Source organism: Enterobacter pseudoroggenkampii (genome assembly GCF_026420145.1).
GTDB classification, from domain to species: domain Bacteria; phylum Pseudomonadota; class Gammaproteobacteria; order Enterobacterales; family Enterobacteriaceae; genus Enterobacter; species Enterobacter pseudoroggenkampii.
Window position 1 is genome coordinate 1 of the sequence record NZ_JAPMLV010000003.1, and the last position, 115,343, is coordinate 115,343.

Genomic DNA, 115,343 nt, shown 5'->3' on the forward strand with positions numbered 1-115,343 from the left:
TAAATTGTTAAAGAGCAGTGCCGCTTCGTTTTCGCTGCGGCGCGGGGTGTGCATATTACGCTTTCCCGCTTCAGAGTCAAGCGTTTATTTTCGCTACTCTCTGCTGACCCGGCGGCGTGTGTGCCGTTGTTCCGTGTCAGTGGAGGCGCATTATAGGGAGTTATTCCGGCGTGACAAGAGGAAATTTAAAAAAAGTTTCTATCCGTGTTTTTTTTCACCAGCAGAGGTGAAATCAAGCTACAAATTGTTCTATTTGATGTATCTGCAACCACAATCACATTCGAGGTGGCATAATTATCAGCATGAATCTTTAAGGAATAAAAGCGATGCCATTAAGCGCACAACAGCTGGCCGCCCAAAAAAACCTGTCGTATGTGCTGGCAGAAAAGCTGGCTCAGCGGATCTTAGCGGGTAAATATGCCCCGGGCAGCATCCTGCCGGGTGAAATGGAGCTGGGTGAGCAGTTTGGGGTGAGCCGTACCGCAGTGCGCGAAGCGGTGAAAACCCTGACGGCAAAAGGTATGGTGCTTCCACGTCCTCGTATTGGCACACGCGTGATGCCACAGAGTAACTGGAATTTTCTCGATCAGGAGCTGCTCTCCTGGTGGATGACGGAAGACAACTTTCATCAGGTCGTCGATCACTTTCTGGTGATGCGCAGCAGCCTTGAACCTCAGGCATGTCTGCTTGCCGCCACGCTTGGCACAGCAGAGCAGAAAGCGCAGCTTAACGCGTTGATGGAAGAGATGGTGTTCCTGAAAAAACACTTCAACCGCGAACGCTGGGTTGAGGTCGATATGGCCTGGCATGAACATATCTATATGATGAGCGCCAATCCGTTCCTCACCTCGTTTGCCTCATTATTTCATTCGGTGTATCACACCTACTTTACCTCTATTACACAAAACGACGTGGTAAAACTGGAATTGCATCAGGCGATAGTGGATGCCATTCAGGAAAGCGACGGGCAGCGAGCCCTGAGTGCGTGCCAGGCATTACTGGCTGCGCCAACCCACCAGCAGGTAAATAAATGACAAAGAAAAAAGCGCGCAGCATGGCCGGATTGCCGTGGATTGCAGCCATGGCGTTTTTTATGCAGGCACTGGATGCCACCATCCTCAACACCGCGCTTCCCGCTATTGCGCAAAGCCTTAACCGCTCCCCGCTGGCGATGCAGTCCGCCATCATCAGCTACACCCTGACGGTTGCAATGTTAATTCCGGTTAGCGGCTGGCTGGCCGACCGCTTCGGTACCCGTAGAGTTTTCATGCTGGCCGTAACGCTCTTTACGCTCGGTTCGCTGGCCTGTGCGCTCTCCTCGTCCTTAACGGAGCTGGTTATCTTCCGCGTATTACAGGGCATTGGCGGCGCGATGATGATGCCCGTGGCGCGCCTTGCTTTATTACGAGCCTACCCTCGAAGCGAACTGCTTCCCGTGCTCAACTTTGTCACCATGCCGGGACTGGTCGGCCCGATACTTGGCCCGGTACTCGGTGGCGTGTTTGTCACCTGGGCAAGCTGGCACTGGATCTTCCTGATTAATATTCCGATTGGCGTTGCGGGGCTGCTGTATGCCCGTAAATATATGCCGAACTTCACCACGCCAAGACGCAGCTTCGACATGGGTGGCTTTTTCCTGTTTGGCCTGAGCCTGGTACTCTTCTCCAGCGGGATGGAGCTGGTTGGCGAGAAGATCGTCGCGACGTGGATGGCGCTCTCCGTTATCCTCGCCGGCGTGCTGCTGTTCCTTCTTTATATACGTCACGCGCGCCGTCATCCGACGCCGTTAATCTCTCTTGGGCTCTTCAACACCCGAACCTTTTCCGTCGGGATCGCGGGAAACATTGCCTCGCGTCTGGGGACGGGCTGCGTACCGTTCCTGATGCCACTGATGCTGCAGGTGGGTTTCGGCTACCCGGCCCTGATTGCCGGCTGCATGATGGCGCCCACCGCAATGGGCTCGATTCTGGCAAAATCGACCGTGACGCAGGTGCTACGCTGGTTTGGCTATCGCAAGACGCTGGTTGGTGTGACGGTCTTTATCGGTCTGATGATTGCGCAGTTCTCGCTGCAGTCCGCCGCGTTACCCGTCTGGATGCTGATCCTGCCGCTATTTGTGCTGGGCATGGCGATGTCGACGCAGTTCACCTCAATGAACACCATCACCCTTGCGGATTTGACCGACGAGAACGCCAGCAGCGGCAACAGCGTGCTGGCAGTAACCCAGCAGTTGTCCATCAGTCTGGGTGTGGCCGTGAGCGCGGCGGTACTGCGGTTTTATGAAGGTTTCGACAGCGCAAACACCGTCGAGCAGTTCCACTATACCTTTATCACCATGGGCGCACTCACCGTCGTTTCAGCGCTGGTCTTTATGCTGTTAAAACCGAAAGATGGCCGTAACCTGATTAAAGAACGCCATAAGGCGAAAGCTAAACCGAACCCCGTTCCATCAGAACAGGAGTAAGCTGCAGGCGTTGCTGCTGCAGCGTGGGCTGAGCCATTCGGTGGATCAACACATCGATGGCCAGCTCGCCCAGCTCATCTTTTGGCTGATGAATGGTGGTGAGCGGCGGCGTCATATAGCTGGCCAGCTCGATATCATCGTAGCCGATTACCGCCATATCGTGGGGAACACGCAAACCGGCCTGATATAACGCCTGATAGGCGCCAAACGCCATGGCATCGTTGCCGATAAAAACAGCCTGCGGACGCTGCGGCTGCGCCAGCAGCGTCTGCATCGCTTCAAAACCACCGTGAAACTCAAAATCGCCGGTAATACGGTACCCTTCCGGCACTGAAAGTCCTGCCCGCGCCATTGCGGCGAGATACCCTTCCAGACGCAAACGCGCCGGGGTTTTGTCCAGCGGGCCGGTAATACAGGCGATGCGGGTATAGCCTTTATCGATCAGATACTGGGTGGCCATATCGCCCCCCAGCAGGGAGTTATCCTGAATAAGATCGCTGGTGCCGTCGAACGGTGCCCAGTCCATCATCACCGTGGGAATGGAGGGGTAGCGCTGGATGATCTCTTTCGACGGCTGGTGCGTTTCGGTACAAAGCAGCAGTAGCCCGTCGACGCGTTTTTGCATCAGCGTTTCCAGGTTACGATTCATGCGCTGCTCGTCACCTTCGGTATTGCACAGCACCAGGCTGTAGCCACGCTCGAAGCAGCTGCGCTCCACGCCGCGAACCAGTTCTGAATAAAAGGGGTTGGTACTCGCGGTGATCAGCATACCGATGGTGCGCGTCTGGTTGAGCTTAAGGCTGCGCGCCAGCGCAGACGGCGCATAGTTGAGATCTTTTACCGCCGCTTCGACTTTCTCCCGAATCGCCTCGCTGACGAAGCGATCGTTGTTTATAACGTGAGAGACCGTCGAGGTAGAAACGCCCGCCATGCGGGCGACATCTTTCATTGTGGCCAAGCGTTACCCCTGCTGACTTAAGAATTCATCGATCTCTTTACGCCACGGAACGGAAGGCTGGGCGCCCTTGCGCGTCACCGCAATCGCGGCGGCAGCGTGTGCGAAGCGGATAGCGTCATCCATTCTCATGCCTTCCAGCAGCGCGGTCACCAGTGCACCATTGAAGGTGTCTCCCGCTGCGATGGTATCAATCGCTTTGACCTTAAAGCCCGGCACGCGGCGGCCTTCGCCATTGACGCATGCCCACACCCCACGGCTACCCAGGGTGATGATCACTGTTCCGATGCCTTTGTCGTGCAGCGCACGCGCGGCTCGCGCGGCATCATCATCGTTTTCAACGCGAATGCCCGTCAGCTTTTCGGCTTCGGTTTCGTTCGGCGTGATGATGTCCACCAGCGCCAGCAGCTCGTCAGATAATACACGGGCAGGGGCCGGATTAAGTACGACAGTGGTATGATTTTCATGCGCAATTTTGGCGGCGGCCAGCACGCTTTCAACCGGCGACTCCAGCTGCATCAGCAGGGCTTCCGCTCCGCCGATGAGTGCACGTTGCGCTTCTACGCGTTCCGTCGTCAGCGCCGCGTTAGCGCCAGCATGAATACCGATGACATTCTCACCTTCTGCGTTGACGAAAATCAGCGCCACGCCGGTAGATTCCCCTGCAACAACGCTGACCGGTGCGATATCGATATTGTCGCTCGCCAGCTGCTTGCGTACGCGCTCGCCGGTATCGTCATCACCCGTGCAGGCGATAAACGCAATATTTGCCCCGCTGCGACCGGCAGCAACGGCCTGGTTTGCACCTTTACCGCCAAATGCCACCTGATACTGGTTACCCGTGACGGTTTCGCCCGGTGTCGGGAACGATTCAAGGTTAAGAATGTGATCGGCATTGATACTGCCAAGGACGACGAGGTTACCTGCGGTTTTCATGGTTGGATTGTCCATCAGAGAGCGCCACCGGTGTTACCCGGTGGCGTATGCCACACTTTTCTTTATTGGTGTCCCTCAGGCCGCCGTGACGGCCTGATTCGCCTTTACTGCTTGATGACCAGCTTCAGGTCAACCGGGTATTTGGCCTGAACTTTTTCGCCCTTCAGCACTTTGTCGGCAGTTTCAACGCCAGTGGCGCCAATCTGCTCAGGCAGCTGAGCGATGGTCGCAGCCAGTTTGCCATCGTTTACTGCTTTTTCACCATCCGGCGTGCCGTCAAATCCGACAACCATCACATCAGATTTACCAGCGGTCTGCAGGGCACGCAGCGCGCCCAGCGCCATTTCGTCGTTCTGCGCGAATACTGCCTGCACGTCAGGGTGCGCGGTCAGCAGGTTCTGCATGACGTTCAGACCCTTAGTACGGTCGAAGTCTGCCGGCTGGCTCGCCAGTACGTTGAATTTATGCGCTGCAACCGCCTGCTGGAAGCCTTCGCCACGCTCGCGGGCGGCAGACGTACCGGCAATCCCCTGCAGTTCGATGACTTTCGCGCCTTCGCCGGCTTTCTTCGCGATGTAATCACCGGCGATTTTGCCGCCCAGCACGTTATCAGACGCAATATGGCTCACCACTTCGCCTTTGGTTGCCTGACGGTCCAGGGTGATTACCGGGATCTTCGCCTGGTTTGCCATCTTCACGGCGTTGCCTACGGCATCAGAATCGGTTGGGTTGATCAGCAGAATTTTGGTGCCGCGAACGGTTAAGTCCTGAACGTTAGCCAGCTCTTTCGCCGGGTTGTTCTGTGAATCCAGAACCACCAGGTTGTAGCCCAGTTTGTCCGCTTCTTTCTGCGCGCCATCCTTCAGAGAGACGAAGAACGGGTTGTTCAGGGTAGAGACAACCAGCGCGATGGTGTCTTTCGCCATGGCGTTAGCACTTACGGTTGCGCTCAGCGCGACAGCAGAAACCAGGGTAGCCAGTTTTTTCATGTTCATATCTAAGATGTCCTGTAGTGTCGTCAGTTACTGTTTTTTGTTGTCTACCAGTACCGCCAGCAAAATCACCACTGCCTTAACGATCATCTGGTAATAGGAGGAAACACCTAACAAATTCAAACCATTATTCAGGAAACCGAGGATCAGTGCGCCGATCAATGTCCCAACAATGCGACCTTTACCGCCCGCAAGACTCGTACCGCCCAGAACCACTGCCGCAATGGCATCCAGCTCATACCCCGTACCCGCCGTTGGCTGCGCGGAGGAGAGGCGCGCCACTTCGATAATGCCTGCCAGTGACGCCAGCAGACCGCACAGGGAGTAAACGATAATTTTGACTTTATTAACGCTGATACCGGACAGGCGCGTTGCCGCTTCGTTACCACCCAGCGCATAGATATAACGGCCCAGACGAGTGTGATGCAGCATGTACCACGCCGCCAGGAAGACGATAGCCATGATCCATACCGGGGTCGGGACCCCCAGCGGGCGACCGATACCGAACCAGCCAAACAGATCGGCGTTATCGGTAAAGCCGGTATTGACCGGGCTGCCGTTGGTATAAACCATGGTCACCCCGCGCAGCAGCAGCATCATCACCAGCGTGGCGATGAACGCCTGAACGCGGCCTTTTGCCACAATCACGCCGGTGACGGCGCCTATCGCCGCACCTGCCGCCAGGGCAGCGGCCACGGCCACCAGCGCGTTGACTTCAATGCCGACAATCGAAGCGGCGATCGCGCCGGTGAGCGCCAGCAGGGAACCGACGGACAGATCGATACCTGAGGTCAGAATCACCAGCGTCATGCCGACCGCCATAATGGCGTTCACCGACGTCTGCTGCAGAATATTGAACAGGTTATTAACGGTGAAGAAATTCGGGCTCATGGTCGACACAATCGCGATCAGCACCAGCAGGGCAATCAGCGATTTTTGCTCCATCAGCCACGCCTTTGTGAAATAGCGGCGACCAGAAACAGCCTGGGTAGTCATCTTCTTACTCCTGATTCACGCGATTAAGCTTGCCCACAGCGGCAGCCATCAGAACTTCCTGGGTGGCCTGCTCGCGAGTGAATTCACCGCCGAGATGCCCTTCATGCATGACGATAATGCGATCGCTCATGCCTAATACTTCTGGCATCTCGGAAGAGACCAGAATGATGCTCAGACCGTCGGCCTTAAACTGGTTAATCAGCTGATAGATCTCTTTCTTCGCGCCCACGTCTACGCCGCGGGTTGGCTCGTCGAGGATCAACACTTTCGGACGCGTCATCAGCCCGCGCGCAATCGCCACTTTCTGCTGATTCCCGCCGGACAACAGGCCAATCGCCTGCTCCATCGACGGGGTTTTGACGTTAAAGAGGCGGATAAAATCGCTCACCGCCTGCTGCTCGTCTTTATGCTTCAGGCTGCCACCGCTGTGGCTGAAATAGCGCAGCGCGGTCAGGGACATGTTCTCTTTTACCGACATCCCCAGCACCAGGCCGTCGCGTTTGCGGTCTTCGGAGATATAGACGATGCCGTTCGCCAGACCATCCTGCGGAGAGCGGGTGACCACTTCATGGCCGTCGAGGGTGACATAACCGCTGGTTCGCGGCAGTGCGCCGTACAACACTTTCATCAGTTCGGTACGTCCCGCTCCCATCAGGCCCGCTACGCCCAGGATCTCGCCCTGGCGCAGGGTAAAGGTCACGTCGTTCACGCCCGGGCCGCAGAGGTTGTCCACCTTCAGGCGGATCTCACCCGGCGCTTTATCCAGATGCGGATACTGATCTTCCAGCTTACGTCCCACCATCATTTCGATGAGCGTATCTTCGGTCAGCGTCGCCACTTCGCGCTCGGCAATAAACTGCCCGTCGCGGAAAACGGTGACGTCATCGCAGATTTCGAAGATCTCTTTCATACGGTGAGAGATATAGACAATCCCGCGCCCCTGCGATTTCAGCTCGCGGATAACGCGGAACAGGGATTCGGTTTCGGTATCGGTCAGGGCGTCGGTCGGTTCATCCATAATGATGACCTTCGACTCAAAGCTCAGCACCTTCGCGATTTCCACCATCTGCTGATCGCCAATGGAGAGATCGCCGACCAGACGGTCGCTCTTAAAGCGCAGGTTCAGCTTCGCCAGCAGCTTGTCCGCTTCGGCATACATGGTTTTCCAGTCGATTTTGCCGAACCGGTTAACAAACTCGCGGCCGAGGAAGATGTTTTCCGCAATGGTGAGCTGCGGGATGAGGTTCAGCTCCTGGTGAATAATACCGATGCCCGCTTCCTGAGAGGATTTCGGGCCATTGAAGGTGGTCTCTTTACCCAACCAAAGGAGCGAACCGGCATCGCGTTGATAGATACCGGTCAGCACTTTCATCATGGTGGATTTGCCGGCGCCGTTTTCGCCCACCAGCGCCATGACGCGCCCGGGGTAGACGTTCAGCGCCGCGCCGGAGAGGGCTTTTACGCCCGGGAACGACTTATCGATCCCTTTAAGTTGCAGTAATGCGTCCATGATGGCCTCAGAAGGTGACGCCAGCACAGAGAATGATATTCGCATACGGGGAACACTCCCCGCTGCGAATCACCGCCTGACTGTCTGCGGTTTGTTGTTTGAATTGTTCGTGCGTTGTGTAACGAATTTCTATGGTATTTCCCTGGTGTTGTTGCAGCTGCTCAAGGTGGCTGAGCAACGTTTCGTGGAGTTGCGGATTATGTTGTTTGATTTCCGCCGCGAGAATGACCGCCTCAACCTGCATCTCCGCGGTCACCACGTCCAGTACCTGCATAAACGAAGGTACGCCCTGCGTTAACGCCATATCGATACGGGTTGTGCTGCGCGGAACCGGTAAGCCTGCATCGCAAACCACCAGCGTATCGGTATGCCCAAGACGGGAAATAACCGATGAGATTTCTGAGTTGAGTACAGTGCCTTTCTTCATTTTCTTGCTCCACTAGCGAAACGTTTCGCTAAAAGTAGTGTAGCCCCAGAAATGTTCAGAAAACCATCATGACGTAACAGATTTGTGATCGACGTCGAAACGTTTCGCTAAGTGAAATGGCGTGGAGGTAAATGCAAAACGGTAACCCCCTGGTTACCGTTTTTTATGTTTGCGCCCTCTCCCTGTGGGAGAGGCCGGGGTGAGGGCATCAGGCCGCACAAAGACTTAAATCTCGACCTGCGTTCCCAGCTCAATCACGCGGTTAGGCGGGATCTCAAACTGGTCAGGCGCACGCAGGGCATTACGCTGCAGGATGAGGTATAGCTTGCCGCGCAGGCGCAGATACCACGGGCGCTTGCCGATAATCAGCGACTCGTGCGACATAAAGAACGACGTCTCCATCATCCGGCAGCTCAGCCCTTCCAGGCCGCAGCGGTGGAACACCTCTTCCACGTTTGGCGTTTCACGCCAGCCGTAGCTTGCCACCACGCGCCAGAAGGTCGGCGACAGTTGCTCGATTTGCACGCGACGCACATTGTGAACATACGGCGCATCTTCGGTGCGCAGCGTCAGCAGGATCACGCGCTCGTGCAGCACTTTGTTGTGCTTGAGGTTATGCATCAGCGCGAACGGAATAACATTCAGCGCGCGAGACATGTATACCGCGGTACCCGGCACGCGGACCGGCGGAGATTTCTCCAGAGAAGCGATCATCGCCTCCAGAGAATTCCCGTGCTCGTGCATGCGGCGCAGCAGGCGGAAACGCTCGCTTTTCCAGGTGGTCATGACAATGAACATCACCAGACCCAGCGTCAGCGGCAGCCAGCCGCCGGAGACAATCTTGTCGAGGTTCGCAGAGAACAGCGGCACGTCAATACACAGGAAGCCCACCAGAATCATCGCCACGAGGAATTTATTCCAGTGCCAGTTTCGGTAGGCCACCGTGGTGGAGAGAAGCGATGTCAGCACCATCGTACCGGTTACCGCAATACCGTACGCCGCCGCCAGGTTACTGGAGTGCTCGAAGCTGACGATAACAATGACCACTGCGAAATAGAGCAGCCAGTTAATGAACGGGATGTAGATCTGACCCGACTCCATCTCTGAGGTATGGATGATGCGCATCGGTGACAGATAACCCAGACGCACGGCCTGACGCGTCAGAGAAAACACGCCGGAAATCACCGCCTGAGAGGCAATGACGGTCGCCAGCGTCGCCAGGATCAGCATCGGTACCAGCGCCCAGTCAGGCGCCAGCAGGAAGAACGGGTTCTTGATCGCTTCCGGGTTTTTAAGCAGCAGCGCCCCCTGACCAAAGTAGTTCAGCACCAGCGACGGGAGCACCACAATAAACCATGCCACGCGGATAGGCAGTTTCCCGAAGTGACCCATATCAGCATACAGCGCTTCCACACCGGTGATGGAGAGCACCACGGCACCCAGCGCCACAAAGGAAACCACTTTGTATTCGAGGAAGAAATGCACGGCCCAGTAGGGGTTCAGCGCCTGCAGCACTTCCGGGTTCGCGATAATGCTGCGCAAACCAAGCGCCGCCAGGATCAGGAACCAGGCCAGCATAATTGGTGCAAACAGTTTGCCCACCAGCCCGGTACCGTGCTTCTGGATCATGAACAGCAGCGTCAGGACAATAATGGCCAGCGGAACCACCCATGAATCGAGTTGTGGAGCGATAATCTCCAGCCCCTCTATCGCCGACAGCACCGAAATAGCGGGCGTGATAACCACCTCTCCGTAGAAGAAACTGCCGCCAATCAGGCCGATAATGACCAGCACTGAGGTCATTCTGGCCGAGGTATTGCGCCCGGCAAGAGACATCAGGGTCAGGATCCCGCCTTCACCTGCGTTATCAGCACGCATAACGAAGGAGAGATACTTAACGGAAACCACCAGGATCAGCAGCCAGAAAATGAGGGACAGGAAGCCAAACACGGCATCGCGTTCAACACCAAAGCCAAACTGGCCGGACAGACATTCACGAAGCGTATAAAGCGGGCTGGTGCCGATATCACCGTAGACAACCCCGATCGCCGCAAGCGTTATTGCGGGTAATGATTGCTTATTATCAGTGCTCATAGACTAGTCTTTTCGTTTAAATAACAAATGTGTTCCTGGTCCCTTGGCCCACAAAAAGCGCACAGTATGCACGATTCATTGCAAAATCGTACCCCTAAATGCAACCGCATTAATGTAGCGCAAAGAAAATTGCGCCGCACTTCAGTCTATTACCAGCCCTGACTGAAACGTCTATACTCGCTTCAATTGGCCGCCACGACGGCGAAAGGATGCAAAACTATTATGGCTCACTCACATTTATTAGCAGAAAGAATTTCCCGCCTCAGCAGCGCGCTGGAGAAAGGCCTTTTCGAGCGTAGCCACGCCATTCGCCTCTGTTTACTGGCGGCGCTGAGCGGTGAAAGCGTGTTTTTGCTGGGACCGCCGGGCATTGCCAAAAGCCTGATTGCCCGCAGGCTAAAATTTGCTTTTCAGAATGCCCGCGCCTTCGAATATCTCATGACCCGCTTTTCCACCCCGGAAGAAGTGTTTGGCCCCCTCTCTATTCAGGCGCTGAAAGATGAAGGGCGCTATGAGCGTTTGACGGCGGGGTATCTGCCTGAGGCTGAGATTGTCTTTCTCGATGAGATCTGGAAAGCGGGACCGGCCATTCTTAACACCCTGCTCACGGCGATAAACGAACGTCGGTTCCGCAACGGCGCCAGTGAAGAGAAAATCCCGATGCGCCTGCTGGTGGCCGCCTCTAACGAACTGCCCGAGGCCGACAGCAGTCTGGAAGCGCTGTATGACCGTATGCTCATCCGCCTGTGGCTGGACAAAGTGCAGGACAAATCAAACTTCCGCTCCATGCTGGTGAGCCAGCAGGATGAGAGTGAAAACCCGGTATCCGCTTCGCTGCAGGTGACGGATGAGGAGTATTACCAGTGGCAGCAGGATATCAGCAAAATCAAACTGCCTGATGCCGTATTCGAGCTGATCTATCTGCTGCGTCAGCAGCTTGATCTCCTCCCTTCGGCACCCTATGTCTCCGATCGTCGCTGGAAAAAAGCGATCCGCCTCCTGCAGGCCAGCGCCCTGTTTAGCGGCCGCGATGCCGTTGCCCCCATCGATCTGATCCTGCTGAAAGATTGCCTCTGGCACGACGCGGAAGGCATGAATCTGATGCAGCAGCAGCTTGACGTTTTGATGACCGGACACGCCTGGGGGCAGCAGGCGATGCTCAACCAGCTGGGGGCGATTGCCCAGCGGCGCATCCAGCTCCAGCAGCAGCAAAGTGATAAAACCGCGCTGAAAGTGAATCGCCTTGGAGGCATGTTTGCCCGCAAGCCGCACTATGAGCTTCCCGCGGATCTGACCGGCGCAACGCTCACGCTGCTGCTCCAGCAGCCGCTCAAGCTGCATGATATGCAGGTGGTACACATTACGATTGAGCGCGAGGCGCTGGCGCAGTGGCTGGATAAGGGGGGAGAGATCCGCGGCAAGCTCAACGGCATCGGCTTCGCGCAACCGCTGAATATGGAAGTGGACAGCAGCCAGCATCTGGTGATCCGCGACGTCAGCCTGCAGGGATCGCGTCTGGCGCTGCCGGGCACCGCCTCGGACAGCGTACCGGAAGAGATTAAGCAGCAGCTGGAAGCGCTGGATACGGAATGGCACCAGCAGCACACCCGCTTTAGCGAACAGCAAAAATGCCTCTTTATTCATAGCGACTGGTTAGGTCGCATCGAAGCCAGCCTGCAGGATGTCAGCGCGCAGATCAAACAGGCGCGTCAATGCTAACCCTGGACACGCTTAACGTTATGCTGGCCGTCAGCGAGGAGGGGTTGATCGAAGAGGTGGTCATAACACTTCTGGCGTCACCGCAGCTGGCAGCCTTCTTTGAAAAATTTCCGAAGCTCAAAAAGGCGATGACGGACGATCTTCCGCGCTGGCGCGAAAATTTGCGTCAGCGATTCAGGGAGACCGAAGTTCCGCCTGAGTTAACGGAAGAGGTGGCCTGTTATCAGCAGTGCCAGCGGCTCTCCACGCCGCAGTTTATCGTTCAGCTTCCGCAAACCCTGACGTTGCTCGACAAGGTCCACTCCCCGTTTGCCAGCCAGGCCCGGGGGCTGGTCACGGATAACGCCACTTTTACCCCGGCACTGCACACCCTCTTCTTACAGCGCTGGCGCCTCAGCCTGGTGGTGCAGGCCACGACGCTAAACCAGCAGCTGCTGGATGAAGAGCGCGAACAGCTGCTCAGTGAAGTTCAGGAACGAATGACCCTGAGCGGCCAGTTAGAACAGGTGCTGGTGGAGAATGAAAACGCCGCTGGGCGTCTCTGGGATATGAGCGCAGGCCAGCTCAGGCGCGGGGACTATCAGCTGATCGTCAAATACGGCGATTTTCTGACGCAGCAGCCCGAGCTGATGAAGCTTGCAGAACAGCTGGGACGCTCAAGGGAAGCAAAGTCGGTTCCTAAGAAAGACGCCCCGATGGAAACCTTCCGCACCCTGGTACGTGAACCGGCCACCGTACCGGAGCAGGTCGACGGGCTCCAGCAGAGCGATGATATTTTGCGTCTTCTGCCCACGGAGCTGAGCACGTTGGGGATGACCGAGCTGGAGTATGAGTTTTACCGTCGGCTGGTAGAAAAACAGCTCCTCACCTACCGGCTGCACGGCGAAGCCTGGCGAGAGAAAATCAGCCAGCGGCCGGTCGTTCATCAGGATTTTGATGAACAGCCGCGCGGGCCCTTCATCGTTTGCGTGGATACGTCCGGATCGATGGGTGGTTTTAACGAACAGTGTGCAAAAGCGTTCTGTCTGGCGCTGATGCGCGTGGCGCTCGCCGATCGCCGTCGCTGCTTCATCATGCTGTTCTCCAGCGAAGTCGTGGGCTATGAGCTGACGAACCAGCAGGGGATCGAGCAGGCAATCCGCTTCCTGAGCCAGCGTTTTCGCGGCGGCACGGATTTGGCCAGCTGCTTTCGCAGCATTGTGGAGCGTATGCAGGGCGGCGACTGGTACGACGCCGACGCGGTGGTGATTTCCGATTTTATTGCCCAGCGGCTGCCGGATGACGTGGTGAATAAGGTGAAGGAATTACAGCGGGTGCATCAGCACCGTTTTCATGCGGTGGCGATGTCCGCCCATGGAAAACCCGGCATCATGCGCATCTTCGATCATATCTGGCGCTTTGATACCGGGCTGCGTAGCCGCCTGCTCAGACGCTGGCAGCGTTAATTACAGAAGAGAGCCGACGCTTTCACGTACCTGCTGCGGCCAGACGCCACACTGAACCTGACCGATATGGGGTAATTGCAGCAACAGCATGGTCAGACGGGACTGGCCGATACCGCCGCCAATCGTCTGCGGCATTTCACCGCGCAGCAGCGCCTGGTGCCACTCGAGCTTGAGACGATCTTCATCTCCGGTGACCGCCAGTTGGCGCTTCAGCGCGTCAGCATCCACGCGGATCCCCATAGAAGAAAGCTCGAATGCGTCTTCCAGTACCGGGTTCCAGACCAGAATATCGCCGTTCAGCCCGGCAAACTCGCCCTCACCCGCAGTGCTCCAGTCATCATAATCCGGCGCGCGAACGTCGTGGCGTTTGCCATCAGACAGTTTGCCGCCGATCCCAATCAGAAATACCGCGCCCAGCTCTTTAGCAATCGCACGTTCACGGCCTTTGGCATCCAGATCCGGGAAGCGGGCCAGCAATTCCTGGCTGTGCACAAAGTGGATCGTATCCGGCAGGAACGGTACCAGACCAAACTCTTTGCTTACGGCTGCTTCGGTCGCTTTGATCCCGGCGTAGATCGCCTCAACGGTGGATTTCAGCGTGCCGACGTGGCGCTCACCGTCACCCATTACGCGCTCCCAGTCCCACTGGTCAACATAGACAGAGTGAATTGGGGTGAGGCGGTCTTCATCGGGGCGAAGGGCTTTCATGTGCGTGTAGAGCCCTTCGCCCGCGCTGAAGTCGTGTTGCCCCAGGGTTTGACGCTTCCACTTCGCCAGTGAATGAACCACTTCGAACTGGGCGTCTGGCAGTGTTTTCACTTTCACCTGTACCGCTTTTTCGCATCCAGACAAGTTATCCTGGGTCCCGTCACCCACGCGGCTTAGAATCGGCGCCTGGACTTCAATTAGCCCAAGTTTATCTTCCAGCTGGCGGGAAAAATGGGATTTAACGAAACTGATCTGGCGTTGTTTTGCGATGTAAGCGGTTTTCATTATTTATACTCCTGCGTCCTGTTGATATTGATTAAGCAACAGAAATGGCATCACATTCAATAACTCATCAACAAAAAGCCACCTTCACTTTTGATTCGATAAAATTAAACGCTAGAATAGAGTGATTCATTAATCTTCATAAGAAAAAGCTATGGAAAATTATCAGATCGACAATCTCGACCGCGGCATTCTGGAGGCGTTAATGGCCAATGCCCGTACCGCCTACGCCGAACTGGCGAAACAGTTTGGCGTCAGCCCGGGAACCATTCACGTTCGCGTAGAGAAAATGAAGCAGGCGGGGATCATTACCGGCGCACGCATTGACGTCAGTCCTAAACATCTGGGTTACGACGTCTGCTGCTTCATTGGCATCATTCTTAAAAGCGCCAAAGACTATCCTTCCGCCCTGGCGAGACTAAACGCGCTGGATGAAGTCACCGAGGCGTATTACACCACCGGGCACTACAGCATCTTTATTAAAGTCATGTGCCGATCCATCGACGCCCTCCAGCAGGTACTTATCAACAAGATCCAAACAATCGATGAAATTCAGTCCACCGAAACCCTGATCTCCCTGCAAAACCCGATCATGCGTACCATCCGCCCGTGATCGGGCAAATTCATTCCCACATTTTCCACAGGTAGATCCCAGCTCGCTCACAGCGTACAATGGCCGTCTCTTTATCCAGGCGAGCGATCAATGGCGGACATTACCCTTATCAGCGGCAGCACCCTTGGTGGTGCGGAATACGTAGCGGAACATCTGGCTGAAAAGCTGGAAGATGCGGGCTTTTCCACGGAAACCCTGCACGGCCCGTTGCTGGAAGATCTCCCGACTGACGGGGTCTGGCTGCTGATCACCTCCACGCACGGCGCGGGCGATCTGCCGGATAACCTGCAACCTTTATATGACGAACTGCTGGAACAGCAGCCCGACCTGTCAAACGTCCGTTTTGGCGCAGTGGGGATCGGCAGTCGCGAATATGACACCTTTTGCGGGGCAATAGAGAAAGTCGAAGCCGCTGTCACCTCCTGCGGAGCAAAACAGCTGGGTGAAACGCTCAAGATCAACATCCTCGATCATGACATTCCGGAGGATCCAGCCGAGATCTGGCTCGCGGAATGGAAAAATTTACTCAAAAACGATTAAAGATCGCGCGAACAGATGTGGATAACTCTGGTTAAAAGCTCGTATTAACCCGTAGTTATCCAAAGAACAACCGTAGCGTCGTTTTTGGCCTGTGCATAAAGTCGCGATCTGATCCCAGCTTATACGGTCCAGGATCACCGATCATTCACAGCAAACGATCCTTTCTAACTGCATGATCTTCTTTATGAGATCGGACTTATCCACACAGGTTCGCGATCCTAATAAGAGATCACAATAGAACAGATCTCTAAATAAAAAGATCTTCTTTTTAATAGCCCAGGATCCCAATGCTTTCTCGAAAGACTAAAGTTGAGTAGAATCCACGGCCCGGGCTTCAATCCATTTTCATACCGCTTTACGCGAGGCAGACCACCATGTTTTATCAGGATCCTTTTGACGTCATCATCATTGGCGGGGGTCACGCAGGCACTGAGGCCGCAATGGCCGCAGCGCGAATGGGTCAGCAGACCCTGCTTTTGACACACAATATCGACACGCTGGGACAAATGTCCTGTAATCCGGCGATTGGCGGCATTGGGAAAGGACACCTGGTAAAAGAAGTGGATGCACTTGGCGGCCTGATGGCGAAAGCGATCGATCGGGCTGGCATCCAGTTTAGGATACTAAACGCGAGTAAAGGCCCCGCTGTCCGTGCGACCCGTGCTCAGGCAGACCGCGTACTTTACCGTCAGGCGGTGCGTACCGCCCTGGAGAACCAGCCGAACCTGATGATCTTCCAGCAGGCGGTTGAAGATCTTATCGTTGAGAACGATCGCGTCGTGGGTGCCGTGACCCAGATGGGTCTCAAATTCCGCGCGAAAGCCGTGGTGCTGACCGTGGGCACATTCCTGGACGGTAAAATTCATATCGGTCTGGATAACTACAGTGGTGGCCGTGCTGGCGATCCGCCGTCTATTCCACTGTCTCGTCGTCTGCGCGAACTGCCACTGCGCGTTAGCCGCCTGAAAACAGGCACGCCGCCGCGTATTGATGCGCGCACCATTGATTTCAGCGTGCTGGCGCAACAGCACGGTGATAACCCAATGCCGGTCTTCTCGTTCATGGGCAATGCGGCACAGCATCCGCAGCAGGTACCGTGCTACATCACGCATACCAACGAGAAAACCCATGACGTGATCCGCAATAACCTCGATCGTAGCCCCATGTATGCTGGCGTGATCGAAGGGATCGGTCCACGCTACTGTCCGTCGATCGAAGACAAAGTGATGCGCTTCGCCGATCGCAACCAGCACCAGATCTTCCTGGAGCCGGAAGGGCTGACCTCAAACGAAATTTACCCGAACGGCATCTCCACCAGCCTGCCGTTCGACGTGCAGATGCAAATTGTTCGCTCAATGCAGGGTATGGAGAACGCAAAAATCGTTCGCCCTGGCTACGCTATTGAGTACGATTTCTTCGATCCGCGTGACCTGAAGCCGACCCTGGAGAGCAAATTCATCCACGGTCTGTTCTTCGCGGGTCAGATTAACGGCACCACCGGCTACGAAGAAGCGGCTGCACAGGGCCTGCTTGCCGGCCTGAACGCTGCGCGCTTCTCTGCCGAGAAAGAAGGCTGGGCACCCGGCCGTTCTCAGGCGTACCTGGGCGTGCTGGTTGACGATCTCTGCACGCTGGGTACCAAAGAACCGTACCGTATGTTTACCTCTCGCGCAGAATATCGCCTGATGCTGCGTGAAGATAACGCCGACCTGCGTCTGACCGAAATGGGCCGTGAACTCGGTCTGGTCGATGACGAACGCTGGGCGCGCTTCAACGAGAAGCTGGAACGCATTGAACAGGAACGTCAGCGTCTGAAAACCACCTGGGTGAATCCGCAGGCGGAAACTGCTGCCGAAGTAAACGCTCACTTAACAGCACCGCTGTCGCGCGAGGCCAGCGGGGAAGATCTGCTGCGCCGTCCTGAAGTCACCTACGAGAACCTGGTCAAACTGACCGCGTTCGCGCCGGGCCTGGAAGACGCTGAAGCGGCAGAGCAGGTTGAGATCCAGGTGAAGTACGAAGGTTACATCGCGCGTCAGCAGGATGAGATCGAAAAACAGCAGCGTAACGAAAACACGCTGCTGCCGGAAATGCTGGACTACCGCCAGGTGACGGGCCTTTCTAACGAAGTGATCGCCAAGCTGAACGATCACAAACCGGTGTCGATCGGTCAGGCGTCCCGCATCTCGGGGGTTACCCCTGCGGCGATTTCGATCCTGCTGGTCTGGCTGAAAAAGCAAGGTATGCTGCGCCGCAGCGCGTAATTGACATTGCTTTTGGCGGGTGGCGCTTCGCTTACCCGCCCTACTTATTCGTAGGCCCGGTAAGCGGCAGCGCCACCGGGCGAAAAATCTCTAAACAGGTATTCACCGTGCTCAACAAACTCTCTCGTCTGCTGGATCAGGCAGGTATTTCGCTCACCGATCACCAGAAAAATCAGCTGGTGGCCTATGTCGATATGCTGAACAAATGGAACAAAGCGTACAACCTGACGTCTGTTCGCGACCCCAACGAGATGCTCGTCCGCCATATACTCGATAGCATCGTGGTTGCCCCATGGTTGAAAGGTGAGCGTTTCATCGACGTGGGTACGGGTCCAGGTTTACCGGGCGTTCCGCTGTCGATTGTTCGCCCTGAGAGCCATTTCACGCTGCTGGACAGCCTCGGCAAGCGCGTGCGCTTTTTACGTCAGGTACAGCATGAGCTGAAGCTTGAGAACATTACGCCCGTGCAGAGCAGGGTAGAGGAGTTCCCGGCAGAGCCGCCGTTTGACGGGGTTATCAGCCGCGCGTTTGCTTCGCTCAATGACATGGTGAGCTGGTGTAAGCACTTGCCTGCGGAGAACGGCCGCTTTTATGCGCTGAAAGGGCAGTTGCCAGGCGATGAGATTGAACAGCTTCCAGACGGTTTTGCTGTCGAGTCTATTGAGAAATTACAGATTCCTCAGCTCGAAGGTGAACGCCATCTGGTGATAATTAAGCCAAACAATTTTTAAAAAATTAATAAAAAATGTGGAATTCGTGCTGTTCTTATCATGTTAAAAAACAGCACAACTACCAGGGTTTTATCGGGGAGCTTTTAACCTCTACTTCACTAAGGTTTTTCTTCCAGTTAACGTAGCGCCTATTATTCACCGAGAAGATAGTCATCTGTGAAAATATAAGTCTGCTAAAAGTGGAAGGCAGTAACCAGAACGTAATGTTAATTATTTATTAAGAATGTCAATAAAAGGTTTTTATTGTGTACTGGGCTGTTTTGAAAATAGTTGCGACATTTTGTGTTTAATTTCATAAAGATAAATTTTCGTGATTTGCGCCTTTGATAAATACAACCTTATCGCAAATGTGTGTTTTGTGATCTCGTGCACGCTTTATCGACAACGTTTTCGCGCTGTTTGCAGTTTTGGTCGAAGGTTGACGCTTTCAGCGAAAGTTAAAAAATAGCGGTGGGGAAAAATATTTAAACATTTATTCACCTTTTCGCTACTTAATGTTTGAAATCACGGGTGCGCACCGTATAATTTGACCGCTTTTTGATGCTTGACTCTGAGCCTTAAAGGACGTTTTATACGACACGCGGCATACCTCGAAGGGAGCAGGAGTAAAAACGTGATGTCTGTGTCGCTCTTGAGTAGAAACGTTGCTCGTAAGCTTCTGTTCGTTCAGTTTCTGGCTGTGATAGCAAGTGGACTGCTGTTTAGCCTCAAAGACCCCTTCTGGGGCATCTCCGCCGTGTGCGGGGGTTTGGCGGTTGTGCTGCCAAACGTGTTGTTTATGATTTTTGCCTGGCGTCATCAGGCGCATACACCCGCCAAAGGCCGCGTGGCTTGGTCCTTCGCCCTCGGCGAAGTGTGTAAGGTGTTGCTGACCTTTGCTCTACTGGTGATGGCGCTGGCGGTTTTGAAAGTGGTCTTCATGCCGCTGATAGCAACGTGGGTTTTGGTGCTGGTGGTACAAGTTCTGGCTCCAGCTGTAATCAATAACAAAGGGTAAAAGGCATCATGGCTTCAGAAAATATGACGCCGCAGGATTACATAGGTCACCATCTGAATAACCTTCAGCTGGACCTGCGTACATTCTCGCTGGTGGATCCACATAACCCCCCGGCCACCTTCTGGACGATCAACATCGACTCCATGTTCTTCTCGGTGGTTTTGGGTCTTCTGTTCCTGGCCATGTTCCGCGGTGTTGCTAAACGAGCGACCAGCGGTGTACCAGGGAAATTCCAGACCTTCATCGAAATGATCATCGGCTTCGTCCATGGCAGCGTCAAAGACATGTACCATGGCAAGAGCAAGCTGATTGCTCCGCTGGCGCTGACCGTGTTCGTTTGGGTCTTCCTGATGAACCTGATGGACCTGCTGCCAATCGATCTGCTGCCGTTTATCGGCGAGCACATCTTCGGCCTGCCTGCACTGCGTGTTGTACCGTCTGCGGACGTGAACATCACCCTGTCGATGGCGCTGGGCGTGTTTATCCTGATTCTTTTCTACAGCATCAAAATGAAAGGCGTAAGCGGCTTTGTGAAAGAGCTTACCTTGCAGCCGTTCAACCACTGGGCGTTTATTCCGGTCAACCTGATCCTGGAAGGCGTTAGCCTGCTGTCCAAACCTGTTTCACTGGGTCTGCGACTGTTCGGCAACATGTATGCGGGTGAGCTGATTTTCATTCTGATCGCGGGTCTTCTGCCGTGGTGGTCACAGTGGGTTCTGAATGTGCCGTGGGCCATTTTCCACATCCTGATCATTACGCTGCAAGCCTTTATCTTCATGGTTCTGACGATCGTCTATCTGTCGATGGCGTCTGAAGAGCACTGATTTTTTACCAACACTACTACGTTTTAATTGAAACAAACTGGAGACTGTCATGGAAAACCTGAATATGGATCTGCTGTACATGGCTGCCGCTGTGATGATGGGTCTGGCGGCTATCGGTGCTGCGATCGGTATCGGCATCCTCGGGGGCAAATTCCTGGAAGGCGCAGCGCGTCAACCTGATCTGATTCCTCTGCTGCGTACTCAGTTCTTTATCGTTATGGGTCTGGTGGATGCTATCCCAATGATCGCTGTAGGTCTGGGTCTGTACGTGATGTTTGCTGTCGCGTAGTAGTAGTTTTAAAACCCTAAGCCACAGAAATTAAAGAGGTATTGTGCTGTGAACATGAACGCAACAATCCTCGGCCAGGCCATCGCGTTTATTCTCTTTGTCTGGTTCTGCATGAAGTATGTATGGCCGCCTTTAATGGCTGCCATCGAAAAACGTCAGAAAGAAATTGCTGACGGTCTGGCTTCTGCAGAACGCGCTAAGAAAGATTTGGACCTTGCACAGGCCAACGCGACAGACCAGCTGAAAAAAGCGAAAGCGGAAGCTCAGGTAATCATCGAACAGGCTAACAAACGCCGTTCGCAGATCCTGGACGAAGCCAAAGCTGAAGCAGAACAGGAACGTACTAAGATCGTGACACAGGCTCAGGCAGAAATTGATGCTGAGCGTAAACGTGCTCGTGAAGAACTGCGTAAGCAGGTTGCGATTCTGGCTGTTGCTGGCGCCGAGAAGATCATCGAACGTTCCGTGGATGAAGCTGCTAACAGCGACATCGTGGACAAACTTGTCGCTGAACTGTAAGGAGGGAGGGGCTGATGTCTGAATTTGTTACGGTAGCTCGCCCCTACGCCAAAGCAGCTTTTGACTTTGCTGTCGAACACCACAATGTCGATCGCTGGCAGGATATGCTGGCGTTTGCCGCTGAGGTGACGAAAAACGAACAAATGGCTGAGTTGCTTTCCGGTGCGTTAGCACCTGAAACTGTCGCCGCGTCGTTTATCGCCGTGTGCGGAGAGCAACTGGATGCCAACGGCCAGAACCTGATTAAGGTGATGGCAGAAAATGGTCGTCTCCGTGTGCTCCCGGATGTTCTCGAGCAGTTTGAGCACTTACGTGCCCTTAGTGAAGCAACCGCTGAAGTTGAAGTGACTTCTGCGACTGAACTGAGTAACGAACAGCTTGCGAAAATCACCGCCGCGATGGAAAAACGTCTGTCACGCAAAGTTAAGCTGAATTGCAAAATCGATAAGTCTGTAATGGCAGGCGTAATCATCCGCTCGGGTGATATGGTCATTGATGGCAGCGTACGCGGCCGTCTTGAACGCCTTGCAGACGTCTTGCAGTCTTAAGGGGACTGGAGCATGCAACTGAATTCCACCGAAATCAGCGAACTGATCAAGCAGCGCATTGCTCAGTTCAGTGTTGTGAGTGAAGCTCACAACGAAGGTACTATTGTTTCTGTAAGTGACGGTGTTATCCGCATCCACGGCCTGGCCGATTGTATGCAGGGTGAGATGATTTCCCTGCCGGGTAACCGTTACGCTATCGCACTGAACCTGGAGCGCGACTCCGTAGGTGCAGTTGTGATGGGTCCATACGCTGACCTCGCCGAAGGCATGAAGGTTAAGTGTACTGGCCGTATTCTGGAAGTACCGGTTGGCCGTGGCCTGCTGGGTCGCGTTGTTAACACCCTGGGTGCGCCAATCGACGGTAAAGGTCCGGTTGAGCACGATGGCTTCTCCCCAATCGAAGTTATCGCACCAGGCGTTATCGACCGTCAGTCCGTAGATCAGCCTGTTCAGACAGGTTATAAGTCCGTTGATGCCATGATTCCAATCGGTCGTGGTCAGCGTGAACTGATCATCGGTGACCGTCAGACCGGTAAAACCGCGATGGCTATCGACGCCATCATCAACCAGCGTGACTCCGGCATCAAATGCGTGTACGTGGCCATCGGCCAGAAAGCGTCCACCATTTCTAACGTGGTTCGTAAACTGGAAGAACACGGCGCACTGTCTAACACCATCGTTGTGGTAGCAACTGCGTCTGAATCTGCTGCACTGCAATACCTGGCGCCATACGCCGGTTGCGCAATGGGCGAATACTTCCGTGACCGCGGTGAAGATGCACTGATCGTATACGATGACCTGTCTAAACAGGCTGTTGCTTATCGTCAGGTTTCCCTGCTGCTCCGTCGTCCACCTGGACGTGAAGCGTTCCCTGGCGACGTATTCTACCTCCACTCTCGTCTGCTGGAGCGTGCTTCCCGCGTTAACGCGGAATACGTCGAGAACTTCACCAAAGGTGAAGTGAAGGGTAAAACGGGCTCTCTGACCGCGCTGCCGATCATTGAAACCCAGGCGGGTGACGTTTCTGCGTTCGTTCCGACCAACGTAATCTCCATTACCGATGGTCAGATCTTCCTGGAAACCAACCTGTTTAACTCCGGTATTCGTCCGGCAGTTAACCCGGGTATCTCCGTATCCCGTGTTGGTGGTGCTGCTCAGACCAAGATCATCAAGAAACTGTCCGGTGGTATCCGTACCGCGCTGGCACAGTATCGTGAACTGGCTGCGTTCTCTCAGTTCGCATCCGATCTGGACGAAGCAACCCGTAAACAGCTGAGCCACGGTCAGAAAGTGACCGAGCTGCTGAAGCAGAAACAGTACGCACCAATGTCTGTTGCTCAGCAGGGCCTGGTTCTGTTCGCGGCTGAACGCGGTTACCTCGAAGATGTGGAACTGGCGAAAATCGGTAGCTTCGAAGCCGCTCTGCTGGCTTACGTCGACCGTGATCACGCTCCGCTGATGCAAGAGATCAACCAGACCGGTGGCTATAACGACGAAATCGAAGGCAAGCTGAAAGCTATCCTCGATTCCTTCAAAGCAACCCAATCCTGGTAATCGTCCGGCGGCTTGTCTCAGGACAAGCCGCCTGGCATTGAGGAGAAGCTCATGGCCGGCGCAAAAGAGATACGTAGTAAGATCGCAAGCGTCCAGAACACGCAAAAGATCACTAAAGCGATGGAGATGGTCGCCGCTTCCAAAATGCGTAAATCGCAGGATCGCATGGCGGCCAGCCGTCCTTATGCAGAAACCATGCGCAAAGTGATTGGTCACCTTGCAAACGGTAATCTGGAATATAAGCACCCTTACCTGGAAGAACGCGACGTTAAGCGCGTGGGCTACCTGGTGGTGTCGACCGACCGTGGTCTGTGTGGCGGCTTGAACATTAACCTGTTCAAAAAACTGCTGGCGGATATGAAAGCATGGTCTGAAAAAGGCGTTCAGTGCGATATCGCAATGATCGGCTCTAAAGGCGTCTCTTTCTTTAACTCCGTTGGCGGCAACATTGTCGCTCAGGTGACCGGTATGGGTGATAACCCGTCCCTGTCCGAACTGATCGGCCCGGTTAAAGTGATGTTGCAGGCTTATGATGAAGGCCGTCTGGACAGACTGTACGTTGTCAGCAACAAATTCATTAACACCATGTCTCAGGTTCCAACGCTCACGCAGATGCTGCCGTTACCGGCATCAGAAGATGGCGAGCTGAAGCAAAAAACCTGGGATTACCTGTATGAACCCGATCCGAAACCGCTGCTGGATACCCTGCTGCGTCGTTACGTTGAATCTCAGGTTTATCAGGGCGTTGTAGAAAACCTGGCCAGCGAGCAGGCCGCACGAATGGTGGCGATGAAAGCCGCGACCGATAATGGCGGCAGCCTGATTAAAGAGCTGCAGTTGGTTTACAACAAAGCTCGTCAGGCCAGCATTACTCAGGAACTCACCGAGATCGTCTCGGGGGCCGCCGCGGTTTAACCAGGTTTACGAATTACGTAGAGGATTCAAGATGGCTACTGGAAAGATTGTCCAGGTAATCGGCGCCGTGGTGGACGTCGAGTTCCCTCAGGACGCCGTACCACGCGTGTACGACGCGCTTGAGGTACAGAATGGTAACGAGAGCCTGGTGCTGGAAGTTCAGCAGCAGCTCGGCGGCGGTATCGTGCGTACCATCGCGATGGGTTCTTCCGACGGTCTGCGTCGTGGTCTGGAAGTAAAAGACCTTGAGCACCCGATCGAAGTCCCGGTAGGTAAAGCAACACTGGGTCGTATCATGAACGTATTGGGTCAACCAATCGACATGAAAGGCGACATCGGTGAAGAAGAGCGTTGGGCTATCCACCGCGCGGCACCTTCCTACGAAGAGCTGTCCAGCTCTCAGGAACTGCTGGAAACCGGTATCAAAGTTATCGACCTGATGTGTCCGTTCGCGAAGGGCGGTAAAGTCGGTCTGTTCGGTGGTGCGGGCGTAGGTAAAACCGTAAACATGATGGAGCTGATCCGTAACATCGCGATCGAGCACTCCGGTTACTCTGTGTTTGCGGGCGTAGGTGAACGTACTCGTGAGGGTAACGACTTCTACCACGAAATGACCGACTCCAACGTTCTGGACAAAGTATCCCTGGTTTACGGCCAGATGAACGAGCCACCAGGAAACCGTCTGCGCGTTGCGCTGACCGGTCTGACTATGGCTGAGAAATTCCGTGACGAAGGCCGTGACGTTCTGCTGTTCGTTGATAACATCTATCGTTACACCCTGGCCGGTACTGAAGTATCTGCACTGCTGGGTCGTATGCCTTCAGCGGTAGGTTATCAGCCTACGCTGGCGGAAGAGATGGGTGTTCTTCAGGAACGTATCACCTCTACCAAAACCGGTTCTATCACCTCCGTTCAGGCGGTATACGTACCTGCGGATGACTTGACTGACCCATCACCAGCCACCACCTTTGCGCACTTAGATGCAACCGTGGTACTGAGCCGTCAGATCGCGTCTCTGGGTATCTACCCGGCCGTTGACCCGCTGGACTCCACCAGCCGTCAGCTGGATCCACTGGTTGTTGGTCAGGAACACTACGACACCGCGCGTGGCGTACAGTCCCTGCTGCAGCGTTACCAGGAACTGAAAGACATCATCGCCATCCTGGGTATGGATGAACTGTCTGAAGAAGACAAACTGGTGGTAGCACGTGCGCGTAAGATCCAGCGCTTCCTGTCCCAGCCATTCTTCGTTGCGGAAGTATTCACCGGTTCTCCGGGTAAATACGTTTCCCTGAAAGACACCATCCGTGGCTTTAAAGGCATCATGGAAGGCGAATACGATCACCTGCCGGAGCAGGCGTTCTACATGGTTGGTTCCATCGACGAAGCCGTGGAAAAAGCCAAAAAACTTTAACGCCTTAATCGGAGGGTGATATGGCAATGACTTACCACCTGGACGTCGTCAGCGCAGAGCAACAAATGTTCTCTGGTCTGGTCGAGAAAATCCAGGTAACGGGTAGTGAAGGTGAACTGGGTATCTTCCCGGGTCACGCACCGCTGCTCACCGCCATTAAGCCTGGTATGATCCGCATCGTTAAACAGTTCGGTCACGAAGAGTTTATCTATCTGTCTGGCGGCATTCTTGAAGTGCAGCCTGGCAGTGTGACCGTTCTGGCCGATACCGCTATCCGTGGCCAGGATCTCGACGAAGCGCGAGCCCTGGAATCGAAGCGTAAGGCTGAAGAGCACATTAGCAGCTCTCATGGTGACGTGGATTACGCTCAGGCGTCTGCGGAGCTGGCCAAAGCGATCGCGAAACTGCGCGTTATCGAGTTGACCAAAAAAGCGATGTAACACCGGCTTGAAAAGCACAAAAGCCAGTCTGGATACCAGGCTGGCTTTTTTTTTCGGCCTTAATTCATGATGAAAAAGATGTAGAATTTTAAGCATCAAACGTTTTTACTTCTCACTCAAACTACCGTCAGGATGCGTATGTCAAACAGTGCGATGAGCGTGGTGATCCTTGCCGCAGGCAAAGGAACCCGCATGTATTCCGATCTGCCTAAGGTGCTCCACACGCTTGCAGGAAAGCCAATGGTGCAGCATGTCATTGATGCAGCGAATGAACTGGGTGCGAGTCAGGTCCACCTGGTCTACGGCCACGGTGGAGATCTGCTTAAAAAGACGCTGAGCGATGACAAGCTCAACTGGGTGCTTCAGGCCGAACAGTTGGGTACAGGCCATGCGATGCAGCAGGCAGCGCCTTTCTTTGCGGATGACGAAGACATTTTGATGCTCTACGGCGATGTCCCGCTGATCTCCGTTGAAACACTGACTCGCCTGCGTGCAGCCAAACCGCAGGGCGGCATCGGTTTGTTGACCGTCGTGCTGGACGATCCGAGCGGTTATGGCCGCATCACCCGTGAAAACGGTAACGTCACGGGTATTGTTGAGCATAAAGATGCCAGCGACGAACAGCGCAAGATTCAGGAGATCAACACCGGTATCCTGATTGCCAATGGCGCGGATATGAAGCGCTGGCTGTCCAAACTCAACAACAACAACGCGCAGGGTGAATACTACATCACCGACATCATTGCGATGGCGTACCACGAAGGGCGTGAAATTGCCGCCGTTCATCCGGCGCGCATCAGCGAAACGGACGGTGTGAACAACCGCCTGCAGCTTTCTCGTCTTGAGCGTATTTATCAGTCCGAGCAGGCTGAAAAACTGCTGCTGGCGGGCGTGATGCTGCGCGATCCGGCGCGTTTCGATCTGCGTGGTTCGTTATCTCACGGGCGTGACGTTGAGATTGATACTAACGTTATCCTCGAGGGTAACGTGACGCTGGGCAACCGCGTCAAAATTGGCACCGGCTGCGTGATTAAAAACAGCGTCATCGGTGACGACTGCGAAGTCAGCCCGTACAGCGTGGTGGAAGATGCCCGTCTGGATGCCGCCTGTACCATCGGCCCGTTTGCACGTCTGCGCCCGGGCGCTGAGCTGCTGGAAGGCGCTCACGTGGGTAACTTCGTGGAAATGAAAAAAGCGCGTCTGGGTAAAGGCTCGAAAGCCGGTCATCTGACCTATCTTGGCGACGCGGAAATTGGCAATAACGTGAATATTGGTGCAGGGACGATTACCTGTAACTATGACGGCGCGAATAAGTTTAAAACCATCATCGGTGATGACGTGTTCGTTGGCTCCGATACGCAGCTGGTGGCGCCTGTTACCGTGGGTAACGGGGTGACCATTGCCGCCGGAACAACCGTCACGCGCGATGTGGCCGAGAACGCGCTGGTGTTAAGCCGCGTTCCGCAGGTCAGCAAGCAGGGCTGGAAACGCCCGGTGAAGAAAAAGTAACGGATTTACCCCTCACCCTAACCCTCTCCCCACAGGGGAGAGGGGATCGTTCGGTGCGGTGTTTTTCTCCCTCGCCCCTTTGGGGAGAGGGCCGGGGTGAGGGGATAATATAATCCTCCCCCCACAAGCAGTACCCATAAAAATAACCCCACTCTCTACAAGGCTCGGGGCGCCCGGAAAGGGCAAATACAGGTCAGCGACAACGCAGGCATAATGCCTAAATTCGGAATCTAAAATTATGTGTGGAATTGTTGGCGCAGTTGCGCAGCGTGATATTGCTGAAATCCTTCTCGAAGGTTTACGTCGTCTGGAATACCGTGGTTACGACTCAGCCGGTCTGGCTGTCGTCGATGCAGAAGGCCATATGACCCGTCTGCGTCGTCTCGGAAAAGTGCAGATGCTGGCCCAGGCCGCGGAAGAACATCCGCTGCGCGGTGGTACCGGTATTGCGCACACCCGCTGGGCGACGCACGGTGAACCGTCTGAAGGTAACGCGCACCCGCATGTGTCTGAACACATCGTGGTCGTGCACAACGGCATTATCGAAAACCACGAACCGCTACGCGAAGAACTGAAAGCGCGCGGCTACACCTTCGTCTCTGAAACTGACACCGAAGTGATTGCTCACCTGGTGCACTGGGAGCTGGAGCAGGGCGGCACACTGCGTGATGCGGTGCTGCGTGCTATCCCTCAGCTGCGCGGTGCGTACGGTACGGTGATCATGGATTCCCGCGACCCGTCCACGCTGCTGGCCGCGCGTTCCGGTAGCCCGATGGTTATCGGTCTGGGCATGGGCGAAAACTTCATCGCTTCTGACCAGCTGGCGCTCCTGCCGGTTACCCGTCGCTTTATCTTCCTCGAAGAGGGTGATATCGCGGAAGTGACTCGCCGCAGCGTGACCGTGTTCGATACCAAAGGCGAGCAGGTGAAACGTCAGGAGATCGAATCGAATCTGCAGTACGACGCGGGCGATAAAGGCGCTTACCGTCACTACATGCAGAAAGAGATTTACGAGCAGCCAAACGCCATCAAAAACACCCTGACCGGGCGCATCAGCCACGGTGAAGTGGATCTGAGCGAGCTGGGTGCAAACGCGAACGAACTGCTCGGCAAGGTTGAGCACATTCAGATCGTGGCCTGCGGCACCTCCTACAACTCCGGTATGGTTTCTCGCTACTGGTTTGAATCCCTGGCGGGCGTGCCGTGCGATGTGGAAATCGCGTCTGAATTCCGCTATCGCAAATCTGCGGTGCGTCGTAACAGCCTGATGATCACCCTTTCCCAGTCTGGCGAAACGGCGGACACGCTTGCCGCGCTGCGTCTCTCTAAAGAGCTGGGTTACCTGGGCTCACTGGCCATCTGCAACGTTCCTGGCTCTTCCCTGGTGCGTGAATCCGATCTGGCGCTGATGACCAAAGCAGGCACCGAAATCGGCGTGGCCTCCACCAAAGCGTTTACCACGCAGCTGACCGTTCTGCTGATGCTGGTGGCGAAGCTGGCGCGTCTGAAAGGCGAAGATGCTTCCGTTGAGCACGACATCGTTCACGGCCTACAGGCGCTGCCGAGCCGCATTGAGCAGATGCTGTCTCAGGACAAACGCATTGAAGCGCTGGCGGAAGACTTCTCTGATAAACATCACGCCCTGTTCCTGGGTCGTGGCGATCAGTATCCGATTGCGCTGGAAGGCGCGCTGAAGCTGAAAGAGATCTCCTACATTCACGCTGAAGCCTATGCGGCAGGCGAGCTGAAACACGGCCCGCTGGCGCTGATTGACGCGGATATGCCGGTCATCGTTGTGGCACCAAACAACGAACTGCTGGAAAAACTGAAATCTAACATCGAAGAAGTCCGCGCCCGCGGTGGTGTCCTGTACGTCTTCGCCGACAAAGATGCCGGTTTTGTCAGCAATGACAACATGCACATCATCGAGATGCCGCATGTGGAAGAGGTGATTGCACCCATCTTCTACACCGTTCCGCTGCAGCTGCTGGCCTATCACGTGGCGCTGATCAAAGGCACCGACGTCGACCAGCCGCGTAACCTGGCGAAATCGGTTACCGTAGAATAATCCCTTCAGGCTCCACCTTCGGGTGGAGCTTTTTTATCCTGCCTGGTTTGTTTTTCATCAATCCTTTCTCATTTTTAATAATGACAATTTGTCATCTTCAGCTACTTTTTTCAGTGTCACATAAAGAAAATATTTCTGAAAACGTCTTGTCATAAAAGTGGCTAATGCATTGAAATATAATATTTATTTTGCTTGTTTTTAAGTGAAATTTCCATTGTCATAAAACTGTCATAATTCGTACATTTATCTGTCACCTGTTTGTCCTATTTTGCTCATCGTAGCCACTAAACAACGATTTACGAAAATCTTGCAGGAGACATTATGAAAGTTATGCGTACCACTGTCGCAACTGTTGTCGCCGCGACCTTATCTCTGAGCGCGTTCTCTGTATTTGCAGAAGCAAGCCTGACTGGCGCTGGTGCAACCTTCCCTGCGCCGGTGTATGCCAAATGGGCGGATACCTACCAGAAAGAAACTGGTAACAAGGTTAACTATCAGGGTATCGGCTCCTCCGGTGGCGTGAAACAAATTACCGCGAACACGGTTGATTTCGGCGCATCAGACGCTCCGCTGTCTGATGACAAACTGGCTCAGGAAGGCCTGTTCCAGTTCCCGACCGTGATCGGTGGCGTGGTCCTGGCCATCAACCTGCCGGGCGTGAAGTCGGGCGAGCTGGTGCTGGACGGCAAAACCCTGGGTGACATCTACCTGGGCAAAATCAAAAAATGGGATGACGAAGCGATCGCCAAACTCAACCCAGGCCTGAAGCTGCCTTCTCAGAACATCGCCGTGGTTCGCCGCGCGGATGGTTCCGGTACCTCTTTCGTGTTCACCAGCTACCTGGCAAAAGTGAACGAAGAGTGGAAATCTAAAGTCGGCTCCGGCTCTACCGTTAACTGGCCAACCGGTCTGGGCGGTAAAGGTAACGACGGTATCGCTGCGTTCGTACAGCGTCTGCCTGGCTCCATCGGCTACGTAGAGTATGCGTATGCGAAGCAGAACAACCTGTCCTACACCAAACTGGTTTCAGCCGACGGCAAACCGGTTAGCCCAACCGAAGAGAACTTTGCTAACGCAGCGAAAGGCGCTGACTGGAGCAAATCGTTCGCGCAGGATCTGACTAACCAGAAAGGCGAAGGTGCATGGCCAATCACCTCTACCACCTTCATCCTGGTTCACAAAGAGCAGAAGAAACCTGAGCAGGGCACCGAAGTGCTGAAGTTCTTCGACTGGGCATACAAAAACGGCGGCAAACAGGCTAACGCTCTGGATTACGCCACCCTGCCGGACAACGTGGTTGAGCAGATTCGCGCTGCATGGAAAACCAACGTGAAAGACAGCAGCGGTAAAGCGCTGTACTAACAGGATATATTTAACGAAGATGGCGGGTGGCGCTGCGCTTACCCGCCCTACGGTTTAAGCTGTAGGCCCGGTAAGCGTTAGCGCCACCGGGCATATTCGTAAAAACGTCTCAAACAGAAGAGTAATTTATGGCTGCAACCAAGCCTGCATTTAACCCTCCGGGTAAAAAAGGTGACATGATTTTCAGCGCGCTGGTTAAACTGGCTGCGCTGATTGTGCTATTGCTGCTGGGCGGCATTATCGTGTCTCTGATTTTCTCCTCATGGCCGAGCATCCAGAAATTCGGTTTCTCCTTCCTGTGGACCAAAGAGTGGGACGCGCCGAACGACATCTACGGTGCCCTGGTGCCGATTTACGGCACGTTGATGACCTCGTTCATCGCCCTTCTGATTGCGGTTCCGGTAAGCTTTGGTATTGCCCTGTTCCTGACGGAACTGGCGCCGGGCTGGCTGCGGCGCCCGCTGGGTATTGCCATCGAACTGCTGGCAGCCATTCCAAGTATCGTCTACGGCATGTGGGGCCTGTTCATCTTTGCTCCGCTGTTCGCCACATACTTCCAGGAACCGGTCGGTAACGTTCTTTCTGCCATTCCGTTTGTGGGGGCCCTGTTCTCTGGCCCGGCTTTCGGTATTGGCATTCTGGCGGCAGGTGTGATCCTCGCCATCATGATTATTCCGTACATTGCGGCGGTTATGCGCGATGTCTTCGAACAAACGCCGGTGATGATGAAAGAGTCGGCCTACGGTATCGGCTGCACCACCTGGGAAGTGATCTGGCGCATCGTCCTTCCGTTCACCAAAAATGGGGTGATCGGGGGCGTGATGCTGGGCTTAGGTCGTGCGTTGGGTGAAACCATGGCGGTCACCTTTATCATCGGTAACACCTACCAGCTCGACAGCGCGTCGCTCTATATGCCGGGTAACAGTATTACCTCGGCGCTGGCGAATGAATTTGCGGAAGCGGAATCGGGGCTGCACGTGGCGGCGCTGATGGAGCTGGGTCTGATTCTGTTCGTTATCACCTTCATTGTTCTGGCGATTTCCAAGCTGATGATTATGCGTCTCGCTAAAAATGAGGGGGCACGCTAATGGCTACTCTCGAAATGCAAGCAACCGCTGAACTGGCGGAATCTCGCCGTAAAATGCAGGCCAGACGCCGCATGAAAAACCGCATTGCCCTGACGCTCTCTATGGCGACGATGGCATTCGGCCTGTTCTGGCTGGTCTGGATCCTCTTCTCGACGGTCGTTCGCGGAATTGACGGAATGTCACTGTCGCTGTTCACCGAAATGACGCCGCCGCCGAACACGGCGGGTGGTGGCCTGGCGAATGCCCTGGCGGGCAGCGGACTGCTGATCCTCTGGGCGACGGTCTTTGGCACGCCGCTGGGCATCATGGCGGGCATCTACCTGGCAGAATACGGTCGTAAATCCTGGCTGGCGGAAGTCATTCGCTTCATCAACGATATTCTGCTGTCTGCACCGTCTATCGTCGTGGGTCTGTTTGTTTACACCGTGGTGGTGGCGCAGATGGAACACTTCTCTGGCTGGGCGGGCGTGATTGCACTGGCGCTGCTGCAGGTGCCGATTGTGATTCGAACCACCGAGAACATGCTGAAACTGGTGCCGGACAGCCTGCGTGAAGCGGCTTATGCGCTGGGTACGCCGAAATGGAAGATGATCTCGGCGATTACGCTGAAGGCATCGGTCTCTGGGATCATGACCGGTATCCTGCTGGCGGTGGCGCGTATCGCGGGTGAAACGGCGCCGCTGCTGTTTACGTCCCTCTCCAATCAGTTCTGGAGCACGGACATGATGCAGCCGATCGCCAACCTGCCGGTGACGATCTTTAAATTTGCGATGAGCCCCTTCGCGGAATGGCAGCAGCTGGCCTGGGCCGGGGTGCTGATCATTACCCTTTGCGTACTGTTGCTGAACATTCTGGCGCGCGTCATTTTCGCGAAGAAGAAACACGGTTAATTTTTTACGGCGCGACAGCTCGCGGCGCCGAATGAGGAAATGAGTCAATGAGTATGGTTGATACTGCCCCGGGTAAGATTCAGGTTCGTGATTTGAACTTCTACTACGGCAAATTCCATGCCCTGAAGAACATCAACCTGGATATCGCCAAGAACCAGGTCACGGCATTTATCGGTCCGTCCGGCTGTGGGAAATCCACGCTGCTGCGTACCTTTAACAAAATGTATTCGCTCTATCCGGAGCAGCGTGCTGAAGGGGAAATCATCCTCGACGGCGAAAACATTCTGACCCAGGCTCAGGATATTGCCCTGCTGCGCGCCAAAGTGGGGATGGTGTTCCAGAAACCCACACCGTTCCCGATGTCCATTTATGACAACATCGCCTTTGGCGTTCGCCTGTTTGAAAAGCTCTCCCGTGCCGATATGGACGAGCGCGTGCAGTGGGCTTTGACCAAGGCCGCATTATGGAACGAAACCAAAGATAAGTTGCACCAGAGCGGTTACTCTCTCTCCGGTGGTCAGCAGCAGCGTCTGTGCATTGCGCGCGGTATTGCGATTCGCCCTGAAGTGTTGCTGCTGGATGAGCCGTGTTCAGCGCTGGACCCGATCTCAACCGGCCGCATTGAAGAGCTGATCACCGAGCTGAAGCAGGATTACACCGTGGTTATCGTGACCCATAACATGCAGCAGGCTGCACGTTGTTCCGATCACACGGCGTTTATGTACCTGGGTGAATTGATTGAGTTCAGCAACACGGACGATCTGTTCACTAAGCCCGCGAAGAAACAAACCGAAGATTATATTACTGGCCGCTACGGTTGATTTGCCTTAGTGCATGTGGAGAAACCATGGACAACCTCAATCTTAATAAACATATTTCAGGCCAGTTCAACGCAGAGCTGGAAAGCATCCGCACGCAGGTAATGACCATGGGTGGCATGGTTGAGCAGCAGCTTTCTGATGCAATTACGGCAATGCACAACCAGGACAGCGAGCTGGCGAAGCGCGTCATTGAAGGCGACAAAAACGTCAACATGATGGAAGTCGCTATCGACGAGGCCTGTGTGCGCATTATCGCGAAGCGTCAGCCGACGGCGAGCGACCTGCGTCTGGTGATGGCGATCATCAAAACCATCGCCGAGCTGGAGCGTATTGGTGACGTGGCGGATAAAATCTGCCGCACCGCGCTGGAGAAGTTCTCTCAGCAGCACCAGCCGCTGCTGGTGAGTCTGGAGTCGCTGGGCCGTCACACCGTGCAGATGCTGCACGACGTGCTGGATGCCTTTGCGCGTATGGACCTGGACGAAGCGGTGCGTATCTACCGTGAAGACAAGAAGGTCGACCAGGAGTATGAAGGCATCGTGCGTCAGCTGATGACCTACATGATGGAAGATTCCCGTACGATCCCAAGCGTACTGACTGCCCTGTTCTGCGCGCGCTCCATCGAGCGTATCGGCGACCGCTGCCAGAACATTTGCGAATACATTTTCTACTTCGTGAAAGGTCAGGACTTCCGTCACGTGGGCGGCGACGAGCTGGACAAGCTGCTGGCGGGTAAAGATCCAAAAGAGTAATGTTTGTGGCGGGTGGCACTAGCGCTTACCCGCCATACTAGCCCTGTAGGCCGGATAAGCGTTAGCGCCATCCGGCTTTGTTTTTTCAGCGAGTAATATCCCACCCGCGCGCCTTCCACAGCGCGGGCAACTGCGCCAGATCGGTGAAGGTCGTGACTTTTGGATGATCGATCGGCTTGTTGTGCGGGTCGGCGCAGAAGTAAAACACCTCCATTCCCGCATCAATCCCCGACTGCGCGCCCGCAGACGAGTCATCCACCAGAATGCAGTTCTCTACGTTGACGCCCATCGCTTTCGCCGCATGGAACATCAGCGCCGGGTCCGGCTTCCAGCGCTGGATATCGTAGCCACTGAACAGTTTTTCCGGGAAGTGGTGCAGCATCTCAAGCTTGCCCAGCGAGTGCTGCATTTTGCTGACCGGGCCGTTAGAGACCACGCAGATTGGTACCGTCATCGCATCCAGCAGCGCGTTTGCGCCCGGAATCACCTCCAGCTCCGAATCGAACAGGCGTGCAACCTCGGCGCGGTACACCGGTTCCAGAGCCGCTTTCTCCAGAACGACGCCGTGTTCTTCGTTAATGATGTCGATGATCTCGTAGAGCTTCACGCCCTTAAAGCGTTTAAACACCTCTTCGAGTTCCAGCGTAATGCCAAATTCCTGGAACATGGCCACATACGCGCGGGAACAAATGACCTCACTGTCGACCAGCGTACCGTCGCAGTCGAAAAATACCGCTTCAATTCCGGACATGCCTTTCCCTTTTAACCAGTTTAACGTTTACGTACGGCAGTTAGCCGAAACGCAATCGTTGCCGTATAAGCAAATTCAATGAAAAAAGTATCACGTAACCGCCACTATTGTCGCATTTTGGTATAGGATAGCGACGAATTTTCCCTCCTTGTTCGGAAATTGATGATGAGTCAACAACACACTACCCAGACGTCTGGTCAGGGTCTGCTTGAGCGCGTTTTCAAACTGCGCGAGCACGGCACAACGGCACGCACCGAAGTGATCGCGGGTTTCACCACCTTCCTGACGATGGTCTATATCGTTTTTGTGAACCCTCAAATTCTGGGCGTTGCTGGCATGGATACCAGCGCCGTCTTTGTAACCACCTGCCTGATCGCCGCCCTTGGCAGCATTCTGATGGGTGTGTTCGCTAACCTGCCGGTTGCGCTGGCACCGGCGATGGGCCTGAATGCGTTCTTCGCGTTCGTGGTCGTTCAGGCGATGGGGCTGCCGTGGCAGGTTGGCATGGGCGCCATCTTCTGGGGCGCGGTTGGTCTACTGCTGCTGACCATTTTCCGCGTGCGTTACTGGATGATTGCAAACATTCCTGTGAGCCTGCGCGTGGGCATCACCAGCGGTATCGGTCTGTTCATCGGTATGATGGGGCTGAAAAACGCCGGCGTTATCGTGGCGAACCCGGATACGCTGGTGAGCATCGGTCACCTGACCTCTCATAACGTGCTGCTGGGCGTGCTGGGCTTCTTTATCATCGCGATCCTGGCTTCCCGCAATATTCACGCGGCGGTGCTGGTGTCTATCGTGGTCACCACCCTGCTGGGCTGGATGCTGGGCGACGTTCACTATAACGGCATCGTTTCCGCGCCACCGAGCATCTCTACCGTTGTTGGTCACGTCGATCTGGCGGGCTCCCTGAACCTGGGCCTGGCGGGCGTGATTTTCTCCTTCATGCTGGTGAACCTGTTCGACTCCTCCGGCACGCTGATTGGCGTGACCGATAAAGCGGGTCTGGCGGATGAAAAAGGGAAATTCCCGCGGATGAAGCAGGCGCTGTTTGTGGACAGCGTCTCCTCTGTAACCGGTGCGTTTATCGGAACCTCGTCTGTTACCGCGTACATTGAATCTTCTTCCGGCGTATCCGTGGGCGGCCGTACCGGCCTGACGGCGGTGGTCGTGGGTATTCTGTTCCTGCTGGTGATCTTCCTCTCTCCGCTGGCGGGCATGGTGCCTCCGTACGCGGCGGCGGGTGCGCTTATCTACGTGGGGGTGCTGATGACCTCCAGCCTGTCACGCGTGAAGTGGGATGATTTAACCGAAGCGGTGCCGGCGTTTATTACCGCCGTGATGATGCCGTTCAGCTTCTCGATTACCGAAGGTATCGCGCTGGGCTTTATCTCTTACTGCGTAATGAAGATCGGTACCGGCCGCTTCCGCGACCTCAGCCCATGCGTCATCGTTGTGGCGCTGCTGTTTGTGCTGAAGATTGTGTTTATTGACGCCAAATAAACAGTAAGCCCTTTTCTTCGAAAAGGGCTTTAGTGTTTGTTCCCTCTCCCCGTGGGAGAGGGTCAGGGTGAGGGCATCAGGCCGCAATGATCTTACGCCTTCACTCGCTTAATATAATCCCCGAACGCCGTCAGCTGGCCAGAGAGATGGTCGCGCGTGCTCTGATCCACCACCTCACCCGTTTGCGGGTCGACCTTATTCTGAATCACTCCGCCCATAAATTCCGGCTTGTTCATCACCATCGCATCGAGGAATACCAGGATCTGGCGCAGGTGATACTGGCAGCGCGCGCCGCCAATCGCGCCCATGGAGCTGGTCTGGATCAGCACCGGTTTGCCTGACAGCGGCTGCTCAGGTAAACGGGACAGCCAGTCGATGGCATTCTTCAGGCCACCCGGAACCGAGTAGTTATACTCTGGCGTGACGATGACCACGCCGTCGGCCTGGCGGATCTGTTCGGCCAGCGCCTCAACGCTCTGCGGGAACCCTTCTTCCTGCTGGACATCCGCATCATACAGCGGAATATCGCCAATAGACGGCAGGGCGCTAATTTCCATACCTGCAGGCGCCAGCTGTGGCAGCGTGCGGGCTACCATCCCGTTAAATGAACCTTTGCGCAGGCTTCCCAGTAAAGTAACGACTTTCAACGTATCAGACATGATTACTCCTGTTTCATCATGATGACCCTGATTGGATCAGCTAAGGGTGAATGCTTTTTCTGCCGGTAAACTGGTTAAACGCATCAGGCGTGCGGCGGGCTCGTTGGCGCGCTCGGGCACATCAGGAAGGCTACGCCATCCCTGTTGACTGTCAAATTCCCAGATTTTCATGCGTTCGATGGCGGGGGTAACCGCAATGGACCAAATGAGCACATCCTCTGCGTCACTGAGCGCCTCTACCAGCGTGGCCTGAGTGGCACGAAGACGTCCGGAGCCTGGCAGCAGCTGCAGCAGGCTGGCGTCGTCTGAGGCGCATCCACAGAGCTTGCGAATGCTCTGGCGTAAGGTAATGAGCTGGGCTCTGGCTTCGACAGGATCGTTCTGGTTGCGGACCCACAGCTTCTCATTGCTGGAGAGCGGATAGTCTTCATGCGCATTACCGCCATGGAAGCTGCGCGTCGCGCGCTGAAGTTCCATATCGAGCCCACAATCCCCTTCGGTGGTCAGCGCGACGCCAATGATATTGCCCGCGTAGGCAATCGAAAAACAAGGGAGATCCGGGTCGGCAAAGACCGGACGGCCTTCGGGTTGGGTAATGATATCCGGCAGCTCGCTGGTGCCGTACAGCATAAACAGCAGTTCTGCGAGAAGCGCTCTGGACGCTAAAAACCGCGTCCTGCGGTGTTCCGGGAGAGTGAGTGCTTCAGTATGACACGCTGAAGAAATTCTTGCCGATACGAGACGTCCTTCCGTAAGTATCCCTCTTGCAAAGTGCGTAGCCATTTTTCGCTCCTTGATAATGGTCGTAATCGGTTAAACGGTTACATGATTATCGCTTAACTTGACTCCTGTTTTAATCAGTAAATGGGAGTAAGAGAAGCCTTAGGACCGAACTTTACATTTTCTTAGGCAAAAATTGGATCGCTCGCACCGTACAGCGCCTTGATGGTCTCCCGCAGCCAGAGGATTTTTGGATTGTGGCTGTTCCGTTTATGCCAGATCAGCGTGAAGGGAACGGTAAGCTTTTCAGCCTGCGCTTCGTCAATGGGAATAGGAAGCGCGATCAGCTTCCGCTGGTGGAGTTCATTGTAGTGATGGCAGTAGTGCGGAGCCGTGGCGATATAGTTATGGTTGGGCTGCGCCGCCATAAACATCGCCTGTTCAAAGCCCGGCAGGCTCATGGCGATCGTGCGCTCGCGTCCCATCTCCTTTAGCACCTCATCAAGCGCCCAGGTGTCGCTGCGTTCCCAGAAGATGCTGATATGGGGATAGCGCAGGAAGGTCTCCAGATTCCACTCTTGCTGAAGCGCCGGATGATCCTCGCGCAAATAGACGCAGGGGCGATCGCTGAACAGAATTTCGTAGTCGATAAACCACGGCATCAGCTTAAGCAGCTCGCGGGATCGCGGATGCGTTTCACGCCCGGTGAAGCCCAAATCCACCTCGCCACGCGTAATCGCGTCCAGCGAGTCGTAATCCCACTGGCGCATTTTCACCGTAGCCTGCGGATAGCGCTGGTTCACCTGCTCCAGCAGAGTATTGAAGCGAATCAGCATCAGCGGCGTTTCCGCGGCCAGCACGAACGTCAGCCTGCCCGGAGAATCATGGTGGAATTTATCGAGGATTTGGTTGCCGATTTGCATCCAGTCAGCCAGATCCTGCTCAAGACTTACCGTCAGTGGCGTCGGCAGCAGCCCTAGCGGCGTTTTGACAAACAGCGGGTCGTCAAACCAGTCGCGCAGCTTGGCCAGCGATTTGCTCACCGCCGACGGCGTCACGTTCATCCGCTTCGCCGCTTTGGTAACGCTGCGCTCCTGCAGCAAAAGCTGCAGGCACAGCAACAGGTTAAGATCGAGACTGCTGATGGGCTTCTTCATAGTGCGCCGCGGGCCGGATGACCATAAGTAAGGTAATGCACAGTATGCTACAGCCAATCAGAACCCCGATCAGCATATTCAGCGCGTTAAGCCCGATGACCGCCGCCAGCCAAATCCACAGCGACGAGCCGCAGACCTGCGCGATCCCCAGCACCGAGCTTGCCACGCCTGCCCGCAGCGAGAAGGGGCCAAGCGCCTGGCTCATCGCCACGCCAAAGCCAACCGAGAACCCGGCGCAAATCAGGGTAATACCCACCAGCATCACCGCATGTGAGCTGGTGGTCGCCAGGATCGCGCCTGCGGCGAGGAATAAAACCTGTGAGGTCAGCATCAGCGTGCGCTGGCTGAAAACATTTAGCGCAAACGGGGTGGAGAACGAGACCGCCATACTGACCATGGCGGTTAATGCCATCACCGTTGAATACTCACCGCGATCGAAGCCCATGGTTTCCATCAGTAAAACCGGGGAAACGTTTACATAGGTCAGGATCACCGCCACGCTTAACGTGGTCACGGCCAGACGGCTGAGGAAAAAGCGGTTGAGAAGCTTCTCTGCCGGGTGAATGGTGGCAGTATGGCCGGTATTCTGCGAGCCCGGGTGGGTCTCTTTCAGCACGGCGATGGATAAGGTAAACACCAGCGCGCCCATGGCCGCCATGGTCCAGAACAGGCTCTGCCACGGGAATTTCAGCATGATCAGATATCCCACGACCGGGGCCAGCACCGGGATGATGCAGGTAATACCGTTCAGCATCGAGAGTACCTTAGCGCGACGCTGGGCGCTTAGGGTGTCTCGCAAAATGGCAAACGCCACCACGTAGCAACCACCGGCGCCAATACCCTGGATAAACCGTCCGGTCAGGAACACGGTGCTGTTCTGCGCCTGCGAGCAGAGAAGAGAAGCCAGGGCAAAAATGATGGCGCCGGTTATGGCGACAGGCTGACGGCCTGCCTTATCCGCGATCTTCCCGGCAAACACCATCGACGACGCCATCCCCGCGAGGTAGGCCGAAAACGCAATATGCAGCTGCGCTTCGCTGGCACCCAGATCGCGGGCGATGTGCGGTAATCCCACCAGATACATATCAATACCAGACGGATAAAGCAGAACTAATGCGAAACTACAAAACAGAAAACGCGCCATAAACCCCCCATAGATGCAGGCATGCAGGATAGGGGGTGAAAAGGGATTAGGCGAGTTGCCATTTGGACAATGGTGATTTCCCAGGAGGAAATCACCATTAATTAGCGGGCATTACTTACCAATACAGAAGCTCGAGAAGATCCTTCCCAGCAGATCGTCCGACGTAAACTCCCCGGTGATTTCGCTCAGATTCTGCTGCGCCAGACGCAGCTCTTCCGCCAGCAGTTCACCCGCCCACGCGCCGATCAGCTGTGCTTTACCCTGAACAAGGTGATTTGCCGCCTCTTCCAGCGCCTGCAGGTGACGACGACGCGCCAGGAAGCCGCCTTCCATGCTGGTGTCAAAGCCCATGCTCTGCTTGAGATGGTTACGCAGGTCGTCAACACCTTCACCGGTCCGCGCCGACAGGCGAATCAGTGAGTGACCATTCACATCGCTAATGCCGAGCGTTTCGCCGGTCACGTCTGCTTTGTTACGCACCACGGTGATCGGCAGTTTCGCCGGCAGACGGGCGATAAAGTCTGGCCAGATCTCAGCCGGGTCAACGGCGTCGGTGGTGGTGCCGTCCACCATAAACAGCACGCGGTCGGCCTGCTCGATCTCCTGCCAGGCGCGCTCGATACCGATACGTTCCACTTCGTCGCTGGCATCGCGCAGACCGGCGGTATCAATGATGTGTAGCGGCATCCCGTCGATATGGATATGCTCACGCAGCACGTCGCGGGTGGTCCCGGCAATGTCGGTGACGATCGCCGCTTCACGGCCCGCCAGGGCGTTCAGCAGGCTCGATTTCCCGGCGTTAGGGCGTCCGGCAATCACCACCTTCATCCCTTCACGCAGCAGGCTGCCCTGGCGCGCTTCGGCACGGACGGCGTCGAGATCGGCCATCACCTGGTTGAGCTGGGCTTCGATTTTGCCGTCAGAGAGGAAGTCGATCTCCTCGTCCGGGAAGTCGATAGCCGCTTCCACGTAGATGCGCAGGTGAGTAAGTGCTTCCACAAGGTGATTCACACGCGCGGAGAATGCCCCCTGCAGCGAGTTCAGGGCGGAGCGGGCCGCCTGTTCGGAACTGGCATCGATCAGGTCTGCAATGGCCTCCGCCTGCGCCAGGTCGAGCTTGTCGTTGAGGAAGGCACGCTCGGAGAACTCGCCCGGCTTCGCAATGCGCAGGCCCGGCAGGGTCAGAATACGTTTTAACAGCAGGTCGAGGATAACCGGCCCGCCGTGGCCCTGAAGCTCCAGCACGTCTTCACCGGTAAAGGAGTTCGGGCCGGGGAACCACAGCGCAATGCCCTGGTCCAGCGGCGTGCCGTCGGTGTCCTTAAACGGCAGGTAATCAGCGTAGCGCGGCTTTGGCAGTTTACCCAGCACCGCTTCGGCCACCTCGCGCGCCTTCAGGCCGGAGATGCGCAGAATGCCTACACCACCGCGTCCCGGTGGGGTTGCCTGGGCGACGATAGTGTCGTTATGGCTCATGGTTGCTCTCGTTCAATACAAATAAAAAAGGCGGTCAATCGACCGCCCTTATTTTAGCGTTAACTTACCGAATCAGGACTTTTTCTTTTCGCGGCTATGCAGGCCACGTTTTTCCAGACCACGGTAAATCAGCTGCTGCTGGATGATGGTCACCAGGTTGCTGACGATATAGTACAGCACCAGACCTGACGGGAACCACAGGAAGAACACGGTGAAGATGACCGGCATAAAGGTCATGATCTTCTGCTGCATCGGGTCGGTCACGGTGGTCGGCGACATCTTCTGGATGAAGAACATCGTCACGCCCATCAGGATCGGCAGGATGTAGTACGGGTCCTGTGCGGACAGGTCATGGATCCACAGGGCGAACGGCGCGTGGCGCAGCTCAACGGAACCCATCAGCATGTAGTACAGCGCAAGGAAGATTGGCATCTGAATCAGCAGCGGGAAGCAACCACCCAGTGGGTTCACTTTCTCTGCTTTGTACAGGGCCATCATCTCCTGGCTCTGACGCTGTTTGTCATCGCCCAGACGCTCACGCATTGCCTGAATCTTCGGCTGCAGCATGCGCATCTTCGCCATGGAGGTGTACTGCGCTTTGGTCAGCGGGTACATGATGCCACGAACGATGAAGGTGATAACGATGATGGAGAAGCCCCAGTTACCCAGGAAGCTGTGGATGAACTTCAGCAGCTTAAACAGCGGCTGAGAGATGAACCACAACCAGCCGTAATCTACGGTCAGATCCAGGTGCGGCGCAACAGCGGCCATTTTGTCCTGAATTTCCGGGCCGACCCACAGGGTGCTTGCCAGCTTACCGGTTTGACCCGGCTGAACCAGAACCGGCTGAGATTTGTAGCCGATGGCTGCAAGACCGTTACCCAGGTTCGCGGTATAGAAGTTGTTGGTACCGTCGTTATTTGGCACCCACGCAGTGGCGAAATACTGCTGCAGCATTGCCACCCAACCGCCTTTAGCGCTGACGTTCAGGTTTTCGTTATCGGCAATGGTGTCGAATTTGTATTTCTCATACTTCGCGTCTGGCGTGGAGTACGCCGCGCCACGGAAGGTATGCAGCGCAAAGTTGCTGCTTCCGGTATCACGGTGTGACGGCAGATTGATGGACTGCTTCAGCTGGCCAAAGGTCGACAGCTCCAGCGGTTTCGCACTGGCGTTCTGTACGCTGTAGCCCACGTTCACCGCATATTCACCGCGTTTCAGGGTGAAGGTTTTGGTGAAGGTGTTGCCTGCGGCGTCGGTGTACGTCATCGGGATCGCGAGTTCGTTCTGACCATCAGCCAGCACAAAGGTGTCGTTCTCGACGGTATACAGTGGACGCGCACCGTTAGCCGGATTATCCGGGCCATCACGACCGGTCAGGCCGCTCTGCGCCTGGTAGATAAACTCAGGCGTGGTTTCCAGTAACTGGAACGGTTCGTTAGACTTCAGCTCTTTCGGGTAGGTTAACAGCAGCGCCTGCTCAACATCACCACCACGGGTGTTGATTGTCAGCTCAAGCACATCGGTCTTAACCGTAATCTGTTTCCCCTGGCCACTGGCCGGTACGCCCTGGTCGGCGGCGCTACCCGCTGCGGTGGTCGTAGTCTGCGTGACCTGCTGCTGGGGTTGAGGATTTTTATCCTGCTCCCACGCCTGCCAGATCATGAAAGACACGAACAACAAAGCGATGATAAGAAGATTGCGTTGCGAATCCATCGTTAGTGTTCTCTGGTATCAAAGGGTCCTGGGGGGACGGGGTCGTCTCCACCTGGGTGTAAAGGGTGGCATTTTAATACGCGTTTCACCGTCAACCAACTGCCTTTTATCACTCCAAACCTGCGCAATGCCTCAATTCCGTAGCTTGAGCATGTTGGTGTGAAACGGCAGTGCGGCCCGAGTAGCGGACTAATCAGGCGTTGATAGACCCGAATGAGGGCTATCAGGACCCGTGAGCCAGGCGACAGTGGCGGCGCCATAATTTTTCCAACGCTTCCGAGAGAGCACGGTTATCGAGGTCGGCAACCCCTTTCTTCGCCACCACCACGAAATCCATTGAAGGCAGTTCGTGCTGACGTAAACGGAAGCTTTCACGCGTCAGACGTTTAATCCGATTGCGTTCATGCGCACGCTTAACATTTTTCTTGGCGACTGTGAGACCGATACGGGGATGCCCCAGCGAATTTTGGCGGCCGAGGATGGTGATTTGCGGCGTGCCAGCCCGTAGTGGCTGCTGGAAGACGAAAGTGAAATGAGCGGGAGTTAACAAACGTAACTCCCTGGGAAATGCTAGCTTAACCACTCAGGGGTTAGCTTTATTACTTGGAAACGGTCAGACGAGCGCGGCCTTTAGCACGACGACGTGCCAGAACCTGACGACCATTTTTAGTAGCCATACGAGCACGGAAGCCGTGAGAACGGTTGCGCTTCAGTACAGACGGTTGAAAAGTGCGTTTCATGGCGATTTCTACCTAAACTTGAATAAATTCACTGACTTTTGCGTATACCCGAACGAGTTTCGAACGACTAACGCCTCAGCGTGGGTGATTAAAGAGGCCGGATTGTAATAATTGTACACTCCGGAGTCAATTCTCTTTCCTTATTTCCCGCGTATTTCCGCACGTTTTCGCGTGGAAAATGAGCAACGGACGACGCAGGAAGATGAGCATCACGCGCCGGGTCGAGGATTATACGGGCTCAACGATAAAGCGCAAGGATCGTCCCGGATCTTCGTTAGATCATTTAAGCAAAAAATTGTCTGTGCTCATTAATTTTTCCAATATGCGGGCTAAATCGTGGGGCACTCCCGTCAGGATCGTTTACACTTACCCGGTTTCGGATCTTCCTGTGGATAAATCGGGAAGAATCTGTGAGAAACAGAAGATCTCTGGCTCAGTTTAGGCTATGATCCGCGGTCCCGATCGGGATCCCAGGATCCTGGTCAGGATAAATTGCAGATAGCAATTCGCACGTCCCCCTTTACACAGGGTCATGTCGATGTGCGCCAACAATCATGAATATTCAATAGTTTTCTTTTATTGTTCGAGTGGAGTCCGCCGTGTCACTTTCGCTTTGGCAGCAGTGTCTTGCCCGATTGCAGGATGAGTTACCAGCCACAGAATTCAGTATGTGGATCCGCCCGTTGCAGGCGGAACTGAGCGATAACACGCTGGCTTTGTATGCGCCAAACCGTTTTGTGCTCGATTGGGTAAGGGACAAGTACCTTAATAACATCAATGGACTGCTGAACGATTTCTGCGGGTCAGATGCCCCACAGCTGCGCTTTGAAGTGGGTACAAAGCCGGTCACCCAAACCGTTCGTGAAACCGTGAACGTCGCAGCGCCTGCTCAGGCCGCTCCTGCTCCGGCCCCTCGCGTCGCCCCCGCTCGTCAGGGCTGGGATAATGTTCCCGCACCGGCTGAGCCAACCTACCGCTCTAACGTTAACGTGAAACACACGTTCGATAACTTCGTTGAAGGTAAGTCGAACCAGCTGGCGCGCGCGGCGGCTCGCCAGGTTGCTGATAACCCCGGTGGAGCCTACAACCCGCTGTTCCTGTATGGCGGCACGGGTCTGGGTAAAACGCACCTGCTGCATGCGGTGGGCAACGGCATTATGGCGCGCAAGCCCAATGCCAAAGTGGTGTATATGCACTCCGAGCGCTTCGTTCAGGACATGGTAAAAGCCCTGCAAAACAATGCGATCGAAGAGTTTAAACGCTACTATCGTTCCGTTGACGCGCTGCTGATCGATGACATTCAGTTCTTTGCTAATAAAGAACGATCGCAGGAAGAATTTTTCCACACCTTCAATGCCCTGCTGGAAGGTAATCAGCAGATCATTTTGACCTCGGATCGCTATCCAAAAGAGATCAACGGCGTTGAAGATCGTCTGAAATCCCGCTTCGGCTGGGGCCTGACCGTGGCGATCGAGCCACCGGAGCTGGAAACCCGCGTCGCGATCCTGATGAAGAAAGCCGATGAAAACGACATTCGCCTGCCGGGCGAAGTGGCGTTCTTCATTGCCAAGCGTCTGCGCTCCAACGTGCGTGAGCTGGAGGGGGCACTGAACCGCGTTATCGCCAATGCCAACTTCACCGGTCGTGCGATCACCATCGATTTTGTGCGTGAAGCGCTGCGCGATTTGCTGGCATTGCAGGAAAAACTGGTCACTATCGACAATATTCAAAAGACAGTGGCTGAGTACTACAAGATCAAAGTGGCAGATTTACTGTCTAAACGTCGTTCCCGCTCGGTGGCGCGTCCGCGTCAGATGGCTATGGCGCTGGCAAAGGAGTTAACCAACCACAGTCTGCCGGAAATCGGGGACGCGTTTGGTGGCCGTGACCATACGACCGTGCTGCACGCTTGTCGCAAGATTGAGCAGTTACGCGAAGAAAGCCACGACATAAAAGAAGATTTTTCCAATCTAATCAGAACATTATCATCGTGACGCTATGAAATTTACCGTTGAACGTGAACATTTATTAAAACCGCTGCAACAGGTGAGTGGCCCATTAGGTGGCCGCCCAACGCTGCCTATTCTCGGAAACCTGCTGCTTCAGGTCGCGGACGGTACGCTGTCGCTGACCGGTACAGATCTGGAAATGGAAATGATCGCGCGCGTTACGCTGACGCAGCCGCACGACGCGGGCGCGACCACGGTTCCGGCACGTAAATTCTTTGACATCTGCCGCGGGCTGCCGGAAGGCGCTGAAATCGCCGTGCAGCTGGAAGGCGACCGTATGCTGGTGCGCTCTGGCCGCAGCCGTTTCTCGCTCTCCACGCTGCCTGCTGCGGACTTCCCAAACCTGGACGACTGGCAGAGCGAAGTGGAATTCACCCTGCCACAGGCGACGATGAAGCGTCTGATTGAAGCCACGCAGTTCTCCATGGCGCATCAGGACGTTCGTTACTACTTAAACGGCATGCTGTTCGAAACCGAAGGTGAAGAGCTGCGTACCGTGGCCACCGACGGCCACCGTCTGGCGGTCTGTTCTATGCCGATTGGCGATTCACTGCCAAACCATTCGGTGATCGTGCCGCGTAAAGGGGTGATTGAGCTGATGCGTATGCTCGACGGTGGCGACACGCCGCTGCGCGTGCAGATCGGCAGCAATAACATCCGCGCCCACGTGGGCGACTTTGTCTTCACATCGAAGCTGGTTGACGGTCGTTTCCCGGATTATCGCCGCGTATTGCCGAAGAACCCGGACAAAACGCTGGAAGCAGGCTGCGACAGCCTCAAGCAGGCCTTTGCCCGTGCCGCGATCCTCTCTAACGAGAAATTCCGCGGCGTGCGCCTGTACGTGAGTGAAAACCAGATCAAAATCACCGCTAACAACCCGGAGCAGGAAGAGGCAGAAGAGATTCTGGACGTCACCTACGCCGGGGCTGAGATGGAAATCGGCTTCAACGTCAGCTACGTGCTGGATGTGCTGAACGCGCTGAAATGCGAGAACGTGCGCATCCTGCTGACCGACTCCGTTTCGAGCGTACAGATTGAAGATGCCGCATCACAGTCGGCTGCCTATGTTGTCATGCCAATGAGACTGTAATGTCGCTCACCCGTCTGTTGATCCGCGACTTTCGCAATATCGAAAGCGCGGATCTCGCTTTATCCCCTGGCTTTAACTTCCTGGTTGGCGCGAACGGCAGCGGCAAAACCAGCGTGCTTGAGGCCATCTATACGCTCGGCCACGGCCGGGCGTTTCGCAGTTTGCAGATTGGTCGCGTCATCCGCCACGAACAGGAATCTTTTGTTCTGCACGGGCGTTTGCAGGGGGCGGAGCGGGAAACCGCCATCGGCCTGACCAAAGACAAGCAGGGCGACAGCAAGGTGCGCATCGACGGTACCGACGGCCATAAGGTGGCGGAGCTGGCGCTGCTGATGCCGATGCAGCTGATAACGCCGGAGGGGTTTACTTTACTCAACGGCGGCCCCAAATACAGAAGAGCGTTCCTCGACTGGGGATGCTTTCACAACGAAGCCGGATTTTTTAACGCCTGGAGCAACCTGAAGCGTCTGCTCAAGCAGCGTAACGCCGCGCTGCGCCAGGTGACGCGCTACGCTCAGCTGCGTCCGTGGGACATGGAGTTAATTCCTCTTGCGGAACAGATCAGCCGCTGGCGTGCCGAATACAGCGCAGGTATCGCCGAAGACATGGCCGACACCTGCAAACAGTTTTTACCCGAATTCTCTCTCACCTTCTCCTTCCAGCGCGGCTGGGAGAAAGAGACGGATTATGCCGAGGTGTTAGAGAGAAACTTCGAGCGCGACCGCATGTTGACCTACACCGCGCACGGCCCGCACAAGGCGGATTTCCGCATTCGTGCCGACGGCGCGCCGGTGGAAGACACGCTGTCGCGCGGGCAGCTCAAGCTCCTGATGTGTGCGCTACGTCTGGCACAGGGGGAGTTTCTCACCCGCGAGAGCGGGCGGCGCTGCCTGTACCTGATAGATGATTTTGCCTCGGAACTTGACGACGCGCGGCGCGGGCTGCTTGCCAGCCGCTTAAAAGCCACGCAGTCGCAGGTTTTCGTCAGCGCCATTAGCGCTGAACACGTTATAGACATGTCGGACGAAAATTCGAAGATGTTTACCGTGGAAAAGGGTAAAATAACGGATTAACCCAAGTTGAAATGAGCGAGAAACGTTGATGTCGAATTCTTATGACTCCTCCAGTATCAAAGTCCTGAAAGGGCTGGATGCGGTGCGTAAGCGCCCGGGTATGTATATCGGCGACACGGATGACGGCACCGGTCTGCACCACATGGTATTCGAGGTGGTAGATAACGCTATCGACGAAGCGCTCGCGGGTCACTGTAAAGACATCGTGGTCACCATCCATGCGGATAACTCCGTCTCCGTCACCGATGACGGTCGTGGCATCCCAACCGGTATTCACCCTGAAGAGGGCGTCTCTGCGGCGGAAGTGATCATGACCGTCCTGCACGCAGGCGGTAAGTTCGACGATAACTCCTATAAAGTTTCCGGCGGCCTGCACGGCGTAGGTGTTTCGGTAGTAAACGCCCTGTCGCAGAAGCTGGAGCTGGTTATCCAGCGCGAAGGCAAAATCCACCGTCAGCTCTATACGCACGGCGTGCCGCAGGCACCGCTGGCCGTTACGGGCGACACCGACAAAACCGGTACCATGGTGCGTTTCTGGCCGAGCCTCGAAACCTTCACCAACGTCACCGAGTTCGAGTACGACATCCTGGCGAAACGCCTGCGTGAACTGTCGTTCCTGAACTCCGGCGTCTCGATTCGCCTGCGCGACAAGCGTGACAACAAAGAAGACCACTTCCACTACGAAGGCGGTATCAAGGCGTTCGTTGAGTATCTGAACAAGAACAAAACGCCTATTCACCCGAATATCTTCTACTTCTCCACCGAAAAAGACGGTATCGGCGTGGAAGTGGCGCTGCAGTGGAACGACGGTTTCCAGGAAAACATCTACTGCTTCACCAACAACATTCCACAGCGTGACGGTGGTACTCACCTTGCAGGCTTCCGTGCGGCGATGACCCGTACCCTGAACGCTTACATGGACAAAGAAGGCTACAGCAAGAAAGCGAAAGTCAGCGCCACCGGTGACGATGCCCGTGAAGGCCTGATTGCCGTTGTCTCCGTGAAGGTGCCGGATCCGAAGTTCTCCTCACAGACCAAAGACAAGCTGGTCTCTTCTGAGGTGAAATCGGCGGTTGAGCAGCAGATGAACGAACTGCTGAGCGAATACCTGCTGGAAAACCCGTCCGACGCGAAAATCGTGGTGGGCAAAATTATCGATGCGGCGCGTGCCCGTGAAGCGGCGCGTAAAGCCCGTGAAATGACCCGTCGTAAAGGCGCGCTGGACTTAGCCGGCCTGCCGGGCAAGCTGGCTGACTGCCAGGAACGCGACCCGGCGCTGTCCGAACTGTACCTCGTGGAAGGGGACTCCGCGGGCGGCTCTGCGAAGCAGGGCCGTAACCGTAAGAACCAGGCTATCCTGCCGCTGAAGGGTAAAATCCTCAACGTTGAGAAAGCCCGTTTCGACAAGATGCTCTCTTCTCAGGAAGTGGCGACGCTCATCACCGCGCTGGGCTGCGGCATTGGCCGTGACGAGTACAACCCGGATAAACTGCGCTACCACAGCATCATCATCATGACCGATGCGGACGTCGACGGCTCGCACATTCGTACGCTGCTGTTGACCTTCTTCTATCGTCAGATGCCTGAAATCGTTGAACGTGGCCACGTCTACATTGCCCAGCCGCCGCTGTACAAAGTGAAGAAAGGCAAGCAGGAACAGTACATCAAAGACGATGAAGCGATGGATCAGTACCAAATCGCAATTGCGCTTGATGGCGCGACCCTGCACGCAAACTCGCACGCCCCTGCGCTGGCCGGTGAGCCGCTGGAGCGTCTGGTGTCCGAGTTCAACGCCACGCAGAAAATGATCACGCGTATGGAACGCCGTTATCCGAAAACGCTGCTGAAGGAGCTGGTTTATCAGCCAACCCTGACCGAAGCCGATCTGAGCGACGAGCAGACCGTGACCCGCTGGGTGAACGCTCTGGTGACCGATCTGAACGAGAAAGAGCAGCACGGCAGCCAGTGGAAATGCGATGTTCAGCAGAACGCCGATAAGCAGTTCGAGCCTATTATTCGCGTGCGCACCCACGGCGTTGATACCGACTACCCGCTGGAGCACGAGTTTGTCACCGGTCCGGAATACCGTCGTATCTGCACGCTCGGCGAGACGCTGCGCGGCCTGATCGAAGACGATGCGTTCATCGAACGTGGCGAACGTCGTCAGCCGGTAGCCAGCTTCGAGCAGGCGCTGGACTGGCTGGTGAAAGAGTCCCGTCGTGGCCTCGCGATCCAGCGCTATAAAGGTCTGGGCGAAATGAACCCGGAGCAGCTGTGGGAAACCACCATGGATCCGGAAAGCCGCCGCATGCTGCGTGTCACTGTTAAAGACGCGATTGCTGCAGACCAGCTGTTCACCACCCTGATGGGTGATGCGGTTGAACCACGTCGTGCCTTCATCGAAGAGAACGCCCTGAAAGCGGCAAATATCGATATTTAATCGGTTTGAAACCGCACGATAACTGGCCGCGCTTTAGCGCGGCTTTTTTATGGGCGCAGGCATATCCAGCGACATTGCGGACGGTAAACGGCTCGCCAGCGTATCTATCGCAATTCTTACCCTCAGCGGCAGATGCGGCGTCTGCTGCCACACCGCATGAACGTCGAAATGCACGTCCGGTGCCTGCTTCAGGAGCGGGACGAGTTTACCCTGGTGAATATCTTTAACGACCATCCAGCAGGGCAGCCATGCAATGCCGTGTCCGGCCAGCGCAGCGTCGCAGATCGCCTGCAAATCATCCATATTAAGTGATGACCGGGGAGTAAAGGTGTGCGACGTTCCTTCGTTATCCATCAGTTGCCAGGACAGCACTCTGCCTGCGCGCAGATAGTTAATCGCCGTATGCTGGGGTAAATCAGCTACGCTTTGCGGTTGGCCTTTCTTCTGCAGATAATCCGGCGCGGCGCATAGCACCATGCGGTGTTCTCCCAGCCTTCTGGCGACCAGCACGCTGCTGTCCTGAAGCGTGCCGTTACGCACCGCCATATCAAACCCTTCCTCGACGAGATCCACCACCCGGTCACTGAATGACATTTCCAGTTCAAGCCCGGGGTGTTCCTGCGCCAGCGCTATCAGCAGCGGGGCGACGCACTGGCGACCAAACAGCACCGGCATGGCAACGCGCAGGCGGCCACTGACCTGCTGTTTCCCTGTTTCAAGCAGCGATTCCGCGCCCCGAATCTCCTCCAGCGCGCGCAGGCAGCGTTCATAAAAAAGGGCGCCGTTATCGGTCAGCCTCTGGCTACGGGTGGTGCGGTGAAAAAGACGTACCCCCAGCCGCTCTTCAAGGCGAGCGATGCTTTTCCCTACCGCCGAGCGTGACAAATGCAGGCGAATTGCGGCCTGAGCGAAACTTCCCGCCTCAACGGCGGCCACAAAAACAGGAATATCCTTCAGCGTATCGGTCATGGATTGTATCGATTATGGCGTCAATAAAGAGAAAACTTATCGCCACTGGTGACCTTTAGTCAACGGTAGACTGTCAGGACTAAAACTCATCTGATGGCAGGAGAAATAAAATGACAGAGACAATGCAACGCTGGTCCATGGACGCCCTCGGGCGCGAGAACCTCAAGCTGACTCAGGCACCCGTTCCACAGCCCGGCCCGGGTGAAGTGCGCGTGCGGGTGAATGCCGTTGCGCTCAACTATCGCGATAAAATGGTTGTTGAAGGCACAATGCCAATCCCACTTTCCTTCCCGTTTACCCCGGCGTCTGACATGGCGGGCGTCGTAGACAGCGTGGGTGAAGGCGTCACGCGCTTCCAGCCCGGCGCTCGCGTTATCTCAACCTTCTTCCCGGAGTGGATCGACGGTAAACCGCAGGCGGACGCGCGCAATTTGCCCTATAAAACGTCCGGTGGATACTTCCAGGGGATGCTGGCCGAGTATGTGATTGTGAAGGAAGACGCGCTGGTGGCCTCCCCGGAGACCCTGGATGACGCCGAGGCCAGTACCTTACCCTGCGCAGGGCTTACCGCCTGGTTTGCGCTGGTGGAACGCGGACAGCTGCGCGCCGGGCAATCGGTGCTGGTGCAGGGCACGGGCGGGGTGGCGATTTTCGCCCTGCAAATTGCAAAAGCGCACGGCGCAGAGGTATTTGTCACCTCGGGGAGCGATGAAAAGCTGGCGCTGGCCAAAAAACTGGGGGCCAGCCAGGGCATCAACCGCCTGAAAGGCGACTGGGCTGAAAATACGCTGGCGCTTACGCAGGATCGCGGCATCGACCATATTATTGAAACCGTGGGGGGAGAGAACCTGAAGCACTCCCTGCGCGCCGTTGCCATTCACGGGCGTATCTCCGTTATTGGCGTGCTGGCCGGGACGGAGATAACCCTCTCTGCTGGCGAGCTGTTGCTGAAATCCCCCGTCATTCAGGGGATCGGCGTGGGACACCGCCGGGCGCTGGAAGATTTCGTCCGCGCTGTTAATGTCACCAGACTGAAACCCGTGATTGAGCATCGCTACCGTTTTAACGAGCTTGAACAGGCGTTTGAACATCTCGATCGCGGCGCGTTCGGTAAAATCGTTCTCACCCGCGAGTAGGTCTTTGTTCCCCGGGATAAGCGTAAAAGGGGGCTTTTGTTGCGCAATGTAGCTCTATTTTTGTGTGCTTAATCGCGTTAGCATGAGGCAGCACTCATTTATCCCGGGGAACTCATGGCTATCAAACTTATTGCAATCGATATGGACGGCACGCTGTTGCTGCCAGACCACACTATCTCTCCAGCCGTTAAGAACGCGATCGCTGCGGCACGCGCAAAGGGCGTGAATGTGGTCCTGACCACGGGGCGTCCGTATGCGGGCGTGCACAGCTACCTGAAAGAGCTGCACATGAATCAGCCTGGCGACTACTGCATCACCTATAACGGCGCGCTGGTGCAGAAAGCCGCGGATGGCAGTACGGTTGCGCAAACCGCGTTGAGCTACGATGACTATCTGTTCCTGGAAAAACTGTCCCGTGAAGTGGGCTCCCACTTCCACGCCCTCGATCGCAATACGCTTTACACCGCCAACCGTGATATCAGCTACTACACGGTGCATGAATCCTACGTTGCGACCATTCCGCTGGTGTTCTGTGAAGCGGAGAAAATGGACCCTGCCACCCAGTTCCTGAAAGTGATGATGATCGACGAGCCGGAGATCCTGGATAAAGCGATTGCGCGTATTCCGGCAGAGGTAAAAGAGAAGTACACCGTGCTGAAAAGTGCGCCGTACTTCCTCGAAATCCTTGATAAACGCGTCAACAAAGGCACCGGTGTGAAATCGCTCGCTGATGCGCTGGGGATTAAACAGGAAGAGATCATGGCGCTGGGCGACCAGGAAAACGACATCGCGATGATTGAATTCGCGGGCATGGGCGTGGCGATGGATAACGCCATTCCGTCGGTGAAAGAAGTGGCCAACTTCGTGACCAAATCCAACCTGGAAGACGGCGTTGCCTACGCGATCGAGAAGTTTGTGCTGCAGTAACGCTTATTTCTAATCATCGGCCTCGGTTATCAACCGGGGCTTTTTTTTGCGCTGAATTTATCGAATTGTTCTTTTTGTGATCTTTATTGTAGTACAACATTTATTGATTGTACTACATTGTCACCACGGAAAAGACGAACTCCCTCACGTTTGTACTGCAAAAGTGAGGTGAAATTCAGCGGTCGCGGTAAAGTAGTGATGGACATACAGAGCACAAGGACTCTCCATGACTCTCAATAAAACCGATCGTATCGTCATTACGCTGGGCACCCAGATTGTGGGTGGCAAATACGTTCCCGGTTCGCCGCTGCCTGCAGAGGCCGAACTGTGTGAGGAGTTTGAAACCTCGCGCAACATCATCCGGGAAGTCTTCCGCTCGCTGATGGCGAAGCGGCTGATTGAAATGAAGCGCTATCGCGGCGCGTTTGTTGCCCCGCGCAACCAGTGGAACTACCTCGATACTGACGTACTGCAGTGGGTGCTGGAAAACGATTACGACCCAAGGCTTATCGGTGCGATGAGCGAAGTCCGAAACCTGGTTGAACCGGCCATCGCCCGCTGGGCGGCGGAGCGCGCAACCTCTGGCGATTTGGCGCAGATTGAGTCGGCTTTAAACGACATGATCGCCAATAACCAGAACCGGGAGGCGTTTAACGAGGCGGATATCCGCTACCACGAAGCGGTGCTGCAGTCGGTGCATAACCCGGTATTACAGCAGCTTAGCGTGGCGATCAGCTCGCTACAGCGAGCAGTATTTGAACGTACCTGGATGGGCGATGAGGCCAACATGCCGAAAACGCTCCAGGAACATAAAGCGCTGTTCGATGCGATACGGCATCAGGACGGCGATGCGGCAGAGCAGGCGGCGCTTACCATGATTGCCAGCTCGACACGAAGGCTGAAGGAAATCACATGACATCTCGCTACATCGCAATTGACTGGGGATCGACCAATCTGCGCGCCTGGCTGTACCAGGGCGAACATTGCCTGGAGAGCAGGCAATCAGAAGCAGGCGTGACGCGCCTGAACGGTAAATCCCCCGAGGCGGTGTTAGCAGAGGTCACACAAAACTGGCGCGACAGCGCCACGCCGGTGGTCATGGCGGGAATGGTCGGCAGCAACGTTGGCTGGAAGATAGCGCCTTATCTACCGGTTCCCGCCCATTTCTCCGCGATTGGCGATCAGTTAACGTCCGTTGGCGACAATATCTGGATAATTCCCGGTTTGTGCATCTCTCGCGGGGATAACCACAACGTGATGCGCGGCGAAGAGACGCAGCTGCTTGGCGCGCGCACGCTTTCTCCTTCTTCTGTCTACGTCATGCCCGGAACGCACTGCAAGTGGGTCCAGGCCGACGCTGAGCAAATCCACGATTTTCGCACCGTGATGACCGGCGAGCTGCACCATTTGCTGCTCAATCATTCACTGGTGGGAGCCGGTTTGCCGGAGCAGGAAGCCTCGTCAGAGGCGTTTGCTGCCGGGCTTGAACGTGGGATCGCTTCTCCTGATGTTTTGCCGCAGCTTTTTGAGGTTCGCGCCTCGCACGTGCTGGGAAATCTCCCGCGCGAGCAGGTCAGCGAATTTCTCTCCGGCCTGCTGATTGGCGCAGAGGTCGCCAGCATGCGTGATTTCGTCGCGCACGAGCAGGCCATCACCCTTGTCGCTGGCACATCGCTAACGTCGCGCTATGAGCAGGCGTTTCGCGCCGTTGGACGTAACGTTTCAACGGTATCCGGCGACACGGCATTTCAGGCAGGAATAAGGAGCATCGCTCATGCAGTGGCAAACTGATCTTCCCCTTATCGCGATTTTGCGCGGCATCACGCCCGACGAGGCGTTAGCCCACGTCGGCGCGGTTATCGACGCCGGGTTCGACGCGGTGGAAATCCCGCTTAACTCTCCGGAGTGGGAAAAAAGCATTCCGGCCGTGGTGGAGGCCTTCGGCGATAGGGCGCTGATTGGCGCAGGCACCGTGTTACGGGCTGAGCAGGTAGATCGGCTGGCAAAGATGGGCTGTAAGCTTATCGTCACGCCCAACATTCAGCCTGAGGTGATCCGCCGCGCGGTGGGTTACGGCATGACCGTCTGCCCTGGATGCGCCACCGCCACGGAAGCCTTTACTGCTCTGGATGCGGGCGCACAGTCGCTCAAAATTTTCCCGTCATCGGCTTTTGGACCGGACTACATCAAAGCGCTGAAAGCGGTATTACCCGCCAGCGTGCCGGTCTTTGCCGTGGGCGGCGTAACGCCAGAAAACCTGGGCCAGTGGATGAGCGCGGGCTGTGTGGGCGCGGGGCTGGGCAGCGATCTGTATCGCGCCGGTCAGTTCGTGGAACGTACCGCACAGCAGGCGGCAGCATTTGTGAAAGCGTATCGAGAGGCAGTGAAATGAAAATAACCAAACTCACCACGTACCGTTTACCCCCGCGCTGGATGTTCCTGAAAATCGAAACCGATGAAGGGGTTGTGGGCTGGGGCGAACCGGTGATTGAAGGGCGTGCGCGCACCGTTGAAGCCGCGGTGCACGAGCTGGGGGAATACCTGATTGGCCAGGATCCGGCTCGCATCAACGACCTGTGGCAGGTGATGTACCGCGCGGGCTTCTACCGCGGGGGGCCGATCCTGATGAGCGCCATCGCCGGTATCGACCAGGCGCTGTGGGATATCAAAGGCAAAGTGCTGAACGCGCCGGTCTGGCAGCTGATGGGCGGCCTGGTGCGCGACAAAATTAAAGCCTACAGCTGGGTCGGCGGCGACCGTCCTGCGGAAGTGATCGACGGCATCACGCAACTGCGCAACATCGGTTTTGACACCTTCAAACTCAACGGCTGCGAAGAGATGGGCGTTATCGACAACTCGCGCGCGGTGGATCGCGCGGTGAATACTGTCGCGCAAATCCGTGAAGCCTTCGGCAACGAGATCGAATTTGGCCTGGACTTTCATGGCCGCGTTAGCGCGCCGATGGCCAAAGTGCTGATCAAAGAGCTGGAGCCGTATCGTCCGCTGTTTATCGAAGAGCCGGTGCTGGCCGAACAGGCCGAGTACTATCCGAAACTGGCTGAACAGACGCACATTCCCATCGCGGCGGGTGAACGCATGTTCTCGCGCTTCGAGTTTAAACGCGTGCTGGAAGCGGGCGGCATTGCCATCCTGCAGCCGGACCTCTCTCACGCGGGCGGCATCACCGAATGCTACAAAATCGCCGGGATGGCCGAAGCTTACGATGTGGCGCTGGCCCCGCATTGCCCGCTTGGCCCGATCGCGCTGGCTGCCTGTCTTCACGTCGACTTTGTCTCCCGCAACGCGGTGTTCCAGGAGCAGAGCATGGGGATTCACTATAACAAGGGCGCGGAACTGCTCGATTTTGTGAAAAATAAAGAAGACTTCAGCATGGAAGGCGGTTTCTTTAAACCGTTAACGAAGCCGGGCCTTGGCGTTGAGATTGATGAAGCCAAAGTCATTGAGCTGAGTAAACATGCGCCGGACTGGCGTAATCCACTGTGGCGTCATGAAGACGGTTCCGTAGCCGAGTGGTAACTCTCCGGCTGGCGCTTCGCCACCGGGCAAAAATCGTTAATACAAAAATATAACCCTCTGTAAATTACAGGGCATGGTGAGCGGCTTCGCTATGCCCAAAATCTGGAGACAGATTGCGATGGATATTCCAGTTACCGCTACAAAAACCGGGCGTCGCCGCTACCTGACGCTGATTATGATCTTTATTACCGTGGTCATTTGCTATGTCGACCGCGCCAACCTTGCCGTGGCATCGGCCCATATTCAGGAAGAGTTTGGCATCACCAAAGCGGAAATGGGTTACGTCTTCTCGGCGTTTGCCTGGCTGTATACGCTCTGCCAGATCCCGGGCGGCTGGTTCCTTGACCGCGTGGGTTCACGTTTGACCTACTTTATCGCCATTTTCGGCTGGTCCGTGGCGACACTTTTCCAGGGCTTCGCGACCGGGCTGATGTCGCTGATTGGCCTGCGCGCCATCACCGGGGTTTTCGAAGCGCCCGCGTTTCCCACCAATAACCGCATGGTGACCAGCTGGTTCCCGGAACACGAGCGCGCTTCCGCCGTTGGCTTTTACACCTCCGGGCAGTTTGTTGGTCTGGCGTTCCTGACGCCGCTGCTGATCTGGATCCAGGAGCTGCTGAGCTGGCACTGGGTGTTCATCGTCACAGGGGGGATTGGCATTATCTGGTCGCTGATCTGGTTCAAGGTCTACCAGCCGCCGCGGCTGACCAAAAGCATCACCAAAGCCGAGCTGGACTACATCCGCGACGGGGGTGGCCTGGTGGACGGTGATGCGCCGGTGAAAAAAGAGGCGCGCCAGCCGCTGACCAAAGCGGACTGGAAGCTGGTCTTCCACCGTAAGCTGGTGGGCGTTTATCTGGGCCAGTTCGCGGTGACCTCCACGCTGTGGTTCTTCCTGACCTGGTTCCCGAACTATCTGACTCAGGAAAAGGGCATCACGGCGCTGAAGGCGGGCTTTATGACCACCGTGCCGTTCCTCGCGGCGTTTTTCGGCGTACTGCTCTCCGGCTGGCTGGCCGATAAGCTGGTGAAAAAAGGCTATTCGCTGGGTGTGGCGCGTAAAACGCCGATTATCTGCGGCTTGCTGATCTCCACCTGCATCATGGGCGCCAACTACACCAACGATCCGGTGTGGATTATGGCCCTGATGGCAGTGGCGTTCTTCGGTAACGGTTTCGCCTCTATCACCTGGTCGCTGGTGTCGTCTCTCGCGCCGATGCGGCTGATTGGCCTGACCGGCGGCGTGTTCAACTTTGTCGGCGGGCTTGGCGGGATCACCGTACCGCTGGTCATCGGCTACCTGGCGCAGGACTACGGCTTCGGCCCGGCGCTGGTGTACATCTCCGCCGTGGCGCTGATCGGTGCGCTCTCCTACATCCTGCTGGTGGGTGATGTGAAACGAGTAGGCTAATCCCTGCGGATGTTTTACCCTGATGCACTCACCGTGCATCAGGGTATCCTCATGAAACAAATCACCTTCGCTTCCCGCAACCACCAGCTGACCAACATCAATACCTGGACGCCGGACAGCCAGTGGCTGGTCTATGACGTGCGCCCGTCCGGTGCATCGTTCACCGGTGAAACCATCGAGCGGGTCAACGTCGGTACGGGCGAGGTCGACGTGGTTTATCGCGCCACCGATGGCGCGCACGTTGGCGTGGTGACCGTTCATCCCGCGCAGGAGAAATACGTCTTTATCCACGGCCCGAGAAACCCGGATGCAGACTGGCACTACGATTTTCATCATCGTCAGGGAGTCATTGCCTGTAACGGTCAGGTGAGCAATCTTGACGCGATGGATATCACTGCGCCCTACACCGCAGGCGCGCTGCGCGGCGGCAGCCATGTGCACGTCTTCAGCCCGAACGGTCAGCTCGTCAGCTTCACCTATAACGACCACGTGCTGCACGAGCGCGATTCGAAGCTCGATTTACGCAACGTCGGCGTGGCTGCGCCTTACGGCCCTGTGAACCCGCAGGGGAACCATCCCCGTGAGTATCCGGGAACCTTCTGGAGCGTGCTGGTCAGCCGCACGACGCCCAACCCGCAGCCGGGCAGCGACGAGATTAACCGCGCCTATGAAGAGGGCTGGGTAGGCAACACCAGGCTGGCGTTTATCGGCGATACCCTCTCTGCGCAGGGCGAAAAAGTCCCGGAATTGTTTATCGTCGACCTGCCGGAAGACGAGCAGGGCTGGAAGCGTGCGGGCGATGCGCCGCTGCAGGGCACCGAAGAGACCCTGCCAGCCCCGCCAGCAGGGGTAATGCAGCGTCGTCTGACCTTTACGCATCAGAGGGCTTATCCGGGCCTGGTGAACGTGCCGCGCCACTGGGTTCGCAGCAACCCGCAGGGGACGCAGATCGCGTTTCTGATGCGCGACGATAACGGCATTGTGCAGCTGTGGCTGATCTCGCCTGAGGACGGTGAGCCTCGGCAGCTGACGCGTAACGGGAGCGATATTCAGTCTGCGTTTAACTGGCATCCGGCGGGTGACCGACTGGGATTTGTGCTCGAAAACCGGATCGCCTGCTGCGACGCGCAGACTGGAGAGGTGACGTTTTTGACGTCCGATCACGGCAATCCGCCGTCTGCTGATGCCGTCGTGTTTTCCCCGGACGGGCACTTTATTGCGTGGATGGAAGAGACAGGGGGTTTCCGTCAACTTTGGTTAACGGAAACCGCGCAGAACTAACGTGGAGGCATCTCTGCGGGCGGGATAACGGCGTTTGTCGCCAGATTCTCCTGCTCGCTTTTTTCTACCCGTGAGCGCACGGAGTTGTCCTTACGAAACATATCCCACGGCAGCAAAAGCGTATCCGCCACAGCCGTAAACGGCATATCCAGGATAACCAGGGATTTGGTGCCCCAGTTTGTATCGTCATCGGAGATCATCGCCGCGCTGGCGCGCGTCCCCGGATATGTTCCTTCTTTACCGCCGGTGTGAGACATCACGCTCGAACACCCGCAAAGTAAAACTACCCCGCTGAACGTCGTCAGCTTTATCAGAACATTTTTCATCATCACTCAGTCATCGTTAATGGCACTGCATAGACCTGCAACTCAGGGTTATAGCGAGCCTTAACCAAAATGGATAGCCCGATAACCCCGCACTGTGGCAGCCATCGCAATTTAACCCTTTGTGCTGTTGTCCCAGTCTAAGCGAGATGCAGGAAAGTGCAAAAAAAAGTGCAGTCGTCGCGCTTGAAAAGCCCGGTTGCAGACCCATTTTAAGAATACGACCCGATAACGAACTCGCCTGATGGGTGTTCGGGGGGCGCAAAGGCCTGTCCATGGTGGAAGGCTTAATTTTCTCGCTGATTTCAGGAGTTTTATTTATGCGTAACTTCGATCTTTCTCCGCTATACCGTTCTGCAATTGGTTTTGACCGCCTGTTTAACCATTTAGAAAATAACCAAAGCCAGAGCAACGGCTACCCTCCATACAATGTTGAGCTGGTTGACGAAAACCACTACCGCATCGCCATTGCCGTCGCCGGTTTTGCAGAAAACGAACTGGAGATCACCGCGCAGGACAACCTGCTGGTGGTGAAAGGTTCCCATACGGCCGAGCAGAAAGAGCGTACCTACCTTTACCAGGGCATCGCTGAGCGCAACTTTGAACGCAAGTTCCAGTTAGCCGAGAACATTCACGTGAAAGGCGCGAACCTGGTCAACGGCCTGCTGTTTATCGAACTGGAACGCGTGATTCCGGAAGAGAAAAAACCGCGTCGTATCGAAATTAACTAATTATGCGGGTCGCGCGAGCGGCCCACCCAGACTTGCTTGCCGTAACGGGAGCATATGCGAATCCATCCGGATTTGCAGGAACAACTGCGCACAAAATTAAACTGTGCCGAACTCGCTTCTCAGAAGGAGATTTAGTATGCGTAACTATGATTTATCCCCCTTACTTCGTCAGTGGATTGGTTTTGACAAACTGGCTAATGCCCTGCAAAACACCGCTGAGCAACAGACGTTTCCGCCGTACAACATCGAAAAAAGCGACGATAACCACTATCGCATCACCCTGGCGCTGGCCGGCTTCCGTCAGGAGGATCTGGATATCCAGCTCGAAGGCACGTGTCTGACCGTGAAAGGTACGCCGGAGAAACAAGAGACCGAGACCAAATGGCTGCATCAGGGGCTGGTTAATCAGCCGTTTAGCCTGAGCTTTACTCTGGCAGACCATATGGACGTCTCCGGCGCAACGTTTACCAACGGGCTGCTGCATATTGACCTGACCCGTAACGTACCGGAAGCCATCGCGCCACAGCGTATCGCCATTAGCGACCGGCCGGCGTTAAACAGTTAACAGTGTGCGGGTTGATGCCCTCACCCCGGCCCTCTCCCACAGGGAGAGGGTGAAAAGATAAAGCCCTGCCCCGGCAGGGCTTTTTTGTGCGCCATCGCCCATACAACCGCCCGCGGCTCTGAGAGAATCCTTAGCATAACTAAGGTTATGCCAAGGAAGTGGATCATGAGTGATATCGCGTTAACCGTCAGCGTGTTGGCCCTGGTCGCTGTTGTTGGCCTGTGGATAGGGAATATCAAAATCCGCGGCGTCGGGTTTGGGATCGGCGGGGTGCTGTTTGGCGGCATTTTTGTCGGCCACTTTGCCGACCAGCTCGGGCTGGTGCTGAGCGCCGAGATGCTCCACTTTACTCAGGAGTTCGGCCTGATCCTCTTCGTCTATACCATCGGGATTCAGGTGGGGCCGGGGTTTTTCGCCTCACTTCGGGTTTCCGGATTGCGGCTCAACCTGTTTGCCCTCGGCATTGTGGTGATGGGCGGGCTGGTCACCGCCATTCTGCATAAAATCTTTGCTATCCCGCTGCCCGTGGTGCTGGGCATTTTCTCCGGAGCGGTCACCAACACGCCCGCGCTCGGTGCCGGACAGCAAATCCTGCGCGATTTGGGCATCGAACCCGGCATCGTCGACCAGATGGGGATGAGCTACGCCATGGCCTATCCGTTTGGCATTTGCGGCATTCTGCTCTCCATGTGGCTGGTCCGCGTCCTGTTTCGCATTAACGTTGATAAAGAGGCGAAAGACCACGAAACCACGCTCACCAACGGCCATATGCCGATTAAAACCATCAACATTCGGGTTGATAACCCCAACCTGAACAATATGGCGATTCAGGACGTACCGATCCTGAACAGCGCCAATATCATCTGCTCGCGCCTTAAGCGCGACGATATGCTGATGGTGCCCGCGCCTGGCACCATCATTCAGCAGGGCGATCTGCTGCATCTGGTCGGCCAGCCCGGCGATTTAAACAACGCGCGGCTGGTGATTGGTCAGGAAGTGGATACCTCTCTCTCAACCCGTGGCACCGATATGCGCGTGGAACGCGTTGTGGTGACTAACGAGCATGTTCTTGGCAAAAAAATACGCGATCTGCAGGTAAAAGAACGCTATGACGTGGTGATCTCCCGCCTCAACCGTGCGGGCGTTGAACTGGTCGCCAGCCCGGAGGCCAGCCTGCAGTTCGGGGATATCCTCAACCTGGTTGGGCGACCGTCGTCCATCGACGCCGTGGCGGATATGGTGGGTAACGCCCAGCAAAAACTGCAGCAGGTGCAGATGCTGCCGGTGTTCATCGGTATCGGGCTTGGCGTACTCCTTGGCTCGATCCCGCTGTACGTGCCGGGCTTCCCGGTGGCGCTCAAGCTGGGCCTGGCGGGCGGGCCGCTGATTATGGCGCTGATCCTCGGGCGTATCGGCTGCATCGGTAAGCTCTACTGGTTTATGCCGCCGAGCGCCAACCTGGCGCTGCGCGAGCTGGGCATCGTGCTGTTCCTGGCGGTGGTCGGGCTGAAGTCCGGCGGGGATTTTGTCGATACCCTGGTCAAAGGGGAAGGGATGAGCTGGGTCGGCTACGGCATCTTTATCACGGCGATTCCGTTGCTGACGGTGGGCATACTGGCGCGGATGTTCGCCAAAATGAACTACCTGACGCTGTGCGGCATGCTGGCGGGCTCCATGACCGATCCGCCCGCGCTGGCCTTTGCCAACAACCTGCACGCCACCAGCGGCGCGGCCGCGCTCTCCTATGCCACCGTCTACCCGCTGGTGATGTTCCTGCGCATCATTACGCCGCAGCTACTGGCGGTGCTGTTCTGGGGGATGGGCTAGCAGGTCGTCCGGGTGGATGCGCCGCAGATGGTAGTCCACCTGGTAATCGCTGGTATTTCGGAACATCACGGAATAATTGAGGAACTCGCCGCTGTCGCTGTAGGAGAGGGACGTAATGCGCAGCAGCGGCGTCTGTTCCGGCAGGTTCATATAACCGGCCAGCGTTTTATCTGCCAGCACCGGCGTCAGGCTCTCGTAGTTCCCGCTGATGGTAATCCCGCACTCCTTCTCGATGTAATCAAACTTAGACCCCTCAAGATGCGCCAGCGACAGATTGCGGAACAGCTTCACCGGCATAAAGCTGTCCTCCAGCATCAGCGGTTTACCATCCACGTAGCGCACCCGTCGGGAAAAGTAGATCCGCTCATCCACCTGAATCCGCAGCTGGCTGGCGATGGCGGGTGGGGCGGGCATCACTTCGAACTGCAGCACCTTGCTCTGCACCTCTTTTCCCTGCTGGCGCAGCACCTCCACCAGCCCGGTCAGGTTGGTGGTTTCGTGGTGAACGTCTTTGCGCGACACAAACGTTCCGCTGCCGTGCCGCCGCTCAACCAGCCCCCAGCTTACCAGCAGATCCAGCGCCTTGCGGATGGTCATTCGCGCCACGCCGAACTCCTGCGCCAGCGCTTTTTCGCCGGGCAGCGGGCTGCCGATGTTGTAGTCCGACGAATTCAGCCGCAGCCGCAATCTGTCGGCAATAGATTTGTAGATCACTGGTAGACCTCTCTGCCCTTATCAGGGCGTGGATGGCGTCCTGACATGTCCATATTTACCGCAAAAAGTAGACCTGATTGGTCAAAATAAAACCATGAATGCGATCACGAATCGCAGCGGCACGCCATGTTCGCGCATCAGTAAGTTCTTATGCTCACTTCAGGCCAGCAAAAAACCATAAAGGCCTCTACCCCTACAGGTTGTTTCATGAGGATTTAAAAATGCTCAGTCAAATACAACGTTTTGGCGGTGCCATGTTTACCCCGGTGTTGCTGTTTCCGTTCGCCGGGATCGTGGTGGGAATCGCCATCATGCTTCGCAACCCGCTGTTTGTCGGCGAAGCCTTAACGGCCCCCGATCATCTTTTCGCGCAGATTGTTCACATCATTGAAGAGGGCGGCTGGGCGGTGTTTCGCAATATGCCGCTGATTTTTGCCGTCGGCCTGCCGATTGGCCTGGCGAAGCAGGCGCAGGGCCGCGCCTGCCTGGCGGTGCTGATTAGCTTCCTGACCTGGAACTACTTCATCAACGCGATGGGGATGACCTGGGGCCACTTCTTTGGCGTCGACTTCTCCGCCGAACCGACGGCGGGAAGCGGGCTGGCGATGATTGCCGGCATCAAAACGCTCGATACCAGCATCATCGGTGCCATCGTGATTTCAGGCATCGTCACCGCCATCCACAATCGCTATTTTGACAAGCCGCTGCCGGTATTTCTGGGGATTTTCCAGGGCAGCTCGTTTGTCGTTATCCTCGCATTCTTCGTCATGATCCCCTGCGCCTGGCTGACGCTGCTGGGCTGGCCGAAAGTGCAGATGGGCATTGAGTCTCTGCAGGCGTTCCTGCGCTCTGCCGGGGCGCTGGGCGTGTGGGTGTATACCTTCCTGGAACGTATTCTGATCCCAACCGGATTGCACCACTTCGTCTACGGTCCGTTCATCTTCGGCCCGGCGGCGGTTGAGGGTGGGATTCAGGTCTACTGGGCGCAGCACCTGCAGGAATTCAGCCAGAGCACCCTGCCGCTGAAAACTCTCTTCCCGGAAGGCGGCTTCGCCCTGCACGGTAACTCAAAAGTGTTTGGTTCGGTCGGGATTGCGCTGGCGATCTGGTACACCGCGTCGCCGGAAAACCGCGTCAAGGTCGCGGGGCTGCTGGTCCCGGCAACGCTCACCGCCGTGCTGGTGGGCATTACTGAACCGCTCGAATTCACCTTCCTGTTTATCTCGCCGCTGCTGTTTGCCGTTCACGCCGTGCTGGCGGCGACCATGGCGACGGTGATGTACACCTTTGGCGTGGTCGGGAACATGGGCGGCGGCCTGCTGGATCAGTTCCTGCCGCAAAACTGGATCCCGATGTTCCATAACCACGCCGCGACGGTCTTCACCCAGATCGGCATTGGCGTCTGCTTCACCGGAATTTACTTCGTGGTCTTCAAAACGCTGATTGCACGTCTGAACCTGAAAACGCCGGGCCGGGAGGAGAGCGAAATCAAGCTCTACAGCAAGGCCGACTATAAGGCGGCGCGTGGGCAAACCACAGCTCCGGCCGCGGCCAGCCAGCAGGTCGGGCAGGCCGCTGGATTCCTGCAGGCGCTGGGCGGTGCGGCCAACATCGAAAGCATCAACAACTGCGCCACCCGCCTGCGCATCGCCCTGGTCGATATGGCGAAAACGCAAAGCGATGACGTCTTCAAAGCCCTCGGCGCCCACGGCGTGGTGCGACGCGGCAATGGCATTCAGGTGATTGTCGGCCTGCACGTTCCTCAGGTGCGCGACCAGCTGGAATCGCTGATGAAAACCCCCTTAACGAATGAACAAACCACCCTGACAGAGGCTATATCATGAAAAAATTCTCAGTTGTCATTGCAGGCGGCGGCAGCACCTTTACGCCTGGTATCGTCCTGATGCTGTTAGCCAACCGTGACCGTTTCCCGCTGCGCGCCCTGAAGTTCTATGACAACGACGGCGTGCGTCAGGAGACCATCGCCGAAGCGTGCAAAATTATCCTTAAGGAACAGGCTCCGGAGATTGAGTTCAGCTACACCACCGACCCGAAAGCAGCCTTTAGCGATGTCGATTTCGTGATGGCACATATCCGCGTGGGTAAATACCCGATGCGCGAAAAAGATGAAAAAATCCCGCTGCGCCACGGCGTGCTGGGTCAGGAAACCTGCGGCCCGGGTGGGATTTCCTACGGCATGCGCTCTATCGGCGGCGTGCTGGAGCTGGTGGATTATATGGAGCAGTACTCTCCGAACGCGTGGATGCTGAACTACTCCAACCCGGCGGCGATTGTCGCGGAAGCCACGCGGCGCCTGCGTCCGAACGCCAAAATCCTCAACATCTGCGATATGCCGATCGGCATTGAAGGGCGCATGGCGCAGATCGTCGGCCTGAAGGACCGCAAAGAGATGCGCGTGCGCTACTACGGCCTGAACCACTTCGGCTGGTGGACGTCGATTGAAGATCTGAACGGCAACGATTTGATGCCGAAATTGCGCGAATACGTGGCGAAAAAGGGCTATGTTCCGCCTTCAGAAGATGCGCATACCGAAGCGAGCTGGAACGATACGTTCGCTAAAGCAAAAGACGTGCAGGCGCTGGATCCGGACACCATGCCGAACACCTACCTGAAGTATTACCTGTTCCCGGACTACGTGGTCGCGCATTCCAACCCGGAACGCACCCGCGCCAATGAGGTCATGGATCACCGTGAGAAGCACGTGTTCAGTTCCTGCCGGGCGATTATCGAGGCGGGAAAATCCTCTGCCGGTGAATTGGAAATCGACGAACATGCGTCGTACATCGTCGATCTGGCGACGGCAATCGCCTTCAACACCCAGGAGCGGATGCTGCTGATTGTGCCCAACAACGGGGCCATCCATAACTTCGATGCCGACGCGATGGTGGAGATCCCGTGCCTGGTGGGCCATAACGGGCCGGAGCCGCTCACGGTGGGCGATATTCCGCACTTCCAGAAAGGGCTGATGAGCCAGCAGGTGGCGGTGGAAAAACTGGTGGTGGATGCCTGGGAGCAGCGCTCGTACCAGAAACTCTGGCAGGCGATCACCCTGTCGAAAACCGTGCCGAGCGCGTCCGTCGCGAAGGCGATTCTGGATGACCTGATCGAGGCCAATAAGGATTACTGGCCAGAGCTGCACTGATCGTCCTGACCGGCATCGCCCGATGCCGGTCTCCTTGTCCTTGTCGATTTACGCTATGCTGAAGCCTGCCCGTAGCACGACAAGGAACCTTCATGAAAATTTCCCGCCTCGGCGAAGCGCCGGACTACCGCTTCTCGCTGGCTAATGAACGCACGTTTTTAGCGTGGATCCGCACCGCGCTGGGATTCCTTGCCGCCGGGGTGGGGCTCGATCAGCTCGCGCCCGATTTCGCCACGCCGCTGATCCGCGAGGTGCTGGCGCTGCTGCTGTGCCTGTTCGCGGGCGTGCTGGCGATTTACGGCTACCTGCGCTGGCTGCGCAATGAGAAGGCGATGCGTCTGAAGCAGGATCTGCCCTATACCCGCGGGCTGCTTATCATCAGCGCGATTCTGCTGGCGGTGGCGGGCGTAGTGATGGTGCTGGTGTTCTATGGCGGATAGCCGCAAAGCGCGACGCGAAGCGGACCCCGGCCTGCAGCCGGAGCGGACGTCACTCGCCTGGCTGCGCACGCTTCTGGGGTATGGCGCGCTGATTGCCCTGGCGATTAAGCACAACTGGCACCGCACCGGGGTGCCGTTCTGGATCTCGCTTGTCGTGCTGGCGCTGGTGGCGATTATTTTATGGCGCTATACCCGCAGTCGAAACCTGATGGACGTGGCGCAGAACGATTTTGTGCAGCCGAAGGCGGTGAGGGATAAGTTCCTGATTGCCCTGGCTGTACTTTCTCTCTCACTGCTGTTTGCGATGACTCACATTCAGCAAATTGTGAGCTTTTAAAGCCCGGTGGCGGCTACGCCTTACCGGGCCTACGGTTAACGGCCTTTTGCTAAATACTTCGCCATTTCGTCTTCCGGCACCATGCCGCCGCCGGTCGCCCATACCAGGTGGGTAACGCTGGCATCTGAAGGCACGCGCAGCGGCCCTGCCATGCCCGCCAGCGCGGACGGTTCCAGCCGAATGCCTTCCTCATGCGCCAGCCAGCCGAGCATGTCGTACATGCTCTGGTCGGAAAGCGTATAGAACCCGTCAAGCAGGCGCTCCATCGCGCGGCCCACGAAGCCGGACGCGCGCCCTACCGCCAGACCGTCCGCCGCCGTAACGTTATCAATGCCCAGATCCTGCACCGCAATCTCATCGTGCAGGCCGGTGTAGACGCCCAGCAGCATGCACGGGGAGTGCGTCGGCTCCGCGAAGAAGCAGTGGACGTTATCGCCAAAGGCCAGCTTCAGGCCAAACGCCACGCCGCCGGGGCCGCCGCCGACGCCGCACGGCAGATAGACGAACAGCGGATGATCCGCATCCACCACGCGGCCCTGTGCGGCAAACTGCGCCTTCAGTCGCTCGCCTGCCACCGCGTAGCCCAGGAACAGGGTGCGGGAGTTTTCATCGTCAATGAAGAAACAGTTCGGATCGCTTTCTGCCGCCTTGCGTCCCTGCTCCACCGCCACGCCGTAATCCTGCTCATATTCCACGACGATGACGCCGTGGCTGCGCAGTTTGGCTTTCTTCCACTCGCGGGCGTCGGCGGACATATGCACCGTCACCTTAAAGCCGATGCGGGCGCTCATAATGCCGATGGACATCCCGAGGTTGCCGGTTGAGCCTACCGCAATGCTGTACTGGCTGAAGAATTCCTTATAGCGCGTCTCCAGCAGAACGCTGTAGTCGTCTTCAACGCTCAGCAATCCGGCTTCCAGCGCCAGTTTTTCCGCGTGGGTCAGCACCTCATAGATACCGCCGCGCGCTTTAATCGAGCCGGAAATCGGTAGATGGCTGTCTTTTTTCAGCAGCAGGGTGCCGGGAATAGACTTAGCAGATTCTTTCTCCAGCCGCGCCTGCATTGCCGGGATCGCGACCAGCTCGGATTCGATAATCCCGCCCGTGGCGGCCGTCTCCGGGAAGGCTTTCGCCAGATACGGCGCGAAGCGTTTCAGGCGAGCGTGCGCGTCGTCCACGTCGGCTTTAGTCAGCCCGACATAGGGCAGTCCTTCCGCCAGCGTGGTGGTACGCGGGTTAAGCCAGGTGGTTTCTTTCAGGGCAATCAGATCCTCAACCAGAGGAAACTGTGCGGTTAAAGTAGTGATAGTTGCGTTTTCCATAATACGTCTCTTCGCGCTCAGATAATGAAGGAAAGCAGGAATGTGCCGCCAAGTGCAAGCACCGAGGCGATAAACGTCGCCGTCGTATAGTATTTGAAGGTCTCATTCAGGGTCGCGCCGCAGTACTGTTTCACCAGCCAGAAGAGGGAATCGGTCACGATCGTGCAGCCAATGGCGCCGGAACCGATGGCAATGGTGATGATCTCAGGGCTGACGTTCGGGTAGAGCGGCAGCATCGGCGCGACTATCGCCGTCGCCCCCATCATCGCGACCGTGGCGGAGCCGACGGCGGCATGCAGCACCAGCGCCACCAGCCAGGCAAGCAGGATAGGATGCATGTGCAGGTTCGAGAGAATATGCGCCAGTGAGTCCGCCAGTCCGCTGGTTTTCAGGATGGCGTTGAACGCGCCGCCCGCGCCGATAATCAGCAAAATGTTGGCGATAGAGCCGAAGCCGTGCTCGGTGTGCGTCAGCATCGCGCCCATGCCCATGTGCTGGCGGATCCCCAGCAGGTAATAAGCGACAAACACGGCGATAAACATGGCGGTGATCGGGTTGCCGATAAACTCCAGCAGCGTATACAGCGTGCCTTCTTTTGCCATATTCAGCTCGGCGATGGTTTTCACCAGCATCAGGGCAATCGGCAGCAGCACCGTGAACAGCGTGGCGCCCAGCGACGGCAGGGTGTGCTCTTCCCGCACCTTCAGGTCTGAAAATTCCGCCGGAACCGGTTTAAACGGCAGACGATTGCCGAGCAGTTTCAGGAACAGCGGGCCACCGACCAGCGAGGCCATCAGGCCTACCATCAAACCGTAGACAATGACCGTCCCGACGTCCGCACCTAATTTATTGGTCACAAACAGGGCAGCAGGATGCGGCGGCACCACGCAGTGCACCGCCATCAGCGCGGTACAGAGCGGAATAGCCAGCTTGAGCAGCGACGTGTGGGTCTTTTTGGCGATGGAAAACGCCAGCGGGATGAGCAGTACTACGCCCACTTCCACGAACAGCGTGATACCGCAGATCAGGCCCACCAGCACCATAATCACGTCTGCTGACAGCCAGCGGCAGCGCTGCAGGGCGATCCCGATGCGCTCGGCCGCGCCGGAGACTTCCATCATCTTGCCGAGAATGGTGCCCAGACCGATCACCGCCGCCAGGAAGCCCAGCGTGCCGCCAATCCCGCTCTCAATGGCGTTCACCATATCCAGCGGGCTCATCCCCATCATCGCGCCGACGAAAAAGCTCGCCAGCAGCAGCGCGAGGAACGGGTGAAACTTCAGTTTTACGATGGTTAAAACAATCAACACAATGCTGACCAGCAGCGTTGCCACAACCCAGACCTGAGATCCCATATCTCACCTCACCCTTATGTCATCTGAGGGTATTGGACGAAAAAGCGGCGTGGGCTGACAAACGATATAAATTGGCGTTCAGGTGAGCCAGATTGGATCAACTGAGTGACTGCGCTCTAAAAAGCGCACTTAATTCGTATTAGGTTCACATTAATTCACCCTTAAACGGTATGCTGAGCGCAGAAACCACGCGTGAGAATTGTGATGACCGATGCAAATGAAGCCAGAAACCGGCTGTTAAACGGCTGGCAGCTGTCGAAAATGTACACCTTTGAAGTGGCCGCCCGGCATGAGTCCTTCGCTCTGGCGGCGGAGGAACTGTCGCTTAGCCCCAGCGCGGTGAGCCACCGCATCAACCTGCTGGAAGAAGAGCTGGGTATTCAGCTGTTCGTCCGCTCGCACCGTAAAGTTGAGCTGACGCAGGAGGGAAAGCGCGTCTACTGGACGCTAAAATCATCCCTCGACACCCTGAATCAGGAGATCCTGGATATCAAAAACCAGGCGCTGTCCGGTACGCTGACGGTCTACTCCCGGCCGTCGATCGCCCAGTGCTGGCTGGTACCCATGCTGGGTGATTTTACCCGTCGCTACCCGTCGATTTCGCTCACCATCCTGACCGGCAATGATTACGTCAATATGCAGCGAACGGGTATCGATCTGGCACTTTATTTCGATGATACGCCGCCTAACCATCTCTCTCATCACTTCCTGATGGACGAGGAAATTTTGCCCGTCTGTTCACCACAATATGCCCGTGAGCATGAACTATTGAAAAACCCCGATAATCTCAGCCACTGCACGCTGCTGCACGACCGTCAGGCCTGGAGCAATGATTCCGGTACGGATGAGTGGCTGAGCTGGGCGCAGCACTTTGCGGTGAATATGCCGCCATCGTCTGGCATTGGTTTCGATCGTTCTGATTTGGCGATTATTGCTGCCATCAACCACGTCGGCGTCGCGATGGGGAGAAAGCGGCTTGTGCAGAAACGGCTGGAACGAGGCGAGCTGATCGCCCCGTTTGGCGAAAAGACCCTGAAATGCCATCAGCACTACTATATTTCGACGCTTTCTGGCCGTCAGTGGCCGAAAATTGACGCCTTTATCGGCTGGCTGAGAGAACTGGCAGGCTGAAGAATTATTACGCTTTCGCTCTACACCAAATATGAAAAAGCGTGCTAAATACAGGTAATGCTTTCGATTTATCCAGGGTAAACCGTGTTAAAGCCTTTTATTGTCTCTGCATTACTGATCTCTTCCGGCTGGGCGATTGCCGCTGAGCCGCCGCTGACGGCTGCCCATTATGCGCAGCAGCTTGGCGTCGGGATGGATGTGGACTGGGCGCGCACCGAGCGCGGCATACGCGAATTCGACCCGCTGGTGGTTCGCGATTTTCGTGCAAAAGGCATTACTCACGTGCGCATCCGCGTGGCCGATGAGCCGACGGAAGCGCGGCTGATTCACCTGCGCAAGCTGGTGGAAGCCTGCGAGCAGTATGGCGTGATCCCGATAATCGCTTATCAGGCTGATGAATATAAAAACGACCCAAAAGCCGACAACGAAAAAGAGACGATCAACTGGTGGATTGCCGTTGCGCACTATTTCGGTCAGAGCTACCCGCTGCTGGGTTTTGATCTCATTTATGAGCCAGCCGACAAGCTTAACCACAACCTCGCGTCGCTAAACCGCGTGTATGAAAAAACCATTAAAGCGATCCACGATATGGACCCGCAGCGCATGATCTTTATTGCGCCGCGCCTGCGTGCCGCACCGGAGGATTTATCCAGCCTGAAGCTGCCTGCGCACAGCCAGAACTACCTGCTGGCGGAGTGGCATATTTTCCCGTGGGGGCCGCTGAAAAATAGCGGTAAATACCCGTGGACGTCCGGCACGGCGGCGGAGAAAGCGGCTATCCATAACCGCATCAACGCCGCGCTGCACTGGCAGCAAAAAACCGGGCACGTTAGCTGGGTCGGGGGCTGGGGCGTGGGAGAATCAAGCCGCTTTACGCCAACCGCTTCGCAGCTGGCCTTCGCCACCTTTATGGCCTGCGAGCTGCAAAAGGCGAAAATCCCGTATGCGCTTAACGCGGATTTCCAGTTTTACGACGGAGAAGAGGGCGCCTGGCGGCCAGCGCCAGAGCCGTTATTGCAGGCGATGATCGCCCCTGTCTGTGAAAAGCCCGGCGAGAAGCCGGGCCATCATGCGGTTAAACCGGCTGCTCGTGATGCGGGACACGCGACGCCAGCGGCAGCCAGCACAGTAAAATCAGAAGCCCCATCAGCGTCATCAGCAGGCCCAAACTAGCCTGCCCGGTCTGCGGCATCATCGCCGAGAGCCAGGCCAGCGCGCCGGAGCCGATATTCTGCAAGCCGCCCACCAGTGCGCCAGCCGTACCTGCAAGGAACGGGAACGGCTCCATCGCGCCGCTGGTGGCGAGCGGGAACAGCATCCCCGCGCCGAAGAAGAACAGCGCTGCCGGGATGAGCAGCGTCCAGACCGACATCACGTCAAACAGCCCCGGGATCCACATCATCAGACCCGCCAGCAGACAGCTGATCACCGACTGCCACATCAGGGTGGAGAAGCGCTTGTTTGGTCGCCCGGCAAACCACGCGCCGAAGAACGCCGCCGGGATCGGCAGAATAAACAGAATACTCACCACCATGCTGCTCAGGCCCAGCCCCGCGCCCAGCAGCACGCCGGAACAGGCTTCGAACACCGCAATGCCCGCCAGGCCGCCGATCAGCATCAGCAGATAGCAGGTAAACGCGCCGTTGCCAAACAGCGTTTTATAGCTGGTGATAAGCTTCGTGCGCGGCGCGTCCTGCGGGCGCGTTTCGGGCATCCAGCGCGCCATGCTGAAGGTGACAATCACGCAGAGCACCAGCAGGAAGGCGTAGCAGGCGCGCCAGGACCACATCGTATCCAGCAGGCCGCCAATCAGCGGGGCCAGCAGCGGGCTGACCAGAATACCCATATTCAACAGGCTGTTGGCATGGCGCAGCTGGGTACCCTGATACATATCGCGCGGTAAGGTACGAGCCATCACCCCCCCGACGCCGGTGCCGACGCCCTGCAGGGCGCTGGCGGCAATCAATACGGTCAGGCTGTGGGTGGTAATGGCAATTACCGTCGCCACCATGAAAATGCTCATGCCCACCAGGATCACCGGGCGACGCCCGACGCGGTCGGACAGCGGGCCATAGAAGAGCTGCGAAACGCCATAGGTCAGCAGATAGGCTGCCATTACGCTCTGTACTGCGCCCTCGCGGACGTTTAATTCCTTTGCCATGTCGGCAATCGCCGGAATGTAGATGGTTTGCGCCATCTGACCGACGGCCACCAGTAACACCAGCATCAACAATAAGTTAACGTTCCGTTGCTTTTTCATGTCGCTGAATACTTTTGCCAAAAGAGAAAAATGAAGAATAAGTGACTGCGCATTCCCATAAATGCGCGAGGAATCTACCACAGAGAGATGACAATTTAAGCATTGTCTTGGTGAATGAAAAAACCGGCAAAGGCAGGATTTGTAAACAAGAACGGCAACTAATGTTGCCAGTGCTTTACGCCAGGCGCAGCAGAATGGCGCCGCCGGCAATGCCCAGCGCCGCCGCGATGCGCAGGCCCGCAACCTTCTCTTTTAAAAGCAAAAAAGCGATCAGCGCGCCAAAGAGTATGGAGGTTTCCCGCAGAGCCGCGACCACCGCCAGCGGTGCCTGCGTCATTGCCCACAGCGCCAGACCATATGAGCCCATCGTGCCAACGCCGCCGAGCAACCCCTTTTTCCAGTGCAGACGCAGGTAGCCGGACGCCTCGCGCCGACGCGCCACCATCGCCCAGCTCAGCAGGCAGAAACCGTTCATAAAGAAGGTCCATAGCGTATAGCCCAGCGCGGTGTCCGACAGCCGTACGCCGGTGCCGTCCACCAGCGTATATCCGGCAATAAAACAGGCGTTCAGCAGCGCCAGCCAGATCCCTTTCCGCGACTGCGTGCGCCCGTTCATCGCCATCGCCAGAATCGACAGGCAAATTACCCCGATCCCGGACCAGGCGAGCCACGAAAGGCTATCGCCGAGCGCCAGCACGCTGATCAGCGCCACCAGCAGCGGGGCGGTGCCGCGCATCAGCGGGTAGGTCTGGCTCATGTCGGAGACCTGATAGGTTTTCGCTACCAGCACGGTGTACACCACCTGCAAGGCGCAGGAAACAATCAAAAACGGCCAGCTTGCGGCAGAGGGCTGTGGAGAAAACGGCAGTAAGACCAGAGCGATAACCGTGGCGGAGCCGCTGACGCTTATGGCGGAATAGAGCTTGTCCGTTCCGGCCTTAACGATGGCGTTCCAGCTGGCATGCAGCAGTGCGGCGAACAGCAAAATGCAGAAAACGATGATGGTCATGGCGTATCGGGCGGTGAATTGTCACTCAACTGTAACATTCACACCCTGATGCTGCCAGCCGCTTACACCGCACAAAAAAGGCGGTGCGTCACCCGCGGTTCGTCCGAGACCAGCGTAAAACCTGCCCGGCGATAAAACCCATAGGCAGCGTCCGGCGCATGGGTATTGAGGAAATCAAACCAGATGCTGGCATCGGCCATTACCACGGTTAAAAGCTGTTTGCCAATGCCCAGCCCGCGGCACTTCTCGCTGACGTAGAGATGGCGAATACGTCCGGCGCGCGGCTGCTGGCTGAACGGATCGCGGTTGAGGCCGCACACGCCGACCAGCTTGCCGTTGAGAAACGCACCCAGCAGCTTTTCACCCGGTGCGTTAAAGCGGTTCTCACCACGCTGCCAGTTCTCTTCCAGCCTGCGCAGCATGTTGAAATTCAATGCGATACTTTCCGCCTTCAGGGCGATATACCCCGGCTCATCCGGTGTGACAGGCTCAATCAACAGACGCGACATAGCATTCCCTCGTTATTAAAGAGGGGCGGTTGCCCGCCCCTCTCAGGTGCGACTTGAACCTGAATTACCGAAGGAATTTCAGGACAGCATCAAGCAGTTGCAGTACAGCAACAATGAGTTTGAGGATAAGTATCACCATATCCACTACGCTCATACGCGTCTCCTTTTGGTTAAAAGGAGCACGATGCTGGCGTACCTTTCCGCCGCCTGTTGCCAGCACCTGGATTGACGTAACACAGTGTGCTCACTTCAGGGGTTAAGGCACTGACGGCACCACCCGTTTCAGCCAGGACTTCGTTGCGCCGGTAGAACTGCGGCCCCCTCGCTCACTGCGAACACCCTCAGTATAGATAAATACTGTATGTATGAACAGTATTTTTTGGACAAAAATCGAAAGGCGATCCATACTCAAAAACGTCAAAATCCGTGCCGGAATTGCGCGTTCGTCTTCGATCGCGTATACTTTTTGCGTTGACGTAACACAGTGTGTTCTGCGGCAACCAACCGCAAAACCCTGATAAAAACCTCGCTTAGGCGGGGTTTTTTGTTTTCACCACCCAACAAACGAAACGTGATCCCTGACGCATTTTTGCGCAGATGAAAATTTTTCCATTGTCACGCTCGAAAACCTGTGTTTGTATAAATTCAATCAATGAATCCAAACACAGGTCCCCAATGACTTCATCCATCTTCACTTCGACTCTACTAAAAACTGCGCAACCAGCCGCAGTGGTCGTCGTGCGTGTGGTGGTGGTCGTCGGCAATGCGCCGTAGGGACTGGATCAACACACGAATCCAAAACCCCGCCGGCGCAAACCGGGCGGGGTTTTTCGTTTAAGAGCCTCCCCGGAAAGTCGGCCCAGAAGAAAAGGACTGGAGCATGGCAAGTTCGGGCACAACATCCAACAAGACGCGTTTTACTGGCGCGCAGCTGATCGTTCATCTGCTGGAGCGACAGGGCATCACCACGGTTGCGGGCATCCCCGGCGGCACGGTGTTGCCGCTGTACGATGCGTTAAGCCAAAGCACGCAGATCCGCCACGTCCTGGCACGCCACGAGCAGGGGGCAGGCTTTATCGCTCAGGGCATGGCGCGTACCCAGGGTAAACCGGCGGTCTGTATGGCCTGCAGCGGGCCGGGCGCAACCAACCTGGTGACCGCCATCGCCGACGCGCGCCTCGACTCCATTCCGCTGATCTGCATTACCGGCCAGGTGCCGTCCTCGATGATCGGCACCGATGCGTTCCAGGAAGTGGATACCTACGGCATCTCTATCCCCATCACCAAACATAACTATTTAGTTCGCGATATCAGCGAACTTCCTCAGGTTATCAGCGATGCGTTCCGCATTGCGCAGTCCGGCCGCCCGGGCCCGGTGTGGATAGACATTCCTAAGGATGTCCAGACCGCAGAGATCGAGATCGACGTGCTGCCGGAGCCGGGCGACCGTGCCCCCGCGCCAGCATTCAGCGCTGAGAGCGTGCGCGATGCTGCCGCCATGATCAATGCCGCTAAACGTCCGGTGCTCTATCTGGGCGGCGGGGCGATTAACGCTGCGGATGAAATCCGTGAGTTTGCGGAAAAAGCCAACCTGCCGACCACCATGACCCTGATGGCGCTGGGCATGCTGCCAAAAGCGCACCCGCTGTCCCTGGGGATGCTGGGCATGCACGGCGCGCGCAGCACCAACTACATCCTGCAAGAGGCGGATTTGCTGATTGTTATGGGCGCGCGTTTTGATGACCGGGCGATTGGCAAAACCGAGCAGTTCTGCCCGAACGCGAAAATCATTCACGTGGATATCGACCGCGCCGAGCTGGGTAAAATCAAGCAGCCGCACGTGGCGATTCAGGGCGACGTGGCCGAAGTGCTGGCGCAGCTGATCCCGCAGACGGACGCAACCGACCGCGCCGACTGGCGCCAGCTGGTGGCCGATCTGCAGCGCGAGTTCCCGGGCGCGATCCCAACTGAAGGCGACCCGCTGAGCCATTACGGCCTGATCAACGCCGTGGCCGCCTGCGTGGACGACAGCGCGATTATCACCACCGACGTGGGACAGCATCAGATGTGGACCGCCCAGGCCTACCCGCTGAACCGTCCACGCCAGTGGCTGACCTCCGGCGGTCTGGGAACCATGGGCTTTGGTCTGCCTGCAGCAGTTGGTGCGGCGCTGGCGAATCCGGACCGCAAGGTCATCTGCTTCTCCGGCGACGGCAGCCTGATGATGAACATTCAGGAGATGGCGACCGCGGCCGAAAACCAGTTAGACGTGAAAATCATCCTGATGAACAACGAGGCGCTGGGTCTGGTGCATCAGCAGCAGAGCCTGTTCTACAAGCAGGGCGTGTTTGCGGCGACCTACCCGGGAATGATTAACTTTATGCAGATTGCCGCCGGTTTTGGCCTGCACACCTGCGATCTGAACGCTGAAGAGGATGCCCACGCTGCGCTGCAGGCGGCGATTTCTCGCCCTGGCCCGGCGCTGATCCACGTGCGTATCGACCCTGAACAAAAAGTGTATCCGATGGTGCCGCCGGGTGCGGCAAATACTGAGATGGTGGGAGAATAAGCCATGCAGAAACAACATGATAACGTCATTCTGGAACTCACCGTCCGCAACCACCCTGGCGTCATGACCCACGTCTGCGGGCTGTTTGCCCGCCGGGCGTTTAACGTGGAAGGCATTCTTTGTCTGCCGATTCAGGGCAGCGAGCACAGCCGAATCTGGCTACTGGTCAACGATGACCAGCGTCTGGAGCAGATGATGGCGCAGATCGACAAGCTGGAGGACGTCACCAACGTGGCGCGTAACCAGTCCGATCCCACCATGTTTAACAAAATTGCGGTGTTTTTCGAATAGATCGCTTAAGGTAAGCGTCTTTCGCTCTTGTAGGCCGGATAAGCGCAGCGCCATCCGGCGTTTTCAGACCGCAGGAAGACACATGACCACCATCGCCCTTATCGACGACCACCTTATCGTCCGCTCTGGCTTTGCCCAGCTTCTCAACCTCGAACCAGATTTCCAGGTCGTGGCCGAGTTTGGCTCCGGTCGCGAGGCGCTGGCGGGCCTGCCGGGGCGCGGGGTGCAGGTCTGTATCTGCGACATCTCGATGCCGGATCTCTCCGGGCTGGAGCTGCTAAGCCAGCTGCCGAAAGGAATGTCGACGATTATGCTGTCTGTCCACGACAGCCCGGCGCTGGTCGAGCAGGCGCTCAACGCGGGGGCGCGCGGGTTTCTCTCCAAACGCTGTAGCCCGGACGAACTGATCGCCGCCGTGCGCACCGTCTCCACCGGCGGCTGCTATTTAACGCCGGATATCGCCATCAAGCTGGCGGCCGGACGTCAGGATCCGCTCACCAGACGCGAGCGCCAGGTTGCGGAAAAACTCGCGCAGGGAATGTCGGTAAAAGAGATTGCCGCCGAGCTGGAACTGTCCCCGAAAACCGTACACGTTCACCGCGCCAACCTGATGGAAAAACTTAACGTCAGCAACGACGTCGAGCTGGCGCGCCGCATGTTCGACAGCTGGCAATGAGTCCCGTCTTTTCGCGGCTGATCGCCGTCGTTGCCAGCTTTTTTATCTTCTCCGCCGCGTGGTTCTGCTTATGGAGCATCAGCCTGCACCTGGTGGAACGCCCCGAACTGGCGGTGCTGCTGTTTCCCTTCGGCCTGCGACTGGGGCTCATGCTCCAGTGCCCGCGCGGATACTGGCCGGTTTTGCTGGGCGCGGAGTGGCTGCTGCTGGTCTGGCTGGCGCAGGAAGTCGCTCTGGCGCACCTGCCATTATTGATGACCGGAAGCCTGCTCACGCTGCTCCCTGTTGCCCTCATTTCCCGCTACCGTCACCAGCGCGACTGGCGCACGCTGCTGCGACAGGGGGCGGCGCTGATTGCCGCCGCGCTGCTGCAGTCCCTGCCGTGGGCGGGTGATAAGGAGATGCTCAACGCGCTGCTGCTGACCCTGACCGGCGGCCTGACCCTCGCGCCGACCTGCCTCGTCATCTGGCATTACCTCACCAGTACCGTCTGGCAGCCGCTCGGCCCGGCGCTGGTTTCCCAACCGGTGAACTGGCGCGCCCGGCACCTCATCTGGTATCTGCTGCTGTTCGTGGTGAGCCTGTGGCTTCAGCTGGGTTTACCTGCCGAGCTTTCACGCTTTACCCCATTTTGCCTTGCGCTGCCGATTATCGCCCTGGCCTGGCACTACGGCTGGCAGGGAGCGCTGATCGCCACCCTGATGAACGCCATCGCGCTGATTGCCAGCCAGACCTGGCACGACCATCCTGTGGACCTGCTGCTTTCCCTGCTGGCCCAGAGCCTGACCGGGCTGCTGCTCGGCGCGGGCATTCAGCGCCTGCGCGAGCTGAACCAGTCCCTGCAAACCGAGCTGGCGCGCAACCGGCGTCTGGCTGAACGCCTGCTGGAGACCGAAGAGAGCGTGCGGCAGGAGGTCGCCCGCGAGCTGCACGATGATATCGGCCAGACGATCACCGCCATCCGCACCCAGGCGGGCATTGTCCAGCGTCTGGCGGCGGAAAACGCGGGCGTGAAGCAGGGCGGAGCGCATATCGAGCAGCTTTCGCTGGGCGTGTATGACTCGGTGCGACGCCTCCTCGGCAGGCTGCGTCCGCGTCAGCTCGACGACCTGTCGCTGGAGCAGGCTGTGCGTTCCCTGATGCGCGAGATGGAGCTGGAAAGCCGCGGCATTGTCAGCCATCTCGACTGGCGAATTAACGAATCTGTCCTGAGCGAAGGTCAGCGCGTGACGCTGTTCCGCGTCTGTCAGGAGGGGCTGAACAATATCGTCAAACACGCCAGTGCCAGCGCGGTCACGATCCAGGGCTGGGAGCAGGACGAGCGCCTGATGCTGGTAATTGAAGACGACGGCTGTGGCCTGCCGCCGGGCTCCGGCCAGCAGGGCTTTGGCCTGGCGGGCATGCGCGAGCGCGTGAAGGCGCTCGGCGGCACGCTGAACCTCTCCTGCACCCACGGGACGCGCGTCAGCGTCAGCCTGCCGCTACGGAGCCACCATGTTTAAGACCCCCGCGAACGCCGCACCGATAGGTAACAAAGCGGAAATCGACGCCCGCTACCGCTACTGGCGTCGCCATATTCTGATCGCTATCTGGCTCGGCTACGCGCTGTTCTACTTCACCCGCAAAAGCTTCAACGCCGCCGCGCCGGAGATCCTCGCCAGCGGCGTGATGACGCGCACCGATATCGGCCTGCTGGCGACGCTGTTTTACATCACCTACGGCCTGTCGAAGTTCTTCTCCGGTATCGTCAGCGACCGCTCCAACGCACGCTATTTTATGGGCGTTGGGCTGATCGCGACCGGGGTGGTGAACATTCTGTTTGGCTTCTCCACGTCGCTCTGGGCCTTCGCCCTGCTGTGGGCGCTGAACGCCTTTTTCCAGGGCTGGGGAGCGCCAGTCTGCGCCCGCCTGCTCACCGCCTGGTATTCGCGCAACGAGCGCGGCGGCTGGTGGGCAATCTGGAACACCGCGCATAATGTCGGCGGGGCGCTGATCCCGATGGTGGTCGGTGCCGCAGCGCTGCACTACGGCTGGCGCGCGGGGATGATGATTGCCGGCGGGCTTGCCATTCTCGCCGGGCTGTTCCTCTGCTGGCGCCTGCGCGACAGGCCGCAAACCGTTGGCTTGCCCGCGGTGGGCGACTGGCGGCACGACGAGATGGAAATGGCGCAACAGCAGGAGGGGGCGGGGCTGACGCGCAAAGAGATCCTCACCAAATATGTGCTGAAAAACCCGTATATCTGGCTGCTGTCGCTCTGCTACGTACTGGTTTACGTGGTACGTGCGGCCATCAACGACTGGGGCAATCTGTACATGTCCGAGACGCTCGGCGTGGACCTGGTGACCGCCAACTCGGCGGTGACGATGTTCGAGCTGGGCGGGTTTATCGGCGCGCTGGTGGCGGGCTGGGGCTCGGACAAGCTGTTCAACGGCAACCGCGGCCCGATGAACCTGATATTCGCCGCCGGGATTTTGCTCTCCGTCGGCTCGCTGTGGCTGATGCCGTTCGCCAGCTACGTGATGCAGGCGGCGTGCTTCTTCACTACCGGCTTCTTCGTGTTTGGCCCGCAGATGCTGATCGGCATGGCGGCGGCAGAGTGCTCGCACAAAGAGGCGGCAGGTGCGGCGACGGGCTTTGTCGGGTTGTTTGCCTACCTTGGCGCATCGCTCTCCGGCTGGCCGCTGGCGCGGGTGATCGACATCTGGCACTGGAGCGGATTCTTCGCGGTGATCGCCATCGCGGCGGGGATCTCCGCCCTGCTGCTGCTGCCGTTTTTGAACGCGCAGGCGCCGCGCGAAGCGTGACGCGCCTCACCTTTTGCTGCCGAGTGGCGCAAAACTAAGAAATTTTCCCGGTTTCACCTGGACGCTGTCTCAGGCATCTCTCCCGGCTGGTTTTTACAATGCTGCAAAAATCAGCTCAGGAGTAACTCAGTCATGCTGGCCTTCTTAAATCAGGTGCGCAAGCCGACCCTGGATCTGCCGCTCGACGTGCGGCGCAAAATGTGGTTCAAACCGTTCATGCAGTCCTATCTGGTGGTCTTCATCGGCTACCTGACCATGTACCTGATCCGCAAAAACTTTAACATCGCGCAGAACGACATGATCTCCACCTACGGGCTGAGCATGACGCAGCTGGGGATGATTGGCCTGGGCTTCTCCATCACCTACGGCGTGGGTAAAACCGTCGTGTCCTACTACGCGGATGGCAAAAACACCAAGCAGTTCCTGCCGTTTATGCTGATCCTCTCCGCCATCTGTATGCTCGGCTTCAGCGCCAGCATGGGCGCAGGGTCCGTTAGCCTGTTCCTGATGATCGCCTTCTACGCCCTGAGCGGTTTCTTCCAGAGTACCGGCGGGTCGTGCAGCTACTCCACCATCACCAAATGGACCCCGCGCCGCAAGCGTGGTTCGTACCTCGGCATGTGGAACATCTCCCACAACCTCGGCGGTGCCGGTGCGGCTGGCGTGGCGCTGTTTGGCGCTAACTACCTGTTCGACGGCCACGTGATCGGTATGTTTATCTTCCCGTCGATTATCGCCCTGATTGTCGGCTTTATCGGCCTGCGCTACGGCAGTGACTCCCCGGAATCGTACGGCCTCGGCAAAGCCGAAGAGCTGTTCGGCGAGGAGATCAGCGAAGAGGACAAAGAGACCGAAGAAAACGAGATGTCCAAATGGCAGATCTTTGTTGAGTACGTGCTGAAAAACAAAGTGATCTGGCTGCTGTGCTTCTCGAACATCTTCCTCTACGTCGTGCGTATCGGCATCGACCAGTGGTCCACCGTGTACGCCTTCCAGGAGCTGAAGCTCTCTAAAGAGGTGGCGATTCAGGGCTTCACCCTGTTCGAAGTGGGCGCGCTGGTTGGTACCCTGCTGTGGGGCTGGCTCTCCGACCTCGCCAACGGCCGTCGCGCGCTGGTGGCCTGCGTCGCGCTGGCACTGATTATCGCCACGCTCGGCGTCTACCAGCACGCCAGCAACCAGTACGTTTACCTGGCGTCACTGTTCGCGCTCGGCTTCCTGGTGTTTGGTCCGCAGTTGCTGATTGGCGTGGCAGCAGTGGGCTTCGTCCCGAAAAAAGCGATCGGCGCCGCCGATGGGATTAAGGGCACCTTCGCCTACCTGATCGGCGACAGCTTCGCCAAGCTGGGTCTGGGGATGATTGCTGACGGCACGCCGATTTTCGGCCTCACCGGCTGGGCGGGCACCTTCGCGGCGCTGGATGCAGCAGCGATTGGCTGTATCGTCCTGATGGCGATGGTTGCCGTGCTGGAAGAACGTAAAATTCGCCGTGAGAATCGTGCGCAGAAATTAAAAACAGCCTGAGTGTGCAGGTAACTTCTTTGCCCGGTGTGTGATGCCGGGCTTTTTTTATTAGCTGAGTTAAGACCTACCCCAGAACAAAAATATCCCCTGTTGCCGGGGTAACCGCGTCCGGCAACCACAAATTGCCCCATTTACCCGTACAATGGCAGCCCATTATTTTGTCGGGTTGTAGGCCGTGCAGAAACTGCCTGAGTGCCCAGAGCTTACGCGGTGACGCACAGCGAAGATGGAAACCACCGAAAATTGCATGAATATGGTTGATGCCGGTTATTCTCTGACAGTGACGCACAATATCGATCAGACCTCGGTGCCCACAGCCGATAAAAATGACCAGGCCACGGTCAGATTTATAAATTAGAACCCCTTCATCTTTCACATAATCCACATTCGCATTTTTACTACCGATAACACCGTATGCGTGCGGTTTGGCGACAGGGATCTCCCCTGACCATATAAAGCGCTTCCCAATCTGGAGCGGGGTGCTGCTGTATTCCATGCGATAGTGTGAATAATCATTTTTCAGCGACAACTTTTTTAATCTGGCGGTATATCCTGAAAACTGTATTGCCGAGTAGCGCTCGCAGGCCACGTGGGGATGGCAGACGATCCGGCAATTATCCGGTAACCATGGAACGCCGCCGCAATGGTCATAGTGCCCGTGAGAAAGTACAGCTGCGGTCAGGCGGGTCAAATCGACTCCCATCAGAGCTGCGTTATGTATGAAGCTATCATCCGGACCGGTATCAAACAGAATGGAATCATTTTCATCCTGTATAAACAGGCTGAGTCCTGCTTTATCTCGCAGTAAATTTTTAGCGCCGGGATTAGGTCTGTTCTCCAGCAGGACACTGATTGTTATGGACATGTTCGCTCTTTCCCTGAAGTGAAGATTCGTTACCGCCAGGCATTGACCATACACCGTGTATATATAATCGTCCCCATAAAAACTAAAACGTCTTTCCTGCCCTTTTTCCAGCGCTTTTCCATTCACTATTATGCTTCTACCCGCTGTCGACGCCGTGCGTTTCCCGCTATGATGAGCGGCTAGTCTAAGGAGAACGCATGGTCTGGATAATGCTGGCAACGCTTGCCGTGGTGTTTGTGGTGGGATTTCGCGTCCTGACCTCAGATTCCCGCCGCGCCATCAAACGTTTAAGCGAGCGTCTGGGCATCACCCCGATGCCGGTCGAGTCGATGATCGATCAGTTTGGTAAAACGTCGGGCAATGAGTTTATCCGCTACCTTGAGCGCCCGGACGAAGCGCATCTGCAAAACGCGGCGCAGGTGCTGCTCATCTGGCAGGTCTGCATTGTCGACGGTAGTGAAGAGAACCTGCACACGTGGCACCGCCTGCTGCGTAAAGCCCGCCTGGCTGCGCCTATCACCGATGCACAAATTCGTCTCGCGCTTGGCTTTATGCGCGAGATGGAACCCGATCCGCAGGAGCTGAACGCCTTCCAGCTGCGCTATAACCAGCTCTTCCTGCCGGAAGAGGGCGTGTTTTACCTGCACTGATCCCCTGTAAAAACGACAAAAGTTGTCTAAACGTTAAATTGGTCACACTTTTGATGATAAACTGCGCGACTTTTCCGCACGTTTTTATCTTCAGGTGACGCCATGACAGAACATATCCAGCCCACGACCAGACCGCAGACCAACGAGGTTTCACGCCCCAACTGGTCGGCCGTTTTCGCCGTGGCGTTCTGCGTCGCCTGCCTGATTACCGTTGAGTTTCTGCCGGTCAGCCTGCTGACGCCGATGGCGCAGGATCTGGGCATTTCCGAGGGCGTGGCGGGTCAGTCCGTTACCGTCACCGCCTTCGTGGCGATGTTCGCCAGCCTGTTTATCACCCAGGTGATTGGCACCATCGACCGCCGTAAAGTGGTCATCCTGTTCAGCGTGCTGCTGACGCTCTCCTGCCTGCTGGTCTCCTTCGCGGAAAGCTTCACCCTGCTGCTGCTGGGGCGCGCCTGTCTGGGGCTGGGATTAGGCGGCTTCTGGGCGATGTCGGCCTCGCTCACCATGCGCCTGGTGCCCGCGCGTACGGTGCCAAAAGCGCTTTCCGTTATCTTCGGTGCGGTTTCTATCGCGCTGGTGATTGCCGCGCCGTTGGGCAGTTTCCTGGGCGGAATTATCGGCTGGCGTAACGTCTTCAACGCGGCGGCAGTGATGGGCCTGCTCTGCATTATCTGGGTGTGGAAGGCGCTGCCGTCCCTGCCGGGCGAAGCGGCGCATCATAAGCAGAACATGTTCAGCCTGCTGAAGCGCCCCGGCGTGCTGGCAGGGATGACCGCGATCTTTATGTCCTTTGCCGGGCAGTTTGCCTTCTTCACCTATATACGCCCGGTGTATATGACCATGGCGGGCTTTGACGTCGACGGCCTGACGCTGGTGCTCCTGAGCTTCGGTATCGCCAGCTTTGTCGGCACGTCGCTGTCGTCACAGTTCCTGAAGCGCTCCCTGAAGGTGGCGCTGGCGGGTGCGCCGCTGGTGCTGGCAGTGAGCGCCACGGTGCTGGTGCTGTGGGGCAGCGATAAGTGGGTCGCGTCGGCGATTGCGATTATCTGGGGCTTTGCCTTCGCGCTGGTGCCGGTGGGCTGGTCGACGTGGATCACCCGCTCGCTTGCCGATCAGGCGGAAAAAGCCGGGTCGATTCAGGTGGCGGTGATCCAGCTGGCAAACACCTGCGGCGCGGCCATTGGCGGCGTGGCGCTCGACCATCTGGGGCTGACGTCACCGCTGGTGATTTCCGGTACGCTGATGCTGCTGACGGCGCTGCTGGTGGCAGGGAAGGTTAAAGCGAAGTAGTGTTTTTCTCCCTCTCCCGTGGGAGAGGGTTGGGGTGAGGGCATCAGGCTACGCCGATGCCTTAACCCTTCTACGCGAATCCATCGAAATCAGCACCACCGACGACACAATCAGCAGCGTTCCCAGCCAGTCCGGCAGGGTGAACGCCACACCCAGCAACATCACCGACAGCAACGCGCTGCTCAGCGGTTCGGCGCAGCTCAGAATGCTCGCCTTCGGCCCGCCGATCATCTGTGCGCCTTTCAGGTACAGACTGAACGTCAGCGCCGTGCCAATCACCACCAGGTAGAAAAACGCCAGCAGCAGGCTGCCGTCAATTACGAAGGTCGTCCCGCGTCCGGCGTAGAACGGCGTCAGCATTAACCCGGCAATTAACATACTCCAGCCGACAATCGGCAATGTGCCGTAGCGGGCAATCAGCGTTGACGGATAGGTGGTGTAAAACGCGGCGGCAAACGCCGAGGCGATGCCGAAGAACAGTGCGGCAGGCGAGATGGAGAGCGAGGTTGGGTCGCCGTGGGTCACCAACAGGAAGGTGCCAACAAGCGACGTCATGATGGCCGACAGCACAAACACGCCGGGACGCTTTTTCCGCGCCAGGGCAAACCACGCCACAATGATGGTCGGTGACAGAAACTGCAGCACGGTAGCGGTCGCTGCGTTGGATTTTTCAATCGTCAGCAGGAAGGTGAGCTGCACGGTGAGCGCGCCGACAAGTGAGAATATCAGCAGGCTGAGGGCGTCTTTGCGATGTTTGATGACCGAGAAAATCTTGTCGCCGTGAACGAAGGAGAGCGTCAGGAGGATCACGCCGGTAAACAGAAGGCGAACCATGGTCAGGTAAGGCGAAGAAATGTGGCTTTTCTCCATGATGTACTGCGCGCAAACGCCGGAACTGCCCCATAAAACGGCGGCGATCAGGACGTTCAGCATCCCTTTACGTGTGGAACCCATTTTCTCCCCTGTTATGTTTGTTTTTTTGTAGCATAACATGGGATCTTGCCGGGTGGCGCTACGCTTACCCGGCCTACAAAACCTTGTAGGCCCGTGCAAGCGCAGCGCCGCCGGGCGAAACAAACGGCGCTCTACTAGAACCACGCCTCCCACATCGCGCCGACGTTGAAGTCGTCGAGCGTCTCGTCTTTGGTGTTATTCACGCGCGCGGTGCGTGCGTTATCCACCTTGCCGCCGGTCACGTAGAAGCGCAGCATCGGACGGAACTCTGGCCCCATGGCGATAGACATGTTCTGCGACAGGGTCAGCTTCCAGCCCTTATTATCGCCGCCGTTGTCGTAATCCACGTGCTGCCAGCCCGCTTCCAGCCAGGTGGAGTGAACGTCGTTCCACCAGTGCATCGGACGCACGATGGCGTTGTAGTTCTTACGGTTGTCGGTCTTATCACGGCTGTTGTCGTAGTCGTGGAAGGCGAGGATGTACTCCACCTGCGTGGCCTGGGTGAATTTGTACAGCCCTTCGAAGCTGGCGTAGACCGTGGTCAGGTCTTCGGTTTTATTGAACACGCTGTTGTCCGAGTTATCGGAGTAGCGGGCAATCACCTTGTTCACGCCGCTGTCGTTGGTGTGGCTCAGCACCACGCCGCCCTGCCAGGCGTTCAGACGCTCATCGCTCTCCACCGCTTTTGAATCAAAGCCGTAGTTGGCGTACAGCTCCAGATCCAGCGGACCGAGCTTCATACCGTGGATTTTAGAGGTGGCCGCGTAGTTACCTTTGTCGCCCGTGCCGGACCCGCCGGTACAGGTGATGCGTGACGGGTTCGCTTCGTCTTCCATCACTTCCGGGCTACAGGATTCCACTGCCGCCACGGCAGCGACGTCAAACTGCACGCCGCCGATATCGAAGTTCTTCACCCCGGCGCCCTGGCCGTCGTGGTTCATCCAGAAGTAATCGTTGATGCCCTGCTGCGGACGCTGGTGGAAGTCGCGACCGGCCCAGAAATAGGCATTCGGGTTGGAGGCCATAATATTGGTCACCCCCGCGTAGGCCTTTTTCAGGTTAACTTCGTCGCCCCAGTGGTCGATCATCACGTTGATGTCCCAGATGGCGCCGTTTTCGCCTTTGAAGGCTTTAGAGAGCTGGAACTCGCCGCCGTTGCCTTCGTTACCCAGACGACCAATTGCGGACGCGCCGTTGTAGGAGCCATCGACCGCCACATATTTCTGATCGGCGGCCTGGAAGTGCGCGCCATAGCGGGCGTAGCCGGTAAATTTAATCCCGAACGGAATCGCCATGTCCGGGGATTGCGCCGCGCTCTGCGGCTCGGTCACCACGTCCGCTTTTTTCGCGACGGCGGCATCCATTTTGGCCTGACGTTCGGCCAGGGCTTTATCCACCGCTTTCGCCACAATGGCGTCGATTTGCTCCTGCGTGAATTCCTGGGCGAGCACGGAAATTGGGCAAAGCGCGGCGATAACCGCCATGGTTAATGGAAGTTTTTTAATCGTATTCATGGTTATCTCAATATAGTTTAATTTTATTCAGACAATAACCATCCCGCTCCGATCTGACAGAATATGTCGCTATCATCAGAACAAGTGGATTTCTAGTTTTAGGTACAGAGGTATTACAGTAATTTATTTCGCCATAGACTATCTCTGATATAAATGAATAATTTCTTCGGATAATTCACGCGCTAATAAGGAGTTCATTAAATGATCCTGCGCGTGCACCATAATTAAGGTCATCGGCTGGCGGGCTTCGCCCGCGTCCTGCTCAATCAGTTTGGTCTGCATCTTGTGCGCCTGACGCGCGTAGCCGTCGGCTTCGCGCAGCAGGCTTTTGGCTTCGTCAATGTTGCCATGGCGCGCCGCGTGCAGCGCTTCAAAGCACAGGCTGCGGGACTGCCCGGCGTTGACGATAATTTCCATTACGGCTTCTTCTAGTGCGATCATCATCATTACTCTTTATCAAAGCTATTATTTAAGGCGGTGGCGGCAAACCACTCCCCGCTTTTCTTAATGGTGCGCTGCTGCGTCTCCAAATCGAGCTGGATAAATCCGTAGCGATTTTTATAGGCATTACACCACGACCAGTTATCAATAAATGTCCACATATGGTAGCCAAGACAATTACACTCTTCGCTTATGCCTTTATGCAGCCACGTTAAATGCTCAGATATAAAATCAATGCGGTATTGATCGTTAATCTGGCCATTTTCAATAAAACGTTGCTCGTTTTCGACGCCCATGCCGTTTTCAGAAATAAAGCAGCGGGGGTTGCCGTAATTGTCGCGCAGGTTAATCAGAATATCGTAAATACCCGGCGCGTAGATTTCCCAGCCGCGGTAGGGGTTCATCTTGCGGCCCGGCATCTCGTAGCTATCAAAGAACCATTCCGGCATAAACGGCGACTGCGGGTTCACCGCGCTGTCGCGACACTTCACGCGACGCGGCTGATAGTAGTTAATGCCGAGCAGGTCGATTTTCCCTTCCGCAATCAGGAAACCGTCTTCCGGCTTGCAGGCGGGCAGCTGGTCGTAAGATTTCAGCAGCGCCACCAGATCGGCCGGGTATTCGCCGCGCAGGACCGGGTCGAGGAAGCTGCGGTTAAACATCAGATCCGCAACGTGCGCCGCCTTCACGTCTGCCGGGTTCTGCGAACGCGGATACGACGGCGTCAGGTTCAACACGATGCCGATCTCCCCCGCGTAGTGCCCGGCGCGGTAGGCCTGAACCGCCTTCGCATGGGCCAGCACCGTGTGATAAGCAACGGTGGCCGCCCGGCGGAAATCCACTACGTTGGGGTAGTGGAAGTCGTACAGATAACCGCCTTCCACCGGCACGATCGGCTCGTTGAAGGTAAACCAGTGCAGCACGCGGTCGCCGAACAGCTCGAAGCAAATCTGCGCATAGCGGGCGTACGCGTCCACTACGTCACGGTTTTCCCAGCCGCCAATTTCCTGCATCGCCATCGGCATGTCGAAATGGAACAGGGTGATAAACGGCGTGATGCCCTGTTCATTCAGCTCATCAATGACCTGATTATAAAAATCGACCGCGTCCGGGTTCACTTCACCGATACCGTCGGGGATCAGGCGCGCCCAGCTAATCGAGGTACGAAAGCTGTTGTGGTTCAGCTGTTTTAACAGCTGAATGTCCGTTTTCCAGTGCTGATAAAACGTGGAGGTGTGCTGCGGCCCCACGCCGTTGTGAAAACGGTTCGGCTCGCGGGCAAACCAGTAGTCCCACGTGGTTTCACCCTCTCGTGTCCCTTCCGTCTGGAGAGCGGAGCTTGCGCTGCCCCACCAGAAGTTATCGGGAAATGCGTATTTCATGACCCTTCCTCTTTGACTTAATTACTTGTGGCTTCAGCGGCACCCACGGCTGCAGCCTGGGCTTTCTGCTCTTCGTTTTTAATCAGCGTACGCTCATAGGCGCGCAGGAACGGCAGGTACATCAGCGCCGACATCACCATGCAGACGAGGCACATCACCACCGGGCTCAGCGCCCAGTTCGCCGCCCACGAGGCGCCAATCGGCGCGGGCGTAGTCCACGGGGTTAACGAGACCACCTGTGCCAGCCAGCCGAGCTTCGTGGCGCCGTACGCCAGGCAGGCGTTGACCAGCGGAACGAACACGAACGGGATAAACAGCATCGGGTTCATGATGATCGGCGCGCCGAACAGAATCGGCTCGTTGATGTTAAAGAAGCTTGGCACCACGCCCATTTTGCCGATGGTGCGCAGGTGGGTAACGCGGCTGCGCAGCAGCAGGAAGGCCAGCGGCAGGGTGGAACCGACGCCGCCAATCAGCAGGTAGTGATCCCAGAAACCTTGCAGATAAACGTGCGGCAGCGCCGCGCCTGCGGCCAGTGCCGCCTGGTTTGCCGAGAGGTTCGCCATCCAGAACGGGTTCATGATGCCGGTAACAATCAGCGAGCCGTGGATACCCGCGAACCAGAAGATCTGGCACAGCAGCACGGAGAGCAGAATGGCGGGCAGGGAGTCAGACGCGGACACCAGCGGCTCCAGCAGGTGCATGATCGCCTGCGGGATAATCATCCCGGTCTGCGCTTCAATGAACAGGTTCAGCGGGTGCAGCGTGCCGATCACCACCATCACCGGGATCAGGATCTCAAACGAACGCGCCACGCCGGTGGGCACTTCCTTTGGCAGGCGGATGGTGACGTTGTTCTGCTTCAGCCAGGCGTACACGCGGGTTGAGTAAATGGCGGCGATCAGCGCGGTGAAGATGCCCTGGCCGGAGAGGTACTGGGTTGAGATTTTGCCGTCGGCATACGGCGCGGCGACCAGCAGGAAGGCCATAAAGGCCAGCAGGCCGGACATCACCGGGTCGAGGTTAAACTGACGCCCCAGGCTCGCCCCAATCCCTACCGAGATGAAGAAGGTCATCACGCCCATGCTGAGGTTAAACGGCAGCATCAGCTGTTCGCGGTAGGTTTGGGAAAAATCCAGCCAGCCGCGGGCGAAGCTGTTGGTGGTATCCGCCGAGAACGGCGGGAAGATGAACACCAGCATAAACGAGCCGATGATCATAAACGGCAGCGCGGCGGTAAAGCCGTCGCGGATGGCAATCACGTACTTTTGCTGACCGAGCTTCGCTGCCAGCGGGGTAATTGACTGCTCAATCACCGCAACCATGGATTGATATAACGAACTCATGTGAACACCTTTTAGTGTGCCGCTTCGATGAGCGACAGAGCAAAGTCCAGTACTTTATCGCCACGCTGCATGCCGTAGTCCATCATGTCGATGGGCTGCACCGGAATGCCATGCGTCGCCGCCTTGTCTGAGAGTGTCTGTAACATGTATTTCACTTGCGGTCCGAGAAGTACCACCTGGTATTGCGGAAACTGCGTATCAAATTCGGAAACACCGTACGCATCAATCTTCACCGACAAACCACGTTCTTTCGCGACATCGACCATTTTGCTGACCAACAGGCTGGTGGACATCCCGGCAGAGCAGCACAGCATAATCTTGAACATCGACAACCATCCTCTAAATGTAAAAAGTTATTGCGAGGATGATTGGACATGATACGGAAACCGGTTTCCATTCATAAAAGACAGAACTGTGACAACCATCAAGATCCAATACTTATGAGGCTAATTAACCGGATGCAGGTCACATAATTTGGCTGTTTTGACATCATTTGGAGTGGAAACGGAAAATCGGTTTCCATGGAAAACGGAAACGGATATACTCCGCTCTGGCTATAATGTGAGCCGAAGCGGTCATGGAATTTGCAGGCGCGAGGTAAGCCTGCCAGGGGAAAGAGATGTCGACAATCAATGATGTATCACGTCTTGCCGGGGTGTCTAAAGCCACGGTATCGCGAGTGTTGAGTGGGTCGCGTGGCGTAAAGGAAGCCAGCCGTCAGGCCGTTCTGAAGGCAGTGGATGAGCTTAACTACCGGCCTAATGTGATTGCCCAGTCGCTGCTGAGCCAGTCTACGGGCTGTATCGGGGTGATTTGCGCCCAGGAAAACATTAACCAGACCACCGGTTATCTCTACGCGCTGGAAAAACAGCTCAGCCAGCATCAAAAACACCTGCTGCTGCGTTTCGCGCACAGCAAAGCGGAAGTGATGCACGCTCTTGAGGAACTCTCCTGCGGGCTTTGCGATGACATCCTGGTGATTGGCGCGCGTTTCCCGCTGGACGTCGACATGGACAACGTCATTCTGGTGGACTGCATGGAGTCTGATAATTCCAACAGCATCCAGTTCGATCACGCCTTTGCCGCCGAAACCGCCTGTAACTACCTGACCAGCCAGGGGCGACGCCAGATTGCCCTGATCCATCCGCACGGCAGCGGTTTTGCTGACCAGGTGCTGCTCGGCTACAAGCACGCGCTGGAGAAAAATTTCCTGCCCTTTAATCGCAACCTTGTGTTCATGGACGCGACCTCGTCGTCCGTTGCGCTACAGGAGCTGCTGAATAACGCCAGCACGCTGAACTTCAACGCGCTGCTGGTGGCGGACGAGCAGGAAGCCCAGCGGGTGATCCCGCAGCTGCAGGCGTTTAATAAATCCGTGCCGGACGACATTATGGTCTTTAGCCTGGCCGGATCGCTGCACCTGCCGGGTATTCCGGTGATCCCGGCGATTGAATATTCTATGGATGCCATGGCGGCGCGTATCGTGAGCTGGCTGACGGAGAAAACGCAGATGCTGGGTTCGTATGTGCTGCGCGGGGATTTGATCATTCCAGACGTGCGTAAGCGTTAAACATGTTGTGTTGGCCGGGAAAGGCGCAGCCGCCACCCGGCGAGAAGCACGTTTCCAGCCCTCAGTAATCTTCCATACAATCCACCTGACCAATCGCCGCCCAGTAGGCGTCCAGGTTGTCACGCTTCACGGCGGTAACGGCATTTTTGATCAGCAGCTGATTGGCCTCTGACGACAAAATCATCGCCTGCCAGGCCTTATCGCTCTGCTTTTTCTGTGGCGTACAGGTTTTCTTAATATCTTTCAGGACCTGTTGCTTAATCTGCGCCTCTTTCGCCGGATCGTCCTTTTCCTGAGCATGGACAAACGCGGCGAACAGCAGACAAACCAGCAGGCAGACAAGGTGTGCAGCTTTCATCAACAACCCCCTTTTGACGTCACAGGCTTCCCATGAAATATATCGTTACATTCAGTGTAGCGACGCCAGCCGAAAGTATGAATTTTCTCTACGTTGCGTGTGTGAGATAGTGAAACGGCACAGATAACAAGGAGAAAAAATATGCACCTGAGCATTACTCATGCGGTTACGGCGCAGGAAAAAGAAGAGTTACTCACCGGCCTGAGAGCCTACAATGCGCAGTTTCTGGATCTCTCCACATTCAGCGGGGATATTGGCGTTTACGTGCGGGACGACATCGGCACCATGCTCGGCGGGCTCATTGGGGTGCGCAAAGGCGACTGGCTGAATATCGACTTTCTCTGGGTGAGCGATGCCGTACGCGGATCCGGCGTGGGCAGCCAGCTCATCAAAACGGCGGAAGATGAAGCCAGACGCAAAGGCTGCAAGCACGCGCTGGTGGATACCGCCAGCTTCCAGGCGCGTCCGTTCTATGAAAAACAGGGGTACCAGCTGCAGATGTCTTTGCAGGATTATCCTTATCCGGGCATGCAGCGGCATTACCTGGCGAAAGCCCTTTAAGCCCTTAATCTGTAGGCCGGGTAGGCGCAGCGCCGCCCGGCCATACCCGCATATAACTTATCCTTCTTATTGATTCTTTTTCGGTTTTTATTTCCCCGCCTCGTTGTCGATATAGTCACTACAACATTCAGCAAAAGGAACTGTCTTGTGAAACGTCGATTGGGTGCTCTGGTACTGGCTGGCCTGCTGCTGGCAGGGTGCGATCAAAGTGGCAGCGATGCCAAACACATTAAAGTCGGCGTCATCAACGGCGCTGAACAGGACGTGGCGGAAGTCGCCAAAAAGGTGGCAAAAGAGAAATATGGCCTGGACGTGGAGCTGGTGGGCTTCAGCGGCTCGCTGTTGCCTAACGATGCCACCAACCAGGGGGAACTGGATGCCAACGTCTTCCAGCATCGCCCGTTCCTTGAAGAAGATAACAAGGCGCATGGCTACAAGCTGGTGGCCGTGGCGAACACCTTTGTTTTCCCGATGGCCGGCTATTCCCGCAAAATCAAATCCGTGTCTGACCTGAAGGACGGGGCAACCATTGCCATTCCAAACGACCCGACCAACCTTGGCCGCGCGCTGTTGCTGTTGCAAAAAGAGAAACTTATTACCCTGAAGCCGGACACCGGGCTGCTGCCCACGGCGCTGGATATTACCACCAACCCCAAGCAGCTGAAAATTATGGAGCTGGAAGGGGCGCAGCTGCCGCGCGTGCTGGACGACCCGAAAGTGGATGTCGCCATCATCAGTACCACCTATATCCAGCAAACCGGGCTGTCACCGGTGCATGACAGCGTCTTTATTGAAGACAAAAACTCGCCGTACGTGAACATCGTGGTGACGCGCGAAGACAACAAGGACGCGGAGAATGTGAAGGCGTTTATCGAGTCGTATCAGTCACCTGAAGTGGCAAAAGCGGCTGAGACGATCTTTAACGGCGGGGCAGTGCCGGGCTGGTAAACGATGTGACAGAAAACGGGTTGCTTATCTTGGCCCGATTCCATCGGTAATCGCCCTTTAGCCCACAGCGTCAATTGCGACGGCTGGCTATCCTCCTTATCACACCAACAGGAGGATAGCCCATGAACATTACCCACATTCGCAACGCCACCCAGCTGATTTCATACGCCGGAAAACGTCTTTTGATCGACCCGATGCTGGCCCCAAAGGGTGCTTATCCGGGCTTCCCCGGCACGGCGTATGCCGAACGCCGTAACCCGACGGTTGAACTCCCCGTTGACGTCAACACGCTGCTGGACGCCGACGCGGTGATCGTCACCCATACCCATGACGATCACTGGGATCGCGCCGCGGCGGAGCTGATCGCCAAAGACAAACCGATTTACGTGCAAAACGACCGTGACGCCGCGCTGCTGCGCAGTCAGGGATTTAGCAACCTGACGGTCATGACCGACGCGACCACCTTCGGCGATATTCAGATTACGAAAACCCGCGGCGGCCAGCACGGGACCGATCGCGCTTATGCCGTGCCGGAGCTGGCGGAACGGCTGGGCGAGGCCTGTGGCGTGGTGCTGCGTCATCCTGATGAGAAGACGCTCTATATTGCAGGGGATACCGTCTGGCGTGACGAGGTAGCGGCCGATCTGCAAAAACACCAGCCGGACGTGGTGGTACTGAACGCCGGCTATGCCCACGTCATTGGTTTTGGGCCCATTATTATGGGGCAGGAGGACGTGCTTAACGTTCATTTCCTGCTGCCGCAGGCCAACATTGTGGCGAGCCATATGGAGGCCATTAACCACTGCCTGTTGACCCGCAGCGCGCTGCGTGAGTACGTTGAAGCTAATCAGGTGAGTGACGCAGTGAGCATTCCCCAGGATGGCGAAACCGTTATATTCTGAGTGCGTTAAAGGGAAAGGAGAGACAGATGTCGCTAATCAACGTCGCGATTGTCGCGGTAGACGGGTTCAGCCCGTTTCACTACTCCGTTCCCTGCATTCTGTTTGGCGACTCGGTCTCCGGCGAAAAGCGCTTTAACGTAACGATTTGCGCCGAAACGCCGGGGTTCCTTACCTCAAAAGACGGATTTGCTCTCAACGCCACGCAGGATTTTACCGCCATTGGGCAGGCCGATATTGTTGTCGTTCCCTACTGGCAGCACGTTCTGGAACGCCCGCCGCAGGTGCTGCTCGACAGCCTGGTGCAGGCGAGAGACCACGGTGCAGAAATCGTCGGGCTGTGTCTGGGATCGTTTGTGCTGGCCTGGGCGGGGATCCTCGACGGCAAACGTGCGGCCACCCACTGGGAGTTCGAACGTCAGTTTCAGTCGCTCTTCCCGAACGTCCAGCTGGATATTAATGCCCTTTACGTGGATGACGGCAATATCATTACCTCTGCCGGTACTGCCGCTGCACTGGACTGCTGCCTGTATATCATTCGCCAGCGCTTTGGCAGCGTGGTTGCTAACCAGATTGCCCGCCGGATGATTGTTCCGCCCCACCGCGAGGGCGGGCAGGCGCAGTTCATCGCCCAGCCGGTACCCAAAGATACCCGCGACGGACGCATTAACTGCCTGATTGACTACCTGCAGCAGCATATCACCGAACCGCATAGCCTGGACTCCCTGGCGGAGGTGGTTTCGATGAGCCGCCGCACCCTGACCCGTCATTTTATTAAAGCCACGGGATTGAGCGTCGCCGACTGGCTTACCGCCGAACGCCTGCGGCGCAGCCAGATCCTGCTTGAAGCCGGAAATATGCCGATTGAGCGCGTGGCCGAGCTGGTGGGATTTAATTCCGCCGTCACCTGGCGACAACAGTTTAAAGCACGTTTTGGGGTGAGCCCCGCAGAATGGCGAAAAACGTTTCGGCTTCATGCCTAATGTATTACGGCTAACTCAAGATTTAAGAGTGAGTTAAACAATTTCTTATTTTCTCTTAATATCCTTTTCACTTTTCTGAAAGAACTATTAATTTTAGGTGCCCTAATGCAAATTAGATATACTCGCCTTAAGAATGCTCTTATATTACAAAAATAATCATTGCGGACGTTTTTGTGGCATGGATGAATAGCTCCAAAATAAAAAATAGAATAATTTCGTTAGTAAATTATGCTGCTGCTATCTTATTGGCTGTCTTTTTTTTAGCGCGCGCCAATGCTGCGCCGCTGTCGCCAGCCGATCGCGATTCCATTCAACAGCAACAGCAGCAGCTTTTATTACAGAACCAGCAACAGCGTGAAGAGCTGGAGCGGAGCATTCCTCGCCCCGCGCCTGCCAGACCGCTGCCTGTTACCGGCTCCGGGCCCTGTTTCACCATTCATACCATTACCCTTTCCGGTGCGACCTTAATCTCCCCGAAAACCCGGCAGACCCTTGTCGCGCCGTGGCAGGGCCGCTGTCTGGATATGGCGAAAATAACGGAACTTCTCGCCCATATTTCTGACTGGTATATCAGCCGGGGATATATCACCAGCCGCGCTTTTCTTACCGAGCAGGATCTCTCCGGCGGCCAGCTGAATATTGTTGTGCTGGAAGGTCGGCTGGAAGCGATCCGTCTGGAAGGCGAAACGCCGCGCATGCTGAAAATGGCGTTTCCGGGACGGGTGGGCGGCATTCTTAATTTACGCGACATCGAACAGGGCATGGAGCAAATTAACCGTTTGCGTACCGACCCGGTTCAGATTGAAATTCTTCCGGGGACGCAGGCCGGATATTCCATCGTTAATCTCACGGCAAAACCGGAATTTCCCTTAAGTGCATCCGTAAGCCTGGATAATAGCGGGCAGAAGAGTACCGGGGAAGATCAGCTGAGTGGCGTGCTCACCGCCAATAATATGCTGGGGCTGGCGGATAAATGGTTTGTCAGCGGCGGGCGCAGCAGCGATTTTGCCAGCGCGTACGATGCGCAGAATTTCCAGGCGGGCGTCAGCGTGCCGTTTGGCTACGGATTACTGGACTACAGCTACGCCTGGAGTAACTACCGGACCACCATCAATAACCAGGGATTCAACTGGCTCTCCACGGGCGATACCAGAACCCACCGCGTTAACGCGTCCTGGGTGGTCTTCCGCAACGGGGAGGTGAAAACCGGCATTGCGGCTGGCGTGGTTCAGCGCTCCAGCCGCAACTGGCTCAACGACGCGCCGCTTCAGAGCAGCACGCGCAACCTCTCCAGCCTGATTCTGGGCATTACGCACACGCAAAAAATGCTGGGCGGCGTGGCGACCTTCAACCCGACCTGGAGCCACGGCATGCCGTGGTTCAATGCCGAAACCGACGAAGATAAGTCCGGGGATGTGCCGCGCGCGGAATTCCGCAAATGGAGTCTGAACGCCAGCTTCCAGCGGCCGATTACCCGTAATGCCTGGTGGCTGACCAGCGCCTATGGCCAGTGGTCGCCCGATCGGCTGTACGGCTCCGAGCGCCTGACGCTCGGCGGCGAAAGCTCCGTGCGCGGTTTTAAAGAGCAGTACCTGTCCGGGGATAACGGCGGCTACTGGCGTAACGAGCTGGGGTACTCCCTCTTCACCCTTCCTGTGATTGGCGCGGTGAGCGCAACGGTCGCCGTTGACGGTGGCTGGCTGGAAAAAGACCGTCAGGACCGCTTTGCCTCCGGCACGTTATGGGGAGGCTCGGTGGGGCTGAGCAGCGCAGGGCGCTGGTACAGCAGCCAGATTTCGGTCGGCACGCCCCTGCACTACCCCGACTGGCTCGGCCCGGATCATGTGAGCGTTAACTGGCGCATTGCCTTCATGCTTTAAGAGACTCTACGACTATGGATACCCGTCACCCACCCGTTCGTTTCTCGCAGCGTCTGATCAGCTGGATTGTCTGCGGCTTAATGGTCTGGCAGCCGATGGCTCCTGCCGTCGCGGCGGCGCTGACGCCGACCGGGCAGACTTCGGTCGATCGGGCGGGGAACGGGGTGCCGGTCGTCAACATCGCCACGCCCAACGGGGCGGGTATCTCGCATAACCAGTTCGGTGAGTATAACGTCGGCAAAGAGGGGCTTATCCTCAATAACGGCACGGACCGTTTAACCCGGACCCAGCTGGGCGGGCTTATCCAGAACAACCCCAACCTGCAGGCCGGGCGGGAAGCGAAAGGCATTATCAACGAAGTCACGGGCGCCAGCCGCTCGCAGTTACAGGGCTACACGGAAGTTGCCGGTAAAGCAGCAAACGTCATGGTGGCCAACCCGTACGGCATTACCTGTAACGGGTGCGGATTTATCAACACCCCGAACGTCACCCTGACCACGGGGAAACCGCAGTTCGACGCCAGCGGTAACCTGCAGGCGCTGGAGGTGACGAAAGGTGCCATCACGGTTGAAGGCCAGGGGCTGGATGCCAGCAAGAGCGACGCGCTGTCGATCATTGCGCGCGCGACGGAAGTGAACGCCGCGATACATGCGAACGACCTGACGGTAACGGCAGGGGCGAACCGCGTGGGCGCAGACGGCAGCGTCAGGCCGATTGCCGGTGAGGGCGCCGCGCCCGTGGTGGCCGTGGATACCGGCGCGCTCGGCGGGATGTATGCCAACCGCATCCGCCTGGTCTCCAGCGAGACGGGCGTGGGGGTGAACCTCGGCAACCTCACCGCGCGCCAGGGCGATATTCAGCTGGACGCGGGCGGGAAACTGACGGTCACGAACAGCCTGGCCAGCGGCTCGATTACCGCGAATGGCGCGGGAGTGGTCCTCAACGGCAGCCATCAGGCCGGGGGCGCGCTGAATGTGACCAGCTCGCAGGATGTGGAACTCAATAACAGCACGCTCGCCAGCCAGGGCGATATGCGCCTTTCCGCTGCGGGGAAAGTGCAGACGACGGGCGGCGGGACGAACAGCGCGGGCGCGCTTGCGGTGAGCAGCGGGCAGGGGATGACGCTCAGCAATACCTCCCTGGTCTCCCGCGGCGCGGCGACGCTGGACAGTAAAGATACCCTGACCGTCAACGGCGGCGGCGTGTCGGCACAGGGCGGGGCGCTGACCGTCACGAGCAGTCAGGGAATGGTGCTTTCGGATGCGACGCTGACGGGTCAGGCCGACACCACGCTGTCCACCGGCGGCAGCCTGACGCAGCGCGGCGGCAGCGTCACCAGCAAGGGCGCGCTCAGCGTGGCGGCCGGGAAGGATATCACGCTGACGAATACCCGCAGCGGTAGCGATACCCGCGCGACCCTCAGCAGCGGCGGCACGCTGTCATCCACGGGCAGTGCGGTCTCGGCAGGGGAGAGTCTGGCCCTGAGCGGCGGACAGCTGGTGATGGACGGCCAGAGCCGGGCCGATGCCACGGGCGATGTCCGCCTGACGGGCAGCGCCGTCAGTAATCAGGGGCAGGTGAATGCGGGGCGCGACATTGCCCTCTCCGGCAACAGGGTGTCCAACAGCGGCCAGCTGGCAGCGAAAGGCCACCTTGACGTGAATGCAGGAGAGCTGACAAACGGCGGCACGGTGCAGGGTAACGACGTCACCCTGAAGGGGCAGACGGTCACTAACAGCGGTACCCTGCAGAGCGCCGGTAACCTGGCGCTAAGCGCCGGTAACCTGGAGCAGCGGGGCACGCTGAGCGCGAAGGGCAATGCAAACGTCACGGCGCAGCAGACCCTGCGTAACAGCGGCAGCCTGCTGGCTGACGGGGCGATGAGCGTGACGGCAGACGCGCTTGAACAGAACGGCACCCTGTCCGGCGCGACGGCGCTGACGGCGCAGGCCGGCACCCTGACCAGCGGTGAGGCGTCCCGCACCACCAGCCAGGGCAATGTTCAGATTACCGCGACCCGCAGCGCCAGCCTGAACGGGCAGACGGACGCGGCGGGGGCATTAACCGTCAGCACCGGCGACCTGACCACCGGCCAGGATGCGCATCTGCAGAGCGGGCAGGGGCTCTCTCTGCAGGCGCAGAATGCCGCGCTGAACGGCACGCAGGCGGCGAAGGGGGCCCTGTCGGTGACGGCGGGCACGATTGCGCACGCCGGGAAATCCACCGGTGACACGCTGAGTTTTAACGCGACCGGCGACCTGACCAGCGGCGGAGAGCTTACCGCCAGCGCCATCGCGCTCAGCGGACAGAACATCCTCCAGTCCGGCGTCGCAAAAGCGGACCGCATGACCCTGACGGCCCCCGGGCGCATCACCAGCAGCGGTACGCTGGTTGCCGGTACGCTGGCGCTGGACGCTGCCTCGGTGGAGAACAGTGGACTGCTGCAGGGGACCACCCTGCTCGGCCTGAAGACCGGGTCACTCACGAACCTCGCGGGCGGGTCGGTCTACAGCACGCAGGATTTAACGCTGAACGTTCCGGTGCTGGCTAACAGCGGGCTTATCACCACCGACGGCACGCTGCGCATGAAAGGCGACACGCTGACAAACCAGGGCGAAATCAACGGCGTCAGCCTGAGCAGCGACTACCTCAGCCTGACCAACGCCGATACCGGACGCCTGCTGGCGGACGACCGGCTCACCCTGAACGGCACTGCGTTTGCTAACGCGGGCAATATTGCGGCCAGCGACCTGCACATCACGGCGGACAGCCTGCAAAACCAGGGCACCGTTGAGGGGGACTCGGCGCTGACGCTCGGCGTGACAGACCTCACTAACCGTGGCGCGCTGCGCAGCAGCGGAACGCTGACGCTTAACGGCGACACGCTGGCCAATAGCGGCGAGCTCAGCGCCACCGCGCTGCTGCTGAACCTGACCCGACAGGCCAGCAACGATGCCGGCGGGCGGGTAATTGCCCGGGACGGCCTGACGCTGACCACCGCCAGCCTGACGAACAGCGGACTGATGGCCGGTACCGACGCGCAGTTTAACAGCGCGTCGTTGACCAACGGCGGCACGCTGCAGGGGACACATTCCCTGACGGCGACCGGGGCACAGCTCAGCAACCAGCAGGCGGGCATGCTGCTCTCCGGCGGCGCGCTCGACCTGCACCACACCACCCTGAACAACGCCGGGCTGCTGCAGGGCAATACCCTGAACCTGGCCACCGGCGAGTGGAACAACACCGGTAATGCGCTGGGGGAAGCTGGCGTGACGGCGGCGGTGACCGGCACGCTGACCAGCAGCGGCAAGGTGCTCAGCCAGCAGGCGGCGGACGTCCAGGCCGGCAGGACCGATAACCGGGGCCAGCTGCTGGCAAAAGTGCTGACCCTGCGGGGCGACCTGCAGAACAGCGGTCTGCTTCAGGGGAGCAGCACGCTGGCCTGGTCCGGGAACACCTTCACGAACCACGCTCAGGGGCAGGTGACGGGCGGCGATACCCTGACCCTGAGCGGACAAACCCTCAGCAACGCGGGCAGCCTTCAGGGGCGCAGCGCGACGCTTGAGGCCGGGAGCCTGAATAACCAGGGCAGCATTCAGACGCTGGACGCCATGACGCTTTCCACGACCGGCAGGCTGGATAACACGGGCGCCCTGCTCAGCCAGAACCTGTTCACGCTGACGGCGGCGCAGCTGTTCAACGACGGCCAGCTGGCCGGGAAAGCGCTCACGGTGAAGGCCGCGCAGCTGAACAACACCGGCATTCTTCAGGGCAACGACACGCTGGCGCTGACCACCCGCGCGCTGAGCAACGGCGCCACCGGGCAGCTGGTGAGCGGCAGTTCTCTGGACGTATCCCTCGACACGCTCGATAACGCCGGTCTGCTGCTGGTGAACGGCGGGTTCACCCTGCGGGGCAGCGACCTGACGAACCGGGGCGATATTCAGGCGCAGAGCCTGGATTTGGGCCTGAGCAATGCCCTGACCAGTACCGGGAACATCGTGGCCACCGAAGATGCCACGCTTAACGCGACGACGCTGACCAGCAGCGGCACGGTGGCGGGCAAAACGCTGACCGCAGGCGGTACTGAGCTGCGCAACAGCGGCCTGATGCAGGGCAGCAACGCGGTTAACGCCACCGCCGACCGCTTTATCAACGAGCTGAACGGTAAATGGCTCTCCGGCGGCGGCTTCACGCTGACGGGCGGACAGCTGACCAACGCCGGTACGCTGCAGGGCGCCACGCTGGGTATGACCGGCACCGCCCTCACCAACAGCGGCACGGTGAACGGGCAGACGGGACTCAGCGGCACGCTCAGCGGGGCGTTAACGAATACCGGGCTGCTGCAGAGCGGCGGCGCGACCGCCTTCACCGCGGACACCCTGGCGAACCCGGGGCGCATCACGGGCGGTACGCTGTCCCTCACTGCCCGCGATATGAACAACGGCGGGCTGATGCAGGGAACGAACGGCCTGGCGCTCACCGGCACCACGCTGACCACGGGCGCGACCTCGCGCACCCTCTCCGGCGGCATGCTGACGCTGGATGCAGGCCAGCTGACCACGCAGGGCACGCTGCAGGGGAACGGCGCAGGCATCCGCGCCAGCGACTGGACGCACGGCGGGTCTCTGCTCAGCCAGGGAACGCTGACGGCCACGACCGGCGGCACGCTGACCTCAACCGGCTCGCTGATGAGCCAGGGCAGGACGGATATCACCGCACAGACGCTGGATAACCGCGGGCAGCTCCTCAGCGAGGGAGATGTGACGCTCGGCGGCAGCACGCTTAAAAACAGCGGCACCGTGCAGGGGAACTCCCTCGCGCTGCATCAGAACAGCATTAACAACCAGGGCATCTTAACCGGTCTGCAGAGCCTGACCGTTCAGGGGCAGCAGCGGCTGATGGCGCGCATGGCGATGGCCGCGCCGCAGCAGGAGCTGATTAACGGCGCAGACGGCAAGCTTCTCACCCAGGGCGCGCTGACGATTGCGTCCGGCGCGGTGACCAACGCCGGCAGCTGGCAGGCACAGAACATCCTGCTTAACGCCCGGTCGCTCACCAACAGCGGCGCGGTGCAGAGCGCCGGTGCGCTGCAGATGACGCTGGCCGATACGCTCACCGGAACCGCAGGCAGCAGGATCACCGCGCTGGGTGCGGCGACGCTGCAGGCCGTGACGCTGGCGAACCAGGGCCAGTGGGCGGCGAAAAACCTGACGCTGACAGGCGGCACGCTCAGCAACAGCGGCGCCATCAGCGGCGTGAATGGCCTGACCCTCAGCCAGACCGGCGCGGTCAGCCAGCAGTCTGGCGGCACCCTGCTGTCCGGCGGGGCGCTGAACGTCACGGCGGCCTCCGTCACCAGCGACGGCAAAATGCAGGGGGGCACGCTCGGCATCACCACCGGGGCGCTCACCAACGGCGGACGTCTGCAGGGCGATAACGGCGCGACGCTGGCCCTCAGCGGGACGCTGACCAACAACAGCGGAGGCGAAATCGTCAGCCGCGATGCGCTGACGCTGACCACGCCCGCGCTGTTTAACTACGGCCTGATCCAGGGCGGCGGCGAGACGCGGGTGACAGCCTCCTCCCAGGCGCGTAACGACGGCAGATTCCTCTCCGGCGCGCGCCTGACGCTCGGCACGCCGCAGTTCACCGGCACCGGCTGGCTGCAGGCCACCGACCTGATACTCAATGCGGCAAATGCCTTCAACGGCGGCACGTGGGTGGCCGATCGCGCCACCCTGACCGGCACCAGCTTCGCCAGCCAGGGCACCACCCAGGCGGGACAGCTGACGGTTAACTACGGCCAGCTGAACAACAGCGGCACACTGCTCGGCAACGCGCAGCTGAACATTAATGCCGACCAGGTAACCCAGAGCGCGGGCGGTAAGCTGCTGAGCGGCGGCAACCTGTGGCTGCAGAGCCGGGGGCTGGACCTGACCGGCCAGCTGGTGTCCCTGGGGGACTTAACGCTGCAGCTGACGAACGCGTTTACCAGCCGGACCGCCGTGGCGGCAGGAAGAACCCTGACCATCAACAGCGGCGGCGACATCGATAACCGCAGCGTGCTGCAGGGGCAGGCGGTCAACCTGAACGCGGGCGGGCAGCTCAGCAACAACGGACAAATCACCACCGGCGGCGGCGCGAGCACGCTCTCCGGCAGCAGCGTGGCGCTGAACGCCGCGGGCTCGGTGCAGGGCGGAGGTGACATCACCGTGGCCAGCCGGAGCAATATTACCGTGGACGGCTTCACCGGCACGCGCGGCTCGCTGACCCTGAGCGCGCCGGGCGCCATCGTCAACACCGCGCTGCTGTATGCGGCGAATAACCTGGCGCTGTTTGCCGACAGCATCACCAACCAGCGCGGCGACATCATGGCGGGGAACAACCTGTGGATGCAGCGGGATGCGGCGGGGAATGCGAACAGCCAGGTGGTGAACACGTCGGGGAATATTGAGACGCAGAATGGTGATATTACGATCAGAACGGGGCATTTGCTGAACCAAAGGGATGGTCTGGTGGTGCTTAACAGCAAAACCGAAAACCTGATGGAGCAGGTCAAGTGGTTGAAGGACGGCTATGCGGATATCCCTCTTTCTGAGCTGATCGCGGGAACCGATTATGGCTATATCGTCATGGAATCCTGCAGCGGCGGTGGCAGTCCTGGGCATGGAGCTGGTCCTACATGCAGGGATATAGCTACTCCGATGCCGATGAAAAACAGTCCGGCGAAAGAGATTGCGATTTTACGAACGACACAAACTGTGTCCGCAAATGGTGGAGCGGGACGGATTAGTTCAGCCCAGGGGATGGTCATTCAGGCGGGGCAACTGGAAAATAATGCCAGTACACTGCTTGCCGCGAAAGATATGTTCCTTTCTGGTACGACTCTGCAAAATCAGTCATGGACTGATGGTACGGTGACGCGTTACAGGACATATGTTGCCGACCGTGAGCAATATAATCGTAAAGCAAATCCCTCCGCGTCGGTCGACGCAGATGTTTATAAGAAGACCCCCATTCACTATGTTGCACAGGGTGATGATCGGGACGAAGGATCTGGAGGAACAATATATCGTTCCGTCATCCAGGCGGGCGGTAACGTCACCGCAAACTTTACCAGTAACATCAGCAACACCAATACCACCGCGAACGCGGGCGGCGTCAGCAACGTCATCTCCACGCCGTCGCTGAACACCCTCAGCAACCAGAGCGTCGGCAGCGGCGTGCAAAAACAGGGGCTGAACGCTACCGGCACCGTGGCGGTGAACTCGCCGCAGTGGAACGATCAGCTCCAGGGTGCGCTGCAGCAGCTTAACGGCGGCGGCGCGCTGGAAAACGGCGGCGCGTCCGGCACGCCTCTCAGCAACATTGGCACCACGCAGAAAGGCAACGCCAACCTCGGCCAGCTGGGCGCGCTGGCGAACGCTGGGGTCACCACCGCCGATCTCAGAACCGCTCAGGGCGGAGCCGTCGGGCATTATCAGGGCCAGCGCGTTGATACCAGCGCTTACCCGCTGCCGTCGGGCAACAACGGCTATTTCGTCTTCTCCGATAACCCGAAAAGCCCGTACCTGATCGGCATCAACCCGAAACTGAACGGTCTCGGACAGCTTGATCCCGCCCTGTTTGCCGACCTGAACGCAATGCTCGGGGTCAAACCGTCGTCCACGGCGCCGCAGGAGACGCGGCTGGCGTTTACCGACGAGAAGCAGTTCCTCGGCTCGTCCTACATGCTCGGCCGCCTCAACCTGAACCCGGATTACGACTACCGCTTCCTCGGCGATGCGGCGTTCGACACCCGCTATGTCTCCAACGTGGTGCTCAACCAGACCGGTAACCGCTACCTGAACGGCATCGGCTCCGATCTGGATCAGATGCGCTATCTGATGGACAACGCCGCAGCGGCGCAGCAGTCGCTGGGCCTGCAGTTTGGCGTGTCGCTGACCGCCGATCAGATTGCCGCGCTCGACCACAGCCTGCTGTGGTGGGAGAAAGCCACCGTCAACGGCGAAACCGTGATGGTACCGAAACTCTACCTGTCGCCGAAGGACGTCACCGTCAATAACGGCAGCGTAATCGCGGGTAACAACGTCACCCTGAAGGGCGGCGACATCACCAACAGCGGCAGCTCGCTGCTGGCGAAAAACAGCCTGACGCTCGACAGCCAGAACAGCATCAGCAACCTCAACAACGGCCTGATGAAAGCGGGCGGCGACCTGAACCTGAGCGCCATCGGCGATATCAATAACATCAGCTCAACCATCAGCGGCAAAACGGTCGCGCTGGAGAGCCTGGACGGCAGCATCAACAACCTGACCCAGGTTGAGCAGATTGATATCAACGCCGGAGGGAAGTACGGCAAGATCGGTCTGAAAGACACCCTGCTGGGCAACACGGCGTCTATTACCGCGCAGGATGGCCTGTCGCTTGAGGCGGGGAAAAACATCACCGTTACCGGGGCGAACCTGGCCTCCGGCGGCGATATGCTGCTGAACGCGTGGGGCGATATTGCCGTCAACGCGAATCAGATCAACGACGCATTCAGCTCCAGCCGGGCGAAAACCAGCCGTTCGTCCGTCACGTATCAGGGCAGTAACGTCACCGCGGGCGGCAACCTGCTGGTGAACGCCGGGCACAACCTTGACGTGACCGCCAGCGACCTGAAGGCGGGCGGCAGCGCGGGGCTGAGCGCGGGCAACGATCTCAATCTGAACGCGGCACAGACCAGCGAAAGCAGCCGTAAAGGGAAAAGCGAATCCCACAGCACCGGGCTCGACCGCACCACGATTTCCGCAGGCGATAACCTGGTCCTGAAGGCCGGACAGGATATCAACGCTCAGGCCGCCGCGCTGGCGGCGGAGAAAAGCGTCGGGCTGCAGGCGGGTCGCGACGTGAATCTGGCTGCGGAAGAGACCACGCAGGGCGACAGCTATAGGTCAGGCAAGAAAACCGTTATTAACGAATCGGTACGCCAGCAGGGAACCGAGATCGCCAGCGGGGCGAATACCCAGATCCTCGCCGGACGCGATGTCACCACCGAAGCCGCGCAGGTGACGGCGAAGGGCGATATCGGCGTAGCGGCAGGCCGCGACGTCAGTCTCAATACAGCAACCGAAAGCGATTATCACTACAAAGAGCAGACCAAAACCAAAAAAGGGTTCCTGAGCAAGAAAACCACCCACACCATCGAGGAGAACAGCGCGACGCGTGAATCCGGCTCTTTGCTGAGCGGCGATAACGTGCAGGTGGTGGCAGGCAATAACCTGCTGGTGAACGGTTCCGCCGTGGCGGGCGACGGCGACGTGAAGCTTAAGGCGGGCAACAACGTCGATATTGTGGCAGCGACGAACAGCGATACCTCCTGGCGCTTTAAAGAAGAGAAAAAATCCGGCCTGATGGGCTCGGGCGGGATTGGTTTCACCATCGGCAGCAGCAAAAGCACGCACGATCTCCGTGAGAAGGGCACCACCCAGAGCCAGAGCTTCAGTACGGTGGGCTCGACGGGCGGTAACGTCGCGATTTCTGCCGGAAACCAGGTCCACATCGGCGGCGCGGATCTTATCGCCGGGAAGGATTTAAGCCTCAGCGGCGACAGCGTCATCATCGAGCCGGGGCACGACAAGCGCACCCGGGATGAAACCTTCGAGCAGAAGAAAAGCGGGCTCACCGTGGCGCTCTCCGGCACCGTCGGTAGCGCTATTAACAATGCCGTGAGCGCGGCGCAGGAGACCAAAGAGCAAAGTGATGGCCGTCTGAAAGCCCTTCAGGCCACCAAAACGGTGCTGTCCGGCGTGCAGGCCGGGCAGGCTGCGGATATGGCGGCAACCACCGGCGACCCGAACGCAATGGGTGTGAGCCTCTCGCTGACGACCCAGAAGTCAAAATCACAGCAGCATGCTGAGAGTGATGCGGTGGCAGGCAGCACGCTGAACGCAGGCAACAATCTTGCCATCACCGCGAACGGCAAAAACAAAGGTGCAAACAGCGGCGACATCGTGATTGCGGGCAGCCAGTTGAAAGCCGGGGGCGACACCACGCTGGATGCACAGAACGACATTCTGCTGTCCGGCGCGGCGAATACCCAAAAAACCAGCGGCAAGAACAGCAGCAGTGGTGGCGGGATCGGCGTGAGCATCGGTGCCGGCGGCAACGGCGCGGGTATCAGCGTGTTTGCCAACGTCAACGCCGCGCATGGCAAGGATAAAGGCAACGGTACCGACTGGACCGAAACCACGATCGACAGCGGCAAAAACGTCACCCTTAAAAGCGGGCACGACACCGTGCTTGATGGCGCTCAGGTTAACGGCAATAAAATCGTGGCAGATGTTGGTCATGACCTGCTGATGCGCAGCCAGCAGAACAACAGCGACTACGACAGCAAGCAGACCAGCGTTGCAGCGGGTGGCAGCTTCACCTTCGGCACTATGTCCGGTTCAGGCTATATCAACGCCAGCCAGGACAAGATGAAGAGCCGCTTTGATTCGGTGGCCGAACAAACCGGGCTGTATGCCGGGGACGGCGGCTTCGATATCACCGTGGGGCATCATACCCAGCTTGATGGAGCGGTTATCGCCTCTACCGCCACGCCGGACAAAAACAGCCTCGATACCGGGACGCTGGGCTTCAGCGATATCCACAACGAAGCGGACTTTAAAACCTCGCACTCCGGTATCAGCCTCAGCGGCGGCGGCAGCTTCGGGGATAAATTCCAGGGTAACCTGCCGGGCGGCATGATCTCCGCTGCGGGTAATAAAGGCCATAAGGAAGGCACCACGCAGGCCGCCGTGGCAGAGGGCTCCCTCACTATCCGCGACAAGGCAAACCAGAAGCAGGACGTGGCCGATTTGAGCCGCGATACCGAACATGCTAACGACAGTATCAGCCCGATCTTCGACAAGGAGAAAGAGCAGAACCGTCTGAACGCAGTTGGGATGATCAGCGACATTGGTAGCCAGGTGGCGGATATTGCCAGGACGCAGGGTGACCTGAACGGGCTGAAGGCGGCCCAGAAAGAAACCGGCGCAACACTCCCCGCAAACGCGACAGAAAAAGAGCGCCAGAACTATCTTGCGAAACTGCGTGATACCCAGGCATACAAAGAAGTAATGGTGACGTACGGAACCGGCAGCGCCATGCAGCGTGGCATCCAGGCGGCTACGGCAGCGCTGCAGGGACTGGCGGGCGGCAATATCGGAGGGGCGCTGGCGGGCGCGTCAGCACCGGAGCTGGCAAACATCATCGGTCATCATGCAGGCATTGATGACGATACGGCGGCAAAAGCGATTGCCCATGCCATCCTCGGCGGCGTAACCGCAGCCCTTCAGGGCAACAGTGCCGCAGCGGGCGCTGTGGGGGCCGCATCCGGCGAACTGATTGCGACAGCGATTGCCAAACAGTTCTATCCCGATACTGACCCGTCGAAGCTGACGGAAGAACAGAAGCAAACCGTGAGTACGCTGGCGTCTGTTTCAGCGGGCATAGCTGGCGGGATTGCTGGGGGAAATACGGCTGGTGCGGCGACTGGAGCCAGTGCCGGGAAGAATAGTGTTGAGAATAACTTTTTGAGTAAGGGAAGTCCCCAACTCTACACTGAGCGTTTCAATAACTGCAACGGTGAACCCTCTTGTGAGCAGGGGGTTCGTAAGGATATGGCTAAGGAGTCAGCGGAAAATATTCTTAAGCTGAAGACATGTTGGGATGCAGGAGACACCGCTTGTGTGGTGCAGATGCGCACCTTGATTGAACTGGATGAAAAAGCTTATACCGCGCTACGTGTCCAGGACAATCTGGCGGGTCGAGCCTATGAAGATTCGGCAAAGTGGTACGCTGATATTATCGACAACTGTAACGGCAAGTGCGGGTGGCTGTCAGCGCATCTTCAAAAAACAACTGCAGATGGAATGGCGGCTGCAATATATGGATCGCTGGCAGATGGTGTAAGTATTTCACCTAAGCCAGGGCAGACGGTGAAACCTGTTACTGATACCGTTGGGAAAGGACCTATATCTGAGAGAGGTTCCGTCGCAAATGCTAACTTTGCCCAATCAAAAATTAGAGCTAATGAAACATTTAGTCCCGAAGGGGCGGATAGATATAGCAAAATGGCAGGTCAACCCATCAATACGGTAGATGATTTAGCCAATGCGGTTCGAAATGGCTCTATCAAACCGAGTCAATTATCTGTAGATTATGTAGAGATGAATGGCACAAGATTAATTCTTAATACCAGAACATCCGTAGCTTTAGATCGTGCTGGAGTACCGAAGGCTGAATGGTACGGAACCAATCAAACAAATGTGAAAGTACCTGGAATGGATGGCAAAACTTATAATGATCTTGCCACTGATCAATTAATTAGGAATAAACTTCCGGAAACAGGAAGCACAGATATACCACGTGGGAGAAAATGATGAAATCAGGAATTGCAGTCTCTATCTTAGATCCTTATGATTGGTTACCATCATATGGTGAAAATTCAGTGTCTATTGAGTCCAGAGGCTTAGAATTTATCGTTAAGATTGAATATGATGCAGCAAATGAGGATCAGGGTCCTAACTATAGGGAGTTACGATTTGATAAAGTGTGTGATTTTCATCACACCTCGTTCCCTGGATTGTCCAGACTCGATATAGATTATTCGAGCGATGCCAAGACTCCATTAACTGGAACCTTGATCGAATATCCTGACTCTGAGGTTGCAATTGCATGGAGTAGGCATTTTGGTGGAGTAAGGCACATAAAACACTATAAGATTATTTTTCTTTCCGAAAATATTTCTTTAGAAATATTTGCTGAAAATGTGAGTTTGAGCTCTGAATTTACTATTCATCCTGAATGATCTGCGCTGGAGAAATAAATTTAGTTAACCAAATATCATTATCTGCTTGATAGAATTTAACGCCCTGATGATAGAGCTTTAGGGCATTGATTTTTAGTACGACAGGTGTTCCGTGACGCATTCCAACCTGAATTGCCATCTCTTTATCGATAGAAAGATGAACATACTGCCGCTCCTTTGCATTAAGTCCTTGCTCAAGGATTGATTCTAAAAAGTAATGCGCAGTCCCATGGTATAAGATTTCAGGAGGTATTTTTTCTTCAAATTTTATATCCACTTGCTTTAAAGAGTGTCCTTGCGATGCTCGAATACGCATTCCGTCTTGGGATATGGAAAAGCGTTTTTTAGGACTAAGATCGACAACATTATGGAGCATGGCTAGATCAAGTTTTTGGCCTTTTTCGTTAGAAAGATGGATGAGTGTAGATATATCTGCCCAACCCTCTGAGTCTAATCTTAATTCAATTGCTTCAGGTTTGTGACGTAATATGTAACTCAAAAATTTACTTATTTTGATATGCTGACTTTTATTCATGAAATACACCTCGATATTTTTATTGAGTAAAAGGCATTTTTTGAGATGCTTAGCCTTCAACTTCTTTATGGTTGCCTAAAAGATTTATAATATCCAGTTTTATATTTTATCTAAAACAATGTATTTTATCCAGTGCCAAGATATCTCAATAATAATCCTCTAAAATTTAATAATAATACCAATGATTTTAATATGTAATACGCTGATAATACAAACTTTAATACATACTCTATCTGAACAGTAGCTTAGAACGGCTTTGTTGAATGAATTGTGTTTCGTGCAACTATCCCTGTAGCTGATTGTATTTACAGATGATATGTACACTTTATGGCATACTCGCCTTCATCATTTTGTTGAATGCAAGCACCATTGCCAAAGCCTCAGCTACTTTATCTGTATCCCAAAAAGTTGGTCATCGAACAGAATAAGGTGCAGTTACCCCAGCCTCTCCACCCTCGTCTCCCCCTCCACCATCGACAGCTGATACAGCGAAAACGACCTCTGCTTCTCAATCAACATCGCCAGCTCCGGCGAGTGGCTGGTGAGCCAGATCTGCGAGTAGCGGCTGGCCTCGGCGATTAAGCTCGCCAGCGCGGGCAGCATCTGCGGGTGCAGGCTGTTTTCCGGTTCGTTCAACGCGATAAACGCCGGTGGACGCGGGCTGAGCAGCGCTACCGCCAGGCACAGGAAGCGCAGGGTGCCGTCGGAGAACTCCGCCGGTTCCAGCGGCCTGCTCAGCCCCTCGCGCTGCATCATCATGCGAAAACGTCCGCCGGTGTTGTCGCTGTAAAACACGCAGCCGGGGAAGGCCTGATCGAGAATGCGCATCAGCAGCAGCTCGTCGCCAATCTCGACGATAGTCTGAAACGCGGCCGCCAGGTTGGCGCCGTCGCTGGCCAGCACCGGGGAGCGGAAGCCGACCTGCGGAGCCCGCATCGCCGAGCCCGATGAGACGGAAAACTCATGATAAAAGCGCCAGTTACGCAGGGACTCGCGCATCTGGGACACTTCCGGGTAAAGATGCGGTTCGCCGAGCTGTCCGAATACCGATTCGTTCTCGTACAGCGTGCCGCTGTGGGTCACCTTCTCGTGATGCACGTTGTTCAGAAAGACCGCCTGGTTCTTACGTTTCATCAGCTGTGACGAAGGCCGACGGTGCTGGCCGCTCAGCCAGATGGACTCCTCTTTGATCACCGGGTCGAGCTGAAACTGCGAGGGATAGGGCAGCTTCTCCACAAACCCGACCTGCAGCTCGTATTCGTAGGTCTCTGTTTCTACGGCCAGATTCATCCGCCGCAGTTGGTCGCTGCGGGTTTTGCCTGCCCAGAACACCTTCAGAATGCCGCCCTCGTTCGCCAGCGCCTGGGAAAACTGCCCCTGGGCGGCGCTGTGCATCAGATGTATCGCCTTGTAAATATTGGATTTCCCGGTACCATTCGGCCCGAAGACGATGTTGAGCTGCTCCAGCTCCAGCGACATCTCGCGGATGGAGCGGTAGTTTTGAATGTGCAGGGTGTTGATCACTGGCAGGCCCCTTTTTTGCAGAATAAGCCTGTATATAATCACAGGCTTTTGGATGAAATGCAAAAAAGAGACGACAGTGAGGATGTCGTCTAAACGGGGTACTGCTTTGGGCCTCTACGGGTCAATGGGGCCTTCGCATTTTTATGATCACTTGACTGCCAGACGCAGACCCAAATCATCAGGATAGGGATCAAAGTAGTTTTGCGTCATCAGATATCGGTCGGGGTATTCGGCCAGGTAATGCTTCAGCAGCGTGATCGGGGCGAGAATAGGCAACTGCCCGTTGCGATAGTGCAGGATCACGTCGCGCAGCTCGCCGCGCTGGCGGGTGTTCAGCTGGCTACGGAAATACCCCTGAATATGCATCAGCACGTTGGTGTGATTTTTCCGCGAGGCGGGTTTTTTCAGGATGGTCATCAGCTTTTCCCGATACGCCACGAAGAAGGCATCCAGGTCTTCCCACTCGTGCAGCGAGGCAACGAACGGGCCGATTTCACGGTAGCCTGCCTGATGGTGCGCCAGCAGCTGAAGTTTGTAACGGCTGTGGAAGTCCAGCAGCGCACGGCGTGTGAGGCCATTTTTACGCAGCGTGTTCAGTTCGTGCAGGGCAAAAACACGTTCGACAAAGTTTTCCCGCAGCACCGGATCGTGCAGACGTCCGTCCTCTTCCACGGGCAGCCACGGCCAGGTTTCAAGGAGGGCGGCGGTGAACAGCCCGACCCCCTCCTTGCGGCCCCGGTTGCCGTTTTCATCATACAGACGCACGCGTTCCATGCCGCAGCTTGGGGATTTAGCGCAGACGATAAAACCAGCGAGATCGCCGATTTTCGGCAAAAAATCTGC

General features: G+C 57.0%; 101 protein-coding genes, 1 pseudogene and 1 other annotated feature (1 of these 103 running past the window's edge). Of the genes and pseudogenes, 64 read left to right on the top strand and 38 right to left on the bottom strand.

Features of this window, described 5'->3' with window-relative positions:
- Positions 1-326 precede the first annotated feature (326 nt).
- Both OTG14_RS15590 and mdtD read left to right on the top strand, forming a co-directional pair.
- A complete protein-coding gene (locus tag OTG14_RS15590) occupies positions 327-1,034 on the top strand; it encodes a FadR/GntR family transcriptional regulator (protein ID WP_024907901.1) in 708 nt (235 codons plus the stop codon).
- Positions 1,031-2,464, top strand: a complete 1,434-nt coding sequence (mdtD, locus tag OTG14_RS15595) for a multidrug transporter subunit MdtD (protein ID WP_032648599.1) — start codon at positions 1,031-1,033, stop codon at positions 2,462-2,464. Before OTG14_RS15590 ends, mdtD begins: the two co-directional genes overlap by 4 nt.
- On the opposite strand, the gene rbsR is transcribed toward mdtD, so the two are convergent.
- From rbsR to kup, 7 genes are all read right to left on the bottom strand, one after another.
- Positions 2,430-3,422, bottom strand: coding sequence for a ribose operon transcriptional repressor RbsR (gene rbsR, locus OTG14_RS15600; protein ID WP_075201549.1), 993 nt, complete (start codon positions 3,420-3,422; stop codon positions 2,430-2,432). The genes mdtD and rbsR overlap by 35 nt on opposite strands.
- Before the next feature lie 3 nt (positions 3,423-3,425).
- The gene (rbsK, locus tag OTG14_RS15605) at positions 3,426-4,355 is read right to left on the bottom strand and encodes a ribokinase (RefSeq protein WP_267215426.1); all 930 of its coding nucleotides are present in this window, start codon (positions 4,353-4,355) and stop codon (positions 3,426-3,428) included.
- A gap of 104 nt (positions 4,356-4,459) precedes the next feature.
- The gene (rbsB, locus tag OTG14_RS15610; protein ID WP_010426610.1) at positions 4,460-5,350 is read right to left on the bottom strand and encodes a ribose ABC transporter substrate-binding protein RbsB; all 891 of its coding nucleotides are present in this window, start codon (positions 5,348-5,350) and stop codon (positions 4,460-4,462) included.
- Positions 5,351-5,377: 27 nt separating this feature from the next.
- A complete protein-coding gene (rbsC, locus tag OTG14_RS15615) occupies positions 5,378-6,343 on the bottom strand; it encodes a ribose ABC transporter permease (protein WP_006808742.1) in 966 nt (321 codons plus the stop codon).
- Between the two features lie 4 nt (positions 6,344-6,347).
- Positions 6,348-7,853: a ribose ABC transporter ATP-binding protein RbsA gene (gene rbsA / locus OTG14_RS15620; protein ID WP_024907897.1), complete on the bottom strand. Its 1,506-nt coding sequence runs from the start codon at positions 7,851-7,853 to the stop codon at positions 6,348-6,350.
- A 7-nt stretch (positions 7,854-7,860) separates the two neighbouring features.
- Positions 7,861-8,280 carry a D-ribose pyranase gene (gene rbsD, locus OTG14_RS15625; RefSeq protein ID WP_024907896.1) on the bottom strand — a complete coding sequence of 140 codons (420 nt, stop codon included), beginning with the start codon at positions 8,278-8,280 and terminating at the stop codon, positions 7,861-7,863.
- Between the two features lie 225 nt (positions 8,281-8,505).
- The gene (gene kup, locus OTG14_RS15630) at positions 8,506-10,374 is read right to left on the bottom strand and encodes a low affinity potassium transporter Kup (protein WP_024907895.1); all 1,869 of its coding nucleotides are present in this window, start codon (positions 10,372-10,374) and stop codon (positions 8,506-8,508) included.
- A 222-nt stretch (positions 10,375-10,596) separates the two neighbouring features.
- Between kup and ravA the strand changes: the two genes are divergently transcribed.
- Together ravA and viaA are read left to right on the top strand one after the other, a co-directional pair.
- Positions 10,597-12,093 carry an ATPase RavA gene (gene ravA, locus OTG14_RS15635; protein WP_061716269.1) on the top strand — a complete coding sequence of 499 codons (1,497 nt, stop codon included), beginning with the start codon at positions 10,597-10,599 and terminating at the stop codon, positions 12,091-12,093.
- Positions 12,087-13,538 carry an ATPase RavA stimulator ViaA gene (viaA, locus tag OTG14_RS15640; RefSeq protein WP_032648593.1) on the top strand — a complete coding sequence of 484 codons (1,452 nt, stop codon included), beginning with the start codon at positions 12,087-12,089 and terminating at the stop codon, positions 13,536-13,538. The genes ravA and viaA overlap by 7 nt, the downstream gene beginning before the upstream one ends.
- Here viaA and asnA read toward each other — a convergent pair whose 3' ends face one another.
- On the bottom strand, positions 13,539-14,531 hold the full coding sequence (gene asnA, locus OTG14_RS15645; RefSeq protein ID WP_024907892.1) for an aspartate--ammonia ligase: 993 nt from the start codon (positions 14,529-14,531) through the stop codon (positions 13,539-13,541).
- 151 nt (positions 14,532-14,682) lie between these two features.
- Here asnA and asnC point away from each other — a divergent pair, with 151 nt between their 5' ends.
- The 20 genes from asnC (at position 14,683) to phoU (ending at position 34,666) form a co-directional block, all read left to right on the top strand.
- Entirely contained in the window at positions 14,683-15,141 is a 459-nt protein-coding gene (gene asnC, locus OTG14_RS15650) for a transcriptional regulator AsnC (RefSeq protein ID WP_024907891.1), read from the top strand.
- A 90-nt stretch (positions 15,142-15,231) separates the two neighbouring features.
- On the top strand, positions 15,232-15,681 hold the full coding sequence (mioC, locus tag OTG14_RS15655; protein ID WP_023309786.1) for an FMN-binding protein MioC: 450 nt from the start codon (positions 15,232-15,234) through the stop codon (positions 15,679-15,681).
- Positions 15,682-16,055: 374 nt separating this feature from the next.
- On the top strand, positions 16,056-17,945 hold the full coding sequence (mnmG, locus tag OTG14_RS15660; protein ID WP_024907889.1) for a tRNA uridine-5-carboxymethylaminomethyl(34) synthesis enzyme MnmG: 1,890 nt from the start codon (positions 16,056-16,058) through the stop codon (positions 17,943-17,945).
- Positions 17,946-18,052: 107 nt separating this feature from the next.
- Positions 18,053-18,676: a 16S rRNA (guanine(527)-N(7))-methyltransferase RsmG gene (gene rsmG, locus OTG14_RS15665; RefSeq protein ID WP_024907888.1), complete on the top strand. Its 624-nt coding sequence runs from the start codon at positions 18,053-18,055 to the stop codon at positions 18,674-18,676.
- Between the two features lie 616 nt (positions 18,677-19,292).
- Positions 19,293-19,673 carry a F0F1 ATP synthase subunit I gene (atpI, locus tag OTG14_RS15670; RefSeq protein ID WP_023333920.1) on the top strand — a complete coding sequence of 127 codons (381 nt, stop codon included), beginning with the start codon at positions 19,293-19,295 and terminating at the stop codon, positions 19,671-19,673.
- Positions 19,674-19,681: 8 nt separating this feature from the next.
- Positions 19,682-20,497, top strand: coding sequence for a F0F1 ATP synthase subunit A (gene atpB / locus OTG14_RS15675; RefSeq protein ID WP_008500193.1), 816 nt, complete (start codon positions 19,682-19,684; stop codon positions 20,495-20,497).
- A 49-nt stretch (positions 20,498-20,546) separates the two neighbouring features.
- Positions 20,547-20,786 (top strand): F0F1 ATP synthase subunit C, encoded by a 240-nt coding sequence (atpE, locus tag OTG14_RS15680; protein ID WP_000429386.1) that lies wholly within the window; start codon positions 20,547-20,549, stop codon positions 20,784-20,786.
- 48 nt (positions 20,787-20,834) lie between these two features.
- Positions 20,835-21,305, top strand: a complete 471-nt coding sequence (gene atpF, locus OTG14_RS15685) for a F0F1 ATP synthase subunit B (RefSeq protein WP_014072436.1) — start codon at positions 20,835-20,837, stop codon at positions 21,303-21,305.
- A gap of 14 nt (positions 21,306-21,319) precedes the next feature.
- Positions 21,320-21,853 (top strand): F0F1 ATP synthase subunit delta, encoded by a 534-nt coding sequence (gene atpH, locus OTG14_RS15690; RefSeq protein WP_267215340.1) that lies wholly within the window; start codon positions 21,320-21,322, stop codon positions 21,851-21,853.
- 12 nt (positions 21,854-21,865) lie between these two features.
- On the top strand, positions 21,866-23,407 hold the full coding sequence (gene atpA, locus OTG14_RS15695) for a F0F1 ATP synthase subunit alpha (RefSeq protein ID WP_006808751.1): 1,542 nt from the start codon (positions 21,866-21,868) through the stop codon (positions 23,405-23,407).
- 51 nt (positions 23,408-23,458) lie between these two features.
- A complete protein-coding gene (atpG, locus tag OTG14_RS15700; protein ID WP_024907886.1) occupies positions 23,459-24,322 on the top strand; it encodes a F0F1 ATP synthase subunit gamma in 864 nt (287 codons plus the stop codon).
- Between the two features lie 31 nt (positions 24,323-24,353).
- A complete protein-coding gene (gene atpD / locus OTG14_RS15705) occupies positions 24,354-25,736 on the top strand; it encodes a F0F1 ATP synthase subunit beta (protein ID WP_006177559.1) in 1,383 nt (460 codons plus the stop codon).
- Between the two features lie 20 nt (positions 25,737-25,756).
- Complete coding sequence (locus OTG14_RS15710) at positions 25,757-26,176, top strand: F0F1 ATP synthase subunit epsilon (RefSeq protein WP_006177560.1); 420 nt, start codon at positions 25,757-25,759, stop codon at positions 26,174-26,176.
- 138 nt (positions 26,177-26,314) lie between these two features.
- A complete protein-coding gene (gene glmU / locus OTG14_RS15715) occupies positions 26,315-27,685 on the top strand; it encodes a bifunctional UDP-N-acetylglucosamine diphosphorylase/glucosamine-1-phosphate N-acetyltransferase GlmU (RefSeq protein ID WP_090420275.1) in 1,371 nt (456 codons plus the stop codon).
- Positions 27,686-27,923: 238 nt separating this feature from the next.
- A complete protein-coding gene (gene glmS / locus OTG14_RS15720; RefSeq protein WP_267215341.1) occupies positions 27,924-29,753 on the top strand; it encodes a glutamine--fructose-6-phosphate transaminase (isomerizing) in 1,830 nt (609 codons plus the stop codon).
- Positions 29,754-30,074: 321 nt separating this feature from the next.
- Positions 30,075-31,115, top strand: coding sequence for a phosphate ABC transporter substrate-binding protein PstS (pstS, locus tag OTG14_RS15725; RefSeq protein ID WP_024907884.1), 1,041 nt, complete (start codon positions 30,075-30,077; stop codon positions 31,113-31,115).
- Positions 31,116-31,243: 128 nt separating this feature from the next.
- Entirely contained in the window at positions 31,244-32,203 is a 960-nt protein-coding gene (gene pstC / locus OTG14_RS15730) for a phosphate ABC transporter permease PstC (RefSeq protein ID WP_024907883.1), read from the top strand.
- Positions 32,203-33,093, top strand: a complete 891-nt coding sequence (gene pstA, locus OTG14_RS15735; RefSeq protein ID WP_024907882.1) for a phosphate ABC transporter permease PstA — start codon at positions 32,203-32,205, stop codon at positions 33,091-33,093. Before pstC ends, pstA begins: the two co-directional genes overlap by 1 nt.
- A 47-nt stretch (positions 33,094-33,140) precedes the next feature.
- Positions 33,141-33,914, top strand: coding sequence for a phosphate ABC transporter ATP-binding protein PstB (pstB, locus tag OTG14_RS15740; RefSeq protein ID WP_008500183.1), 774 nt, complete (start codon positions 33,141-33,143; stop codon positions 33,912-33,914).
- 26 nt (positions 33,915-33,940) lie between these two features.
- Positions 33,941-34,666 carry a phosphate signaling complex protein PhoU gene (phoU, locus tag OTG14_RS15745; RefSeq protein WP_008500182.1) on the top strand — a complete coding sequence of 242 codons (726 nt, stop codon included), beginning with the start codon at positions 33,941-33,943 and terminating at the stop codon, positions 34,664-34,666.
- Positions 34,667-34,751: 85 nt separating this feature from the next.
- Here the strand turns inward: phoU and yieH are convergent, their stop codons facing one another.
- Positions 34,752-35,417: a 6-phosphogluconate phosphatase gene (gene yieH, locus OTG14_RS15750; RefSeq protein WP_267215342.1), complete on the bottom strand. Its 666-nt coding sequence runs from the start codon at positions 35,415-35,417 to the stop codon at positions 34,752-34,754.
- Between the two features lie 165 nt (positions 35,418-35,582).
- Here yieH and adeP point away from each other — a divergent pair, with 165 nt between their 5' ends.
- Entirely contained in the window at positions 35,583-36,920 is a 1,338-nt protein-coding gene (adeP, locus tag OTG14_RS15755) for an adenine permease AdeP (protein WP_024907880.1), read from the top strand.
- Between the two features lie 92 nt (positions 36,921-37,012).
- Here adeP and OTG14_RS15760 read toward each other — a convergent pair whose 3' ends face one another.
- The 9 genes from OTG14_RS15760 to rpmH all read right to left on the bottom strand — a co-directional run bounded on the left by OTG14_RS15760 (position 37,013) and on the right by rpmH (position 44,532).
- A complete protein-coding gene (locus OTG14_RS15760; RefSeq protein ID WP_014833835.1) occupies positions 37,013-37,579 on the bottom strand; it encodes an NADPH-dependent FMN reductase in 567 nt (188 codons plus the stop codon).
- 36 nt (positions 37,580-37,615) lie between these two features.
- The gene (locus OTG14_RS15765) at positions 37,616-38,362 is read right to left on the bottom strand and encodes a 4'-phosphopantetheinyl transferase family protein (RefSeq protein ID WP_267215343.1); all 747 of its coding nucleotides are present in this window, start codon (positions 38,360-38,362) and stop codon (positions 37,616-37,618) included.
- A gap of 122 nt (positions 38,363-38,484) precedes the next feature.
- Complete coding sequence (yidZ, locus tag OTG14_RS15770) at positions 38,485-39,456, bottom strand: HTH-type transcriptional regulator YidZ (protein ID WP_267215344.1); 972 nt, start codon at positions 39,454-39,456, stop codon at positions 38,485-38,487.
- Positions 39,425-40,600, bottom strand: coding sequence for an MFS transporter (locus OTG14_RS15775; RefSeq protein WP_267215345.1), 1,176 nt, complete (start codon positions 40,598-40,600; stop codon positions 39,425-39,427). The genes yidZ and OTG14_RS15775 overlap by 32 nt, the downstream gene beginning before the upstream one ends.
- Positions 40,601-40,711: 111 nt before the next feature.
- Positions 40,712-42,076, bottom strand: coding sequence for a tRNA uridine-5-carboxymethylaminomethyl(34) synthesis GTPase MnmE (gene mnmE, locus OTG14_RS15780; protein ID WP_021242672.1), 1,365 nt, complete (start codon positions 42,074-42,076; stop codon positions 40,712-40,714).
- 72 nt (positions 42,077-42,148) lie between these two features.
- Positions 42,149-43,792: a membrane protein insertase YidC gene (gene yidC / locus OTG14_RS15785; protein WP_032648576.1), complete on the bottom strand. Its 1,644-nt coding sequence runs from the start codon at positions 43,790-43,792 to the stop codon at positions 42,149-42,151.
- A gap of 2 nt (positions 43,793-43,794) precedes the next feature.
- Positions 43,795-44,052 carry a membrane protein insertion efficiency factor YidD gene (gene yidD, locus OTG14_RS15790; RefSeq protein WP_001307474.1) on the bottom strand — a complete coding sequence of 86 codons (258 nt, stop codon included), beginning with the start codon at positions 44,050-44,052 and terminating at the stop codon, positions 43,795-43,797.
- Positions 44,016-44,375 (bottom strand): ribonuclease P protein component, encoded by a 360-nt coding sequence (gene rnpA, locus OTG14_RS15795; protein WP_032640303.1) that lies wholly within the window; start codon positions 44,373-44,375, stop codon positions 44,016-44,018. Before rnpA ends, yidD begins: the two co-directional genes overlap by 37 nt.
- A 16-nt stretch (positions 44,376-44,391) precedes the next feature.
- Positions 44,392-44,532, bottom strand: a complete 141-nt coding sequence (gene rpmH / locus OTG14_RS15800) for a 50S ribosomal protein L34 (RefSeq protein ID WP_000831330.1) — start codon at positions 44,530-44,532, stop codon at positions 44,392-44,394.
- Positions 44,533-45,131: 599 nt separating this feature from the next.
- Between rpmH and dnaA the strand changes: the two genes are divergently transcribed.
- The 4 genes from dnaA to gyrB are packed head-to-tail and all read left to right on the top strand — an operon-like array spanning position 45,132 to position 51,144.
- Positions 45,132-46,526, top strand: a complete 1,395-nt coding sequence (dnaA, locus tag OTG14_RS15805; protein ID WP_010426558.1) for a chromosomal replication initiator protein DnaA — start codon at positions 45,132-45,134, stop codon at positions 46,524-46,526.
- A 4-nt stretch (positions 46,527-46,530) separates the two neighbouring features.
- Positions 46,531-47,631, top strand: a complete 1,101-nt coding sequence (dnaN, locus tag OTG14_RS15810) for a DNA polymerase III subunit beta (RefSeq protein WP_008500170.1) — start codon at positions 46,531-46,533, stop codon at positions 47,629-47,631.
- Positions 47,631-48,704, top strand: a complete 1,074-nt coding sequence (recF, locus tag OTG14_RS15815; protein WP_032648574.1) for a DNA replication/repair protein RecF — start codon at positions 47,631-47,633, stop codon at positions 48,702-48,704. Before dnaN ends, recF begins: the two co-directional genes overlap by 1 nt.
- A 28-nt stretch (positions 48,705-48,732) precedes the next feature.
- Positions 48,733-51,144 (top strand): DNA topoisomerase (ATP-hydrolyzing) subunit B, encoded by a 2,412-nt coding sequence (gene gyrB / locus OTG14_RS15820; RefSeq protein WP_208763370.1) that lies wholly within the window; start codon positions 48,733-48,735, stop codon positions 51,142-51,144.
- 33 nt (positions 51,145-51,177) lie between these two features.
- On the opposite strand, the gene OTG14_RS15825 is transcribed toward gyrB, so the two are convergent.
- Positions 51,178-52,113, bottom strand: coding sequence for a LysR family transcriptional regulator (locus OTG14_RS15825; RefSeq protein WP_157188395.1), 936 nt, complete (start codon positions 52,111-52,113; stop codon positions 51,178-51,180).
- Between the two features lie 110 nt (positions 52,114-52,223).
- Between OTG14_RS15825 and OTG14_RS15830 the strand changes: the two genes are divergently transcribed.
- The 8 genes from OTG14_RS15830 to OTG14_RS15865 all read left to right on the top strand — a co-directional run bounded on the left by OTG14_RS15830 (position 52,224) and on the right by OTG14_RS15865 (position 60,405).
- The gene (locus OTG14_RS15830; RefSeq protein WP_267215346.1) at positions 52,224-53,249 is read left to right on the top strand and encodes a zinc-dependent alcohol dehydrogenase family protein; all 1,026 of its coding nucleotides are present in this window, start codon (positions 52,224-52,226) and stop codon (positions 53,247-53,249) included.
- 114 nt (positions 53,250-53,363) lie between these two features.
- Positions 53,364-54,176, top strand: a complete 813-nt coding sequence (gene yidA, locus OTG14_RS15835; RefSeq protein WP_023309809.1) for a sugar-phosphatase — start codon at positions 53,364-53,366, stop codon at positions 54,174-54,176.
- 226 nt (positions 54,177-54,402) lie between these two features.
- Positions 54,403-55,092: a D-galactonate utilization transcriptional regulator DgoR gene (gene dgoR / locus OTG14_RS15840; protein ID WP_003861109.1), complete on the top strand. Its 690-nt coding sequence runs from the start codon at positions 54,403-54,405 to the stop codon at positions 55,090-55,092.
- A complete protein-coding gene (locus OTG14_RS15845) occupies positions 55,089-55,967 on the top strand; it encodes a 2-dehydro-3-deoxygalactonokinase (RefSeq protein WP_267215347.1) in 879 nt (292 codons plus the stop codon). Before dgoR ends, OTG14_RS15845 begins: the two co-directional genes overlap by 4 nt.
- Entirely contained in the window at positions 55,951-56,568 is a 618-nt protein-coding gene (locus OTG14_RS15850; RefSeq protein WP_267215348.1) for a 2-dehydro-3-deoxy-6-phosphogalactonate aldolase, read from the top strand. Before OTG14_RS15845 ends, OTG14_RS15850 begins: the two co-directional genes overlap by 17 nt.
- Positions 56,565-57,713 (top strand): galactonate dehydratase, encoded by a 1,149-nt coding sequence (gene dgoD, locus OTG14_RS15855; RefSeq protein ID WP_024907394.1) that lies wholly within the window; start codon positions 56,565-56,567, stop codon positions 57,711-57,713. Before OTG14_RS15850 ends, dgoD begins: the two co-directional genes overlap by 4 nt.
- Before the next feature lie 73 nt (positions 57,714-57,786).
- Positions 57,787-59,124 (top strand): MFS transporter, encoded by a 1,338-nt coding sequence (locus tag OTG14_RS15860; protein ID WP_080350511.1) that lies wholly within the window; start codon positions 57,787-57,789, stop codon positions 59,122-59,124.
- 51 nt (positions 59,125-59,175) lie between these two features.
- Complete coding sequence (locus tag OTG14_RS15865; protein WP_267215349.1) at positions 59,176-60,405, top strand: YidR family protein; 1,230 nt, start codon at positions 59,176-59,178, stop codon at positions 60,403-60,405.
- Here the strand turns inward: OTG14_RS15865 and OTG14_RS15870 are convergent.
- Complete coding sequence (locus tag OTG14_RS15870; RefSeq protein WP_024907391.1) at positions 60,402-60,734, bottom strand: YceK/YidQ family lipoprotein; 333 nt, start codon at positions 60,732-60,734, stop codon at positions 60,402-60,404. The two genes, OTG14_RS15865 and OTG14_RS15870, sit on opposite strands and share 4 nt — an antisense overlap.
- Before the next feature lie 249 nt (positions 60,735-60,983).
- Positions 60,984-61,055, top strand: a sequence feature (ROSE (Repression Of Heat Shock gene Expression) occurs in the 5'-region of heat shock genes and acts as an RNA thermometer to modulate expression.).
- Here OTG14_RS15870 and ibpA point away from each other — a divergent pair.
- The 3 genes from ibpA (at position 61,049) to OTG14_RS15885 (ending at position 63,851) form a co-directional block, all read left to right on the top strand.
- Positions 61,049-61,459 (top strand): small heat shock chaperone IbpA, encoded by a 411-nt coding sequence (ibpA, locus tag OTG14_RS15875; RefSeq protein WP_008500162.1) that lies wholly within the window; start codon positions 61,049-61,051, stop codon positions 61,457-61,459. It overlaps the preceding feature by 7 nt.
- A gap of 136 nt (positions 61,460-61,595) precedes the next feature.
- A complete protein-coding gene (gene ibpB, locus OTG14_RS15880) occupies positions 61,596-62,024 on the top strand; it encodes a small heat shock chaperone IbpB (protein WP_267215350.1) in 429 nt (142 codons plus the stop codon).
- Positions 62,025-62,189: 165 nt separating this feature from the next.
- Entirely contained in the window at positions 62,190-63,851 is a 1,662-nt protein-coding gene (locus tag OTG14_RS15885) for a putative transporter (protein ID WP_148769890.1), read from the top strand.
- Here the strand turns inward: OTG14_RS15885 and OTG14_RS15890 are convergent.
- Positions 63,819-64,565: a GntR family transcriptional regulator gene (locus tag OTG14_RS15890; protein WP_024907387.1), complete on the bottom strand. Its 747-nt coding sequence runs from the start codon at positions 64,563-64,565 to the stop codon at positions 63,819-63,821. The genes OTG14_RS15885 and OTG14_RS15890 overlap by 33 nt on opposite strands.
- 221 nt (positions 64,566-64,786) lie before the next feature.
- On the opposite strand from OTG14_RS15890, the gene OTG14_RS15895 reads away from it, so the two are divergent.
- The 4 genes from OTG14_RS15895 to OTG14_RS15910 all read left to right on the top strand — a co-directional run bounded on the left by OTG14_RS15895 (position 64,787) and on the right by OTG14_RS15910 (position 68,505).
- Entirely contained in the window at positions 64,787-66,409 is a 1,623-nt protein-coding gene (locus OTG14_RS15895) for an alpha-glucoside-specific PTS transporter subunit IIBC (RefSeq protein ID WP_024907386.1), read from the top strand.
- Positions 66,406-67,728, top strand: coding sequence for a 6-phospho-alpha-glucosidase (locus OTG14_RS15900; RefSeq protein ID WP_248273193.1), 1,323 nt, complete (start codon positions 66,406-66,408; stop codon positions 67,726-67,728). The genes OTG14_RS15895 and OTG14_RS15900 overlap by 4 nt, the downstream gene beginning before the upstream one ends.
- Before the next feature lie 92 nt (positions 67,729-67,820).
- Positions 67,821-68,168: a YidH family protein gene (locus OTG14_RS15905; protein ID WP_024907384.1), complete on the top strand. Its 348-nt coding sequence runs from the start codon at positions 67,821-67,823 to the stop codon at positions 68,166-68,168.
- Positions 68,158-68,505, top strand: coding sequence for a DUF202 domain-containing protein (locus OTG14_RS15910; protein WP_248273194.1), 348 nt, complete (start codon positions 68,158-68,160; stop codon positions 68,503-68,505). Before OTG14_RS15905 ends, OTG14_RS15910 begins: the two co-directional genes overlap by 11 nt.
- 35 nt (positions 68,506-68,540) lie before the next feature.
- Here OTG14_RS15910 and dsdA read toward each other — a convergent pair whose 3' ends face one another.
- A complete protein-coding gene (dsdA, locus tag OTG14_RS15915; protein ID WP_248273195.1) occupies positions 68,541-69,827 on the bottom strand; it encodes a D-serine ammonia-lyase in 1,287 nt (428 codons plus the stop codon).
- Between the two features lie 17 nt (positions 69,828-69,844).
- A complete protein-coding gene (gene dsdX / locus OTG14_RS15920) occupies positions 69,845-71,182 on the bottom strand; it encodes a D-serine transporter DsdX (RefSeq protein ID WP_148769886.1) in 1,338 nt (445 codons plus the stop codon).
- Between the two features lie 204 nt (positions 71,183-71,386).
- On the opposite strand from dsdX, the gene dsdC reads away from it, so the two are divergent.
- Together dsdC and OTG14_RS15930 are read left to right on the top strand one after the other, a co-directional pair.
- Positions 71,387-72,313, top strand: a complete 927-nt coding sequence (gene dsdC, locus OTG14_RS15925; RefSeq protein WP_024907380.1) for a DNA-binding transcriptional regulator DsdC — start codon at positions 71,387-71,389, stop codon at positions 72,311-72,313.
- 84 nt (positions 72,314-72,397) lie between these two features.
- Positions 72,398-73,486 (top strand): cellulase family glycosylhydrolase, encoded by a 1,089-nt coding sequence (locus tag OTG14_RS15930; protein ID WP_267215351.1) that lies wholly within the window; start codon positions 72,398-72,400, stop codon positions 73,484-73,486.
- Here the strand turns inward: OTG14_RS15930 and emrD are convergent.
- The 4 genes from emrD to tisB all read right to left on the bottom strand — a co-directional run bounded on the left by emrD (position 73,389) and on the right by tisB (position 76,245).
- On the bottom strand, positions 73,389-74,573 hold the full coding sequence (emrD, locus tag OTG14_RS15935; RefSeq protein WP_032648550.1) for a multidrug efflux MFS transporter EmrD: 1,185 nt from the start codon (positions 74,571-74,573) through the stop codon (positions 73,389-73,391). The two genes, OTG14_RS15930 and emrD, sit on opposite strands and share 98 nt — an antisense overlap.
- A gap of 175 nt (positions 74,574-74,748) precedes the next feature.
- On the bottom strand, positions 74,749-75,582 hold the full coding sequence (locus OTG14_RS15940) for an EamA family transporter (protein ID WP_267215352.1): 834 nt from the start codon (positions 75,580-75,582) through the stop codon (positions 74,749-74,751).
- Positions 75,583-75,644: 62 nt separating this feature from the next.
- Positions 75,645-76,091 (bottom strand): GNAT family N-acetyltransferase, encoded by a 447-nt coding sequence (locus OTG14_RS15945; protein WP_024907376.1) that lies wholly within the window; start codon positions 76,089-76,091, stop codon positions 75,645-75,647.
- Between the two features lie 64 nt (positions 76,092-76,155).
- Positions 76,156-76,245 carry a type I toxin-antitoxin system toxin TisB gene (tisB, locus tag OTG14_RS15950; RefSeq protein WP_023309830.1) on the bottom strand — a complete coding sequence of 30 codons (90 nt, stop codon included), beginning with the start codon at positions 76,243-76,245 and terminating at the stop codon, positions 76,156-76,158.
- A gap of 521 nt (positions 76,246-76,766) precedes the next feature.
- On the opposite strand from tisB, the gene ivbL reads away from it, so the two are divergent.
- The 7 genes from ivbL to uhpT all read left to right on the top strand — a co-directional run bounded on the left by ivbL (position 76,767) and on the right by uhpT (position 83,956).
- Positions 76,767-76,865, top strand: a complete 99-nt coding sequence (ivbL, locus tag OTG14_RS15955; RefSeq protein ID WP_057979964.1) for an ilvB operon leader peptide IvbL — start codon at positions 76,767-76,769, stop codon at positions 76,863-76,865.
- 106 nt (positions 76,866-76,971) lie between these two features.
- Positions 76,972-78,660: an acetolactate synthase large subunit gene (ilvB, locus tag OTG14_RS15960; RefSeq protein WP_267215353.1), complete on the top strand. Its 1,689-nt coding sequence runs from the start codon at positions 76,972-76,974 to the stop codon at positions 78,658-78,660.
- A 3-nt stretch (positions 78,661-78,663) separates the two neighbouring features.
- Positions 78,664-78,951, top strand: coding sequence for an acetolactate synthase small subunit (gene ilvN / locus OTG14_RS15965; protein ID WP_008500144.1), 288 nt, complete (start codon positions 78,664-78,666; stop codon positions 78,949-78,951).
- 82 nt (positions 78,952-79,033) lie between these two features.
- Positions 79,034-79,627 (top strand): response regulator transcription factor UhpA, encoded by a 594-nt coding sequence (uhpA, locus tag OTG14_RS15970; protein ID WP_024907372.1) that lies wholly within the window; start codon positions 79,034-79,036, stop codon positions 79,625-79,627.
- Entirely contained in the window at positions 79,624-81,129 is a 1,506-nt protein-coding gene (uhpB, locus tag OTG14_RS15975; protein WP_267215354.1) for a signal transduction histidine-protein kinase/phosphatase UhpB, read from the top strand. The genes uhpA and uhpB overlap by 4 nt, the downstream gene beginning before the upstream one ends.
- On the top strand, positions 81,122-82,432 hold the full coding sequence (uhpC, locus tag OTG14_RS15980) for an MFS transporter (RefSeq protein ID WP_048992751.1): 1,311 nt from the start codon (positions 81,122-81,124) through the stop codon (positions 82,430-82,432). Before uhpB ends, uhpC begins: the two co-directional genes overlap by 8 nt.
- Positions 82,433-82,564: 132 nt before the next feature.
- On the top strand, positions 82,565-83,956 hold the full coding sequence (gene uhpT, locus OTG14_RS15985) for a hexose-6-phosphate:phosphate antiporter (RefSeq protein ID WP_023309834.1): 1,392 nt from the start codon (positions 82,565-82,567) through the stop codon (positions 83,954-83,956).
- A gap of 64 nt (positions 83,957-84,020) precedes the next feature.
- Here the strand turns inward: uhpT and OTG14_RS15990 are convergent, their stop codons facing one another.
- Positions 84,021-84,821 carry an MBL fold metallo-hydrolase gene (locus tag OTG14_RS15990; protein ID WP_267215428.1) on the bottom strand — a complete coding sequence of 267 codons (801 nt, stop codon included), beginning with the start codon at positions 84,819-84,821 and terminating at the stop codon, positions 84,021-84,023.
- A gap of 197 nt (positions 84,822-85,018) precedes the next feature.
- Between OTG14_RS15990 and OTG14_RS15995 the strand changes: the two genes are divergently transcribed.
- A complete protein-coding gene (locus tag OTG14_RS15995; RefSeq protein ID WP_024907368.1) occupies positions 85,019-85,471 on the top strand; it encodes a DUF1198 domain-containing protein in 453 nt (150 codons plus the stop codon).
- A 102-nt stretch (positions 85,472-85,573) separates the two neighbouring features.
- Complete coding sequence (gene nepI, locus OTG14_RS16000; RefSeq protein WP_048992754.1) at positions 85,574-86,764, top strand: purine ribonucleoside efflux pump NepI; 1,191 nt, start codon at positions 85,574-85,576, stop codon at positions 86,762-86,764.
- Positions 86,765-86,812: 48 nt separating this feature from the next.
- On the opposite strand, the gene OTG14_RS16005 is transcribed toward nepI, so the two are convergent.
- The 6 genes from OTG14_RS16005 to OTG14_RS16030 all read right to left on the bottom strand — a co-directional run bounded on the left by OTG14_RS16005 (position 86,813) and on the right by OTG14_RS16030 (position 92,727).
- Complete coding sequence (locus OTG14_RS16005; protein WP_267215355.1) at positions 86,813-87,718, bottom strand: EamA family transporter; 906 nt, start codon at positions 87,716-87,718, stop codon at positions 86,813-86,815.
- Positions 87,719-87,852: 134 nt separating this feature from the next.
- A complete protein-coding gene (locus OTG14_RS16010; protein ID WP_023326394.1) occupies positions 87,853-89,232 on the bottom strand; it encodes a carbohydrate porin in 1,380 nt (459 codons plus the stop codon).
- A 138-nt stretch (positions 89,233-89,370) separates the two neighbouring features.
- On the bottom strand, positions 89,371-89,673 hold the full coding sequence (locus OTG14_RS16015) for a PTS lactose/cellobiose transporter subunit IIA (RefSeq protein ID WP_267215429.1): 303 nt from the start codon (positions 89,671-89,673) through the stop codon (positions 89,371-89,373).
- A gap of 5 nt (positions 89,674-89,678) precedes the next feature.
- Positions 89,679-91,055, bottom strand: coding sequence for a glycoside hydrolase family 1 protein (locus OTG14_RS16020; RefSeq protein WP_032654357.1), 1,377 nt, complete (start codon positions 91,053-91,055; stop codon positions 89,679-89,681).
- Positions 91,056-91,072: 17 nt separating this feature from the next.
- Positions 91,073-92,401, bottom strand: a complete 1,329-nt coding sequence (locus tag OTG14_RS16025) for a PTS sugar transporter subunit IIC (protein WP_031275290.1) — start codon at positions 92,399-92,401, stop codon at positions 91,073-91,075.
- 11 nt (positions 92,402-92,412) lie between these two features.
- Positions 92,413-92,727 (bottom strand): PTS sugar transporter subunit IIB, encoded by a 315-nt coding sequence (locus tag OTG14_RS16030; RefSeq protein WP_021242703.1) that lies wholly within the window; start codon positions 92,725-92,727, stop codon positions 92,413-92,415.
- Positions 92,728-93,020: 293 nt separating this feature from the next.
- Here OTG14_RS16030 and OTG14_RS16035 point away from each other — a divergent pair, with 293 nt between their 5' ends.
- Positions 93,021-93,971: a LacI family DNA-binding transcriptional regulator gene (locus tag OTG14_RS16035; RefSeq protein WP_023293714.1), complete on the top strand. Its 951-nt coding sequence runs from the start codon at positions 93,021-93,023 to the stop codon at positions 93,969-93,971.
- Positions 93,972-94,032: 61 nt separating this feature from the next.
- Here the strand turns inward: OTG14_RS16035 and OTG14_RS16040 are convergent, their stop codons facing one another.
- Positions 94,033-94,329 carry a YicS family protein gene (locus tag OTG14_RS16040; RefSeq protein ID WP_021242704.1) on the bottom strand — a complete coding sequence of 99 codons (297 nt, stop codon included), beginning with the start codon at positions 94,327-94,329 and terminating at the stop codon, positions 94,033-94,035.
- Between the two features lie 141 nt (positions 94,330-94,470).
- On the opposite strand from OTG14_RS16040, the gene OTG14_RS16045 reads away from it, so the two are divergent.
- The 8 genes and pseudogenes from OTG14_RS16045 to OTG14_RS16075 all read left to right on the top strand — a co-directional run bounded on the left by OTG14_RS16045 (position 94,471) and on the right by OTG14_RS16075 (position 112,441).
- The gene (locus OTG14_RS16045) at positions 94,471-94,890 is read left to right on the top strand and encodes a GNAT family N-acetyltransferase (RefSeq protein WP_032654363.1); all 420 of its coding nucleotides are present in this window, start codon (positions 94,471-94,473) and stop codon (positions 94,888-94,890) included.
- Positions 94,891-95,037: 147 nt separating this feature from the next.
- Entirely contained in the window at positions 95,038-95,838 is an 801-nt protein-coding gene (nlpA, locus tag OTG14_RS16050; RefSeq protein WP_267215356.1) for a lipoprotein NlpA, read from the top strand.
- Positions 95,839-95,960: 122 nt separating this feature from the next.
- Positions 95,961-96,740, top strand: coding sequence for an MBL fold metallo-hydrolase (locus tag OTG14_RS16055; RefSeq protein ID WP_267215357.1), 780 nt, complete (start codon positions 95,961-95,963; stop codon positions 96,738-96,740).
- Positions 96,741-96,766: 26 nt separating this feature from the next.
- Positions 96,767-97,720, top strand: a complete 954-nt coding sequence (locus OTG14_RS16060; RefSeq protein WP_267215358.1) for a GlxA family transcriptional regulator — start codon at positions 96,767-96,769, stop codon at positions 97,718-97,720.
- 182 nt (positions 97,721-97,902) lie between these two features.
- Positions 97,903-99,600 carry a ShlB/FhaC/HecB family hemolysin secretion/activation protein gene (locus OTG14_RS16065; protein ID WP_267215430.1) on the top strand — a complete coding sequence of 566 codons (1,698 nt, stop codon included), beginning with the start codon at positions 97,903-97,905 and terminating at the stop codon, positions 99,598-99,600.
- A 95-nt stretch (positions 99,601-99,695) separates the two neighbouring features.
- A pseudogene (locus OTG14_RS23750) lies at positions 99,696-100,424 on the top strand (filamentous hemagglutinin N-terminal domain-containing protein); the annotation flags it as partial.
- Between the two features lie 1,056 nt (positions 100,425-101,480).
- The gene (locus tag OTG14_RS16070; protein ID WP_425340244.1) at positions 101,481-112,013 is read left to right on the top strand and encodes a hemagglutinin repeat-containing protein; all 10,533 of its coding nucleotides are present in this window, start codon (positions 101,481-101,483) and stop codon (positions 112,011-112,013) included.
- Positions 112,010-112,441, top strand: coding sequence for a hypothetical protein (locus tag OTG14_RS16075; protein ID WP_155725216.1), 432 nt, complete (start codon positions 112,010-112,012; stop codon positions 112,439-112,441). Before OTG14_RS16070 ends, OTG14_RS16075 begins: the two co-directional genes overlap by 4 nt.
- Here the strand turns inward: OTG14_RS16075 and OTG14_RS16080 are convergent.
- The 3 genes from OTG14_RS16080 to OTG14_RS16090 all read right to left on the bottom strand — a co-directional run.
- Complete coding sequence (locus OTG14_RS16080; RefSeq protein ID WP_061716240.1) at positions 112,425-112,976, bottom strand: RNA 2'-phosphotransferase; 552 nt, start codon at positions 112,974-112,976, stop codon at positions 112,425-112,427. The two genes, OTG14_RS16075 and OTG14_RS16080, sit on opposite strands and share 17 nt — an antisense overlap.
- Positions 112,977-113,411: 435 nt before the next feature.
- Positions 113,412-114,500: an AAA family ATPase gene (locus OTG14_RS16085; protein ID WP_267215360.1), complete on the bottom strand. Its 1,089-nt coding sequence runs from the start codon at positions 114,498-114,500 to the stop codon at positions 113,412-113,414.
- A 147-nt stretch (positions 114,501-114,647) separates the two neighbouring features.
- Positions 114,648-115,343: the 3' portion of a YbgA family protein gene (locus OTG14_RS16090; RefSeq protein WP_267215361.1), read on the bottom strand. 264 nt of this gene lie beyond the right edge of the window; 696 of the gene's 960 nt are visible here — the last part of the coding sequence; its start codon lies beyond the right edge, outside the window; the stop codon is at positions 114,648-114,650.

What these genes read in the sequence shown, in the direction of transcription:
- ibpA (WP_008500162.1), top strand. Translation starts at nt 61,049, where the DNA reads ATGCGTAACTTCGATCTTTCTCCGCTATACCGTTCTGCAATTGGTTTT.
- rbsA (WP_024907897.1), bottom strand. Translation starts at nt 7,853, where the DNA reads ATGGACGCATTACTGCAACTTAAAGGGATCGATAAGTCGTTCCCGGGC.
- mnmE (WP_021242672.1), bottom strand. Translation starts at nt 42,076, where the DNA reads ATGAGCCATAACGACACTATCGTCGCCCAGGCAACCCCACCGGGACGC.
- rbsB (WP_010426610.1), bottom strand. Translation starts at nt 5,350, where the DNA reads ATGAACATGAAAAAACTGGCTACCCTGGTTTCTGCTGTCGCGCTGAGC.
- yidD (WP_001307474.1), bottom strand. Translation starts at nt 44,052, where the DNA reads ATGGCGCCGCCACTGTCGCCTGGCTCACGGGTCCTGATAGCCCTCATT.
- OTG14_RS15590 (WP_024907901.1), top strand. Translation starts at nt 327, where the DNA reads ATGCCATTAAGCGCACAACAGCTGGCCGCCCAAAAAAACCTGTCGTAT.
- OTG14_RS16045 (WP_032654363.1), top strand. Translation starts at nt 94,471, where the DNA reads ATGCACCTGAGCATTACTCATGCGGTTACGGCGCAGGAAAAAGAAGAG.
- atpD (WP_006177559.1), top strand. Translation starts at nt 24,354, where the DNA reads ATGGCTACTGGAAAGATTGTCCAGGTAATCGGCGCCGTGGTGGACGTC.
- OTG14_RS16060 (WP_267215358.1), top strand. Translation starts at nt 96,767, where the DNA reads ATGTCGCTAATCAACGTCGCGATTGTCGCGGTAGACGGGTTCAGCCCG.
- ilvB (WP_267215353.1), top strand. Translation starts at nt 76,972, where the DNA reads ATGGCAAGTTCGGGCACAACATCCAACAAGACGCGTTTTACTGGCGCG.
- asnA (WP_024907892.1), bottom strand. Translation starts at nt 14,531, where the DNA reads ATGAAAACCGCTTACATCGCAAAACAACGCCAGATCAGTTTCGTTAAA.
- OTG14_RS15995 (WP_024907368.1), top strand. Translation starts at nt 85,019, where the DNA reads ATGGTCTGGATAATGCTGGCAACGCTTGCCGTGGTGTTTGTGGTGGGA.
- OTG14_RS16025 (WP_031275290.1), bottom strand. Translation starts at nt 92,401, where the DNA reads ATGAGTTCGTTATATCAATCCATGGTTGCGGTGATTGAGCAGTCAATT.
- atpA (WP_006808751.1), top strand. Translation starts at nt 21,866, where the DNA reads ATGCAACTGAATTCCACCGAAATCAGCGAACTGATCAAGCAGCGCATT.
- gyrB (WP_208763370.1), top strand. Translation starts at nt 48,733, where the DNA reads ATGTCGAATTCTTATGACTCCTCCAGTATCAAAGTCCTGAAAGGGCTG.
- OTG14_RS16035 (WP_023293714.1), top strand. Translation starts at nt 93,021, where the DNA reads ATGTCGACAATCAATGATGTATCACGTCTTGCCGGGGTGTCTAAAGCC.
- viaA (WP_032648593.1), top strand. Translation starts at nt 12,087, where the DNA reads ATGCTAACCCTGGACACGCTTAACGTTATGCTGGCCGTCAGCGAGGAG.
- OTG14_RS16040 (WP_021242704.1), bottom strand. Translation starts at nt 94,329, where the DNA reads ATGAAAGCTGCACACCTTGTCTGCCTGCTGGTTTGTCTGCTGTTCGCC.
- OTG14_RS15910 (WP_248273194.1), top strand. Translation starts at nt 68,158, where the DNA reads ATGGCGGATAGCCGCAAAGCGCGACGCGAAGCGGACCCCGGCCTGCAG.
- OTG14_RS15940 (WP_267215352.1), bottom strand. Translation starts at nt 75,582, where the DNA reads ATGACCATCATCGTTTTCTGCATTTTGCTGTTCGCCGCACTGCTGCAT.
- rbsK (WP_267215426.1), bottom strand. Translation starts at nt 4,355, where the DNA reads ATGAAAACCGCAGGTAACCTCGTCGTCCTTGGCAGTATCAATGCCGAT.
- OTG14_RS15945 (WP_024907376.1), bottom strand. Translation starts at nt 76,091, where the DNA reads ATGTCGCGTCTGTTGATTGAGCCTGTCACACCGGATGAGCCGGGGTAT.
- emrD (WP_032648550.1), bottom strand. Translation starts at nt 74,573, where the DNA reads ATGAAAAAGCAACGGAACGTTAACTTATTGTTGATGCTGGTGTTACTG.
- OTG14_RS15765 (WP_267215343.1), bottom strand. Translation starts at nt 38,362, where the DNA reads ATGGCTACGCACTTTGCAAGAGGGATACTTACGGAAGGACGTCTCGTA.
- pstC (WP_024907883.1), top strand. Translation starts at nt 31,244, where the DNA reads ATGGCTGCAACCAAGCCTGCATTTAACCCTCCGGGTAAAAAAGGTGAC.
- ivbL (WP_057979964.1), top strand. Translation starts at nt 76,767, where the DNA reads ATGACTTCATCCATCTTCACTTCGACTCTACTAAAAACTGCGCAACCA.
- OTG14_RS15900 (WP_248273193.1), top strand. Translation starts at nt 66,406, where the DNA reads ATGAAAAAATTCTCAGTTGTCATTGCAGGCGGCGGCAGCACCTTTACG.
- atpE (WP_000429386.1), top strand. Translation starts at nt 20,547, where the DNA reads ATGGAAAACCTGAATATGGATCTGCTGTACATGGCTGCCGCTGTGATG.
- OTG14_RS15865 (WP_267215349.1), top strand. Translation starts at nt 59,176, where the DNA reads ATGAAACAAATCACCTTCGCTTCCCGCAACCACCAGCTGACCAACATC.
- yidZ (WP_267215344.1), bottom strand. Translation starts at nt 39,456, where the DNA reads ATGAAGAAGCCCATCAGCAGTCTCGATCTTAACCTGTTGCTGTGCCTG.
- atpI (WP_023333920.1), top strand. Translation starts at nt 19,293, where the DNA reads ATGTCTGTGTCGCTCTTGAGTAGAAACGTTGCTCGTAAGCTTCTGTTC.
- asnC (WP_024907891.1), top strand. Translation starts at nt 14,683, where the DNA reads ATGGAAAATTATCAGATCGACAATCTCGACCGCGGCATTCTGGAGGCG.
- glmU (WP_090420275.1), top strand. Translation starts at nt 26,315, where the DNA reads ATGTCAAACAGTGCGATGAGCGTGGTGATCCTTGCCGCAGGCAAAGGA.
- OTG14_RS15850 (WP_267215348.1), top strand. Translation starts at nt 55,951, where the DNA reads ATGCAGTGGCAAACTGATCTTCCCCTTATCGCGATTTTGCGCGGCATC.
- mdtD (WP_032648599.1), top strand. Translation starts at nt 1,031, where the DNA reads ATGACAAAGAAAAAAGCGCGCAGCATGGCCGGATTGCCGTGGATTGCA.
- uhpC (WP_048992751.1), top strand. Translation starts at nt 81,122, where the DNA reads ATGTTTAAGACCCCCGCGAACGCCGCACCGATAGGTAACAAAGCGGAA.
- OTG14_RS15885 (WP_148769890.1), top strand. Translation starts at nt 62,190, where the DNA reads ATGAGTGATATCGCGTTAACCGTCAGCGTGTTGGCCCTGGTCGCTGTT.
- uhpA (WP_024907372.1), top strand. Translation starts at nt 79,034, where the DNA reads ATGACCACCATCGCCCTTATCGACGACCACCTTATCGTCCGCTCTGGC.
- atpB (WP_008500193.1), top strand. Translation starts at nt 19,682, where the DNA reads ATGGCTTCAGAAAATATGACGCCGCAGGATTACATAGGTCACCATCTG.
- dgoR (WP_003861109.1), top strand. Translation starts at nt 54,403, where the DNA reads ATGACTCTCAATAAAACCGATCGTATCGTCATTACGCTGGGCACCCAG.
- OTG14_RS16005 (WP_267215355.1), bottom strand. Translation starts at nt 87,718, where the DNA reads ATGGGTTCCACACGTAAAGGGATGCTGAACGTCCTGATCGCCGCCGTT.
- yidA (WP_023309809.1), top strand. Translation starts at nt 53,364, where the DNA reads ATGGCTATCAAACTTATTGCAATCGATATGGACGGCACGCTGTTGCTG.
- kup (WP_024907895.1), bottom strand. Translation starts at nt 10,374, where the DNA reads ATGAGCACTGATAATAAGCAATCATTACCCGCAATAACGCTTGCGGCG.
- glmS (WP_267215341.1), top strand. Translation starts at nt 27,924, where the DNA reads ATGTGTGGAATTGTTGGCGCAGTTGCGCAGCGTGATATTGCTGAAATC.
- phoU (WP_008500182.1), top strand. Translation starts at nt 33,941, where the DNA reads ATGGACAACCTCAATCTTAATAAACATATTTCAGGCCAGTTCAACGCA.
- atpH (WP_267215340.1), top strand. Translation starts at nt 21,320, where the DNA reads ATGTCTGAATTTGTTACGGTAGCTCGCCCCTACGCCAAAGCAGCTTTT.
- OTG14_RS16080 (WP_061716240.1), bottom strand. Translation starts at nt 112,976, where the DNA reads ATGAATAAAAGTCAGCATATCAAAATAAGTAAATTTTTGAGTTACATA.
- OTG14_RS15860 (WP_080350511.1), top strand. Translation starts at nt 57,787, where the DNA reads ATGGTGAGCGGCTTCGCTATGCCCAAAATCTGGAGACAGATTGCGATG.
- OTG14_RS15830 (WP_267215346.1), top strand. Translation starts at nt 52,224, where the DNA reads ATGACAGAGACAATGCAACGCTGGTCCATGGACGCCCTCGGGCGCGAG.
- dnaN (WP_008500170.1), top strand. Translation starts at nt 46,531, where the DNA reads ATGAAATTTACCGTTGAACGTGAACATTTATTAAAACCGCTGCAACAG.
- atpG (WP_024907886.1), top strand. Translation starts at nt 23,459, where the DNA reads ATGGCCGGCGCAAAAGAGATACGTAGTAAGATCGCAAGCGTCCAGAAC.
- ibpB (WP_267215350.1), top strand. Translation starts at nt 61,596, where the DNA reads ATGCGTAACTATGATTTATCCCCCTTACTTCGTCAGTGGATTGGTTTT.
- OTG14_RS15775 (WP_267215345.1), bottom strand. Translation starts at nt 40,600, where the DNA reads ATGGCGCGTTTTCTGTTTTGTAGTTTCGCATTAGTTCTGCTTTATCCG.
- pstB (WP_008500183.1), top strand. Translation starts at nt 33,141, where the DNA reads ATGAGTATGGTTGATACTGCCCCGGGTAAGATTCAGGTTCGTGATTTG.
- OTG14_RS16055 (WP_267215357.1), top strand. Translation starts at nt 95,961, where the DNA reads ATGAACATTACCCACATTCGCAACGCCACCCAGCTGATTTCATACGCC.
- OTG14_RS15870 (WP_024907391.1), bottom strand. Translation starts at nt 60,734, where the DNA reads ATGATGAAAAATGTTCTGATAAAGCTGACGACGTTCAGCGGGGTAGTT.
- OTG14_RS15710 (WP_006177560.1), top strand. Translation starts at nt 25,757, where the DNA reads ATGGCAATGACTTACCACCTGGACGTCGTCAGCGCAGAGCAACAAATG.
- adeP (WP_024907880.1), top strand. Translation starts at nt 35,583, where the DNA reads ATGAGTCAACAACACACTACCCAGACGTCTGGTCAGGGTCTGCTTGAG.
- pstS (WP_024907884.1), top strand. Translation starts at nt 30,075, where the DNA reads ATGAAAGTTATGCGTACCACTGTCGCAACTGTTGTCGCCGCGACCTTA.
- OTG14_RS16075 (WP_155725216.1), top strand. Translation starts at nt 112,010, where the DNA reads ATGATGAAATCAGGAATTGCAGTCTCTATCTTAGATCCTTATGATTGG.
- OTG14_RS15990 (WP_267215428.1), bottom strand. Translation starts at nt 84,821, where the DNA reads ATGTCCATAACAATCAGTGTCCTGCTGGAGAACAGACCTAATCCCGGC.
- pstA (WP_024907882.1), top strand. Translation starts at nt 32,203, where the DNA reads ATGGCTACTCTCGAAATGCAAGCAACCGCTGAACTGGCGGAATCTCGC.
- dsdX (WP_148769886.1), bottom strand. Translation starts at nt 71,182, where the DNA reads ATGGGATCTCAGGTCTGGGTTGTGGCAACGCTGCTGGTCAGCATTGTG.
- OTG14_RS16065 (WP_267215430.1), top strand. Translation starts at nt 97,903, where the DNA reads ATGAATAGCTCCAAAATAAAAAATAGAATAATTTCGTTAGTAAATTAT.
- uhpB (WP_267215354.1), top strand. Translation starts at nt 79,624, where the DNA reads ATGAGTCCCGTCTTTTCGCGGCTGATCGCCGTCGTTGCCAGCTTTTTT.
- OTG14_RS16070 (WP_425340244.1), top strand. Translation starts at nt 101,481, where the DNA reads ATGAGCGTGACGGCAGACGCGCTTGAACAGAACGGCACCCTGTCCGGC.
- dsdC (WP_024907380.1), top strand. Translation starts at nt 71,387, where the DNA reads ATGACCGATGCAAATGAAGCCAGAAACCGGCTGTTAAACGGCTGGCAG.
- rbsC (WP_006808742.1), bottom strand. Translation starts at nt 6,343, where the DNA reads ATGACTACCCAGGCTGTTTCTGGTCGCCGCTATTTCACAAAGGCGTGG.
- dgoD (WP_024907394.1), top strand. Translation starts at nt 56,565, where the DNA reads ATGAAAATAACCAAACTCACCACGTACCGTTTACCCCCGCGCTGGATG.
- OTG14_RS15845 (WP_267215347.1), top strand. Translation starts at nt 55,089, where the DNA reads ATGACATCTCGCTACATCGCAATTGACTGGGGATCGACCAATCTGCGC.
- OTG14_RS16030 (WP_021242703.1), bottom strand. Translation starts at nt 92,727, where the DNA reads ATGTTCAAGATTATGCTGTGCTGCTCTGCCGGGATGTCCACCAGCCTG.
- OTG14_RS16020 (WP_032654357.1), bottom strand. Translation starts at nt 91,055, where the DNA reads ATGAAATACGCATTTCCCGATAACTTCTGGTGGGGCAGCGCAAGCTCC.
- OTG14_RS16015 (WP_267215429.1), bottom strand. Translation starts at nt 89,673, where the DNA reads ATGATCGCACTAGAAGAAGCCGTAATGGAAATTATCGTCAACGCCGGG.
- uhpT (WP_023309834.1), top strand. Translation starts at nt 82,565, where the DNA reads ATGCTGGCCTTCTTAAATCAGGTGCGCAAGCCGACCCTGGATCTGCCG.
- rpmH (WP_000831330.1), bottom strand. Translation starts at nt 44,532, where the DNA reads ATGAAACGCACTTTTCAACCGTCTGTACTGAAGCGCAACCGTTCTCAC.
- tisB (WP_023309830.1), bottom strand. Translation starts at nt 76,245, where the DNA reads ATGAGCGTAGTGGATATGGTGATACTTATCCTCAAACTCATTGTTGCT.
- ilvN (WP_008500144.1), top strand. Translation starts at nt 78,664, where the DNA reads ATGCAGAAACAACATGATAACGTCATTCTGGAACTCACCGTCCGCAAC.
- mnmG (WP_024907889.1), top strand. Translation starts at nt 16,056, where the DNA reads ATGTTTTATCAGGATCCTTTTGACGTCATCATCATTGGCGGGGGTCAC.
- OTG14_RS15760 (WP_014833835.1), bottom strand. Translation starts at nt 37,579, where the DNA reads ATGTCTGATACGTTGAAAGTCGTTACTTTACTGGGAAGCCTGCGCAAA.
- rbsD (WP_024907896.1), bottom strand. Translation starts at nt 8,280, where the DNA reads ATGAAGAAAGGCACTGTACTCAACTCAGAAATCTCATCGGTTATTTCC.
- nepI (WP_048992754.1), top strand. Translation starts at nt 85,574, where the DNA reads ATGACAGAACATATCCAGCCCACGACCAGACCGCAGACCAACGAGGTT.
- mioC (WP_023309786.1), top strand. Translation starts at nt 15,232, where the DNA reads ATGGCGGACATTACCCTTATCAGCGGCAGCACCCTTGGTGGTGCGGAA.
- OTG14_RS15905 (WP_024907384.1), top strand. Translation starts at nt 67,821, where the DNA reads ATGAAAATTTCCCGCCTCGGCGAAGCGCCGGACTACCGCTTCTCGCTG.
- OTG14_RS15895 (WP_024907386.1), top strand. Translation starts at nt 64,787, where the DNA reads ATGCTCAGTCAAATACAACGTTTTGGCGGTGCCATGTTTACCCCGGTG.
- yieH (WP_267215342.1), bottom strand. Translation starts at nt 35,417, where the DNA reads ATGTCCGGAATTGAAGCGGTATTTTTCGACTGCGACGGTACGCTGGTC.
- OTG14_RS16010 (WP_023326394.1), bottom strand. Translation starts at nt 89,232, where the DNA reads ATGAATACGATTAAAAAACTTCCATTAACCATGGCGGTTATCGCCGCG.
- dsdA (WP_248273195.1), bottom strand. Translation starts at nt 69,827, where the DNA reads ATGGAAAACGCAACTATCACTACTTTAACCGCACAGTTTCCTCTGGTT.
- yidC (WP_032648576.1), bottom strand. Translation starts at nt 43,792, where the DNA reads ATGGATTCGCAACGCAATCTTCTTATCATCGCTTTGTTGTTCGTGTCT.
- OTG14_RS15825 (WP_157188395.1), bottom strand. Translation starts at nt 52,113, where the DNA reads ATGACCGATACGCTGAAGGATATTCCTGTTTTTGTGGCCGCCGTTGAG.
- ravA (WP_061716269.1), top strand. Translation starts at nt 10,597, where the DNA reads ATGGCTCACTCACATTTATTAGCAGAAAGAATTTCCCGCCTCAGCAGC.
- recF (WP_032648574.1), top strand. Translation starts at nt 47,631, where the DNA reads ATGTCGCTCACCCGTCTGTTGATCCGCGACTTTCGCAATATCGAAAGC.